General features: G+C 68.3%; 104 protein-coding genes, 1 tRNA gene and 1 pseudogene (1 of these 106 cut by a window edge). 58 read left to right on the forward strand and 48 right to left on the reverse strand.

All coding sequences use genetic code 11. From position 1 onward, the window contains the following. Window positions 1–32: 32 nt before the first annotated feature. Window positions 33–3110: a TIR domain-containing protein gene (locus ABZX92_RS00005; protein WP_355551473.1), complete on the reverse strand. Its 3078-nt coding sequence runs from the start codon at window positions 3108–3110 to the stop codon at window positions 33–35. 263 nt (window positions 3111–3373) lie between these two features. Between ABZX92_RS00005 and ABZX92_RS00010 the strand changes: the two genes are divergently transcribed. Next, the gene (locus ABZX92_RS00010) at window positions 3374–3853 is read left to right on the forward strand and encodes a DUF4262 domain-containing protein (RefSeq protein ID WP_355551475.1); all 480 of its coding nucleotides are present in this window, start codon (window positions 3374–3376) and stop codon (window positions 3851–3853) included. Here ABZX92_RS00010 and ABZX92_RS00015 read toward each other — a convergent pair. Next, the gene (locus ABZX92_RS00015; RefSeq protein ID WP_355551477.1) at window positions 3828–4787 is read right to left on the reverse strand and encodes a YafY family protein; all 960 of its coding nucleotides are present in this window, start codon (window positions 4785–4787) and stop codon (window positions 3828–3830) included. The two genes, ABZX92_RS00010 and ABZX92_RS00015, sit on opposite strands and share 26 nt — an antisense overlap. Before the next feature lie 252 nt (window positions 4788–5039). Here ABZX92_RS00015 and ABZX92_RS00020 point away from each other — a divergent pair, with 252 nt between their 5' ends. Beyond that, entirely contained in the window at window positions 5040–5531 is a 492-nt protein-coding gene (locus ABZX92_RS00020) for a VOC family protein (protein ID WP_355551480.1), read from the forward strand. On the opposite strand, the gene ABZX92_RS00025 is transcribed toward ABZX92_RS00020, so the two are convergent. The 4 genes from ABZX92_RS00025 to ABZX92_RS00040 all read right to left on the reverse strand — a co-directional run bounded on the left by ABZX92_RS00025 (window position 5515) and on the right by ABZX92_RS00040 (window position 9428). Beyond that, window positions 5515–6891 carry an FAD-dependent oxidoreductase gene (locus ABZX92_RS00025; protein ID WP_355551482.1) on the reverse strand — a complete coding sequence of 459 codons (1377 nt, stop codon included), beginning with the start codon at window positions 6889–6891 and terminating at the stop codon, window positions 5515–5517. The two genes, ABZX92_RS00020 and ABZX92_RS00025, sit on opposite strands and share 17 nt — an antisense overlap. Further along, window positions 6892–8109, reverse strand: a complete 1218-nt coding sequence (locus tag ABZX92_RS00030) for an MAB_1171c family putative transporter (RefSeq protein ID WP_355551485.1) — start codon at window positions 8107–8109, stop codon at window positions 6892–6894. Next, complete coding sequence (locus ABZX92_RS00035; protein ID WP_052685037.1) at window positions 8096–8653, reverse strand: hypothetical protein; 558 nt, start codon at window positions 8651–8653, stop codon at window positions 8096–8098. The genes ABZX92_RS00030 and ABZX92_RS00035 overlap by 14 nt, the downstream gene beginning before the upstream one ends. A gap of 67 nt (window positions 8654–8720) precedes the next feature. Continuing rightward, window positions 8721–9428, reverse strand: coding sequence for a hypothetical protein (locus tag ABZX92_RS00040; protein ID WP_355551488.1), 708 nt, complete (start codon window positions 9426–9428; stop codon window positions 8721–8723). A 214-nt stretch (window positions 9429–9642) separates the two neighbouring features. On the opposite strand from ABZX92_RS00040, the gene ABZX92_RS00045 reads away from it, so the two are divergent. Next, on the forward strand, window positions 9643–10566 hold the full coding sequence (locus tag ABZX92_RS00045; RefSeq protein WP_355551490.1) for a GGDEF domain-containing protein: 924 nt from the start codon (window positions 9643–9645) through the stop codon (window positions 10564–10566). 1 nt (window position 10567) lies between these two features. On the opposite strand, the gene ABZX92_RS00050 is transcribed toward ABZX92_RS00045, so the two are convergent. From ABZX92_RS00050 to ABZX92_RS00070, 5 genes are read right to left on the reverse strand one after another with little or no spacing between them, the layout of a single operon-like run. Further along, window positions 10568–11167: a DsbA family protein gene (locus ABZX92_RS00050; RefSeq protein ID WP_355551492.1), complete on the reverse strand. Its 600-nt coding sequence runs from the start codon at window positions 11165–11167 to the stop codon at window positions 10568–10570. A 50-nt stretch (window positions 11168–11217) separates the two neighbouring features. Then, entirely contained in the window at window positions 11218–11700 is a 483-nt protein-coding gene (locus tag ABZX92_RS00055) for a MarR family transcriptional regulator (protein WP_355551494.1), read from the reverse strand. Window positions 11701–11710: 10 nt separating this feature from the next. Continuing rightward, window positions 11711–12316 carry a helix-turn-helix domain-containing protein gene (locus ABZX92_RS00060; protein WP_355551497.1) on the reverse strand — a complete coding sequence of 202 codons (606 nt, stop codon included), beginning with the start codon at window positions 12314–12316 and terminating at the stop codon, window positions 11711–11713. Then, entirely contained in the window at window positions 12313–13434 is a 1122-nt protein-coding gene (locus ABZX92_RS00065) for a glycosyltransferase (protein ID WP_355551499.1), read from the reverse strand. The genes ABZX92_RS00060 and ABZX92_RS00065 overlap by 4 nt, the downstream gene beginning before the upstream one ends. A gap of 37 nt (window positions 13435–13471) precedes the next feature. Then, complete coding sequence (locus ABZX92_RS00070) at window positions 13472–14782, reverse strand: DUF2252 domain-containing protein (RefSeq protein ID WP_355551501.1); 1311 nt, start codon at window positions 14780–14782, stop codon at window positions 13472–13474. A 331-nt stretch (window positions 14783–15113) separates the two neighbouring features. On the opposite strand from ABZX92_RS00070, the gene ABZX92_RS00075 reads away from it, so the two are divergent. Together ABZX92_RS00075 and ABZX92_RS00080 are read left to right on the forward strand one after the other, a co-directional pair. Further along, on the forward strand, window positions 15114–15893 hold the full coding sequence (locus tag ABZX92_RS00075) for a hypothetical protein (RefSeq protein ID WP_355551503.1): 780 nt from the start codon (window positions 15114–15116) through the stop codon (window positions 15891–15893). 16 nt (window positions 15894–15909) lie between these two features. After that, window positions 15910–16314, forward strand: a complete 405-nt coding sequence (locus ABZX92_RS00080; protein ID WP_355551506.1) for a hypothetical protein — start codon at window positions 15910–15912, stop codon at window positions 16312–16314. A 42-nt stretch (window positions 16315–16356) separates the two neighbouring features. On the opposite strand, the gene ABZX92_RS00085 is transcribed toward ABZX92_RS00080, so the two are convergent. Both ABZX92_RS00085 and ABZX92_RS00090 read right to left on the reverse strand, forming a co-directional pair. After that, window positions 16357–18423 (reverse strand): glycosyltransferase family 39 protein, encoded by a 2067-nt coding sequence (locus ABZX92_RS00085; RefSeq protein ID WP_355551509.1) that lies wholly within the window; start codon window positions 18421–18423, stop codon window positions 16357–16359. Then, on the reverse strand, window positions 18420–19595 hold the full coding sequence (locus ABZX92_RS00090) for a bifunctional glycosyltransferase family 2/GtrA family protein (protein WP_355551512.1): 1176 nt from the start codon (window positions 19593–19595) through the stop codon (window positions 18420–18422). The genes ABZX92_RS00085 and ABZX92_RS00090 overlap by 4 nt, the downstream gene beginning before the upstream one ends. A 199-nt stretch (window positions 19596–19794) precedes the next feature. On the opposite strand from ABZX92_RS00090, the gene ABZX92_RS00095 reads away from it, so the two are divergent. Genes ABZX92_RS00095 through ABZX92_RS00105 form a run of 3 tightly spaced genes read left to right on the forward strand, consistent with a single transcriptional unit; the run spans window position 19795 to window position 22380 of the window. Next, window positions 19795–20460 (forward strand): response regulator transcription factor, encoded by a 666-nt coding sequence (locus ABZX92_RS00095; RefSeq protein ID WP_355551515.1) that lies wholly within the window; start codon window positions 19795–19797, stop codon window positions 20458–20460. Next, on the forward strand, window positions 20457–21809 hold the full coding sequence (locus ABZX92_RS00100) for a HAMP domain-containing sensor histidine kinase (protein WP_355551518.1): 1353 nt from the start codon (window positions 20457–20459) through the stop codon (window positions 21807–21809). Before ABZX92_RS00095 ends, ABZX92_RS00100 begins: the two co-directional genes overlap by 4 nt. 16 nt (window positions 21810–21825) lie before the next feature. Next, window positions 21826–22380 carry a TetR/AcrR family transcriptional regulator gene (locus tag ABZX92_RS00105; protein ID WP_355551520.1) on the forward strand — a complete coding sequence of 185 codons (555 nt, stop codon included), beginning with the start codon at window positions 21826–21828 and terminating at the stop codon, window positions 22378–22380. On the opposite strand, the gene ABZX92_RS00110 is transcribed toward ABZX92_RS00105, so the two are convergent. After that, window positions 22377–23078 carry an SDR family oxidoreductase gene (locus ABZX92_RS00110; protein WP_355551523.1) on the reverse strand — a complete coding sequence of 234 codons (702 nt, stop codon included), beginning with the start codon at window positions 23076–23078 and terminating at the stop codon, window positions 22377–22379. The genes ABZX92_RS00105 and ABZX92_RS00110 overlap by 4 nt on opposite strands. 122 nt (window positions 23079–23200) lie before the next feature. On the opposite strand from ABZX92_RS00110, the gene ABZX92_RS00115 reads away from it, so the two are divergent. Next, entirely contained in the window at window positions 23201–25282 is a 2082-nt protein-coding gene (locus ABZX92_RS00115; RefSeq protein ID WP_355551525.1) for a M6 family metalloprotease domain-containing protein, read from the forward strand. Here the strand turns inward: ABZX92_RS00115 and ABZX92_RS00120 are convergent. Genes ABZX92_RS00120 through ABZX92_RS00130 form a run of 3 tightly spaced genes read right to left on the reverse strand, consistent with a single transcriptional unit; the run spans window position 25279 to window position 27793 of the window. After that, a complete protein-coding gene (locus tag ABZX92_RS00120; RefSeq protein WP_355551528.1) occupies window positions 25279–25761 on the reverse strand; it encodes a hypothetical protein in 483 nt (160 codons plus the stop codon). The genes ABZX92_RS00115 and ABZX92_RS00120 overlap by 4 nt on opposite strands. Before the next feature lie 50 nt (window positions 25762–25811). After that, window positions 25812–26282: a hypothetical protein gene (locus ABZX92_RS00125; RefSeq protein WP_355551531.1), complete on the reverse strand. Its 471-nt coding sequence runs from the start codon at window positions 26280–26282 to the stop codon at window positions 25812–25814. Between the two features lie 56 nt (window positions 26283–26338). Then, the gene (locus ABZX92_RS00130) at window positions 26339–27793 is read right to left on the reverse strand and encodes an LLM class flavin-dependent oxidoreductase (RefSeq protein ID WP_355551534.1); all 1455 of its coding nucleotides are present in this window, start codon (window positions 27791–27793) and stop codon (window positions 26339–26341) included. A 64-nt stretch (window positions 27794–27857) separates the two neighbouring features. Here ABZX92_RS00130 and ABZX92_RS00135 point away from each other — a divergent pair, with 64 nt between their 5' ends. The 4 genes from ABZX92_RS00135 (at window position 27858) to ABZX92_RS00150 (ending at window position 31401) form a co-directional block, all read left to right on the forward strand. After that, window positions 27858–28343, forward strand: coding sequence for a MarR family winged helix-turn-helix transcriptional regulator (locus ABZX92_RS00135; protein WP_355551537.1), 486 nt, complete (start codon window positions 27858–27860; stop codon window positions 28341–28343). A gap of 72 nt (window positions 28344–28415) precedes the next feature. Continuing rightward, window positions 28416–29486, forward strand: a complete 1071-nt coding sequence (locus ABZX92_RS00140; protein ID WP_355551540.1) for a hypothetical protein — start codon at window positions 28416–28418, stop codon at window positions 29484–29486. Between the two features lie 4 nt (window positions 29487–29490). Beyond that, window positions 29491–29877 (forward strand): hypothetical protein, encoded by a 387-nt coding sequence (locus ABZX92_RS00145; RefSeq protein ID WP_355551543.1) that lies wholly within the window; start codon window positions 29491–29493, stop codon window positions 29875–29877. A gap of 81 nt (window positions 29878–29958) precedes the next feature. Next, window positions 29959–31401: an alpha/beta fold hydrolase gene (locus ABZX92_RS00150; protein ID WP_355551545.1), complete on the forward strand. Its 1443-nt coding sequence runs from the start codon at window positions 29959–29961 to the stop codon at window positions 31399–31401. Window positions 31402–31456: 55 nt separating this feature from the next. Here the strand turns inward: ABZX92_RS00150 and ABZX92_RS00155 are convergent, their stop codons facing one another. Beyond that, window positions 31457–31960 carry a helix-turn-helix transcriptional regulator gene (locus tag ABZX92_RS00155; RefSeq protein WP_355551548.1) on the reverse strand — a complete coding sequence of 168 codons (504 nt, stop codon included), beginning with the start codon at window positions 31958–31960 and terminating at the stop codon, window positions 31457–31459. Between the two features lie 358 nt (window positions 31961–32318). On the opposite strand from ABZX92_RS00155, the gene ABZX92_RS00160 reads away from it, so the two are divergent. Both ABZX92_RS00160 and ABZX92_RS00165 read left to right on the forward strand, forming a co-directional pair. Then, complete coding sequence (locus ABZX92_RS00160) at window positions 32319–33653, forward strand: hypothetical protein (protein WP_355551551.1); 1335 nt, start codon at window positions 32319–32321, stop codon at window positions 33651–33653. Window positions 33654–33686: 33 nt separating this feature from the next. Continuing rightward, window positions 33687–35108 carry a glycoside hydrolase family 19 protein gene (locus tag ABZX92_RS00165; RefSeq protein ID WP_355551554.1) on the forward strand — a complete coding sequence of 474 codons (1422 nt, stop codon included), beginning with the start codon at window positions 33687–33689 and terminating at the stop codon, window positions 35106–35108. 55 nt (window positions 35109–35163) lie between these two features. Here ABZX92_RS00165 and ABZX92_RS00170 read toward each other — a convergent pair whose 3' ends face one another. After that, window positions 35164–36384: a hypothetical protein gene (locus tag ABZX92_RS00170; RefSeq protein ID WP_355551556.1), complete on the reverse strand. Its 1221-nt coding sequence runs from the start codon at window positions 36382–36384 to the stop codon at window positions 35164–35166. A gap of 97 nt (window positions 36385–36481) precedes the next feature. Here ABZX92_RS00170 and ABZX92_RS00175 point away from each other — a divergent pair, with 97 nt between their 5' ends. Further along, window positions 36482–39367, forward strand: a complete 2886-nt coding sequence (locus tag ABZX92_RS00175) for a BTAD domain-containing putative transcriptional regulator (RefSeq protein ID WP_355551559.1) — start codon at window positions 36482–36484, stop codon at window positions 39365–39367. Between the two features lie 29 nt (window positions 39368–39396). Here ABZX92_RS00175 and ABZX92_RS00180 read toward each other — a convergent pair whose 3' ends face one another. Then, entirely contained in the window at window positions 39397–41667 is a 2271-nt protein-coding gene (locus ABZX92_RS00180) for a M4 family metallopeptidase (protein ID WP_355551562.1), read from the reverse strand. A 411-nt stretch (window positions 41668–42078) separates the two neighbouring features. Here ABZX92_RS00180 and ABZX92_RS00185 point away from each other — a divergent pair, with 411 nt between their 5' ends. Further along, entirely contained in the window at window positions 42079–42486 is a 408-nt protein-coding gene (locus ABZX92_RS00185) for a hypothetical protein (RefSeq protein ID WP_355551565.1), read from the forward strand. Between the two features lie 59 nt (window positions 42487–42545). Here the strand turns inward: ABZX92_RS00185 and ABZX92_RS00190 are convergent, their stop codons facing one another. From ABZX92_RS00190 to ABZX92_RS00205, 4 genes are all read right to left on the reverse strand, one after another. Beyond that, a complete protein-coding gene (locus ABZX92_RS00190; protein WP_355551568.1) occupies window positions 42546–43073 on the reverse strand; it encodes a response regulator transcription factor in 528 nt (175 codons plus the stop codon). A 309-nt stretch (window positions 43074–43382) separates the two neighbouring features. Beyond that, window positions 43383–44144: an SDR family oxidoreductase gene (locus tag ABZX92_RS00195; protein ID WP_355551571.1), complete on the reverse strand. Its 762-nt coding sequence runs from the start codon at window positions 44142–44144 to the stop codon at window positions 43383–43385. Window positions 44145–44167: 23 nt separating this feature from the next. Next, window positions 44168–45388: an FAD-dependent monooxygenase gene (locus ABZX92_RS00200; protein WP_355551574.1), complete on the reverse strand. Its 1221-nt coding sequence runs from the start codon at window positions 45386–45388 to the stop codon at window positions 44168–44170. A gap of 65 nt (window positions 45389–45453) precedes the next feature. Beyond that, window positions 45454–48516, reverse strand: coding sequence for a BTAD domain-containing putative transcriptional regulator (locus tag ABZX92_RS00205; RefSeq protein WP_355551577.1), 3063 nt, complete (start codon window positions 48514–48516; stop codon window positions 45454–45456). Between the two features lie 542 nt (window positions 48517–49058). On the opposite strand from ABZX92_RS00205, the gene ABZX92_RS00210 reads away from it, so the two are divergent. The 6 genes from ABZX92_RS00210 (at window position 49059) to ABZX92_RS00235 (ending at window position 52314) form a co-directional block, all read left to right on the forward strand. Then, the gene (locus ABZX92_RS00210) at window positions 49059–49472 is read left to right on the forward strand and encodes a DUF6292 family protein (protein WP_355551580.1); all 414 of its coding nucleotides are present in this window, start codon (window positions 49059–49061) and stop codon (window positions 49470–49472) included. Between the two features lie 202 nt (window positions 49473–49674). Next, window positions 49675–50208, forward strand: coding sequence for a DUF5994 family protein (locus ABZX92_RS00215; protein ID WP_355551582.1), 534 nt, complete (start codon window positions 49675–49677; stop codon window positions 50206–50208). Continuing rightward, a complete protein-coding gene (locus tag ABZX92_RS00220; protein ID WP_355551585.1) occupies window positions 50205–50360 on the forward strand; it encodes a DUF6307 family protein in 156 nt (51 codons plus the stop codon). Before ABZX92_RS00215 ends, ABZX92_RS00220 begins: the two co-directional genes overlap by 4 nt. 23 nt (window positions 50361–50383) lie before the next feature. Continuing rightward, window positions 50384–51226 carry a transglutaminase family protein gene (locus ABZX92_RS00225; RefSeq protein WP_355551588.1) on the forward strand — a complete coding sequence of 281 codons (843 nt, stop codon included), beginning with the start codon at window positions 50384–50386 and terminating at the stop codon, window positions 51224–51226. A gap of 348 nt (window positions 51227–51574) precedes the next feature. Next, entirely contained in the window at window positions 51575–51739 is a 165-nt protein-coding gene (locus ABZX92_RS00230) for an RGCVC family protein (RefSeq protein WP_355551591.1), read from the forward strand. Beyond that, window positions 51736–52314, forward strand: a complete 579-nt coding sequence (locus ABZX92_RS00235; RefSeq protein ID WP_355551594.1) for a GNAT family N-acetyltransferase — start codon at window positions 51736–51738, stop codon at window positions 52312–52314. The genes ABZX92_RS00230 and ABZX92_RS00235 overlap by 4 nt, the downstream gene beginning before the upstream one ends. Window positions 52315–53010: 696 nt before the next feature. Here ABZX92_RS00235 and ABZX92_RS00240 read toward each other — a convergent pair. Together ABZX92_RS00240 and ABZX92_RS00245 are read right to left on the reverse strand one after the other, a co-directional pair. Beyond that, window positions 53011–53394: an HPF/RaiA family ribosome-associated protein gene (locus tag ABZX92_RS00240; RefSeq protein ID WP_355551597.1), complete on the reverse strand. Its 384-nt coding sequence runs from the start codon at window positions 53392–53394 to the stop codon at window positions 53011–53013. 256 nt (window positions 53395–53650) lie between these two features. Next, a pseudogene (locus tag ABZX92_RS00245) lies at window positions 53651–53774 on the reverse strand (acyl-CoA desaturase); the annotation flags it as partial. A 416-nt stretch (window positions 53775–54190) separates the two neighbouring features. On the opposite strand from ABZX92_RS00245, the gene ABZX92_RS00250 reads away from it, so the two are divergent. Next, on the forward strand, window positions 54191–55330 hold the full coding sequence (locus tag ABZX92_RS00250; RefSeq protein WP_355551599.1) for a N(5)-(carboxyethyl)ornithine synthase: 1140 nt from the start codon (window positions 54191–54193) through the stop codon (window positions 55328–55330). A gap of 50 nt (window positions 55331–55380) precedes the next feature. After that, window positions 55381–55764 (forward strand): HPF/RaiA family ribosome-associated protein, encoded by a 384-nt coding sequence (locus tag ABZX92_RS00255; protein ID WP_355551602.1) that lies wholly within the window; start codon window positions 55381–55383, stop codon window positions 55762–55764. Between the two features lie 138 nt (window positions 55765–55902). On the opposite strand, the gene ABZX92_RS00260 is transcribed toward ABZX92_RS00255, so the two are convergent. Further along, window positions 55903–55977: transfer RNA gene (locus ABZX92_RS00260), tRNA-Arg, on the reverse strand. Between the two features lie 149 nt (window positions 55978–56126). Between ABZX92_RS00260 and ABZX92_RS00265 the strand changes: the two genes are divergently transcribed. Both ABZX92_RS00265 and ABZX92_RS00270 read left to right on the forward strand, forming a co-directional pair. Further along, the gene (locus tag ABZX92_RS00265) at window positions 56127–57035 is read left to right on the forward strand and encodes a cation diffusion facilitator family transporter (protein WP_355551605.1); all 909 of its coding nucleotides are present in this window, start codon (window positions 56127–56129) and stop codon (window positions 57033–57035) included. A gap of 381 nt (window positions 57036–57416) precedes the next feature. Further along, window positions 57417–58091 carry a hemerythrin domain-containing protein gene (locus tag ABZX92_RS00270; RefSeq protein ID WP_355551607.1) on the forward strand — a complete coding sequence of 225 codons (675 nt, stop codon included), beginning with the start codon at window positions 57417–57419 and terminating at the stop codon, window positions 58089–58091. Window positions 58092–58138: 47 nt separating this feature from the next. Here the strand turns inward: ABZX92_RS00270 and ABZX92_RS00275 are convergent, their stop codons facing one another. Then, complete coding sequence (locus tag ABZX92_RS00275) at window positions 58139–62371, reverse strand: GH92 family glycosyl hydrolase (RefSeq protein ID WP_355551610.1); 4233 nt, start codon at window positions 62369–62371, stop codon at window positions 58139–58141. A gap of 146 nt (window positions 62372–62517) precedes the next feature. Between ABZX92_RS00275 and ABZX92_RS00280 the strand changes: the two genes are divergently transcribed. Continuing rightward, entirely contained in the window at window positions 62518–63687 is a 1170-nt protein-coding gene (locus ABZX92_RS00280) for an ROK family protein (RefSeq protein WP_355551613.1), read from the forward strand. Window positions 63688–63906: 219 nt separating this feature from the next. Here ABZX92_RS00280 and ABZX92_RS00285 read toward each other — a convergent pair whose 3' ends face one another. From ABZX92_RS00285 to ABZX92_RS00295, 3 genes are all read right to left on the reverse strand, one after another. Next, window positions 63907–65781, reverse strand: a complete 1875-nt coding sequence (locus tag ABZX92_RS00285) for an acyl-CoA dehydrogenase family protein (RefSeq protein ID WP_355551615.1) — start codon at window positions 65779–65781, stop codon at window positions 63907–63909. Window positions 65782–65918: 137 nt separating this feature from the next. Then, entirely contained in the window at window positions 65919–66614 is a 696-nt protein-coding gene (locus tag ABZX92_RS00290) for a DUF305 domain-containing protein (RefSeq protein WP_355551618.1), read from the reverse strand. Further along, window positions 66614–67438, reverse strand: a complete 825-nt coding sequence (locus tag ABZX92_RS00295) for a DUF3105 domain-containing protein (protein ID WP_355551621.1) — start codon at window positions 67436–67438, stop codon at window positions 66614–66616. Before ABZX92_RS00295 ends, ABZX92_RS00290 begins: the two co-directional genes overlap by 1 nt. A gap of 170 nt (window positions 67439–67608) precedes the next feature. Here ABZX92_RS00295 and argS point away from each other — a divergent pair, with 170 nt between their 5' ends. The 6 genes from argS (at window position 67609) to rho (ending at window position 76216) form a co-directional block, all read left to right on the forward strand. Further along, window positions 67609–69237: an arginine--tRNA ligase gene (gene argS / locus ABZX92_RS00300; RefSeq protein WP_355551624.1), complete on the forward strand. Its 1629-nt coding sequence runs from the start codon at window positions 67609–67611 to the stop codon at window positions 69235–69237. Then, window positions 69237–70655 carry a diaminopimelate decarboxylase gene (gene lysA / locus ABZX92_RS00305; protein WP_355551627.1) on the forward strand — a complete coding sequence of 473 codons (1419 nt, stop codon included), beginning with the start codon at window positions 69237–69239 and terminating at the stop codon, window positions 70653–70655. Before argS ends, lysA begins: the two co-directional genes overlap by 1 nt. Before the next feature lie 3 nt (window positions 70656–70658). Continuing rightward, a complete protein-coding gene (locus ABZX92_RS00310; protein ID WP_355551630.1) occupies window positions 70659–71960 on the forward strand; it encodes a homoserine dehydrogenase in 1302 nt (433 codons plus the stop codon). Further along, entirely contained in the window at window positions 71957–73009 is a 1053-nt protein-coding gene (gene thrC / locus ABZX92_RS00315; RefSeq protein ID WP_355551633.1) for a threonine synthase, read from the forward strand. The genes ABZX92_RS00310 and thrC overlap by 4 nt, the downstream gene beginning before the upstream one ends. After that, complete coding sequence (thrB, locus tag ABZX92_RS00320; protein WP_355551636.1) at window positions 73006–73857, forward strand: homoserine kinase; 852 nt, start codon at window positions 73006–73008, stop codon at window positions 73855–73857. The genes thrC and thrB overlap by 4 nt, the downstream gene beginning before the upstream one ends. A gap of 322 nt (window positions 73858–74179) precedes the next feature. After that, window positions 74180–76216 (forward strand): transcription termination factor Rho, encoded by a 2037-nt coding sequence (gene rho, locus ABZX92_RS00325; RefSeq protein ID WP_355551638.1) that lies wholly within the window; start codon window positions 74180–74182, stop codon window positions 76214–76216. 99 nt (window positions 76217–76315) lie between these two features. Here the strand turns inward: rho and ABZX92_RS00330 are convergent, their stop codons facing one another. After that, entirely contained in the window at window positions 76316–76702 is a 387-nt protein-coding gene (locus tag ABZX92_RS00330; protein ID WP_355551640.1) for a hypothetical protein, read from the reverse strand. A gap of 255 nt (window positions 76703–76957) precedes the next feature. Here ABZX92_RS00330 and rpmE point away from each other — a divergent pair, with 255 nt between their 5' ends. The 5 genes from rpmE to prmC all read left to right on the forward strand — a co-directional run bounded on the left by rpmE (window position 76958) and on the right by prmC (window position 81831). Further along, window positions 76958–77170, forward strand: a complete 213-nt coding sequence (gene rpmE / locus ABZX92_RS00335; protein WP_045313107.1) for a 50S ribosomal protein L31 — start codon at window positions 76958–76960, stop codon at window positions 77168–77170. A gap of 85 nt (window positions 77171–77255) precedes the next feature. Next, on the forward strand, window positions 77256–78320 hold the full coding sequence (prfA, locus tag ABZX92_RS00340; protein WP_355551643.1) for a peptide chain release factor 1: 1065 nt from the start codon (window positions 77256–77258) through the stop codon (window positions 78318–78320). Between the two features lie 22 nt (window positions 78321–78342). Continuing rightward, complete coding sequence (locus tag ABZX92_RS00345) at window positions 78343–79551, forward strand: acyl-CoA thioesterase/bile acid-CoA:amino acid N-acyltransferase family protein (RefSeq protein WP_355551645.1); 1209 nt, start codon at window positions 78343–78345, stop codon at window positions 79549–79551. A 9-nt stretch (window positions 79552–79560) separates the two neighbouring features. Then, window positions 79561–80946 carry a dihydrolipoyl dehydrogenase gene (gene lpdA, locus ABZX92_RS00350; RefSeq protein WP_355551648.1) on the forward strand — a complete coding sequence of 462 codons (1386 nt, stop codon included), beginning with the start codon at window positions 79561–79563 and terminating at the stop codon, window positions 80944–80946. An 18-nt stretch (window positions 80947–80964) separates the two neighbouring features. Further along, a complete protein-coding gene (prmC, locus tag ABZX92_RS00355) occupies window positions 80965–81831 on the forward strand; it encodes a peptide chain release factor N(5)-glutamine methyltransferase (RefSeq protein WP_355552115.1) in 867 nt (288 codons plus the stop codon). Here prmC and ABZX92_RS00360 read toward each other — a convergent pair. Further along, window positions 81828–82313, reverse strand: a complete 486-nt coding sequence (locus ABZX92_RS00360; protein ID WP_355551651.1) for a hypothetical protein — start codon at window positions 82311–82313, stop codon at window positions 81828–81830. The two genes, prmC and ABZX92_RS00360, sit on opposite strands and share 4 nt — an antisense overlap. Window positions 82314–82488: 175 nt before the next feature. Here ABZX92_RS00360 and ABZX92_RS00365 point away from each other — a divergent pair, with 175 nt between their 5' ends. The 5 genes from ABZX92_RS00365 to ABZX92_RS00385 are packed head-to-tail and all read left to right on the forward strand — an operon-like array spanning window position 82489 to window position 88601. Beyond that, window positions 82489–83469: a TIR domain-containing protein gene (locus ABZX92_RS00365; RefSeq protein ID WP_355551653.1), complete on the forward strand. Its 981-nt coding sequence runs from the start codon at window positions 82489–82491 to the stop codon at window positions 83467–83469. A 47-nt stretch (window positions 83470–83516) separates the two neighbouring features. Beyond that, on the forward strand, window positions 83517–83987 hold the full coding sequence (locus ABZX92_RS00370; RefSeq protein WP_355551655.1) for a hypothetical protein: 471 nt from the start codon (window positions 83517–83519) through the stop codon (window positions 83985–83987). After that, entirely contained in the window at window positions 83984–84967 is a 984-nt protein-coding gene (locus ABZX92_RS00375; protein ID WP_355551658.1) for a hypothetical protein, read from the forward strand. Before ABZX92_RS00370 ends, ABZX92_RS00375 begins: the two co-directional genes overlap by 4 nt. Next, window positions 84964–85593, forward strand: coding sequence for a hypothetical protein (locus ABZX92_RS00380; RefSeq protein ID WP_355551660.1), 630 nt, complete (start codon window positions 84964–84966; stop codon window positions 85591–85593). The genes ABZX92_RS00375 and ABZX92_RS00380 overlap by 4 nt, the downstream gene beginning before the upstream one ends. Further along, the gene (locus tag ABZX92_RS00385; protein WP_355551663.1) at window positions 85590–88601 is read left to right on the forward strand and encodes an ATP-binding protein; all 3012 of its coding nucleotides are present in this window, start codon (window positions 85590–85592) and stop codon (window positions 88599–88601) included. Before ABZX92_RS00380 ends, ABZX92_RS00385 begins: the two co-directional genes overlap by 4 nt. A 145-nt stretch (window positions 88602–88746) precedes the next feature. Here the strand turns inward: ABZX92_RS00385 and ABZX92_RS00390 are convergent, their stop codons facing one another. The 13 genes from ABZX92_RS00390 to ABZX92_RS00450 form a co-directional block, all read right to left on the reverse strand. Further along, a complete protein-coding gene (locus ABZX92_RS00390) occupies window positions 88747–89376 on the reverse strand; it encodes a hypothetical protein (RefSeq protein WP_355551666.1) in 630 nt (209 codons plus the stop codon). Continuing rightward, window positions 89373–90623, reverse strand: coding sequence for a hypothetical protein (locus ABZX92_RS00395; RefSeq protein ID WP_355551669.1), 1251 nt, complete (start codon window positions 90621–90623; stop codon window positions 89373–89375). Before ABZX92_RS00395 ends, ABZX92_RS00390 begins: the two co-directional genes overlap by 4 nt. After that, window positions 90623–90922 carry a hypothetical protein gene (locus ABZX92_RS00400; protein WP_355551672.1) on the reverse strand — a complete coding sequence of 100 codons (300 nt, stop codon included), beginning with the start codon at window positions 90920–90922 and terminating at the stop codon, window positions 90623–90625. The genes ABZX92_RS00395 and ABZX92_RS00400 overlap by 1 nt, the downstream gene beginning before the upstream one ends. Further along, window positions 90919–91401, reverse strand: coding sequence for a YbaB/EbfC family nucleoid-associated protein (locus ABZX92_RS00405; RefSeq protein WP_355551675.1), 483 nt, complete (start codon window positions 91399–91401; stop codon window positions 90919–90921). Before ABZX92_RS00405 ends, ABZX92_RS00400 begins: the two co-directional genes overlap by 4 nt. After that, a complete protein-coding gene (locus ABZX92_RS00410; RefSeq protein ID WP_355551678.1) occupies window positions 91398–92147 on the reverse strand; it encodes an ESX secretion-associated protein EspG in 750 nt (249 codons plus the stop codon). Before ABZX92_RS00410 ends, ABZX92_RS00405 begins: the two co-directional genes overlap by 4 nt. Beyond that, on the reverse strand, window positions 92144–93304 hold the full coding sequence (locus tag ABZX92_RS00415; protein ID WP_355551680.1) for a hypothetical protein: 1161 nt from the start codon (window positions 93302–93304) through the stop codon (window positions 92144–92146). Before ABZX92_RS00415 ends, ABZX92_RS00410 begins: the two co-directional genes overlap by 4 nt. A 96-nt stretch (window positions 93305–93400) precedes the next feature. After that, the gene (locus ABZX92_RS00420; protein ID WP_355551683.1) at window positions 93401–93934 is read right to left on the reverse strand and encodes a DUF3558 family protein; all 534 of its coding nucleotides are present in this window, start codon (window positions 93932–93934) and stop codon (window positions 93401–93403) included. After that, entirely contained in the window at window positions 93931–94368 is a 438-nt protein-coding gene (locus tag ABZX92_RS00425) for a type VII secretion target (protein WP_355551686.1), read from the reverse strand. The genes ABZX92_RS00420 and ABZX92_RS00425 overlap by 4 nt, the downstream gene beginning before the upstream one ends. 100 nt (window positions 94369–94468) lie before the next feature. Further along, on the reverse strand, window positions 94469–94696 hold the full coding sequence (locus tag ABZX92_RS00430; RefSeq protein WP_355551689.1) for a DUF397 domain-containing protein: 228 nt from the start codon (window positions 94694–94696) through the stop codon (window positions 94469–94471). After that, window positions 94620–95468, reverse strand: coding sequence for a helix-turn-helix transcriptional regulator (locus tag ABZX92_RS00435; protein WP_355551692.1), 849 nt, complete (start codon window positions 95466–95468; stop codon window positions 94620–94622). The genes ABZX92_RS00430 and ABZX92_RS00435 overlap by 77 nt, the downstream gene beginning before the upstream one ends. A gap of 188 nt (window positions 95469–95656) precedes the next feature. Continuing rightward, window positions 95657–95791, reverse strand: a complete 135-nt coding sequence (locus ABZX92_RS00440) for a hypothetical protein (RefSeq protein WP_355551695.1) — start codon at window positions 95789–95791, stop codon at window positions 95657–95659. A gap of 22 nt (window positions 95792–95813) precedes the next feature. Continuing rightward, window positions 95814–95969: a hypothetical protein gene (locus ABZX92_RS00445; RefSeq protein WP_355551698.1), complete on the reverse strand. Its 156-nt coding sequence runs from the start codon at window positions 95967–95969 to the stop codon at window positions 95814–95816. Window positions 95970–96053: 84 nt separating this feature from the next. Beyond that, window positions 96054–97121, reverse strand: coding sequence for a hypothetical protein (locus ABZX92_RS00450; protein ID WP_355551701.1), 1068 nt, complete (start codon window positions 97119–97121; stop codon window positions 96054–96056). A 106-nt stretch (window positions 97122–97227) separates the two neighbouring features. Between ABZX92_RS00450 and ABZX92_RS00455 the strand changes: the two genes are divergently transcribed. Both ABZX92_RS00455 and ABZX92_RS00460 read left to right on the forward strand, forming a co-directional pair. Further along, window positions 97228–97878 (forward strand): L-threonylcarbamoyladenylate synthase, encoded by a 651-nt coding sequence (locus tag ABZX92_RS00455; protein WP_355551704.1) that lies wholly within the window; start codon window positions 97228–97230, stop codon window positions 97876–97878. 80 nt (window positions 97879–97958) lie between these two features. Beyond that, window positions 97959–99098 (forward strand): MraY family glycosyltransferase, encoded by a 1140-nt coding sequence (locus ABZX92_RS00460; RefSeq protein WP_355551706.1) that lies wholly within the window; start codon window positions 97959–97961, stop codon window positions 99096–99098. 53 nt (window positions 99099–99151) lie between these two features. Here the strand turns inward: ABZX92_RS00460 and ABZX92_RS00465 are convergent, their stop codons facing one another. Beyond that, window positions 99152–99556, reverse strand: a complete 405-nt coding sequence (locus ABZX92_RS00465; RefSeq protein ID WP_355551709.1) for a hypothetical protein — start codon at window positions 99554–99556, stop codon at window positions 99152–99154. A 177-nt stretch (window positions 99557–99733) separates the two neighbouring features. Between ABZX92_RS00465 and ABZX92_RS00470 the strand changes: the two genes are divergently transcribed. From ABZX92_RS00470 to ABZX92_RS00525, 12 genes are all read left to right on the forward strand, one after another. Further along, the gene (locus ABZX92_RS00470) at window positions 99734–100492 is read left to right on the forward strand and encodes an AfsR/SARP family transcriptional regulator (RefSeq protein ID WP_355551712.1); all 759 of its coding nucleotides are present in this window, start codon (window positions 99734–99736) and stop codon (window positions 100490–100492) included. A gap of 49 nt (window positions 100493–100541) precedes the next feature. Next, the gene (locus ABZX92_RS00475; protein ID WP_355551715.1) at window positions 100542–100997 is read left to right on the forward strand and encodes a hypothetical protein; all 456 of its coding nucleotides are present in this window, start codon (window positions 100542–100544) and stop codon (window positions 100995–100997) included. 150 nt (window positions 100998–101147) lie between these two features. Further along, window positions 101148–101927, forward strand: coding sequence for a F0F1 ATP synthase subunit A (gene atpB / locus ABZX92_RS00480; protein ID WP_355551718.1), 780 nt, complete (start codon window positions 101148–101150; stop codon window positions 101925–101927). A 100-nt stretch (window positions 101928–102027) separates the two neighbouring features. After that, window positions 102028–102237: an ATP F0F1 synthase subunit C gene (locus ABZX92_RS00485; RefSeq protein ID WP_355552118.1), complete on the forward strand. Its 210-nt coding sequence runs from the start codon at window positions 102028–102030 to the stop codon at window positions 102235–102237. Window positions 102238–102266: 29 nt separating this feature from the next. After that, entirely contained in the window at window positions 102267–102815 is a 549-nt protein-coding gene (locus ABZX92_RS00490; protein ID WP_355551721.1) for a F0F1 ATP synthase subunit B, read from the forward strand. A gap of 3 nt (window positions 102816–102818) precedes the next feature. After that, window positions 102819–103652 carry a F0F1 ATP synthase subunit delta gene (locus ABZX92_RS00495; RefSeq protein ID WP_355552121.1) on the forward strand — a complete coding sequence of 278 codons (834 nt, stop codon included), beginning with the start codon at window positions 102819–102821 and terminating at the stop codon, window positions 103650–103652. Window positions 103653–103698: 46 nt separating this feature from the next. Next, window positions 103699–105345 (forward strand): F0F1 ATP synthase subunit alpha, encoded by a 1647-nt coding sequence (gene atpA / locus ABZX92_RS00500; protein WP_355551724.1) that lies wholly within the window; start codon window positions 103699–103701, stop codon window positions 105343–105345. An 8-nt stretch (window positions 105346–105353) separates the two neighbouring features. Further along, a complete protein-coding gene (locus tag ABZX92_RS00505) occupies window positions 105354–106268 on the forward strand; it encodes a F0F1 ATP synthase subunit gamma (RefSeq protein WP_355551727.1) in 915 nt (304 codons plus the stop codon). Then, entirely contained in the window at window positions 106261–107697 is a 1437-nt protein-coding gene (gene atpD / locus ABZX92_RS00510) for a F0F1 ATP synthase subunit beta (protein ID WP_231114590.1), read from the forward strand. The genes ABZX92_RS00505 and atpD overlap by 8 nt, the downstream gene beginning before the upstream one ends. Window positions 107698–107866: 169 nt before the next feature. Next, window positions 107867–109033: an aromatic acid/H+ symport family MFS transporter gene (locus ABZX92_RS00515; protein WP_355551731.1), complete on the forward strand. Its 1167-nt coding sequence runs from the start codon at window positions 107867–107869 to the stop codon at window positions 109031–109033. A 16-nt stretch (window positions 109034–109049) separates the two neighbouring features. Next, window positions 109050–110555, forward strand: coding sequence for an ABC transporter ATP-binding protein (locus ABZX92_RS00520; protein WP_355551734.1), 1506 nt, complete (start codon window positions 109050–109052; stop codon window positions 110553–110555). After that, entirely contained in the window at window positions 110552–112282 is a 1731-nt protein-coding gene (locus ABZX92_RS00525) for an ABC transporter ATP-binding protein (protein ID WP_355551737.1), read from the forward strand. Before ABZX92_RS00520 ends, ABZX92_RS00525 begins: the two co-directional genes overlap by 4 nt. Before the next feature lie 102 nt (window positions 112283–112384). Here the strand turns inward: ABZX92_RS00525 and ABZX92_RS00530 are convergent, their stop codons facing one another. Further along, window positions 112385–113353, reverse strand: partial view of a hypothetical protein gene (locus tag ABZX92_RS00530; RefSeq protein WP_355551740.1) — the 3' portion only. The gene runs 243 nt beyond the window's last position; only the last 969 of its 1212 coding nucleotides appear in the window; the start codon falls outside the window, past its right edge — the gene reads right to left on this strand; the stop codon is at window positions 112385–112387.

A 113353-nucleotide genomic window follows, 5' to 3' on the forward strand; every position in this document is an offset into this window, starting at 1 on the left:
GGATTCCCCCGGCAACGTTCCGAGCCACACCACTAGGGAAGGAGATGCCGGAAGGCGGCGACGAGCAGCATGCGTTGCTGGTCGACGTCCAGGCCTTCGTCGAGGTCCTCGTCCGGGCGGAACTCCTTGTTGCTGTAGGGGCCGCGCGGAGCGACCGACTCGACGCGGACCGCGATGTCGACGAGGTCGGACACCAGCTCCACCGTGGACTCGTCGTCCGCGATCGGCTTGTCCTGCTGGAACAGCTCGTAGGAGAACCGCATCCCGACCGTGCCGTTGAACGTGGCCTGCTCGGTCGGCAGCTGCAGCGCTTTGAACACCGCCCGGTACAGCTCGGCTCCGGTGAGGTGCAGCGGTGTCATGACGACGTGCGTGGTGCCGAGGTCGTGGCTGCGCACCGAGATCGCGACGGTCGGGCCGCCCGGCTCGGGCGGAACCGGTTGCGGGAACACCGGAAGCTCGGACTTGCGGTCCGCGCGCCAGGTGCCGACCAGCCGGTCGGCCGCTTCCACCAGGTCGATGTGCTTGCGCGGGGCGAGCAGCGGCGGCAGTGGTTCCTCGTCGAGCCGCACGATGAACAGGAAGGCGCGCTTGCGGGTGAGCTGGAGGGTGAACGCCGCGGTCCACTCCTCGGTGGCCCAGTCGCGGGACGGGGTGTTCGACGACCACAGCAGGACGTAGTAGTCGGACGTGGCCAGCGCGTCGCTGATGGACGCGATCACGTTGGTGCCGGGCGTCATCTCGTGCTCGTCGAGATACGCGTTGACGTTGCGCGCCTCCAGTTCGGCCCGCAGCTGCTCGGCGTGCGGGCGGTCCTTGCCGGCGAACGACAGGAACACCTTGGGTCGGGTTTCGAGCGGCACGGGTTCTCCGTTCTTCCTGAGTCTTCTGCGGAGCGGGCCCGCTTTGGTCTGAACGCCCGCGTCGCCGTAGAGGGACCAGCACGCCCAGTCCGCCGGGTGCCGGTCGGCGACTTCGCGCAGCGCGTGCTGCAGCGCGCGGTCTCTGGGCAGCTTGGCCAGGTTCCGGTCGAACGCGTCGAGAACCTGTTGTGCGGCCGCGTCTTCGGCTTTCCAGCGCGCCGCCACGACCGCTCCGGCGCCCGCGGTGATCACCGAACGGACGAAGCCGGCCTTCTCGTCGCGGCCCCGTTGCTGGGTCATGCCGGACTCGCACGCGCCGAGCACCACCGTGCCGCACGCGCTGAAGTCCATGTTCCCCAACGCTTCCGCGTACACCTTCTCCTTGCCGAAGGTCAGCCACGACCGGCCGGGGTCACGGCGGTTGTGCGTGCCGTGGGCGTCGATGCGGACGCGGTGCTGCTTGAGAGTGGATTCGAGTTCGGCGGCGTCGCTGCAGATCGCGGTCTCGTCGCCTCTCTGCTTGCTGGCGCGGTGGTGCAGCGGAGGGAGGGCCGAGAGGCACGGCAGGCTGGACAGCGCGTGCGTGAGGCCGAGGTAGTGCCTGGTGCCGGGAACCGGCAGACCGGCCAGCGGGATGTCGGCGAGGACGTCGCCCGCGACGACGGCGATCCTGGTGGCCTTCGGGGGTAAGGCTTCGAGCACGTCGCCCAGTGAGATCAGGGTCGTCAGCTCGGTGAGCAGCGAGCCGAGGATCGCCGGGTCGTAGCGCGGGTTCCACGTCTTGAGCCGGCGGATCGTTTCGGTGAGGTCGCTGATGTGCACGTCGGTGGTGAGGTGGGTGATCCGGCGCCCGATGATCAAGTGGTGCAGCTCGCCCGGTGTCGCGTGCATCATCCACACGACCTGGTCGCGGGGGAGGTGCCGGATCGTCCTGTGCAGCCAGCGCCTGGCCGCTCGCAGGTCCGTGAACCTCGGCAGGTCGCGGGGTTCGGTGAGGATCGTGGCTCCGCGCGCGGCTTCGACGGCGACCACCAGTGCTGCCAACGCCTTCCGGCCGTCTCGCCGGACCTGGCGGACTGCGGCGAGGACGCGGCCGTCGTGTTCGTCCCGGGCGGCGCGCAGCATCCGGAGCTTGACGGTCGGGCTGTCCTGGTGGTCGGCGATGTCCTCTTCGAGGTGGTGGGACTCGTTCCAGAACTTCGCCGCCTGGTCCTCGTCTCCCGCGTCGGCGTGCGTGTCGCCGAGTTTGCGCAGCGCCAACGCTTTCAGCTCGGCGTGGCCGCTGCGGGTCGCGGCTTGGTGGAAGTGCTGGGAGGCCTGGTCGAGTCGGCCCCCGGCGTAGGCGAGCTCGGCTGCGGCGAGGTGCCAGAGCGCGGAGTTCCCTTCTCCCAGCAGGCCTTCCGCCTTGACCAGCTCGTCCTGCGCGATCAGCCGCCGGACGTGGTCGAGGTGCCGCTCCGGGTTGAGCGTCTGGGTGGCGTCGGGGAGCCTGGAGAGCACTTCGGGGCCCGCCGCGGCCACCAGCAACGGGAAGAGCTTGCGCGCGACACCTGCCTGCCTGGTCATGACGAGCAGGACGGTCAGCTCGTAGAGGACGGCGAACCGCAGGGCGGGCTCGACCTCGAAGCCGGTGGCGCACTTCGTCATCAGCGCCAGCGCCTCCTCGTACCTGACGTCGCGCCGCAGTGCCGCGGACCGCCGCAGGAACTCGGCCGGAGTGCGCGGAGTCTGGTCGTCGAGTTTGGGAACGCGTGCTCCGCGGCGCACGTCGAGGAGGAGCCGGTCGTTGCCGATGGCCTCCAGGTGCTCGGGGTGGCCTGAGCGGCGGAAGTGGCGTTCGGCCGCGTCGAGCTCGCTTTCCGCGGTGGGGTAGTCGTAGCGGTCGGCGGCGGCAAGTGCGGCCACGCGGGCGAGCACGGCCTGTTGCAGTTCGGTGAGGTTCCGCTTGCGGAGTTCGCGGACGTCCTGGGCGGCATTTGTGTGATCCGTTGCGGCACTGCGGATCTGGGCTCGGAGGACTCTCAGTTCGGTGTCGTCGCCGCTGGTGAGGTACTCGTCGCAGCGCCGGGCGGCTCTGCCGATCTCGCCCATGTTCAGCAGAGTGGCGCAGTGGTCGTGCGCGATGATCCGGCTGATCTTGGCGGCTGCCGCGTAGGCGTGGTCGACTCCGTGCACGTCCCGGCGGCGGGCGGCGGCCTGCGCGGTCCTGATGGCGTTGGCGAGCGGTGTGCCGGGTTCGAGTTCCATCTCAGTCCCCGCAGCCGTTCGCGTCGTCGTCCTCCGGGCAGATCAGCGCGATCACGATCGCCGCCGCGACGATTGCGATGGCTGACAACGCGATGAGATGCGTTCGTTGGCGCATGGACGATCCTCCGTGCGTCGCAGATTAACGATCCAGACGGCCGACAGATCGTTTGTCCACTTTCTGTCCACGAACTGCCCAAACGATCTTGTCGGTGCTCCTCGGCACACTGGACCTCGCCCACTCACTCCGACCCCGAGGAGCCCTGATGTGCTGGGACTGCGATCACCCCGCCAGCCGAATGGAAGAACACCTGGCCACGCTGCGCCGCTGCATCGACGCGCGCGGCTGGGCCGTCCAGGCCGTCGAACGGGACAGGGCCCACCCGCCCTGGGCCTACACGGTCGGCCTGACGCCGCGCGGCCTGCCCGAGCTCGTCGTCACGGGCCTGCCGGTGCTGGAGGCCGGCCGCCTGCTCGACGACACCGCCGAGCACCTGACCCACAGCTGCGTCCCCTCTCCTGGGCAGCGGTTCGCGCTGGCCGGCGGCCCGCTGCTGGAGGTGGTGCGCGTCGAACGCCCGTGGGCCCACCTCCTGGTGTCGGCCCGGCTGTACGGCGAGGGCATCGCCGCCCTGCAGCTCGTGCACGCGGACGAGTCCGGCCGCTGGCCGTGGGACCGGTCCTACACCGGTGTGCTGGGCGGTCAGCCGGTCCTGGGCGTCAGGGCGTCGCCACCGAGCGGCTGATCCGCTCACCCAGATCCCGCAGGTGGTCTGTCAGCTGCGGCGGGCCGTGCACGGTGAACTCACATCCCAGCAAGGCCAGGCGGAACGCGAGGTAGTCGATCGTGTCCTCGTTGCTGTGCCACGTGCACGTGGTGTCGTCGAGGGCTTCCAGATCGCCGGCGAAGTCCGCCAGCCGAGCCCGTGCCAGGTCCACGGGCAGTTTCAGCGTCGCGCGGGCCCGATAGGTCGGCGCCGACTCGTACATCTTCTGCGTCACGTACTCCGTTGCGTCCCCGCCAGGTGGGGTTCTGGCTGAGAACCGCGCCCCGGTGCCCAGCGCGTCCGAGATGCGGTCCATCCGGAAGATCCGCCAGTCGTCCCGTTCCACGTCGAACGCGAGGAGGTACCAGCGCCGCCCCAGCGCCACCAACTGAACAGGCTCGACGTGCCGCTTCGACGCCGCGCCCTCCATGCCCACGTACCCGAACCGCACCCGCTCCTCGGCGTGCACCGCCCCGGCGATCACCGTGAGCTGGGCCGGGTCGACCAGCGAGGCGAACGAGGCCGCGGCCGGCGCGGTGGCCGACGTCAGCGACGAAACCCGGCGCGCCAACCGCGGCGGCAACACCTGCTGCAACTTCTGCAGGGCCCGCAACGACGCCTCGGCAATACCGGCCACCGGCTGCCGCGCCGCGGTCCTGAGCCCGACCGCGATGGCAACAGCCTCCTCGTCGTCGAGCAGCAACGGCGGCATCGCCTTGCCCGCGACCAGCCGGTACCCACCGAGCACTCCCATCGAGGCCTCAACGGGGTAGCCGAGCTCGCGCAGCCGGTCGATGTCGCGTCGCACCGTGCGCGCCGTGACCTCCAACCGGCCGGCCAGCTCGCTGCCGGGCCACTCGCGCGGCGTCTGCAGCAACGACAGCAGACGCAGCAGTCGTGCGGCGTCACTCATGCGAGGTCCTCCGTGGGTGGCTTCGGCGTGGCGGCTGGTGGACGTGTCTGGTGGCGCCGAGAGGTTCGGCTGGTTGGCGGCCGGGCGAGTCGTGTCCGAGGTGGCGCAGCCGGTTGACGTCCCGCCGCGCCGTCCGTGACGAGACGCCTGACCGAGCCTCTCTCATGGTGCTGAATCTAGTGCAGAACTAGGACTCGAACGGTCCTACATGGCTCATACGGTTGTCCCAACAGTGAACGAAGGGACAGACCGATGAACGTCGTGCCCGAGGGCTACCACACGGTGACGCCGTGGATCATCACGCGAGGCCGCACCGCCGAGCTGATCGACTTCATCGTGGAGGTCTTCGACGCGACCGAACTGGGGCGCGTCGGAGAGGCCCCGGAGATCGGCCACGCAGAGGTCCGCATCGGTGACTCGGTCGTCATGCTCTTCGACACGCCGGCCAGGCCGAGCAAGCCGGACTGGCCGTACACGCCGGCGTTCCTGCGCCTCTACGTCGCCGACGACGCCGAAACGCTGAAACGGGCCACCCAACTGGGTTCCAGGGTCGTCACCGAGCCGACCGAGTTGTTCTGGGGCGACCGGGTCAGCAGGTTCGCCGACCCGTTCGGCAACCTGTGGTGGATCCACCAGCGGGTTGCCGAACCGACCGCGGACGAGCTGAACGCCCGGATGCAGGACGAGCGGTTCGTCAAGGCCATGGAGTACGTCCAGAGCGCGGACTTCACTCCGACGAGGTGACGCGTTCCCGTTCGGCGGCGGTAAGCGTGGGTTCCGGCGACACCGAGCGCCGGGGCCCGCGCATGGTCGCCCACACCACGCGAGGGCTCACCAGGTTCGCCATCGGGCCGGACAACGTGAACGCCTCCAGGAACGCCCGCGTCACGGCAGCCTCGGAAGTGGCCGTGCGCACCAAGCGGTCCACATAGCGCTGCAGCACCCGCCCGGCCAGCGGCAACGGCTTGCCGACGGCATCGGGGTAGAGGATGTCCTGGTTGGTCGCCATGGCCCAAGCCCCGTCGACGACCTTGCCGATCGAGCGCTGAATCCGCCGAGCACCGGAACCAGAGCGCAGCCCGGCATCCAGCGCCAGCGCACTCTGCGCCGCGATCGACATCCCGTGTCCGTAAACGGGGTTGTACGTGGCAACGGAGTCACCCAACGCCAACAGCCCGGCAGGCCAGGACTTCAGGCGCTCGAAGAAGTTCCGCCGGTTGGCCGTGCTGTGCGAGCCGTACACGGGGGACAGCGGTTCGGCCGAAGCGATCAGCTCTCCCACAACGGGATTCCGCACCGATCGAGCAAAGGAGACGAACTCGTCGGAGTCGGTCGAAGGCTCCCCACCGCGAGTCCCGGACAGCGTCACCAGCCACCGCCCGTCCTCGATCGGCAGCAACGTGGCCGTGCACCCCGGAAAAGGATCACGGGGGTTCGCCTGCACGTTGACGATCGGGAACCCCGAAGCCGCCGAGGCAGGCGCACGGAAAATCCGGGTGGCATAAGCAAGTCCGGAGTCGACGCTCTCGGAATGCACCTCACCGAGCCCGAGCGACGACAACCAGGCGGGCAACCGCGAGCCGCGCCCGGTCGCGTCCACCACCAGGTCGGCCTCCAGCGAGATCGACGAGCGGGAGATCCGGTCCTCGACCAGCACCCCGGTGACCGCGACGGCAGAACCGAGCAGCGACACCGGCTCAGTACCGGTCAACACCGAAATCTTGTTGTCCCGCAACGCCTGCGAACGCACCACCCAGTCCAGCAGACCCCGGCTGCACGACACGATGAACTGCATCTCGGGGAACCGCGGCACCCATCCCTGCGCGCTCAACGACACCAGGTCGTTCGGCACCCCGATCCGATGCGCGCCAGAGGAGAACAACTCGTCCAACGTCCCCGGCAGCAACGACTCGATCGCCCGAGCCCCGCCGGACATCAGCAGATGCGCGTGCCGGGCCTGCGGCACACCGGAGCGGACCGTTGGCCCCTCCGGCAACTTGTCGCGCTCCACCACGGTGACCTCGTCGAAGTGTCTGACGAGGACGGAGGCCGCGAGCATGCCCGCGAGCCCACCTCCGAGAACAACGGCATGTGTGGGTGCCATCTACTGTTTTCCCCCTGCTGCTTCCGCGCGCACGAAGTCGGCCACGGCGGCGTCCACTATCGGCGAGTGCTGGTACGCACGGGAGATGCGCACCCACCTGTCGTGCTCAGCGGCGAGGTCCGTGCCGTCGACGATCTCCGAGATCGGGCGCCGCTTGGCCGGGCGAGACCGCGCGGAAGACGACCCCGCGGCACGCAGCTGGGCGGCCTCCACGACGGCGACGACCTCATCGGACGGCAACGAGGCCGCCGCGGCAAGAGAAGTGGCCGCCTCGCCCACGGAGAGGTCGAAGTACGGCGTCAACGCCCAGCGCCAGTCGTTCAGCTCGATGATCTGCCGCCGCACGCGGTGGTGCGGGTTCAGGAACTTGCCCGGCGCCACCAGCACGATGCCGGGGTTCACGTGCACCAGCGCGCGGTGCAAAGGCCGCAAAGCGAAGTACGTGCGCCAGCGCCGCACCCACAACGACGGCGACGGGCGGCGCGGACCGAGCACGGGCAACGCCATCGCGATCACCAGCGGGATCATCGACAGCGACGCCATCAGCGGCGCGGTCAGGCTCAGCACGTCGAAGCTGCGCTCGCCCGCCCAGTCCATCATCAGCACGAACAGCTTGACGACCGCGAACCCGGTCGGGAACAGCGCCGCCGCGCAGTACCAGCGCAGCCCGCGGGCGAGCCACGGCCGGGCGGAGATCGCTGGGTCCCGCGAGCCCTGCCAGCAGTGGTAGGCCTGGCCGCCGCAGCCGATGCCGGTGGCCACGAAGTAGATGAACAGGAACACCGCCACCGTCGGTTGCGTGGCGTAGTACGTGTCGAAGTCGACCTGACGTTCCTCGTCGAGCTCGGACTTGAAGAACAGCACGATCATCGCCGCGACGACGGTGGAGTAGCTGACGAGGATCAACCGGACCCGCTGCCAAGCCGCCACCGGGGGATACCGCCAGTACAGCACCAACGCGAACGCGGCCCCGGCGAAGCACACGACCAGCGAGTAGACCAGCAGCGCCGCGAAGTTCGGCACACCGGTCGTCCAGTTGATCCAGGTGATGTTCGCGGGCGCGGCGAAGAACACCGCGAACGCCGAGAAGAACACCGTCGAGATCAACGCCACGACACGGGGACTGCCCCAGCTCGACCGCAGCGCACGGATCTTGTACGCGAGCAGGAGCAGTCCGACGATGCCGCACGAGAGGTAGATCAGGTTAAAGATCGCCACGACGCACCCAGCGAGATCTTCCTTCGAGTGACTCGGCCACCCGGCGCACGTGCGCGGGCTCCTCGGTGGCCGCCGTGTCCGCCCAGACCCGGTGTTCGGTCAGGCGCTCCAGCAGGTGGTCGGCGAGGTTCTCCGCCTCGCGTTCCTCGTCCTCGGTGAGCGTCGTGCGCCCGGCGATGATCTGGGCCATCCGCGGCAACAGGTGCGGCGCGAGCTTGCGCATGCCCTCGCTGCGGCCCAGCGCCACCGGCTGGTGCTGCAGCAGGACGTGCGCGAACTCGTGCAGCAGCACGTGCAGGCGGTGGTACCAGGACGGGGAGTCCGCGCAGATCACGAGATACGTGCCGTTCTCCAGCAACGCGGTCGCGCCGCTCAGGCAGACCGCGTTCGTGATGGCGGCGAAGCGGACGTCGACGGGACGCTCGAGCCGTTCGCTCATCAGCTCGCAGACCCGGCGGCTCGCCTCCTGGTGCGTGGCGTCGGGCGGCAGGTCGAGGTCGCGGGCGACCTCGTCGACCAGCTTGCGCAGTTTCCTGCGGTTCACCCGTCGCCTCCTCTCGGTGTCGTCTGCAGCGGTCCAGGCTGAGATCTTCACGCCGTCGTCGTAATCATCAAGTGTGGTCCGGAGGTGTACGGCGGCTGTTCAGCGGAAACGACCAGCCCTCGCCGACTTCCAGCGCCTGCCGGAACCCTTCTACCGCAGCGGCCCTGGCCTGCGGGGACAGTTCGCCGGTACGTTCGGCCAGACGGGTGACGAACTCGACGACTCCGAGTTCGCGCAGGGCGAGGAAGTCCGTCAGTTCCGAATCAACCCGCGCGGCGAGGTCGTCGTCGAAGAAGTACGCCGGGTCGGCGCCGAAGTGGTCGGCCAGGCCGAGGATGTGCTTGAGCCGGGGGTTTTCGCTGGTGTTGCTCAGCAGTTCGCGGATGTAGCTCGCGGAGATGCTGCCGAACTGGCCGGACGAGCTGATCGACGCGGCGACCTCCTCCGGCGACCACGGTCCGCGGTCCGGCGGGTGGACGGCCTCGAAGAGCGTGCTCAGCGCGGCAGGACGCCAGCCGGGCTGCTCACCGGGGTGCAGCTCGCCGCGGCCGTTCAGAAACACCGCGGGGTGCACGCCGAGCGCGCCGGCGAGGTCGACGATGGCCTGGCAGGTCGGGTTGTCCTTCACGCCGAGCCGCAGCTGCGAGATGTAGCCGTGCCCGATGTCGCCACCCCGTGACTTCACGGCCGCGGCGAGCGCTACGTTGGTCACCTTGCCCTGGCCGCCGGGCGGGTTGTTGCACAACTCGTTCAGCACCTCGGCGAACGGCCTCACACCACACCTCCGCTGGAGCGACCCCTGGCCAGCGATCATTCCACTGTTGTGGAACCCGGCGAGCATATGGCATCACAGGGGTTGAATCCACCAGTGCGTAGCCCTATGATCACACTCCGCCGCTTCAACTGTTGTGTCGCGTTTGATCCGAACGACGTCACCTGAGTTGAAAGAGGCAGTTCGGGCGAGTCAGAGCTGATGTCTGGGGGGACTCATGACGACTGCGCGGATGGGGCTTCCGGTGGACCACGGTTCTCTGCGCCTGCACGACGAGAGCGCTCCCACGCGCTGCGGCGCGTGCGCGCAACCGGTCGGGGCGTGGGCGACGGACCGGCTCACCGGCCTGCTGGGACGGTGGGGCTGGGACGACCAGGCACCCGCGATGTACCGCCGTGCGCAACGCCGGTGGGAGCAGGTCGCGTTGCTGATGATCGACCTCGATCGCTTCAAGAAGATCAACGACGAGTACGGCCACCCGGCCGGCGACGTCGTGCTGAGCGATGTGGCCGACGTGTTGAAGACGCACACGCGCTCGTCGGATCTCGTGTGCCGGTACGGCGGTGACGAGTTCCTGGTGCTGCTGCCGCGCACCACTGGTGGTGAGGCGACCGTTGTGGCGGAACGGATGCTGCGCGGGATCCGCGCGCTCCAGACCGAGATCACCACGAACGACGGCTACGGCATGACGTTGTACGGCCAGACCGCGTCCATCGGTGTCGCGTCGCACGTGCCGGGCGGTGAGGACACGCTGATCGACCTCGTCCGCGACACGGACGCGGCGTTGCAGCGGGCGAAGCGCAAGGGCCGGTCCCGCGTCCAGGTGCACGACCCGAGCGCGGCCGCGGCCGAGCGCAACACCGACGCCTCGGCGCTGCACCACCTGCTGGCGTTGCAGGACTTGATGAGCAGCGAGCAGTTGCCGCACGTCCTGGTCGCGCTGGCAGACGGTGCCAAGGCATCGGAGGAGCTCGCCACGACGCTCGGCCCCAAGGTGCATCACACGCTAGAACGACTGCAGGACAACGGTTTCGTGCACCGACGGGCCGGGCGCTACGAACTCACCGCCGCCGCGCGCGAGTGGATCACCGACGTGCTGCCCGCGGTGGCCGCGTGGACGAACCGCCACCAAGGCCACTGAGTCAGCCGAGCTGGGCCAGGCGCTGCTCGACCTGCTCGGCCGAGGCGTGTCCGCGCGCGAGCACGAACCCGTTGTTGCCGCGCACGGCGATCAACGTCGGGAAGCTGCTCACGCCGAGCCGTGCCGCCGCCGCGAAGTCGGTGTCCGGCTCTGCGGTCTTGAACGCGCCGACGACCTGGTCGGAGTCGAGGCCGAAGTCGTCGGCGATCTTCCGGTAGGTCTTGGCGTCGTTCAGGCTCAGTCCGTCGTGGAAGAACGCCCGCTGCATCGCCATGGCCAGCTCGGCGCCCCGCTCCGGCGCGAACTGCCGGAGTGCGATCAGCCCTCGTGCGGCCGCCTCCGAGTCCATGACGAACGATCCTTCGTCGAGCAGTGCGTTGAAGGCGTCGCCGAACTGGGCTCCGGTCCGCTCGGTGACCTGGACGTTCGCGCCCTTGATGAACCCGAACTCGCGGATCGGCACACGGCGCTGCCCGGTGAAGAGGCCGCCGGACACCACCTCGACTGGCAGGTCCGGGTGCGCCGCGATGACCTCCTCCAGCGTGCCGGAGAAGGCGTGCGACCAGCCGCAGTAGGCGTCGAAGACGTAGACGAGCTTCACGATGGGTACAAAGTATCTGACTCGTCAGGTATTTCCTGCTGTGATCCGGCTCACTTCAACGGCGGCAGGGCGTCGCGCGCCGCGTGGCTGAGGAGCTTGAGGTCTTCGGCGAACCGTTCGCGGTGGCCCTCCGGCAGCGGCGCCAGGAAGTGCCTCTTGATGTTCTCCAGGTGCACGTTCGCCGCGTGGACCAGGGTTTCCGCACCCTTGGGCGTCAGCTTGGCGAGGCGGCCGCGCTTGTCGGTGGGGTGCTGGGTCCTCGCGACCAGGCCTTCGCGTTCCAGCCGGTCGATCACCCTGGTCGCCCCGCCCGTCGTCAGCACCTGCTCCTGACTGATCGCCCGCATCGACATGCCGGGTTCGCCTGCCCTGGCGAGGATCAGCAGCACCTCGAACTCCAGGTGCGTGATGCCGCACTCCTGCTCCAGCGCCCGGCCGAGCAGGTACTCCAGCCGGTTCGCCGCTCCCTGCAGCCGCCCGAACGCGAGCATCACCGCGTGGTTCGCCGCGTCCTGCGGTGTCTCGATGTCCACGGCTCCCCGTTCAGTGGGTGAAGATCGTGACGGCCTGCTGCGCCAGCCACCGCTCGGCATCGTCCCAGGACCAGCCGCACTCCTTCACCAGGGTCCGCCAGGCGCCGAACCCGAAGCAGAACCACAGCACGTCCGTGGCCCGCTCAACGTCGATCTGCAGCAGTTCCTTGTCGTGCAGGTGTTCCGCGACGTCCCGCAGCGCGTTCCGGTACGACGTCGTGCTCTGCTCCCAGAGTTTCGCGCCGTCCTCGTGCGCCGGGAGCGCCGCGTAGAGCACCTCGACGACCTGCTGCCCGGTCTCGTTGCCGACGCGGGTTCCCCTGGCCAGCAACGTGAGCGCGGTGGCCAGGTCGTCCGTCTCGCGGATCTGGTTCGTGGTCGCGGCCGAGTCGCTCTGCGCGATGGCCTCGCTGACGATCAGGTGCAGGATCTCCGACTTGCTGCCCGCGCTCGAATACACGGTCTGCGGCGCGACTTTCGCCTGCTTGGCGATGTCCGCGACCGTGACCCGCGCGTATCCCTTGGCGGAGAACAGCTCCACGGCCGCGCGCAGGATGTCCCGCCGGGTGTCGGCGGCATCCTGCGCACGGCGCGGTGAGTGGTACGACCTCGTCATAGACCAGCTTCCAACGTCGCCGCCACCTCGTTCGCGTCCGGCATCGCGGCGATCTCCTTGGCGATCGTGGTGGTGTTGTCCCGGAAGGTGGCATCCTCCAGCACCGTCTGCACGGCCTCCGTCAACGTCCTGGGCGTCTGCGAGGGCGGGTCGAGCGCGATGCCCGCACCGGCCGCCGCCACCCGCTCGGCCTGGAAGAACTGGTCGGCGCCCTGCGGCAGCACCACCAGCGGCACGCCCTTCTTGAGCGCGGCCGACGTCGTCCCCGCTCCGCCGTGCGTCACCACGACGTCAACGCCGTCCAGCAGGTCCTCCATCGGCGTGAACCCGACGAACTCGATCCGCTCGCGGTCGACGTCGAACTCCTCCGGCTTGGCCGCCAGCCCGAGCGTGACGAGCACGTCCGCGTCCAAAGTGGACAGCTCGCGCAGCAGCGGGCTGAGCTTCTCCGGGTCGCTGAACCACGTCCCGAACGTCACCAGCACCCGCGGCCTGGTCGACGTCCTGAGCTTCGTGGCGGTCTCGCCCGGCACCTGGAACGCCTCGGGCCGCAACGGCAACCAGCCCTCCGGCTGCTGCCACTCGTCCGCCCGCATCGACGCGGGCCAGGTGTCCAGCAGCCACCTCCGCGGCTGCCACGACAGGCCACGCGTCTCGTGCTGCGTGCGCGCCCGGCCCTCCATGGCCTCAGTAAACACCGGCGGGAGCGGTGGCCCGAACGCCAGGGTCGCGACCGGCGTGCCCGTCCGCGCCGCCACCAACGGCCCCACGAAGTCGCACGCCTCGGACACCACGAGGTCCGGCTGCCAGCCCTCCGTCACCGCGAACGCCTCGTCCACCGTCAGGTCGACCCGCGCGCCCGCGAAGAACTCGGCCACCGAGTCGGGCGTGGGCGCGCTCGCGGGATCGCCGCCGGTCCTGCGGGCGACCTCGGCGAACAGCACGTCCGGCAACGGCCCGGCCGGGAGCAGCTCAAGCCCCTGAGCTGCGACGACCGGTGCCATGCCGGCGGCGGTGAGCACGGCCACCTCGTGCCCCCGCTGCTGGAACGCGCGGGCGAGCGGGAACAGCGGCAGCAGGTGGCCGTGCTGCGGAAAACTTGAGAAGAGGATGCGCATATTCATCAGAGTACGCCTCTAACGAATATGCGATCCCTCAGGCGGTCGAGCCGACCCCCTTGATCCGGCCGTCCCGGAACGCGTCCACGAACAGCCGGTGGTCCTCGCGGGTCTGCTGCGCGTAGCCGAGCGCGAACTCCACGATCGCGTCGGTGAACTCGGCCTCGCGGTCACCGATCACCGCGGCGATCGCCTCCTCGCACTGGAACGCGACCAAGGTCTGCGAGGAGTCCTCGTCCGCCACGCAGTGCATCTTGGCCGTGGCACGCCCCAGGTAGTCGAGCACGGGCAGCATGTCCGCCGGCTCGGTGAGGTCGGACCAGTCCAGGTCTGCCTCGTACGGCGACAGTTCAGCGACGACGTACCCGGTGCCGTCCATCTCCGTGTGGCCGAGCCACGGGTCGGCGTGAGCCTGCAAAGCCCGCTGGGACACCGCGGTGCGGTGGCCGTGGTCGGTGAAGTACTCCCGGATGCGCGCATCCGGCACGATCCGGCTGGGCGCGGCGATGTTGGCCTGCTTCATGGAGAGCACGACGTCGTTCTCCAGTGCCTGGGAGCGGCCCTCGACCAGGATGTTGTAGGCGTGCAGGCCCGCGGAGCCGATGCCGAAACCACTGCGGCCCACGACGTCCTTGACGGCGTAGGTGCGGCTCGAAGCGCGTTTGCCCTTCGGAATGGTGTCCAAATAGGACTGGAAGGCCTTCTCGACGGCGGCCCGCTTCTCCGGGCTCAGCTCGTGCGTGCCTTCCCGGTCGCGACGGAACGTGCGCTCGTAGTCGCGGATGGTGGTCTTCTCGTGCAGCAGGTCGATGCGGGTGGCGAGGCGGGCGTGCTGGAGAACGCGGTGCAGCACGCCCTCGGTGCTGTCGAGGCGCAGGCTGAAGAGCTCGTCGCCGGGGTTCGTGGCGAACGAGCGCACCTGCCGCACGTAAGCGAAGACGTAGGCGCGGATCAGGTCGGCGATCACGCTGTCCGGCAACGCCTTGCGCCAGCCCAGCAGGGCCATCGAGGCGGCGAACCGGCGGAGGTCCCAGGTGTAGGCGCCCAGGTAGGCCTCGTCGAAGTCGTTGACGTCGAAGACGAGCGTGCCCTCGGAGTCCATGTAGGTGCCGAAGTTCTGCGCGTGCAGGTCGCCCTGGATCCAGATGCGGCTGGTGCGCTCGTCCGTCCACTCGTCGGGCATTTCGGCCATGTCGGCGTAGAACAGACACGCGCTGCCTCTGTAGAACGCGAACGGTTCAGCCGCCATCTTGCGGAACTTGTGCCGGAACGCGGCCGGGTCGGCGGACATCAGCCCGCTGAAGGCGTCCTCGAGCACACTCACAATGCGGTCACCGCGATCGGTCATGGTGCCCTCCCTCTCTCGCCTTTGAGGACGCAGATCTCAGCACGAGGATGCGTGCGGGTGCCCGTGCGCGTGCAAATTTCCCCTCCAGTTACAGCCCTGTCGACCTTGGAGCGGGAACGAACCGGGTATTCGGGCAGGAATCGAGAAGCCCGCGACGGCTGAGCAGGCCTAGCGTCGTCGGCATGTGCTTCATGTTCGGAGCCAGCGAGGAACAGGTGAACCGCGCACTCGGACTCGTCGACGACGAGGACGAGGAGCCGGTCGCCCCGGCAGAGGAAGACTGGTCGCAGGACTAGGGATCCGGTTCATGCCCGGCAGTTGACTGCTGGGCATGAACGGATCGATGTCCCGCCGGAGCATCCTCACCGCAGCCGCGGCGGGCTCAGCGGCGGTTCTGCTCGGCGCCGGCCACGCCCAGGCGGCCACGCTCGTCACCCAGAGCGAGATCAACTCGCAGCCGACCTTCTACGAGGTGAACGGCGCCCAGACGTCGTTCCGCTACGAGCCAGGCTTCTACTCGCGGCTCGAGACGTGGCACGTCCACTGGCGCAACTGGACGCCGTACCACTGGACCGCGCCGCACAAGATCTACTCCTACGGCGCGTACGTGGACAAACCCGGCATGCACGGCGAGGGGCGCGCGTTCGACCTCGCGCGGCTGCTCATCACGAACCGCGACACCGGCGCGATGTTCACCGCCTTCAACGGCCGCTACGACCAGTGGCGCAGCCTCACGGGCGACGCCCTGCGCACGGCCCGCATCCGCTACTGGGGCACGGTCGCGTCGCTGCACTACCACTTCCGGCACGTCATCTCGTACCTCGACAACGCCGAGCACCACAACCACGTGCACATCGACAACCAGGTGTCGGGCGGCGGCGACTCCAGCTTCAGCACCAGTTCCGCGACGCAGACGTACTTCGTCCAGGCCGCGTGCCAGTACATCTGGGGCTACTCCACCGGAATCGACGGCGACTGGGGCCCGCAGACCCAGCACGACTCGTCCGCCGCTCTCGTGCGGGCCGGGTCCGACGGCGTGATCACCACGCAGAGCCGCTGGCTGGCGTTCTGCAAGGCCAGTGCGACACAGGCATGGGCACTCGTGCCCTGAGCACAGGGGAGGAACGATGAAGCGAATTCTCACGGCACTCGGACTGGCGGCCGCCGCACTCATGTCGAGCGCGGGCATGGCCAACGCGTCGGCTGCCGGTGACATCGAGATCCAGGGCGGCTGCGTCGGCGCGATCTGCGGCTCGGTCATGAACGAGAGCAGCGTCTACATCTACGCGATCAGGGACTTCGACTCCAACGGTCCGAAGCCCGGCACCGAGTGGCGCCTGCTCAACCCTGGCCAGGAGACGCCGCGCGACCAGGACTGGGACGGCTTCTGGGTGCCCTGCAACGCCTCCGGCCGGATCGCGGCGTGGCTGCCGCCGGGCTTCTGGTCGTGGAGCGACTTCTCGTTGCCCGCCAGCTACTGGCGGAAGATCTCGACCCACGAGGACGCGCACGTCCGCAGCCAGCGCTGCTGACGAGCGATGCGCCCCAGGCTCGGCCTGGGGCGCATCACCGTCCTAGGCGTGGCACTCCAGGAGAGACTGAGTGCCGCCACCGTAGGCGCTCGGGTCCACTGTGGAGCAGTGCTGCTTGATCCACTCCTGGCGGCCGTTGCTGTCCCTGCCGCCACCGGGACCACCGCGGTCACCGCCGCTGAGCACGAACTTCAGCTTGCCCTCGCTCACCCACTGCTGCAGCTGGTCGACCGACGGGGCGTTGTCCGAACCGGAGAAGCCGCCCATGCCGATCACCACCTCGTCGGTGTTCATGATGTACGGCGAGGCCGCCTGCGCCGAGCCCGCGATGGCGAGAGTGATCTCGGCACCGTTGCCGTGTTCCTCGGCATAGGCCAGGATCCGCTTCTGCTCGTCGGTGAGCTCACGGCCACCGCCGGGCCCGCCCATCATCGGTCCGCGGTTGCCCCGCTGAGGAGTCTGACCATTGGGGTTCTGCGTGCCGTTCGGCGGCTGCATGCCGTTGGGTGGTTGCGCGCCGTTCGGCGGTTGCTGCCCAGGGCCGAAGATCTCGAAGCCGCCCCCACCCCGCATGGCAGGCCCGGCTGCGGGCATGACCCCGTTCTCACTGCCGGTCGCGGCCGTGGCCGTCGACCACACCGCGGGCACGAGCAGCACCGCGACAATCCCGGCCACCAAACCGGCCCGGCGCAGCCCCACCAGGAGCACGACGATCGCCACCGCCGCGACGCCGAGCACGGCCCACCGCGTCCACCCGTGGAACGAAGTGTCCCGCGACACCACCACGAAGGCCCACGCCGCCGTGATCGCGATCCCCAGCGGCAACAGGAACCGCACAAAGCTCTTGGCCCGCCAGAACATCATCAGGCCGGCCGCGCTCACCGCCGCCACCGCCGGAGCGAGCATCGTCGTGTAGTACGGGTGGAAGATGCCCTGGGCGAAGCTGAACACCACGGCGGTGACCAGCAGCCACCCGCCCCACATGAACCAGCCCGCGCGCTCGGCCGGATTCCCGGGAACCCCACGACGCCACCGCAGCACACCTGCTACGGACACCGCGACCAGCACCAGCAGGCAGAGCGGCAGCAACCACGAGATCTGCCCGCCGACCGAGGCGTCGAACATGCGCGTGGCACCGGGCTGGCCACCGAACATCGCACCGCCGCCAGGTCCGCCGAACTCCATCGGCCCCTGACCGGTGGACACCTGACCGGGAGGCATCTGACCGATGGTCTCGCCGGAAGGCCCTCCACCCCGGTTGCCGTCGCCGCCGAACACCCGGCCCAGCCCGTTGTACCCGATGATCAGGTCCCACGCGCCGCCGTCCGTGCTGCCACCGATGTACGGCTTCGAGCCGGGCCAGAAGGAGTGCAGCGCCACCCACCAGAACGACGACGCGACCAGCACCCCGCCCGCCGCCAACAGGTCGAGGATCTTCCGCTTCCACGGCATGGACGTCCCGGCCAGGTAGGCCAGGAAGAAGCCCGGCACCACGATCCACGCCTGCAGCATCTTGGTCAGGAACCCGCAGCCGATGAAGAACGCGCACCACAGCAGCCACCGAGTCCGCGGACGGCTCTCGGCAGACTGAACAGACCGGGTGAACGCGTAAGCGGCAGCAACCAGGAGCAGCACCAGCAAGGTGTCCGGGTTGTTGTCCCGGTTGATCGCCACGGTGATCGGCGTCAGAGCCAGGATCAACGCGGCGAGCAACGCCACCTTCTCGTCCGCCCACAGACGAACCGTGCGGTGCAACAGGAACACCGCCGCCACACCCTCGATCACCTGCGGCAGCAGCACCGCCCAGCCGTGGAACCCGAAGATCCACACGGCGATCGCCTGCGGCCACAACGCCATCGGCGGTTTGTCGACGGTCACCACGCCGGCCGGGTCGAACGAGCCGAACAGGAAGTTGGTGAACGACGTGGACATCGACTTGGCGGCGGCGGAGTAGTACGCGTTGCCGACCTGGCCGGCCCCGATCGCCCACACGTACAGCGCTCCGGCGACCACGCAGATCGCGACCAGAGCCCACACCGGCCAACGGGAACGCGTCGGCTCCGAGCTCGGCGAGTCAGCCGGAGCGGCCACCTCTGCAGTGGCGGTCATGCCGTTTCCTTTCGGTTGTCCCGGCGGAACACCCAGCTCCGCAACAGGAAGAAGCGTCCCACCGTGCCGAGGGCCGACGAGCCCAGCAGCACCATCAGTTCGAGCCCGCGGGACGGATCGGGGGAGGCCGCGTGCAGCACGAGCAGCGCGGCCGAGGTGAACGCGTAGTAGAGGCCGAACACCACGAAGCCCTGCAGATGTGTTTTGCCGCGGGTGGTGTTGCGGGCCGTGAAGGTGAAGCGCCGGTTGGCCTCCGTGTTGAACAGTGTGGTGATGACCAGCGCGACGAGGTTCGCCGCGAGCACCGGCCACCAGAGCCGGAAGACGCCGTACAGAGCCAGGTTCGCCAACGTGGAGATCACGCCGATCACCGCGAACGACAGCATCTGCCAGGAGAGCCCGCCCTCGCTGCGGCTCAGCACGGCGTCGGGGTGGATGGCCCTGGGCAGAGGTCGCTGCGGCAGCCCGCGCACGAGCGCGGTGCCGTTGGCCTTGGCGCGTGCCACGCGGATCAGCCCCTTGATGTCGTCGATCGCGGTGCCGACCACGTCCACCCGGCTGTCCACGTCCTCGACCCAGTCGACCGGCACCTCGTGCACGCGCAAACCGTTGTGCTCAGCGAGAAGCAGCAACTCCGTGTCGAAGAACCAGGCCTCGTCGCGCGCCTGGCCCAGCAACGGCCGGATGACATCGGTTCGCGCGGCCTTGAACCCGCACTGGGCATCGCTGAACCGCGCGCCGTGCGTCCACCGGATCAACGCGTTGTAGGCGCGCGAGACCAGCTCGCGCCGAGGTCCGCGAACCGTCCGCGAACCAGGAGCCAGCCGGGAGCCGATCGCCAGGTCCGAGTGCCCGTTGAGCAGCGGCGCGACCAGCGGCAGCAGCCCGTCCAGTCCCGTCGAGAGGTCGACGTCCATGTACACGACGACAGCGGCCTCCGAAGAGCCCCACGACTCCCGCAGTGCCAGGCCGCGGCCCTTGCGGTCGAGGTGGTGCACGCGCACCCGTTCGTACCGCGCGGCCAGCTTCTCGGCCACCTCCATCGTCCGGTCGTTGCTCGCGTTGTCGACGATCACGATCGACCAGTCGAAGGGAAACTGCTCGCTCAGGAAGGCGTGCAGCACCTCGACGCAACCGGGCAGTGCGCGTTCCTCGTTGTAGACGGGGATCATGATGTCCACCGTCCCTGTGGCTTGCGCGGTACTCACCGCCATGTCATCTCCGTTCCACTGTGGACACAGCGCTGTGACCGTTGTGCGACCGAGAGTGCTCAGGTAGTCGTGAGAACGTCCTTGGCTTCTGCTGAGAGATTCGTGAGAGGTGCCCGCTCCACACAGCGGACTCACAGACTTCGCCCTTACCGTGCCTGGTATGCGACTGCTCGTGGTGGACGACGACCCGGACGTGCGGGACAGTCTGCGGCGCAGCCTGGAGTTCGAGGGCTACGAGGTCACCACCGCCGCGGACGGTGCCGAGGCGCTGCGCCGGCTCACCGGCGTCGACCTGGCGATCCTCGACCTGATGATGCCGAACGTCGACGGCTCGGAGGCCTGTCGCAGGCTGCGTGCGGCGGGGGAGCGCCTGCCCGTGCTGATGCTCACCGCTCGCGACGCGTTGGGCGACAAGGTCACCGGCCTGGACGCCGGTGCCGACGACTACCTGGTCAAACCGTTCGCGCTGGAGGAGCTGCTGGCCCGCGTCCGGGCGCTCCTCAAGCAGAACCGGCACCGCACCACCCCGCAGGAGCTGCGGTTCGCCGATCTGCACCTGGATCTGCAGGCTCGTGAGGTCGTCCGCGGCGGAGAGCGGCTCGACCTGACACCGACCGAGTTCGACCTGCTGGCCGTGTTCCTGGGCGACCCGGAACGGTTGCTGACCAAGCAGCACCTCAAGCACGCCGTGTGGGGCCACGACCAGGGCACCAACAACCTCGACGTGTACATCGGCTACCTGCGCCGCAAAACGGAGGCGGGTGGCCGTCCACGCCTCCTGCACACCGTGCGCGGCCTGGGTTTCATCCTGCGCGAGTCGTCATGAAGGGCCCGGTTCTCCTGCGCGGCAAGCTCGCGTTGATCACGGCCTGCGTGGTGGCGGTGGCGATCGCCGGCATCAGCGTCATCACGTGGGTCGCCACCGAGCACAACCTGCGCACCCAGCTGGACAAGTCGATGCTGGCGAGCCTGCCGCCGCGGTTCGACCGGCCGCCGGGACCAGGTGATCGGCGGGAGTTCCACATCACCTGCGGCCAGGGCCAGAGCCGGCCGGAAGACGGCCTGCAGCAGGTCCTCCAGGGCATCCAGACCCTGGAGCTCGACGCCGGCACCTGCGCGCCGCCCGGCGTCGACCCCGTGGTCACGACCGCCGACGACTTCGTGAGCACCACGACGTATCGCGACGGGGTCACCAAGTCCGGCACCGAGGCGCGCGTCCTGCTCCAGCCGCTCGACGACGGCCGGGTCCTGATCCTCAGCCGCAGCCTCGGCGAGATCAACGACACGCTCGCCGCGCTGGCCGGCGTCCTGGTGGCCGTGTCGATCCTCGGCGTGCTGCTGGTGGCAGGTCTCGGCCTGTGGCTGACCCGCCGCGCGCTCGCCCCGATGGAACGCCTCACCGAGACCGCCGAGCACATCGCCCGCACCGAGGACCTGACCACACCGGTGACCGTCTCGGGCCAGGACGAGGTGGGCCGCCTGGGCCGCGCGTTCACATCGATGACCGCCGCGCTGGCCGAATCGCGCCGTCGGCAGCGAGATCTCGTCAACGACGCCGCGCACGAGCTCCGCACGCCGTTGACCAGCCTGCGCACCAACATCGATCTGCTGGTGTTGAGCGAACGGACCGGGCGGGAGCTACCGCAGCGCGGCGAGGTCCTCGACCGGCTGCAGGCGCAGAGCCGGGAGTTCAGCGACCTCGTCACCGAACTGGTCGTGCTGGCGCGAGACGACCGCGAACTGGCCCGTGATCCGGTCGACGTCGCCGAGGTGATCGACCGGGCCGTCACCCGGGCTCGCACCCGTGCCCACGACCACGTCTTCGACGTCGACCGCTCGGACTGGACCGTGCTCGGCGACGCGGCCGCGCTCGAACGCAGTGTGCTGAACCTGCTGGACAACGCGGTGAAGTTCGGCCCGGCCGGCTCGACCATCACGGTCCGCTCGCGGCCGGGCTGGCTGACCGTGACCGACGAGGGGCCCGGAGTGCCCGCCGAGCACCGGAAAGCGGCGTTCGAACGGTTCTGGCGCGCGCCCGCCGCCCGTGGCATGCCCGGATCCGGCCTCGGACTGGCGATTGTGGCGGACATCGTTGCGGTGCACGGAGGTTCCGCGCGGTTCGTCCCCAACGGCAGGGGCGCCTCGGTCCGCCTCAACCTGCCGTGCGAGACCTAGAGGTATCATCAGTGTCATGGCAGGAACCCGGGACGCGAAGCAGCGCGTGATGGACGCGACCGTCGAGCTGATCCGCGAGGGCGGGTTGCGCGCGGCTGCTCCGGCGGCGATCGCGGAACGGGCCGGCGCGGGCAAGATGTCGCTGTACCGGCACTTCGGCGGCAAGGACGAGCTGGTCGCGGAGGCGTTGCGCGACTTCCTGCCGAGGCAGCTCGCGTTGCTGCTGGGGGACTGGGACGACCCGGATCCCCGGCAGCGCGTCCTCGGTGTGTTCGACCGCCTCGCGCGGTTCGCCGACAAGGGCACGCTCAGGGCTTGTGTGTACGTCAGCACCCGTCTGGAGGTGGCCGACGCGGACCATCCGGCGTCACCACTGGCCGGTGAGTACAAGGACCTCGTCACCCAGGCCTTCGCCGAAGCGGTGGAGGAACTGGGGCGCAAGGATTCCGAGGCGATCGGCCGCATGATCGCCATCCAGGTCGACGGTGCGGTGGTGCACGCGATCGTGCACGGCGACTCGCGCCCGTTGAAGGACGCGCGCCGCGTCGTCGAGATGTTGCTGGACAGCTAGTAGGGCCTGATGGCGTGCACGGCGTCGACATCGCCGGAGAGCGCTGCCCGGGTTTCGCGGGTGAACCGATCGGCGAGAACCTCGATCCGGTTCTCCCGCAACGCTTCGACGACCTGCACGGCCAGGTCCTCCGCGGTGATCTTCGGCGCGGTGATCGCCGCGCTGAACTCCGTGTCCACGAACCCGGAGTGCACGCCGACGACCAGCGTCTCCGGCAGGCCCTGGCGCAAAGCGTTGGTCAACGACCACGCGGCGGCCTTGGAGGCGGAGTAGGCGGGCAGGGAGCCCGATGTCCACCAGGAGGCCACCGACAGCACGTTCACCAGGGCGCCGCCGCCGTTGCGGGTGAGCGCGGGCGCGAACGCCCGCGCGATCTCCCACGGCCCGAACACGTTGGTCTCCATGACTTCCCGTGCCTCGCTCAGCGGCCCGCCGAGCAGCTGGGCAGCGCCTCCGCTCAGGCCGGCGTTGTTGACGACGATGCTGACGTCCTGCGCGAGCTCGGCGACAGCCGCGATGTCGGCGGGGTTGGTCACGTCGAGCTTCACCGCGGTGAGCCTCGGGTCGGTGACCGTCTCCGGCTTGCGTGCGCCCGCGTACACCTTCGCCGCGCCGTTCTCCAGCAGTGCCAGCGCGATCGCGTTGCCGATACCCCGGTTGGCCCCGGTGACCAGTGCGACGGATCCCTCGATCTTCATGACTGCCTCCCGCGCTTATGAGACCTGAAGGTCTCGTGAGACCTCAAGGTATCATAAGCGCGAGACGGAGTGCCGACGATCGGCCGTGGCTGGCAGAGGCTGGTCTGCACCACGGTGGGAGCATGGATCGCTCACACCGGCGCCCTGCCCTGCTGATCGCCGCGCTCCTCTCGATCGCGACGGTCACCGCCGGGAACTCGGCCGCTTCCCCTGACCAGCCAACGCATCCGTGGCAGTTCGACCACTGGCCCCAACAGCAGCCCTGGCAGCAGACCAGAGACGACGCCCGGGTGGCCTCCCTCGCCGGTTTCCCCGGCCCGATCGACCCGCAGAACTGGGTCAACCCCGACCACATGACGTGGGAACGGGACTACAAGAAGGTTCCCGGTACGAACTGGGCCGACCCGTCGGTCCACGGTTCCGTGCGCACCTTCAAGGGCGCGGTAGTGCTTCTGGACTACCCGAACCAGCCGTTCGTCGTCACGCAGCCCAAGAACTCCACGGTGTTCGGCAACCCGAGCGCCGAGGCCAACGGGGTGCCGCGCAGCCAGGTCGCGCAGTTCTACCAGGACTTCCTCAACAAACCGATCGGCCTCAACCGCGGCCACACCGTGCACGAGTACTGGATGGAGACCTCCGGCGGGCGCTACGGCGTCGACCTGAAGGCGTTCGGCCCGTACACGATGCCGGGCAAGGACCACGAGTACGCCATGGAGTTCCAGGGCGGCACCGGCTGCCCGGCCGGTGACAACTGCAACCGCAACATCCGCACCGACGGCCGGGCCGCGTGGGTCGCCGACGTCGGCAGTCAGGTTCCGGCCGGCTTCGACTTCATCTACTACCTCTCCGCGGGCCAGGACGAGTCCGGCACCTGGCAGGAGTTCGGGATGATGAAGTTCCGCACCAAGGAGGACGTCACCGACGACTTCGGCCCGCCGGACCCCGCGCTGCCGAACTGGTCGAAGACCCGGTACGTCGACTGGACGTCGTGGGCCGCGGGATCGAGCATCTGGCCCAACGCGAGCGGCGGCTCCACGACCCAGGCCGAGAGCTCGGGCCAGGGCGTGTACGCGCACGAGCTGAGCCACGTCCTCGGCATCGGCGACAACTACAACAATCCGTTCGGCAGCCCGCCGCGCCGTGACTACAGCGGCCCGTGGGACATGCTGTCGCGCGGCTCGTTCAACGGTCCCGGCGGCCCGCACTCGCGCTGGACGATCCCGGCGACCGGTGGTGCGTCCCTTGGCGCACAACAGACCCTGCGCAACAAGATCAAGCTCGGGATCGTCGACGAGAAGAACGTGCTGCGGTTGTCCAGGGAAGCGCTCTCCGGTTCGGGCGCGGTCATCGCGAAGATCACCGCCCGCGAGGTGAATCCGGGAACGACCGGGCTGACCGGCATCAACCTCGCGTTGAACGCGGACAGGACGCCGTCCTGCAACGTCAACACCAACCCGTTCTGCGACGGCGGCGGCTACAACAACTACACCCTCGAAGTCGTCGACCGGATGGGCGCCGACTCGTTCACGCCGGACGCGGGTGTGCTGCTGGCCAAGACGAAGAACCAGGACGCGGCACCGTTCACGTGGGTGATCGACTCCAACCCGCAGGACATCGGCATGACCGACTACGTCCTGCCCGACGGCACCAAGGTCCCGATCACGGTCGGCGACTACCGGCAGCTGTCGGACGCGCTGTTCCACGCCGGCACGAACTCGGGCAGCGAGTACGAGTTCGTCGACACGGCCAACCGCGTGCACTTCTACATCCTGGACGTGCAACGGGACGCGCGTGGCGTGCTGTCGTACACCGTGGCGATCCGGTCGCTGGACGGCGCGGGACCGCAGCAGCGCGGCGTGCAGGTCATGCCCGGTCAGGCGAGGACGCAGGACGGCGTCGCGACGTGCAGCTTCCCGGTCGTGAACACCGGTCGTGCCGCTCCGCCGACCTCGCAGCACCCGGAGCCCGTCACCCAGTACATCGACGGTGACGTGTACCGGGTGTCGGCGACGGCGGCGAACGGGTGGACCGTCTCGGTGCCGAACGCGTTGGCCACGGCCAAGTTCGGCGGCACCGTCAACGTTCCGGTGCACGCACAGCGCAACGGTGGGCCGGTGACGTCGAAGGTGACGCTGACGGCCGTTTCCGAGAGCAACCCGAACAAGCAGGCTTCGGCCACCTGCACGGTGGTCGCGGCGCGTTAGACGGATTCGTCCAGGTGCGCTTCCCACACGGCGTTGGCTTCCGTGTGGGAAGCGGCACCGACGAAGAAGGCCTCGGCGAGCGGTCCGAGGTTCGGGTCGTCGCAGTCGATGTCCATGAACTTGGGCTTGTGCACCGCGAACCCGTGGTCCGCGGGCCGATACGGCACCGCGACCTGCATGCTCTGCCGGTACGGCCCGTACTGGACCGCCTCGACGATCAGCGCGTCGGTCCGGCCCTGCTCCAGGTGGATGTAGCCGTCGGCCACCAGCACCGCGCCGACCCAGCTCGGGTCGCCGTCCGCCAGCGCGTCCTGGCCCGCGCGGGCGCCTTCCGCGAAGTCGTCGAACATCAACCGGTCCATGCCGTACTCGCCGTCGGCGTGCTGGTAGCCGAGCAACGGGATCAGCGTCTCTCCCTCTGAGACGCACCAGACACCGTGGGCGGCGAAGAACCCGGCCAGCCGGGCTGTCTCGATCATTCCGAACACCCTGCCAGTCCCGCACGGCACGTGTGTCCGGAATGGAGATATCAGCGAGATCGCGCGGAACGGCGGCGCTGGTGCCGTTGTTCTTGCTGTTGCACAGGTCCCGAGGTCAGCATCACGAAACAGCCGAGCAGCAGGATGCTCCCGCACGCCACCCACGTCGCCGTGCCGACCGCGGAAACCGGTGCGGGCACACCGATCGCGAGCAGCAGCAGCGGCATGCCCAGCGCGTAGCAGACGCCGGCCGCGAACACCCGGCCACTTCCGTTGACCAGCAACGGAAGTGCGGCAATCCCGGTCAGCACGGCGAACGCGAGCCAGCCCCAGGTCAGTCCGTGGTGCAGCGCGACCGTGATGTCCAGCCCGTCCTTCGCGCGGATCGCGTGCTCGGTCTCCGCCGCGCGGCTGAACCCGAGAGCGGCCCGTGTACCTGCGGCAGCCGCTGTGACCACCAGCGACGCACCCAGAATCGTGCGACCGCGCCGGACCGGATCGACTCGCTTCCTGGTGTCCACGCGTTCAGTGTCTGGGTGTTGATGCGCGTTTCACCGCTGCACACGCCCAGGTGCACTCAGTAGTGGTACGGAATTCGCGCCATCGGTTCGACCAGCTCACGCTCCTCATAGGACAGATGCGACAGCAGGGTGTCCGTGAGCACGTCCACGGCGTCCTGCAGATCGATGATCTTCTTGGGCTCTGCGACCATCGCGACCAGCGCGGCGTCGACGCGTTCGAGCACGTCGTGGATGACGTGGTGCTCCTCGGTCAGCCGGTCGAGCACAGGGCCGAGCCGATCGTCTCCGTGCCGCAGCTGGGGATACAGCGACCGGTCCTCGTGCGTGTGGTGCATGGTGATCAGGCGGCAGTAGCTCTCGCAGTACGCGCCCATGGCCCAGTTGTTCTGGCGCATGGTCATCGTGTTGATCTCCGAACGGGCGGCACCCACGGCGAGCGTGCCGTCGGCCACCCGCTGCACCAGTGACCGGACGTTGTTCAGCTCCCGCCGCAGGTGGTTGTGCACGTCGATCAGCTGCTGGCCGAGCGCTTTGCCGGTCGGCGTGTAGACGGCGCCGGGCTCGGGTGCGGGGCCGGTCGGGCGCGCGGACTCGTCCCACAGCCGCTCGTCCGAGATGCGGATGCCGTCGTCCGGCGTCGGGATCACCCCGAGCCGGTCAACGACTTTTGGGCTTCGTGCCCCTGCCACGATCTCGCGCACGGCCGGGGCGGTCTCCTCGGCGAACCGGCGCAGCTCGTCGTCGCCGTTGACCACGAGGATGAACCCGCTGACGCCGTTGCCGAGCGCGAGCTCGGCGAGCTGTTCGGCGGTGAAGCCGCCGTCGATGTTGTAGAGCCGGCGGATGTCCTTTGGCGAACGGGCGGCTTGTTCGGCTGCCTCGTCGATGATCGCGTTCATCGTGGGCAACTGGTCCGGCGTCGCGTAGGAGGCGGACGGCAGCCACCCGTCGGCGAGCCGGCCGGTGAGCTTGAGCATCCGCGGCTTGTACGCGCCGAGCCAGATGCCGATGTCGTGCGCGGGGAACGGGCCGGGCCGCGCGCCGTTGAGCGAGTAGTGCTTGCCCGGCAACCGGCTTCCACGCCCGGGCGTCCACAGTGCCCGGATCACCGTGATGGCTTCTTCCAGTGCCTCGACCGACTCGGCCGGGGTGCGGCGAGGGCCGTCCATGGCGGCGATGGCGTCCCAGAACGCCCCGGCGCCGAGCCCGAGCTCGACCCGGCCGCCGGTGATGACGTCGAGGCTCGCGGCGGCCCTGGCGAGCATCGCGGGCGGCCTGAGCGGCAGGTTGGCGACGTTGGGGAAGACGCGGACGTTGGACGTCGCCGCCGCGATGACCGACAACGACGTCCACGTGTCGAGGAACGTCGAGTTGTACGGGTGGTCCTGGATGCTCACGAGCTCCAGGCCGAGCGCGTCGGCGGCCTGCGCGAGCCGCAGCGTGTCGCCGAACTGGTCGGCGGCGGGCGGCAGGAACACACCGAACTCGAGCGAGTGGCCGTAATCTGGCATGCCGAAAGTATGCCACACAGATGTTCTGCTCGGCAGACGTTCTGCTCGGGCTATCATTGGCCGGGTGACCGCCCTCGACGAAGACTTCGGCTTCACCCTCGGCGTGGTCTTCCGCGCGTACGTCAAGGCGACGAACGTGGCGGTGGGCGACCTGCCCGGCGGCCACCGCGGCTACCAGATCCTCACCGCCGCGGTTCGCGACCAGCCCGAAAGCCAGTCCGCCCTGTGCCAGCAGCTGGGCATCGACCGCACGGTCATGACCTACCTCCTCGACGACCTGGAACGCGCCTCGCTGGTCACCCGTCAGCCCGCGCCGGCCGACCGCCGCACCCGCCTGGTCGTGGCCACGGACGTCGGTCGCAAGCGGCTCGCCGAGCTCGACCTGCGGCTGCGGCACGCCGAGGCGCACGTGCTGGCCGGGCTGTCGGCGCAGGACCAGGCGAGCCTGAAGGCGTTGCTGGCCAAGCTCGCCGTGCACGCGAACGCGGCGGATCCGGTGGACAGCGCCTGCCAGGCCGTGCAGGACATCGCGGCGAGTACGCCCCAGTAGCCGCGCGGCATTCAAGAAAACCGTCAAGGACCCGCGAATATCCTCCGTGGACAGATCAGGAGGAGGGGGTCCGTGGACTTCCACGCGTCACCGGCGGTCATCGGGGACTTCGCCGCGGTTCTCGGCAAGCAGGAAGAGCACTCGGAGGCCGCCGAGCGGTACGCCAAGGCCAACCTGGAGATCACCGACCAGCAGGACGGCCTCATCGCGGAGCTGCTCACGACACACGACCAGCTGCAGTCGCGGATCAACGAGGTGCTCGCCCAGCTGACGGCCGTCTGCAAGACGAACGCGCTCGAGATGGCCAAGACCGCGAAGTACTACCGCACCACGGACGAGGCCGAGGCGCGCGCGTTCGAGAACAAGCTCCCGGACGTGCCGAGTCCTTCGGTGCAGCACTTCACCGGGCCGTTCGTGTTGCGCGAGACCATGTTCCCCGAGGGCAGGCTGACTCCCCCGCAAGCCGGTGAGGAACCCCTCGACCCGATGGCCGTGATCGACGCGATCAACAACGCCGTCAGTCCCGGTTACTGGACGGCGAACATCCTGGACGTCCTCATCGGGGTGAATCCCGTCGATGAGATCAGCAAGTGGATCGCCGGCGACTGGGAGTCGTTCTCGAAGTGCTGCGGCGCGTTCAACTCCCTCGGCTTCTTCTGCAGCGACGTCGGCCGCAACGTCATGGACAACCACCGCCTGCTGCTCAACGCCTGGGGCGGCAAGGCGGCCGACGGGTCCTACGCCTACTTCCAGAAGCTCCAGACGTCCCTCGAGCAGCACAAGGACGCCTTCGTGAAGCTGAAGGAGGAGTACGAGAAGGTCGCGGACGGTGTGCGGGAGTTCGCCAAGGTCGCCGGTGACCTGGTGCAGGACATCTTCGACAAGGTCTTCTGGATCGCCCTCGAGGCGGTCGCGGGCGGGGTCATGTCCGAGTCCGTCATCGCGCCGGCCGTGCTCTGGTCGGTGGCGGCGTGGCAGTGCATGAAGGTCGTCGAGGCGTGGAGCAAGATCGGCGAGCTGTTCCAGGCACTCTCGTACATCGTCCGCACGGCCAAGGGCGAGATCCTGATGGTGATGAGCGACAGCGGTTTCAAAGCCCATCCACTGCCCGGATCGTACGGGCACCCGGCCCTGCACAGGTGACGACATGACGGAAACCGAACTGCGGCCCGGCCTCGACCGGCACCAGCGCCAGCTGCTCAAGAAGCTCGTCGCGAACGAGCAGAGCCCCGCGCTCGCCGAGATGGCCAAGGAGCTGCTCGCCGGACGCACGACGCCCGCCCAGATCCTGACCAGCCGCGCGTACGACGAGGCTCTCGGCGCCGGTGCGGAAGCGCTCTCCTCCTGGTACGCCACCACGTCCGACGAGGACAGGCAGGCACTGGCCGAGCAGGGCCAGGCGGAGCTGGCGCGACTCGCCGAGGACGAGCTGGCCGGCGTTCCCGACGGTCCCGAGCCTGTGCAGAAGCCCGCGCCGAAACCGGAGCCCGAGGAGGACCTGAGCGAGCAGACCTGGTCGCGCGACTCGTGGTGACCTGATCAGCCTGCAGTAGGACGACCGGATCATCCGCGCGCATGATCCGCGAGCACAGATCGTCTTCCTACGCTCAGCCGCGTGTCGAAACTACTTCGCGCTGCGGCCGTGGCGATGCTGGTCGTTCCGCTTGTCACCACGCCACCCGCCGGCGCATCCACTTTGGACTGGAAACCGTGCCGGCAGGTCCACGAGCACTGGTACCCGGACGACGACCGCAGCGAGTGCACCACGGTCACCGTGCCGCTCGACCGCTCACGCCCGCACGGCCGGAAAATCGACCTGGCCGTCAGCCGCATCAAGGCCACCGACCAGAAGAAGCGGCGCGGTGTGCTGCTGCTGAACCCCGGCGGCCCCGGCAACCAGGGTGTCAGCTTGCCGTACGACCTGACGAAGACGAAGTTCGCCGAGCTGAACACCGACCACGACCTCATCGGCTTCGACCCGCGCGCCGTCGGGTTCAGCGGGGGCGTCGGATGCGAAGCCACCCCCGAGGACGGTCCCGAGCCCGACCCGCAGGCGAGCCCGTCCGAACGGTTCCGTCAGGACTACGAGCGCAACGCCCGCACCAACGCCCGCTGCATCGGCTACGACCGCGAGCTGCTGACCAACCTGTCCACCAGGGCCGTCGCCGACGACATGGACGACATCCGCGTCGCGCTGGGTGAACGGAAGATCAGCTACTTCGGCATCTCCTGGGGCACCGCACTGGGTGCCGTCTACCGCAGCCATTACGACCACCGCGTCGACCGGATGCTGCTCGACTCCGTGATGCCCGCGGACTTCACGGTGGAGACGATGAACCTGGGCTCGGCCGCGGCCAAGCAGTCCAACTACGAGGTCCTCGCCGGTTGGCTGGCCGAGCGGGACTCGGCGTTCCACCTCGGAGCCACCGGGCAGGCGGTGACGAAGTCGATCAGCGATCTGGCCGCTCAGCTCGACCACGCGCCCGTCACGGTCAACGGGCACAGGTACACCGGAAGTCATCTGCGCTCGATGCTCACCTACAAGCGCACGGTCTGGCAGCAGGTCGCGGAGTCGATCGTGGCGCTCCGGACCGGTGGTGTGCCGCCGCTGACCGGCGACGAGCCGGAGAACGAGGGCTTCGGCCTGACGCCGGTGTGGTACGGCGGCCTGCTGATGCAGCGCGCCGTGCTGTGCAACGACCAGGGCAAGGCCCCGAACGTCGACGAGGCGTGGCGTCAAGTCCAGTACCGGCAGGAGAAGTACCCGCTCTTCCCCACCGGCGCTGGCTACGGCAACTGGTGCGCGGGCTGGCCTTTGCCCGCGACGCCGTGGCACCTGAAGCACGGCTCCAGCCCGTTGCAACTCGCCGGCCACCGCTACGAGACCGTGACGCCGCACGTGTGGGCGGAGCAGATGCAGCGCAAGATCGGTGGAGCGCTGCTGACCGTGGACGACAGCACGCACGGCTCGTTGTGGCTCGTCGACTGCGCGGACAAGGCCGTCCGCTTCTTCCGCACCGGCCAGACCTTCTCCGGCAGTTGTCCCGGCACGTCCTGACATGAGTGATGGCGGCAGCGCAGATCCTTGCGCTGCCGCCATCACTCATGTCCGGCTACAGCCAGCCGCGCCGAGCCGCCAGCTGCCCGGCCTGAAACCGGCTGCGCGCCCCGAGCCGCCCCATCACCCCCGACATCACCCGCCGCACCGAACGCGCCGACGTGCCGAGCCGAGCCGCCGCCGCGTCGTCGGTCACCCCTCCCGCGAGCAGGCGCAGGATCGTTCTCTCCTGGTCGGTCAACCCCTCCACGGCACGTGTGTCGGCGGACATCGCCCCCGCCCACAGGTGGTCGAACCAGGCCTTCAGCAGCGCAACGGTTTCCGGCGCCGTGACGGTCGCCGGACCGGGCACCACCGCGGTGCCGTCGCAGAGCACCAGGCCGGTCGGCAGGCCCGCGCAGACCCGGACCTGGTCGTGGCCGCGTAAGAAGTCCGGCACCGAGGCGCGGTCCACGTCGTCCGGGTAGAGGACGCGCACGGGCGTTCCCCGCGGGAGGAAGCGGAGGTCGACGTCGACCCCGCCCGACATGCACAGATCGATCTCGGTCTGTGCTCGCATGACCAATTCCTGCACATCTCCTGTACGCATGCCGAAAACGCTATTCAGGCGACCTGCACGGCACCCTCACAGAACCTGGACGGAACCTGGACGCGCTTGTCCTGATCCGGCCAGGGCATTTCCGGACGGCCTGAAACCCTTGTCGCGGCACCGGTCTGCCCGGCAATGTTTGCCCCACGATGTTCCTGGTCGAAAGAAACCTGAAAGCAGAAGTAGACCCGGACGCACTCAGGGGCACAAAGCTGGAGAACCTGAGAATTCGCGTCGATGAATCCGGTTCCCACGTCGTCGCGCTCATCGCTGCGAATGACCGGGAACACGCAGAGTCAATTGCCACGGAAATCTTGGGAGAATAGTCATGCGTGGAATCAAGTCCGCACTGGTCGCGGTCGTCGCGGCCATCGCACTCGGCACCATCACGGCGCAGGCCGCGCCGACGACGCCGAACTTCGGCGCCGGGATCGACCCCTACTCCGCCTACGACGCACAGCGCACCTGCGAGGCATCGGCCAAGCCGGGCCCGCTCGGGGTGCGCGACCTGCTCAACGCCACCTACGGCAACCACACCTCGGGCATCGTCCGCAACTGCGACGGCCAGACCAGCGAGCACCACGAGGGCAGGGCGCTCGACTACCACTTCAACTACTTCGACACCGCGGACCGGGCCAAGGCGGAGGACTTCCTCGGCTGGCTGCTCGCGACTGACCAGCACGGCAACAAGCACGCGATGGCCCGTCGCCTCGGCGTCATGTACCTGATCTGGAACAACAAGATCTGGGAGGCGTACCGGCCGGACGCGGGGTGGACGCCCTACAGCGGGGCGAGCCCGCACCAGGACCACATCCACATCAGCTTCAGCTGGGCCGGCGCCAACAAGCAGACGTCGTGGTGGACGCAGGCCGCGGAGCAGATCGGCCGGATCGGCGTCCTGAACGGCGGCACGCTGTCGGTGAAGGAAGGAAACCTCTGGTCGAGCTGGGTGACGCAGCTGAACGGCGTCGCGAAGTTCGAGATCGAGGGCGACCGCATCGGCGTGCTGACCACGGGCGGCGACGTCATGGTCAAGGAGGGCGACCTCTACGCCCAGTGGACCACCCAGGCCGGTGGCGCGAAGGACTTCCACCTGGCCGGTGACCGGATCGGCGTGCTGCGCAACGACGGCTCGCTCGCGGTCAAGGACGGCAACCTGTGGGCCGGCTGGACCGAGCAGACCAACAACGTCAAGGACTTCGACCTCACCCCGAACCGCGTCGGTGTCGTGCTCGGCGACGGCGAGGTCACCGTCAAGGAAGGCGATCTGTTCGCGGGCTGGGTCGGCCAGATGGGCGGCGGCAAGGACATCGAGCTCGCCGCGGGCCGCCTCGGTGTGCTGCGCGAGGACGGTTCGCTCGTGGTGAAGGACGGCTCGTTGTGGGCGGGCTGGACCGAGCAGACCGGCAACGTCGTGAACTTCGAGATGACGAACAACCGCATCGGTGTCGTGCTCACCAACGGTGACGCCACCGTCAAGGAAGGCGACCTCTACGCGAGCTGGGTCACCGAGGCGAGCGGCATCAAGGACATCGAGCTTTCCGTGGACCGGATCGGCGTGCTGCGCAACGACGATTCCTTCGCCGTGAAGGAAGGCAACCTCTGGTCCGGTTGGACCGAGCAGGCCGGCGGTGTCTCGGCCGCAGACCTCACCCACCGGTAAACCGCGTCCGAATTCCTGGAAAAGGACTCCGAAATGAAGAAGCAGATCGCGGGCGCGGCTTTGATCGGTGCCACCCTCGCCACCACCCTCATCTCCACCCCGGCCGCTCAAGCCGCCGAAACGGGGCCGCGCATCGGTGTGCTCTCCGGCGGCACCCTCTCGGTGAAGGAAGGAAACCTCTGGTCCAGCTGGACGACGCAGCTGAACGGCGTGGCCAAGTTCGAGATCGACGGCAACAGAATCGGCGTGCTGACCACCGGCGGCGACGTCATGGTCAAGGAGGGCGACCTCTACGCCCAGTGGACCACCCAGGCCGGTGGCGCCAAGGACTTCCACTTGGGCGGCAACAGGATCGGTGTCCTGCGCAACGACGGTTCGCTGGCCGTGAAGGACGGCAACCTCTGGGCCGGCTGGACCGAGCAGACCGGGAACGTCAAGGACTTCGACCTCACCCCGGACCGCATCGGCGTGGTCCTCGCCACCGGCGAGGTCACGGTGAAGGAAGGTGACCTGTACGCGGGGTGGGTCGGCCAGATGGGCGGCGCCAAGGACATCGAACTGGCGGGAAGCCGCATCGGTGTGCTGCGCGACGAAGGCTCGCTCGTGGTGAAGGACGGCAACCTGTGGTCGTCGTGGACCGAGCAGACCGGCAACGTCAAGGACTTCGAGCTCACCCCCGACCGCATCGGTGTCGTGCTGACCAACGGCGAGGCCACGGTGAAGGAAGGTGACCTCTACGCGGGTTGGGTCGGCGAGGCAGGCGGTGTGCAGGAGATCGAACTCTCCGGCGACCGGCTGGGAGTCCTGCGCGACAACGGTTCCTTCGCGGTGAAGGAGGGCAACCTCTGGGCGGGGTGGACCGAGCAGGCGGGCGGCGTCTCGGCCGCCGACCTCACCACCACCCCCGTCACCGTGCCCACCAGCGGCGTCACCCTCCAGGACCTGCGCAACATCTACGGCGCGATCGGCGACCCGGACGCCGTCCAGCAAGGACTCGAGAGCCTGAACGCCGAGATGGTCCGCGGCGGCATCACCACTCCGGCGCGCAAGGCCGCGTTCCTCGCGACCCTGCGCAACGAGAGCGGCTTCCGCTACAACGCGCTGGAGAACACCGGCGCCACCTACCAGGGGCGCGGTTTCATCCAGCTGACCGGCGACAGCAACTACCGGGGCGCGGGCAGCAACCTCGGTGTCGACCTGCTCGGCAACCCGGAGCTGGCGCGCAGCCTGCAGTACAGCGCCCCGATCGCCCGCTGGTACTGGACGGTGGCCCGCTCGGACTCCAACAACGCCGCTGACCACTACGACATGGGCCTGATCTCCCGCTACGTCGGCTACCGGGCCAGCTCGGCGGAGGACGCCGAGCGGTGCAACGACTTCAAGTCCGCCCTGCGCTACTTCAACGGCGGATCGCTCCCCGTCCCCGACTCCCAGATCACCTGCAACCGCCACTGATCCACACGAAAAAGGGCGCTTTCCCGGAACTCGGGAAAGCGCCTTTTCGCGGTTTCTAGCGACGGTGCGTCAGGTCCCCCTGGGAGACCGACGAGGACTGCTCGGTCCAGCCGGACCAGAGGTTGCCCTCCTTGACCTGGAACGCGCCGTGGGACTGCCGGACGCCGACGCGGTCGCCGGAGAGCTCGATGTCCACGACACCGCCCGCCTGGGTGACCCAGCCCGCGTAGAGGTCGCCTTCCTTGACGGTGGCGTCCCCGTTGGTGAGCACGACACCGATGCGGCTGTTCGTCATCTCGAAGTTCGCGACGTCACCGGTCTGCTCGGTCCACGACGACCACAGCGTGCCGTCCTTCACCACGAGCGTGCCGTTGTCGCGCAGCACACCGATGCGGCCCGCGGCGAGCTCGATGTCCTTGCCGCCGCTCATCTGGCCGACCCAGCCCGCGTACAGGTCACCTTCCTTGACCGTGACCTCGCCGGTGGCGAGGACCACGCCGATGCGGTTGGGGGTGAGGTCGAAGTCGCTCACGTTGCCGGTCTGCTCGGTCCACGACGACCAGAGGTTGCCGTCCTTCACGGCCAGCGAACCGTCGTTGCGCAGCACGCCGATCCTGTTGCCCGCCAGGTGGAAGTCCCTGGCACCGCTCGCCTGGGTGGTCCACCCCGCGTAGAGGTCGCCCTCCTTGACCATGACGTCACCGCCCGTGGTCAGCACACCGATGCGATTCCCGTCGATCTCGAACTTGGCCACGCCGTTCAGCTGCGTCGTCCAGCCCGACCAGAGGTTTCCCTCCTTCACCGACAGCGTGCCGCCGTTCAGCACCCCGATCCGGCCGATGCGCGGCTCCAGGTACGGCTTGGCCGCCTCCTGTGCCACCGGCAGCCAGTCGCGGTAGCGCTGCGTGCCGTAGCTCGCCTTCCACTTCGGCAGCCACTTCTCGCCCTGCGCCTCGTACATGCCGCGCGCGACCTCGGCGTTGCAGGCCGGGTTCAGGTAGCAGTTGTTGCGACTGCCGTCGAGCGAGGAGATCTGGTACAGGCCCTGGTCGAGCTGGCCGTTCTCGTCGCGGTGGGTCGCGTCGGGCCGGCAGTGCGACTCGGTCATGCCGACCGCGATCGCCTCGACCAGCGCGTCGCCGGTGAAGCCCGCCTGGTCGGCGTGATAGGCGCACGCCTCGGGACCACTGGTCTGCTCGGCCAGCGCGACCGGAGCGGTGAGGACGGTCAGCGGCAGGACCGCCGCGGTGAGCAGGGCGAACAGACGTCTGGACATGGATGCGATCTCCCCAGTTGAGATGCGAGTTCAGGTGCCGCGAGAAATGTAAGCAGCCCACCTGCACGAAACCTGGACGGCTAAGGTGGCGGTCGTCATGGAGATCGGAATCCTGGGGTCGGTCGAGATCTGGCACGAGGGGGAGCGGCTGGCCGCGGGCGCCCCTCAGCAACGCTGCGTGCTCGCCGTTCTCGCGTTCAACGCGGGCCAGGGCGTGTCCGTCGAACGGCTCGCCGAGGCGCTGTGGGGCGAGGAGCCGCCGGGTGACTGGCGCGGTCTCGTGCACGGCTACGTCTCGCGGTTGCGCAAGATCCTCAAGCCCACCGGTCTGGGCATCGTGCGGCGCTCACCCGGCTACGCGCTGGACGCCGAGGTCGACCTGCACGCGTTCCGCCGGCTGGTGGCGCAGGCCAGGGCCTTGGAGCACCCGGCGGCCGGGCTGTTCAAGGCGCTCGCGCTGTGGCGGGGCACGCCGTTCGACGGGGTCGCCGGCTCCTCGGTGATCGACCGGCTGCGGGACGGCCTGGTGCAGGAGCACCTGAGCGTCGCCGAGGAGTGGGTCGAACGCGAGCTCGAACTGGGCCGGCACCGCGAGGTCGTCGGCGACCTCACCACGCTCTGCGCCGAGCACCCGTACCAGGAGCGGCTCGTCGGGTTGCTGATGCTCGCGCTGCACCGGTGCGGCCGGCAGGCGGAGGCGTTGCGCCGCTACGACGAGTGCCGCCGGTTGCTCGCCGAGGATCTCGGCGTCGATCCGGGGCAGGAGCTGAAGTCGTTGTACGAGCGGATCCTGCGCTCGGATCCGGGCCTGAGCCTGAGCGTCGCCGAACCAGTGGCCGCACCGGAACCCGTCCTCGTCGCCGAGACCAGGGCACCCGACTCGCTGCCGTTCGACCTGCCCGACTTCACCGGCCGGGTGGACGAGCTGACCCGGTTGCTCGGCACCAGCGGCGGAATCGTCTCGATCGACGGCATGGCAGGGGTCGGCAAGACCGCGCTGGCCGTGCGGGCGGGCCACGAGCTGGCCGATCGCTTCCCGGACGGCCGGCTCTTCGTCGACCTGCACGGCTTCACCCCGTCCCGCGAGCCCGTCGAGCCGCACGCCGCGCTGGGCGTGCTGCTGCGGTCGATCGGCGTCAGCGCGCAGGAGATCCCCGCCGACGCCGACGAACGCGTCGTCGAGTGGCGCACCGCGATGGCGGGCCGCAGAGCGCTGGTGATCCTGGACAACGCCGTGGACGCGGCGCAGGTGCGGCCGCTCGTGCCGGGTTCGCCCGGCTGCGCGGTCATCGTGACCAGCAGGCGCCGGTTGCCCAACTTGGACGGTGCGGTGCCGCTCTCGCTGGAGGTGCTGCCGCCGGACGACGCCGAGCTGCTGTTCCGCCGGGTCGTCGGTGAGGACCGCGGCGAGGGCGTGGCCGAGCTCGTCGCGCTGTGCGGGTACCTGCCGCTGGCCGTGCGGATCGCGGGAGCCCGGCTGCGGCACCGTCCCAGGTGGACGGTCGAGGACCTCGTTGAGCGGCTGCGCACCGAACAGCAACGATTATCCGAGCTGGCGATCGACGACCGCGACGTCGCCGCCGCGTTCGCGTTGTCGTACCACTACCTGGAACCGTCGCAGCAGCAAGCGTTCCGGCTGCTGGGCACGCACCCCGGCGCGGACATCGACGCGCACGCCGCCGCGGCGTTGCTCGGCGTCAAGCGCTTCGCCGCCGAGGACCTGCTGGAGGACCTGCTCGACCACCACCTGCTCGAACAACGCGAGCGCGACCGGTTCCGGCTGCACGACCTGCTGCGCGAGCACGCGCTGAGCCTGGTCTCCGACACCGACCGCCGGGCGGAGGCCGACGCACGCCTGCTCGACTACTACCTCGCCGTCGCCGACCGCGCCGCGGATGCCTTGCAACCGGGCAGAAGGCGTGCCGAACCGGAGATCGCCCACCCGCCGGCGTCGATGCCGGACGTGTTCACCCTGCCGAGCGCCCTGGCGTGGTTCACCGGCGAGCACCGCAACCTCATCGCGGCCGGCGCCCACGCGGTGCGCACCGGGTCCGACCGGCACGTGCGCGACCTGCCCCGCCACCTCGGCCACTTCCTGATGATCACGCACCGCATCGACGAGCTCGTGGTGCTGCAGGAAGCCGGACTCGAAGCCGTACGACGACTGGGCGACACGCGCGCGCAGGCCGTGAACCTCTCGCAGGTCACGCTCACGCACTACATGGCGTGCCGCTACCGCGAGGCGATGACGTACGCGACGCAGAACCTGGAGATCGCCCGCGAGCTGGCCGACCAGGTGGGCGAGGCGTACGCGCTCGCCATCAAAGGCATGCTGCACCAACGACTCGGCGACTACTCGCTGGCGTTCGAGTCCACTCGGGTGGCCGCGGATCTCTACGCCGCCGACGGGAACTCCCGAATACTGGCGATCTGCATCGGCAACCTCGGCCGCATCGCACTGGCCGTCGGCGATCTCGACACGGCCTGGACGTACCTCGGCAAAGCCCTGGCGCAGAGCAGGGAGATCGCCGAACGCAGCGAGGAGGCGTCCGTGCTGTCCGGCCTGGGCGCGACGCTGAGCAGGCAGGGTGATCACGACCAGGCGTTGCGGTCGCTGTACGAGGGCCTGGAGCTGGCGCGCGAGGTGGGCAACACCGACTACACGGTGCGCGGCCAGATCAAACTCGCCGCCGGCCACCGCAGGGCCGGTCACCTGGACCGCGCGCTGGCGGTCGCGTCCGAAGTGGTCGAGGACCTGAGGCGCGGCTCGCTGGTCGATCACCTGGCGAGCGCGTGGAACGTGCTGGGCTCGGTGCAACGGGAACTGGGTTCAGCCGACGCCGACGCCTCGTTCGGACATGCTTTGGAGCTGGCACAACGAATCGGTTACCGGATCGAGCTCGCGCACGCGCTGCACGGGCTGGGCCGGGTCGACGAAGCCGCCGCGCACTACCGCGAGATGGGTGTGCGGTTGCCGGGCTGATTTCCAGCGCCCGGCAACCGCACTCCTCATCAGCTGAGCGTCACCGCCGTGTCGTCCACGACGAACGACGTCTGCAGCGAGGCGTCCTCAACGCCGTTGAACTTCAGCGTCACGGTCTGACCCGCGAACGAGGACAGGTCGAACGTCTTCAGCACGTAGCCGGCCGCGGCGTTCGTGTTGGAGAACGTGCCGAGCGTGGTGCTCCCGGCCGTGACCGTCAGCTTGTCGTAGACGGTGCTGCCGGTCTCACCGGTGTCGATGTGCAGGTAGAAGGTGAACGACGCCTTGCAGCCGGCGGGGATCGTCACCGACTGGGACAGCGAGTCGGTGTGCGACGAGCCGTAGCCGTTCAGCCACGACGCCCAGGTGCCGCCGTGCGCGGGCTCCTGCGTGCCGTGCTGGCCGATGACGCCGGAGGTCGCCGTCCAGGAACCGCTGCCCGACTCGAAGCCGGGGTTGGCGAGCTTCTGGCCGGAGCAGTTGCCGCCGCCCGTGCCGACGGTCCAGCTGAACGAGGCGGTGCCGCTCTTGTTCGCGCTGTCCGTCGCGGTCACCGTCACGTTCGAGGTGGCCGCGGTGGTCGGCGTGCCGGAAATGGTGCCGTTGCTGGAGTTGATGGACAGCCCGGCGGGTAGTCCGGTGGCGGACCAGGTGTACGGCGCGGTGCCGCCGCTCGCCGACAGCGGCAGGCTCACCGCGGTGCCGACGGTGCTGGACTGGTTGCCGGGGTTGCTGACGGTGACCGTGCCGGTCGGGTTGCACGTCGGGTCAGCGGACTGCGCGGGCACGCTGACCGCGTCCCAGGCGGCCTTGACCGTGTTGAACTCCGCGCAGCTGCCGGGGTAGAGGTTCTTGGCCGCGGTCAGCGTCCACGTGCGGTACTTGAGGTAGGAGCTGCCGGAGGTCTTGAGCAGCATGGCGTTGTAGAAGATCTTGAGCGCCTTCTCGGTGCCCAGGCCGGTGATCGACGTGTTGTTGCACGTGGTGCTCGTCGGCTGGCCGTTGGTCGGGTTCGTGCCCTGCGCGAGCAGGTAGAACCAGTGGTTGCCGGGCCCGGCGGCCGCGTGGACCTCGGTGTTCGGGATCGAGCTGCTGTAGCAGTTCGCGTGGTTCTTCGCCGAGGGGTTGTACATGTTGCGGATCGGGCCGCTGCCGACCAGGTTGATCGTCTCGCCGACGAGGAAGTCGGGCGTGTCGTAGGGCGACGGCTCGTTGGCGAACCACTCGGTGGACGCGCCGAAGACGTCCGCGACGAACTCCTGCGTGCCCGCACCGGAAATACCACCCGGCGTGTGGTCGTCGATGCCGTGGCCGAGCTCGTGCGCGACGACGTCGAGCGAACCGATCCACTGCCCGGCGGTGTTCTTGCCGATCTGGACCTGGCTGCCGTCGTAGTAGGCGTTCTGGTCGTTCAGGCCGACGCGCATCGGCCAGCCGCCGCCGTTGCCGTCGAAGCCGTTGCGGCCCAGCCACTGCGTGAGCATCTTCGACTCGGTCTGCGCCGCGAACAGGATGTCGACGCACCCGGTCTCGCGGTTCGTCGCCGTGCCGTTGCCCCAGGTGTCGCTGGACTTGGTGAACGTCGTGTTGTTCGCCGCGTCCTGGCAGCTGACGTTGGTGAGGTTCGGGTCCTTCATCGAGAAGGTCGAACCGGACTGCGTGGTGGCGAGGGGCACGGAGGGCCCGTTCCACCCGCTGTTGCCGGTGCCGTGCAGCACCCGCTCCTGCGTGTGCAGCACCTTGTTGTTCGCCGCGTCCACGATCACGTCGAGCTTGCTCGGGCCCTCGGAGTCCCGGCCGACGACCGAGACCTTCCAAGCGAGCTTCGGCGTGCCGTCGAGTGCGAAGACGACCTGTTCGGCCGGGTTCACGCTGTCCACAGTGGACATCGCGGTCCTGGCGGTGGCCTCGGCCTGGGCCTTGGTCACGGACGCCTTGGCGTCGGCGATGTCGATCGTCGAGCTCTGGCCGACCGACGTGTGCAGAACCTGCCCGGTGGAGTTGGTGACGACGACGAAGTCACCACCCACCACCTGCATCCCCTTGTAGGTCCGCTCGTAGGGGACGTACTTGAGGCCGTTCGTGGACGAGATGGTGTTGTGCCGGATGAACGCGTCGTTCTGGCTCACGTGCAGCTGGGCGGGCCGGCTGTCGACGAGGCTTGCGGCCGCGTCCACCGCCATGGCCTCAGCGGTCTGGCCCGGCTGAGGCTGCGGGGTCGCGTGCGCGCCCGTCTGGGTGAGCACGGCAGCGACCAGTGACCCGGCCGCGGCCAGCACGAAAGTGCGTCTCGCTTGCATTGTTCTCCTCGTTGCAGGGCGAACAGACCGGCTCGTTGGTTGCAGGGGAGCCGGACGGTTCGTCGAGGTGAATGTGATGGCGGAGCACGAGAAGGATCGTTCGCCGCACGATCGTTAACAAGTACTAACTTATTCACACTCACGAATTCGTGGGCATTTGTAGGACTTGCTGCCCTTGTCGGCACAGATGTTCGTTTTGCCCCGGCTTGTGCCGCATGTCGGTCATTGGTGTCCGGTGAGCGAACAGCGCGCCGAAAGTGCAGGTGCCGAACTGTCCTTCTGCCACGGGTCAGATCCCGGCGCCGTCGATAGCGTTCAGTTTGTTCGACGCCAAACCTGGGAGTCCGGTTGCACACCGCTGGGGCCATTGACTTGTCGCAGCCGGGCCGCCCCGAAATGAGGAGGAAACCCATGACCGTTCGAGCCGGGCTCAAGAGGGCCGGCGTGGTCGCGGCGAGTGTGGCGCTCGGCGTGGTCGCGCTGACCGCTCCGGCATCCGCCGACACCACGGCCGGCGAGCAGAAGCTGATCGAGTGCCTCGACATCGGCCTGACCAGTCGTAGCGGCAACACGATCCACGGCTACGGCAGCATCAAGAGCATCTGCAGCGGCACCGCCACGATCTCCATCCAGTGGAGCCGCTGGTTCGGCTGGGAGAACGTCAGGTCCGAAACCGTGAGCGGTTCCGGCCACGACCACCACATCTACTGGAACTGCAGTGGCAGTGGCACCCACGACTTCCGCACGATCATCGCGGGCACGATCGCGGGCAACTACCAGTCGAAGATCTCGAACGTGATCGCGAACCAGAGCTGCTGACGCAGTTGTGCGAAGCGGGTGGCGCGCGGGTTCACCGCCGCCACCCGCTTCGGTGTTTCTCAGTGTTCCGGCAGATATCCCGCCTTGATGGCAATGGCCACGGCATGTGCCCGGTCCCGTGCGCCCAGCTTGCTCAACACATTTGAGACGTGGTACTTGACCGTCCGCACGGCGATCACGAGTTCGTTCGCGATCTGGTGATTGGATCGGCCGGCCGCGACCAGCGCGAGCACCTGCTGTTCCCGGCCGCTCAGCAGACCAGGCTCGACCTTCGAGCGCTTCCTGGTGAACAACCGGAGCAACTGCCCGCCCAGCGTGGCGCCGACCCACCGACGCCCGCCGTTCACCTCCTGAATCGCGCGCAGCACGCCGTCGAACGACTCGTTCTTCGAGGCGATGGCTCCGACCCCGTGCTCCGCCGCCGACAGCAGGACGTCGTCGTCCGGAGTGTCCGCGACCAGAAGCACCGTGCGGGCCAGCAGTTCCCGTGTCGCCGGTGACTGGTCCAGTGCGAAATCGGCGATCGACGCATCGGTGAGGACGACATCCGGCCGCAGCGGTTCGCACACCACTTCGACCGACGGCATGCTCGCGAGCAGAGATCGGAACCCGGACCGCAATATCTCTCCGCGAATGCTCAGCGCGACCTTTATGGGCCTGGGCTCCGCGGAATGTGCGCATCTTTCGTCAGGCAAACTGACCCCCAGTGAAATTGCCCTGACACCCTGCGCTTCAAGCTAACGTCCGGTGATTGTTCAAGCTCGGTGCACGACCGTTGATCAACCAAGACCTGATCAATCGACCTGGGACAACGCCGGTGAACGGATCGGGGTCGAACTGGCGGCGTTCCGGTCAGGGGCGCTCGACCACGAGCGAGCGCCCCTGCGGGCCGTCGGTCAATGCCCGGTGGCGGGGCTGAGGAACGTGCCACCGCTGGCGTCGATGACGGTGCCGGTGATCCAGCGGGCGTCGTCGGACGCGAGGAAGGCGACCACGTCGGCGATGTCGGACGGCCGGCCGACCCGGCCGAGTGCGGTGATGGCACTGATCCCCGCCCTGATCTCGGGGTGGTCGCGCAGGTAGGCGGTGCCGTCGGTGTCGGTCGCGCCGGGGGCGACCGAGTTCACCGTGATGCCGCGTGGTCCCAGCTGAACGGCCAGGGTCTTGCTCAGCACGTCGACCGCCCCCTTGGTCATGGCGTAGGCGACCTGTTGCGGCGCCGCCACCCGTGGCGCGCAGGAGGAGATGTTGATGATCCGCCCGCCGTCGCGCAGCAGCGGCAGGGCGCGCTGGAGGATGAAGAACGGGGCGGCGACGTTGACGGCGAACAGGTCGTCGAACTGTTCGGTCGTGGTCTGCTCGATCGTGCCACCGCGGCCGCCGCCTCCCGCGTTGTTGACGAGGATGTCCAGCGGCCCGCCGGTCAGCTCGGCGAACAGCGCGTCCACGCCATCGGGCGTGCCCAGCCGCGCGCGGACCGCGAAGGCCTCGCCACCTGCCGCCTTGATCTCGGCCACTGTCTGCGCCGCGGCGGTCTCGTTGCCGCCGTAGTGCACCGCGACCACAGCTCCGTCACCGGCCAGTCGCATCGCGATGGCTCGCCCGATGCCCCGGGACGCGCCGGTCACCAGCGCCGTTCTTCCGCACAGCTTCGACATGATCGTGCTCTCTTCCGCGGTTCTCAGTAGTCGGCGAGGGTGAGGGCGTTGGCGGCCTGGTTGAGCGGCTTGAGGATCGGCCGCAGCGCCAGGTCCTTCCAGGGCAGGCGGTTGACGAGCCGCATCATGGTGGTCTGCATCAGGATCTGCCGTTTGCTGCCGGCCACCATCTGCTTCGCGTTGCTCTCGCCGAGCGTGAGGTTCACGTCGACGTACCCGCGCATCTCCTCCTGGTACCGGGCGAAGGCCACCCGGTGGTCACCGTGTGCGGCTTTCAGCTCGCCGGCCAGCACGTAGGCGCCGACCAGGGCGAGGCTGGTGCCCTGGCCGGACAGCGGCGACGGGCTGTGCGCGGCGTCGCCGACCAGCGCGACCCGGCCGTCCGACCACCGGTCCAGGTGGACCTGGCTGGCCGAGTCGAAGTAGAAGTCCGGGGACTGCGGCATGGCGGCCAGCAGGGCATCGGTCTCCCAGCCGGCGCCGGCGAAGGTCTCGGCGATCAGGCGCTGTTGTGCGGCGACGTCGTGACGGCCGGGCACCTCGGCCGGGGTGGGGAAGATGAACTGGGCCTTGGCGGTGGACCGCTGGGTGCTGTAGAGGTTCACGACCTTGCCCGGCGAGGCGTAGATCAGCTCCCAGTGGTCGAGCCCGAGGTGGTTGGGCACGGTGAACACGCAGGCGTGCATGCCCAACGGGCGCACGAACCTCGTCTCCTCCCCGAACACGTGGGCGCGCACGGTGGAGTGCAGGCCGTCGGCGCCGATCACCAGGTCGAACACGCGGGGAGCCGAGCGGGCGAAGGTGACCTCGACGCCGGCGTCGCTCTGGGCCACGCCGGTGACGGTGTCGCCGAACAGGTACTCCACCCCGTTCTTGGTCACCTCGTACAGGATGCGGGCCAGGTCACCGCGCAGCACCTCGTCATCACCCGGTGCGCGCAGGCCGATGAGGTCCGGGCCGAGAGTCGCGAGCGGCTTGCCGGCCGCGTTCACCCACGCTCCGCCGCGCATCCGCGTGCTGTGCCGGGTGATGGCGGGGGTGAGGCCCATCCGGTCGATGACCTTCATCGCGACACCGCGCAGGTCGACCTTGTAGCCGCCGTCCCCCAGCGACGGGGCCTGCTCCACGACGGTCGGGGTGAACCCGTACCGGCGCAGCCAGTACGCCAGCGCGGGGCCGGCGACGCCGGCGCCGGAGATGAGGACCGTCTTGTTCTGGAGCTTGTTCTGGGGCTGCTGTGTCATGCCGATAGCGTCGGCGGGCCCGCTCACCGACGGCACACCACGCGCACACCGTCACTCACCAGCCGTCATTCACCAGCCAGGGCGAGCGCCTCCTCCGCGGTCAGCTCACGGCCGCGGCGGTACAGCTCGCCGTACCGTTCAGCCCCCAGCAGGCCGGCAGCTTCCGCTGCCACCGCGGCGACGTCGTGGTCAGCGACCAGTTCGGCCCCGCGCAGCGATGCCGCGGCGCCGAGCAGTGTCGCGGCCCGGTCCGCGGCTCCGGTCAGCAGCGCGGCCCCGGCGAGGCCGTCCACGGCGCCCGCGGCCGCGGGCCGGTTCCCGCCGCGCAGGGCCATCTCGAGTGCGACGCGGTGATGGCGCGCCGCGTCCTGACCGGTGCCGGCCGCCCAGCCCAGTCCGGTGAGGACGCGCGCACGGATCCGCTGCGCGGTGATCGAGGCGTCCCCGCAGGCTGCCAGCGCGGCCTCGTACGACCTGTGGGCCTCGGGCAGGTCACCGGACCACCGCGCGAGATCGGCCAGGCCGCGCAGCGCATCCGCGCGCAGGTCCGGTGCGCCGACCGCACGAGCGAACTCCCGGGCGCGTTCGTACCCGGCTCGCGCGACCGCGAAGTCGCCGTCCTGGGCCACGATGTCCGCACGGCGGGTGAGCAGGTCCGCGGTGTCCTCCGTGCGCCCCAGTTGCTCGATGAAGGTGATGGCCTCGTCCATCAGTTCCGCCGCGCGCGCCCGTTTCCCAGCCCAGTCGGCGATTCCGGCGAGCTTGTCCAGCGCGTTGGCCGTTCCCCAGCGGTCGCCGGCGGACCGGAAACCGTCCAGCGCGGCGGTGAGTTCCGCCTCGGCGGCCGGAATCCGCCCGCCGTGCAACAAGAGCAGGCCGTCGCCCATCCGCAGGAACGCCCGTGACCAGGAATCGGCATCGAAGAGCCGGTGTTGCCGCGCGGGTTCGACGTCAATTCTGCGTCCTGCCATGGCCAGCAGGAACACGACGTGCGGTCGCCGCAGCGGCCGATCAGAGGCGGCGATCGCGGCCGCGGCGCGATCCAGGTGCTCGCCCAGGTCCGCACCGGTCGCGGCGGCGGCCACCACGCAGAGCGCGTACTCCTCCGCCGCCGGTTCTCCGGAGTCCGGCGCGGTCAGCAACTGGGCGGCCAGCGGCGCCGCCTCGCCGCGCAGGCCGTGCAGCCACCAGAACCAGGACAGGGCGGCGACCAGCCGGAACGCCAGCGCCGGAGCGGCGTCGACCGCCCAGCGCAACGCGGCGTGCAGGTTGTTGCGCTCCGCGGCCAGCCGGGCCAGCCAGTCGAGCTGGTCCGGCCCGCGCAACCGTTCGTCAGCGGTCTCGGCCAGCGCGGTGAAGCACTCCGCGTGCGCCCGCAGGAAATCGTCGCGTTCTCCCGCGTCGGCCAGCCGCCGCGCGCAGAACTGGCGCACCGTCTCCAGCATCCGGTACCGGCCGTCGTGGGCCTCCACCAGCGACTTGTCCACCAGGCCCGCCAGCGCGTCCGGCACGTCGTCCAGGTCGCAGACCTGTTCGGTGTCCGTCAGGGTGGCGCCGCCCGCGAACACGGTCAGCCGGCGGGCCAGCGCCTGCTCGTCCGGATCCAGCAGCTCCCAGCTCCACTCGACCACGGCCGACAGCGTCTGATGCCGGGGAGCCGCGGTGCGCGCGCCCCGCGACAGCAGCCGGAACCGGTCGGTCAGCCGCGCGTCGATCTCCTCGAGGGTGAACGAGCGCAACCGGGCCGCCGCCAGCTCGATGGCCAGCGGCAGGCCGTCGAGCGCGGCGCAGATCCGCGCCACCGGTCCGATCGTGGCCGCGTCCACGGTGAACCCGAGCCGCACGGCCGCGGCCCGGTCGGCGAACAGCCGTACCGCCGGGCACGCCAGCGCCTCGGCCGGCCCGGCGTCCGGCACGGGCACGGCCAGCTGCCCGACTCCGAACACGACCTCGCCGGTGATGCCCAGTGCCTCCCGGCTGGTCGCCAGGACCCGCAGGGCGGGACAGGCCGCCAGCAGCCGGTCCACCAACTCCGCCGCGCCCGCGATCACGTGCTCGCAGTTGTCCAGGATCACCAGCAGCGGCCGGTCCGCCAACGCCGCGACCAGCCTGTTCTCCACCCCCGTGCCCGGCTCGGGCAGACCGAGCGCCGCGGCCACCGCCGGGGCCACCTGCGCCGGCACGGTGAGCGGGGACAGGTCGACGAAGCACACCTCCCCGGACATCCGGGCGCCGGCCTCCACCCCGAGCCTCGTCTTGCCGGTGCCGCCGGGACCGGTCAACGTGACCAGCCGCGACCGGGCCACCAGGGGACCCAGCCGGTCGAGCTCGTCCCGCCGGCCCACGAAGCTGGTGAGCTGAGCCGGTGTCCGCCGCACTCCCGGGACGGCGGCCGGGTCCGCACGCAGGATGGACAGGTGCGCCTCGGCCAGTTCAGCCGACGGGTCCACCCCCAGCTCCTCGGACAGCATCCGCCGGGCGTCGTCGAACACCGCCAACGCCTCGGCTTGCCGCCCACCGGCGTACAGCGCACGCATCAGCAACGCCCGTGCGCGCTCCCGCAACGGATGCTCCCGCACCAGTTCCGACAGCTCCGCCGCCACCGCGTGATGCTCGCCCAGCGCCAACGCGGCCTCGGCCCGGTCCTCCACCCCCGCCAGCCGCTCCTCCGCCAGCCGGGCGGACACCACCTCGGCGAACGGCGCGTCCAGCACGTCCGCCAGCGCCGGCCCCCGCCACAGGCTCAACGCCTCACCCAGCAGCGCCGCGGCACGTGCCGGGTCCCCGGCGGCCAACGCCTCCCGTCCCTGACCGGTGAGCCGGGCGAACCGGTGTGCGTCGACCGAGTCCGGACTCACCGCGAGCCGATAGCCGGCCGGGCCGAACTCGACCAGCGCACCTCCGCGCAGGCCACGCCGGAGGCGGGAGATCTGGGACTGCAACGCGTGTGTCGCGTCAGCGGGCGGATCCGCGCCGTACAAACCCTCGACGAGCCGTCCCACGCTCACCGTCCGGCCGGCGTCCATCAGCAACATCGCCAGCAACGACCGCACCTGTGGACCGCCGACCGCCACCGGGCCACCGTCAGGCAGCCGGGCCTCCACCGGGCCCAGCACCCCGAACCGCATCAACGTCCACCTCAGGTCCGCACGAAGAAAGCATGCCTGCCAACAGATCCGCCGGAGCCGGCGTCGTGGTCGGCTCCCGCACCGATCGACCTGCTGTTTCACGCAGGATATGGCGAACTCGGTGGATCGTGGACGCGTTGGGTCAGTGCAGCCAACCAGAACAACTGATCAGCCATCACGAGCGCGCCCCGATCGGCCGGACCGCTTCTCCCACAACGACCTGAGATCACCAGGGCGGCGGAGATGATCAGCGACAAGGGGCGTTTGGTGGTTGAGCACCGGATCTCACTCGATCGGACAGGTGAAAACGTTCCGGCTCGACCCGCGGGACTTCCGGCACGTGGTCAGCGTGCTGTTCGTCCACGGTGGACCGGCCGGGGTAGGCTCGGGTGGCCGTCAGGTCAGCCCCTGCCCCGGTTCGCATCGGTTGCAGTGACGGCTCAGGGTCGTCGATCGGCCTGTCCACTCGCTTTGTCATCTCCGGGTCTGCGTGCACCAGGTCGCGGCTCCGCGGCGATCTGAAGGAAGAAGGCGGAGTCAGCATGGCAGCCGCCACGTCGGAGGGCACGTACCTGCTGGCCGGTGCTCTCGAGCGTTATGTGTTGAAGGTCGCCGAGGTTCTGAACGTGCCGCGGGACGGCGTCAGCTTCGAGGTCACCGACACCGCCACGGCCTACATCGCGCTCGGATGCCGCACGGTCGCTCATCCGGATCGCGATGTCATGCTCGTCTGGAGCGCGACGCAGGGGTGGGCGGTGTCGATCGAGACCGATCCGGCCGAGCCGCTGATCGTGCTCGCCCGCCTGTCGGGCGACATCGTGCAGGCGCCGGAGGCGGTGGCGGGTCTCGTCACCGAATCCATGACGTGTCTTGGTGCCCGGCGGCCGTCAGCGGCGGGTGGTCAGCTCATGGGGTGGTCTGACCTCGCCGAGTGCATGGACCGTTACGCGCCCTGAGACCGCGCCGCCCTCGCCCGCGGACCGCGGCAAATGGCGGATCTTGGATTCCCAAGAATAAGAGCCACATTTGGGTCGATCATGCCGGAAACGCTGTAGGGTTGATTCTGTCGAGAGCATCTCGCACCTGAGCGTTCAAGCTCACGTCGCACTCGGCGAAACCTGAACCGGTCCTTTTCGGGCCGGAGACGGGAGTCCCGGCATGACGTCGGCTCCTCACCAATCCATCACCTCACCGGCTGTCACAGCCGACGAGCAGCCTCGGTATTCGCTGCGATTGCGGTTGCGGCCGAAGGCGCTCACCACGGGGTGTGTCGACGGTGCCTGGTGGCCGCGTTCCCGAGACCTCGCCGCCGAACTGCCCGCGCTGCTCGCGGTGCTGGCGGTTCGGCTGGGTGAGATCCCGCGGGTGAGCTACAACCTGACGGAGTGGGACAGCGCACCGCGTCAGATCGCCGTGGCCGGCGTCCGGGTGCGGCTCAACGGGTTCTGGTCGAGACCGCCGAGCACCGTGGACGTCGTCGCCGGAGACCGGCGCCGCCTGACGCTGCTCCTCGTTCCGCCGGACACCGAGCCGTCCGCCGCCCACCACTGCATGATGCGCGCCGCCCAGCGTGAGAACGCCGACACCGTCGAGGTGCTGCTGCACGGCGACTTGGCGGGAAAATCCACTGTGGACGGTGTGGTGGCCGGTAGCAACTGCATACCCGAACAGACGTTTCAAGGAGTTCGATGACGACATCCATTCACACATCCGCGTATGAGCGCAGGCTCCAGATGGTGGAGGACGTGCTGACCGACCGGCCCGAGCTCGACGACAAGGCCGCACGGGATCTCGCCGTGAGCGTGTTGCGCGCGCTGGACCACATCCCGGAGCGGGTGCGTTGAACTCGCGCCACTACGGCACTGGCGTGGCAAAACCGACGTGGGGCACCCGGCTGCTCCGCGTCGGTTGTGCGTTCACCTACCGGGCCGAGGTGCCCACCCCCGCGGTGTTCCTCGTGCGGCCGCTGTGGAACGCGGACATCCGGTTGAGTCAGGAACACCTGGACGTGAAGCCGGACGTCCCCATGCGGCACCACCTCGACCTGTACGGCAATCGGAACACCAGGGTCGTGCTGCCCGCTGGTCTGTCCACAATGCGCTACAGCGCGTGGGTGGACGTGCCGGACAGGACGGAGGACGTGGACGAGACCGTGCCGGAGACGCTTCCCGACGGCCTTCCGGACGATGTGCTGGTGTACACCTTGCCCAGCCGCTACTGCGTGTCCGACGTGCTTGGGGACGAGGCGTGGTCGCGGTTCGGCGCCCATCCGCCCGGCTACGGCCGAGTGCGGGAGATCTGCCGCCACGTCCACGAAACGCTGAGCTTCGGCTACGGCACCTCCACCGCGTTGTCCACCGCGGCCGATGTCAACGCGGCCGGTTTCGGCGTGTGCAGGGATTTCACGCACCTGGCGATCTCGTTGTGCCGTGCGCTCAACATCCCCGCCCGATACGTCTTCGGCTATCTACCGGATCTGGACGTGCCATCCGACGACGCGCCGATGGACTTCGCGGCGTGGATGGAAGTCTGGCTGGGCGACCGCTGGTGGACCTTCGATCCTCGCAACAACGAACCCCGCAAGGGCCGTGTCGTCATCGGGCGGGGTCGTGACGCGGCCGACGTCGCCATGGTCACCACGTTCGGCGGCCCGCTGCTGGAGTCGATGGTCGTGCAGGCGGAGGAGGATCTGGCCCCGTCGTGGCGCTGAGAGCGCGTTGTGTCGGGGGCGGAGTATGATGAGCTCACCGAGGGTACGTCGTGCAACAGCGCTCAAGCTGATGCCGCCTTGGGCGCATCAGGAAGCCCGGCCGGGTTCGGCTGGAGGCGGGAGCGCCGAGATGACCTCGGAGCAGCTCTGCACCACCGCGTCGTTCACCACTGCGTCTTTCACCGCTTCGCGAGGGGAAAGACTGACGCGGAATCCCTATTTCGCCGGGAGCTGGCGCCCGTTGTCGACCGATCCGCCCATCCTCGTGCCGGTGCTCGGATCTCCGGCCAGGCGCACGCGCTGACAATCCTGTTCTCTCGTTCCAGCACTGATCATCGGAGTATCCGCATGCCCGAGTCACGACCCGCCACCATCGACGTCGCCGACGCCGTCGACGTCGATACGAGTTGCGTGGTGTGTCCTCACCCGTGGCACGAGCACGACCCACTCGGCATGCGGTACTGCACCGCGACCACGGCTTCCGCGCTCACGCGAGGATGCATCTGCCCATGACCGTCGCGACGAACGTGTTGACCACGAATCGGCTGACGCTGCGCCTCTGGCGCGTCGAGGACGCACCGGCCGCACTGGAGGTCTACGGCCATGCCGAGGTCACCCGCTGGCTCAGCCCCGAGATGGACCAGGTCCCGGACGAAGCGGCCATGAGGTTGCTGCTGCAGCAGTGGATCGCGGAAAGTGCCCGTCTTCCGGCCCCGGCCGGCCGTTGGGCGATCGAGCGCAACGCCGACGGCCGGTTGATCGGCGGCGCCGTCCTGCTTCCGCTGCCGCCCGGCCAGGAGGACCTGGAGATCGGCTGGCAGCTGCGTCCTGATGCGTGGGGCAACGGTTACGCCACCGAAGCGACCCACGCGCTCGCCGCGTGGGCGTTCGGCCATGACGTGTACGAGGTGTTCGCCGTCGTCCGGCCGGGCAACACACGCGCCGCGTCCACCGTGCGGAACAACGGCATGCACTGGGTCGGTGAGACCAGGAAGTACTTCGACCTCGACCTGCAGGTGTTCCGCCTTCGCGTGGCGGATCTCGACGCGGCCGCACCCGCGTCGGCCGGACCACCAGGCCGCGACTGACAGGCGCGGCGGCAGATCACGGCGCCTGTCACTGGGGACAGAGGTCGTCCTGTCGCGACCGTCCGGTCGCCGGTTGCACATAGTCCATTGTGGACGTACTTGTTCTTGGACAAACCCAGAAAGTGAAGAAGGCCGAAACCCATGCACGATGATTCAGTTTCACAGCAAGATGCGCTCGTCAGGGCGCACGGGACGAGCGAGTTCGAGGGGGACGGGCTGTTCAGTCACTCGGATACCGATCACGCCGATGCGACGTCCGGTTCCTCACCCGCGGACGAGCAGCGCTCGTACACGGACCTGTTCCGCGAACCGGCGGACGGACCGAAGAACACCACGAGCGCGCCTGACACAGACGGGGCACAAGCCGAGAAGAACGTGTGAGCGCCCGGTAGCCGGGTACTCCGCGCCTGACGAGCTCAGTTCGACGGGCTCGTCTGTGATCGGTTCCGCTGGTCAGGTCAGGTCCGTGCGTGCGTTGAGCAACCAGCTCGGGCACGGGCCGGATCCAGCTTCCGGAGAAGGCAGTGCCGATGACCGCGTCGCAACCGCATCGAGACCACGTCGACCGCGACGAGCCCGAGTTGCACCGGCGCGGCGCTGAAAGTGCTCCCGAGGACGCAACAGGTCGCTGAAGGTGGCCGTGCCACTCGTTGGTCCGACACCGGCGCCACCTCTCCTTGCCGGTGGCCGAAGTCGCTAGCCGATCTCGGGCGCCAGTGGGATGGACCGCAACGACCGGTTGCTGCGCGGCTCGGTGCGGGTCTTGGCTTCGTCCACCTGACGGATCAGCTCGTCGCGGACTTCGTTGAGCGCCGAGGACAACCGCCGCTCCGACGAGGTGGCGACCAGGTGCAGGCGATGCGCGCTGCTGATCCAGCACTGCAGGATGACCCGCTGGCCGACGTCCTCGCGGTTCTTGAGGGTGATCTCCAGGTCCACCTGGTCGTCGCGGTACGACCGCAGGCGCGAGCCGAGCGCTGCCAGGCGCTCCACGACCCAGTCGCGTTCGGACGCGTGGAAACCGGTGGCGAGGTGCAGGCGCTGGGCGATCACAGAGGCGTCTGCCGGGACTGCGTTCATGCCTTACCGCACATGGTGCTCAACAAAATCTCCTCAGAAGGCCAAAGCGACCGCGGGTCCGGGCGGTTTTCCTCAGGGTAGCCCCGGCACGGTCGAGGTCAAACTTTTTCTGGCTCACTTTCGTGTCATCTGTTGGCTGGGCAAAATCCGCCGTAATTTCGATCGATCACGTCTCGGGAGGTGTGGTGTCGATTTTGCGAGAAACATCTCGTACCTGGGCGTTCAAGCTCACGTCGTACCCGGTCGGCGAGCAGGTCGGGGCGAAGCGGGCGGCGTTGGTCATTTCCCGTTGGAACATCCAGCCCATGTGGGCGTGCCAGAACCCTCTGACCAGCGCGTGGCCGACATGCCGAACAGTCAGGGGAGTGCGGGTCGCCTTGGTGGTCGGCGACCAGCCGAGGCACCGGCCCCACGCGAGCGGAATCGCGGCGACGAGCGCCGGATCGTCGGCACCCGCCGGCCACCCGTGGCTCGGTGGTGACGAACCCCCCGCTGTGACCGGCGCCGCGGCAGGGCGTGGGCCGGCCGCCGCAGTGGGCGAAATAGCGCCGAATTGTCGGTTGCCCGCTGTTCACGGCTGACCGGAGCCCAAAAACTCGTCATATTCTTCTGGCCGCCCAGAACTCGATCGTGTGTGCGGGTGCTGGGTGTAGCCTGGTGCCAGGAGCGATACCCCTGGAGGCGGGCGCTCGACTCTTCCGGAATGGCCTTGCGCTCCGCGGCGGACCATTTGCCCGGATATCACGCGGCTCGCGTGTTCCCCTGCGGTCGCCGCCATCGAGGAATCAGGACACACGTGGATCAGCTCAGCCTTGGAGTCATCGCACGGTCCCGCAAGGAGAACGAGCTGCGGCTTCCCCTCCACCCGCGGCACCTGACCCGGATCGACGCGGACCTTCGGGATCGCGTCTACCTCGAGCACGGCTACGGGGAGCGGTTCGGTGTCTCCGACGAACAACTCGCGTCGTCCGTCGCCGGGTTGCGCTCGCGCGAGGAGCTCATCGCGGAATGCGATGTCATCCTGCTGCCGAAGCCGCTCGCCGAGGACGTCGCGGAGCTGCGGGAAGGACAGGTGTTGTGGGGCTGGCCGCACTGCGTTCAGGACGAGAAGCTCACCCAGTTCGCCGTTGAGCGGCGGCTGACACTCATCGCCTTCGAGGCGATGAACCACTGGACCTCCGACGGCTCGTTCGGCCTGCACGTCTTCCACAAGAACAACGAGCTCGCCGGCTACTGCTCCGTGTTGCACGCTCTGCAGCTGATCGGCTCAACGGGCGACTACGGGCGGAGGCTGCGCGCCGTCGTGATCGGCTTCGGCGCAACCGCAAGAGGTGCCGTGACGGCTCTCAACGCACTCGGGGTGCACGAGGTCGACATCCTCACCAATCGCGGCGTCGCGGCCGTCAGCTCGCCGATCCACTCCGCGCGGATGGTCCACTTCGACCACGACGGCGCCGATCCGCGGCGCGGCCACGCCTTCACCGCCGACGGCCGCGTGCCGCTGGCGGGATTCCTCGCCGAACACGACGTCATCGTCAACTGCGTGCTGCAGGACACCGACGCGCCGCTGACGTTCCTCGCCAACGACGATCTGTCCACTTTGGCCTCGGGAACACTGGTCATCGACGTCTCCTGCGACACGGGCATGGGCTTCGAATGGGCGCGGCCCACCTCGTTCGCACAGCCGGACTTCCTGGTGGGCGACCACGTGCGCTACTACGGTGTGGACCACAGCCCGTCCTACCTGTGGAACTCCGCGACCTGGGAGATCAGCGAAGCGCTGCTCCCGCACCTGCGGGATGTCCTCACCGGAGCCTGGGACACCAGCGAGATCATCCGCCGAGCCATCGAAATCCGCGAAGGAACGATCCTGAACCCTCGCATCCTCTCGTTCCAGCACCGATCACCGGAGTACCCGCACCCGCGCGTTGCCTGAGACAAGCCATCACCCGCAAAACACGAGACTCCACAGAGGACTGGCAAGCCATGCCCGACACTTCGGCAACCGCGGCGGTCATCGCCCAGCACCTGCACCTCGCCACCGGATTCCTCGCCTCCGAGCGCGGCTGGGTCTCGGAATGCCTGGCCGAACTCGGTTCGCGGTTGAGCTCATTCCGCAACGACCAGATCGAACTGGAAATCAGCCTGAAGGACCGTCAGGGCGTCGAGCCACGAGTCACCCTGGAATGCTGGATCGACCACCGCCCTCGCCTGCACTTCGTCGTCACGTCCTCGGAGCGCGATCTGCCAGCGGCACTGGGCGAGGTCCGCGACGAGCTGATTCGGCGGCTCGACGAGGCGAGCACGCGCACCGATCCACGCGACAACCGAGGCCTGAAGCTGGTGCCCAGCCTGCCCGAACACGACTAGTTCGAGGCACTCAGCCTGGACCCACAACGGGGGGCCAGGTGCGAAGCCCCCGGCGTGGGGGTCTGCGGGCTCGGCCCCAGAAAACACAACACCCGAGATCCGGTCCGCGCTTTCCGCAGACAGATCTCGGGCGTCTCGTGGTGCCCCCGGCAGGATTCGAACCTGCGCACCCGCCTCCGGAGGGCGGTGCTCTATCCCCTGAGCTACGGGGGCCGTAGCTACGTGGAAGATCCTAGCGCATCGGCGCGACCCGGTTTGACACCTACCCCCGCGAACCGGGCGGGCGTGGGGTCCGTCACGTTCGGCGCCGAAGGGAATACGGCCCGATTGCACTCATGCGCATGTCGCTATATGTTGCTGGCATGGGTCACGGACACGGGCATGGAACGGCGTCCGGCGGCGGTCAGCACGCCGGCAAGCTGTGGGTCGCGTTCGGCATCGGCGCGGTGTTCATGGTGGTCGAGTTCGTCGTGGGGTTCGCGACCTCGTCCCTGGCGCTCATCTCGGACGCCGCGCACATGCTCACGGACGTGCTGGGCGTCGGTATGGCGCTGGCCGCGATCCTCGTGGCCGCCAGGGCCAAGGCCGGCCGGAACCGGACGTTCGGGTTCTACCGGGCCGAGGTGCTGGCGGCGCTCGCCAACGCGGTGCTGCTGTTCGGTGTGGCCGGGTACGTGATCTACGAGGCCGTCGGCAGGTTCCAGGAGCCGCCGCAGGTGCCGGGCTGGCCGGTGCTCATCGCGGCGACGCTCGGCCTCGTGGCCAACCTCGTCAGCTTCAGCGTCCTCAAGGAGGGCGCGAAGGACAGCATCAACGTCAAGGGCGCGTACCTCGAGGTGCTGGCGGACCTCGTCGGGTCGGTGGGCGTGCTGATCTCGGCGCTGATCACCATCACGACCGGGTGGAAGTACGCGGACCCGATCATGGGTGTGCTGATCGGTGTGTGGGTGCTGCCGCGGACGTACGGGCTGGCCAAGAACGCGCTGCACATCCTGTTCCAGCACGCGCCCGAGCGGCTCGACGTCACGGAGATGCAGACGGCTCTGGCGCAGATTCCCGGTGTCGCGGAGGCGCACGACCTGCACGTGTGGACGCTCACCAGTGGCATGGAGGTGGCCAGTGCTCACCTCGCGACCACGAAGGAGGCGGACCACGAGGGGGTGCTCAAGGCGGCGCAGGCATTGCTGGCGACCAAGTACCACATCGAGCACGCCACCTTGCAGGTCGAGGGCGGCTCGTCAGCGCAGCGGTGCCGGCAGCTTTCGTGGTGAGGCGGGCAGGTCGCGCATCTCGTCCTTAGTGGACGGCGCGCCGGTGCGTGACGGAACGGGCGTTCGCGGTTGTGGCACGGCCACCCAGACGCGGCCTCGTTCGAACGGCACCACAACAGCCTCCCCGGTCACCGCTGATGAATTGCCAAGATCCCATCGGAGTATGTCTGAAAGGGATAGATCCTTTCAGGTGATTGGCGAAGTCCGCGCGCAGTGACGGAACGCTGCCTTTCCGGCTCAAACGAGATCGGCTAGGCGGTACAGACCAGCGCACTTTCGTTCCTTCGGCCCCCGTGTGTGAGGCAGAGGGACGGCCCTGGAAACGGAACGGAATCGGCGTTGTCGTGGCAGGACGAGCGTCGCCTACTTACCGTCACCGCCATGGACGCCGCAAAACAGCCCCGCACCACCGGGGAGACCGTGGACACCTGGGAGATGGTGGTGATCCACAGGTGGTTCAAGCGCGAGTTCGCCGAGATGCCCGCCCTGGTCAGGGGTGTTGCTGACCAGGATCGTGAGCGGGCGCGGTACGTCGCCGGGTTCGTCGAGATGATGGCCGGCCTGTTGCACCACCATCACGTCGGCGAGGACGAGATGCTCTGGCCCAAGTTGCTCGAACGCGTGGGCGGCATGGACACCGAGCTCGTGCAGCGCATGGAACAGCAGCACGAGGTCGTGGGCGAAGCGCTGGAACGGGCCGGCCGGTTGCTGCCGAAGTGGCGGCGGAACGCCGACGCGGCCACCCGCGACGAGCTCGCCGCGGTCCTCGAAGGCATGTCCGGACCGTTGACCGAGCACCTGACCGAGGAGGAGAACCACGTCCTCCCGCTGGTCTCGGTCCACATCACGCAGGCCGAGTGGGACGCCCTCGGCCGCAACGGAGCGAGCAGCATGCCCAAGGGCGCCAAGGGTTTCGACACCATCGGGATGATCCTCCAGGACGCCACGCCGCAGGAGCGCGAAGGGTTCCTCAAGATCCTGCCCGCTCCGGTCCGGCTGCTCTACCAGCTCGTCGGCGCCGGCGTCCACCGGCGGGAGAAAGCGCGCCGAGCATGAGAAAGGCCGCGTCCCAGAACGGAACGCGGCCTCGCCTCACCTACCGCCTACAGGCCGGTGCACTGCCCGGCCTTCGGGCCCTTCACATCGTTCGCGAAGCCGTTGTTCGTGGGCTCCGGGTTGTTGCTGGTGCAGGACAACGGACCACCGACGGTCGAGAACGCGACCACCGACCTGGTCTTGTTCGACGTCAGCGACACCGGGCCGCCGACCGAGGTGTTCTCGATTGCCACCTCGGTAGCGGAACCGTTGACCGACACCGGACCGCCCACCTTGGTGCCCACGAGCACCACGGAAGCCGCGTCCGAGGCCGAGATCGGGCCCTTGATCTCGCCGCCGAAGACGTACAGCGTGGCGCCCTTCTGCACGGTCACCGGACCGTTGATCGTGGCACCGTCCACATAGGTCACGCCCTTGACCGTCAGGCCGCCGTTGACCGTGCCGGTCACCGTGGTCGTGGGCTTGGGCAGCGGCTTCGACATCAGCTCGAACTCCGCCAGCGCGACGTCCTCCGAGAACTCCAGCTTGTAGAAGTTGTAGCGACCCGGCGACGCGATCTTGAACGACCGGGTGTACTGCTGCCACTGGAAGTTCTCGCCGGCACGCTTGTCGACCGTCGCCCAGGTCTTGCCGTCGTAGGAGGCCTTGAGCTCCCACGACGAGGGCGACTTGCCGGTCTTCGCGTTGGTCAGCGTGTAGAACGACGCGCTCTCCTTCGCGTCGGCCGGCTTGAAGTCGAACGAGCGCACCACCGCGGAGGTCGCGGAGTTGTTGTCCACCAACGCCGCAGTGGAAACTCCGGTGGAAACGTCGCGCAGTGGCGTCGGAACCGCGTCACCGGTGGTGATCGAGTCCGGTGCGTCGTTGGCGCCCGTGCCCCACGCGGAAGGCGTCGGGCCCATGTCGAAGTCGATCGTCGCACCGGCCGCGAGCAGGTCGTGCGGCAGCGAGGTCTTCGTCCACGCCTTGCCGTTGACCTTCACGCCCTGCACGTAGATGTTCTTCGCGCTGTTCTTCGGCGCGTTGATGACGAGCTTCTTGCCGTTCTCCAGGGAAACCGTCGCCTTGGTGAACAGCGGCGAACCGATCGCGTAGGCCGGCTTGCCCATCTGCAGCGGGTAGAAGCCGAGCGAGGAGAACAGGAACCAGGCCGACATCTCGCCGTTGTCCTCGTCACCCGCGTAGCCCTGGCCCTGCTCCGAGCCGACGTAGAGGCGCGACAGGATCTCCCGCACCTTCTCCTGCGTGCCGGACGGCTTGCCCGCGTAGTTGTACATGTACGCGATGTGGTGCGACGGCTGGTTGGAGTGGCCGTACTGGCCCATCCGCACGTCCCGCGCCTCGACCATCTCGTGGATCACGCCGCCGTAGCCACCGGGGAACTTGGTGGTCTCGGGGATGGAGAAGAACGAGTCGAGCTTCTGGGCGAGCTTGTCCCGCCCGCCGTACAGGTTCGCGAGACCCTGCCCGTCGTGCGGCACCGTGAACGCCATGTTCCAGCCGTTCGTCTCGGTGTAGTCGTAGCGCCATTCCTGCGGGTTGTACTTCGCCGGGTCCTCGACCCGCCACGAACCGTCGACGTTGCGGTTCTGGAAGAAGCCGATCCGCTGGTCGAACGTCAGCACGTAGTTCTGGGCGCGGTTGAGGAAGTACTCGTACTCCTCGGCGTACCGCTTCTCGCCCGTCTTCTCGTGCAGCGCCTTCGCCATCGACGCGATGCCGAAGTCGTTGACGTAACCCTCGATCGCCCACGACCAGGCCTCGGAGTCCATCTGGTCGTTGCCGGTGTAGCCGAGGAAGATCGAGCGGTCCATGCCCTTGCGGCCGACGTTGTTGCTCGGCGGCACGACGGACGCGTTCTTGATCGCGGCCTCGTAGGCGGCCTTGATGTCGAAGTTCGACACGCCCTTGAGGTACGCGTCCGCGAACGCCACGTCGGAGCTCGTACCGGTCATCAGGTCCGCGTAACCCGGGGACGACCAGCGCGAGATCCAGCCACCGTCCTTGTACTGCTGGACGAAGCCGTCGGCCATCTCACCGGCCTGCGACGGCGTGAACAACGAGTACGCGGGCCACGTCGTGCGGTAGGTGTCCCAGAAGCCGTTGTTGACGTAGATCTTGCCGTCGACGATCTTCGCACCGGTGCGGGTCGGCGTGTTCTGACCGGTCGCGGGCGCCACCGGCGAGGCGTACTGGATCTTGTCGCCGACCTTCTCGTAGCCCGAGTTCGGGTACAGGTAGAGCCGGTACATGTTGGAGTACAGCGTGATCAGCTGCTCCTCCGACGCACCCTCCACGGACAGGATGCCGAGCACCTTGTCCCATGCGGCCTGCGCACGGTCGCGCACCGCGTCGAACGAGTCGGAAGCGGAGATCTCCTGGCCGAGGTTCGCCTGAGCCTGGTCCACCGAGATCAACGACGTCGCGATCTTGAGCTGGACCGTCTTGTCCGCGAACGAGAAGTAGCCGCCCACGTTGTCACGACCGGCGCCGGTCAAACGACCGCTCGCCGTCACGGCCTTGTCGACCTTGCCGTAGACGAACAGTCGCGTGGCGCCAGTGGACAGGCCGCTCTTGACGTCCGTGTAACCCGTCACGACACCGGAAGCGGCGTCGAGGGTCAGGCCGCCGAGGTTGTTCACGTTGTCGAAGACCAGGTTCTTCTCACCGGTGTCGGCGAACGTGAACCGGAACATCGCCGCGTGGTCCGTCGGCGCGATCTCGGCCTTCATGCCGTTCTCGAAGGTCACGCCGTAGTAGTGCGCCTTCGCGACCTCGTTGTTGTGGCTGAACGCCAGCGAGCGCGCCGCGCGGTCCTGCGTCGGTGCCTTGTCCGACGGCATGACCTGGAACGTCTGGCGGTCACCCATCCACGGGCTGGGCTCGTGGGACGCGGTGAACGCCTGCAGCGTCGGCAGGTTCTGCGCGTTGTTGCGCTGCTGGTACTCGTACAGCCAGCTCTGCGAACCCGCGTTGGTCATCGGGGTCCAGAAGTTGAAGCCGTGCGGCACCGCGGTCGCCGGGAAGTTGTTGCCCCGGGAGAAAGAGCCGTTCGAGTTCGTGCCGCGCGTGGTCAGCACGTAGTCGGAAGGCCTGGCGTACTGCTTCTTCACGACGTCGCCGATGCGGATGTCGTCGTACCAGGCACCGAACTCCGTCGGGCCCTTCGGACCGTCGTAGGCGACCAGGATCCGCTTGATCGTCTTGCCCGCGGCGACCGCGCCGATCGTGGAGGCGACCTTGTTCCACTGGTTGGCGTACAGGAACTTGCCCGCGCCCTGGCCCTGCGGCGACAGCACGGCGCCGTGCTGGTCCACCGCCTTGAGGTCGCTCAGGTACGTGCCGTCGGAGAACGCGAGGTCCACCGCGGAGTACGTGCTCGGGTAGTTCAGGTTGTCGTTCACCCAGTCCGGGAAGATCATGTACGACAGCTCGGTCTGCGGCTCGACCTTGACGTCGACGTCGAAGACCTTGTTGTAGCTGTAGGCGCGGCCCTCGGTCGTGTGCTTGCCCTGGGCGCGGAACGCCTTCTGCCCGGTCCAGCCGACCTTCGACTTGGACGTGTAGCCGCCCGTGGGTCCGCTGCCGACGAGACTGCGCATGTTCGGGGCGACCGGGGTCGTCGAACCGTCGGAGAGCTCGATCTCGGAGACCTGCACGATGTCGGTACCGTGGTTCGCCGTGATGTCGACCTTGTAGTGCTGGAACGAGGCCGGCGAGGCGATGTCGTAGGCCTTGGTCTGGAAGCGCTCGGAGAAGCTCTCACCCGTGCGCGTGTCGAGGACGGTCCAGTCGGTGCCGTTGTTCGAGCCCTGGAGCGTCCAGTCCTTCGGGTCGCGCTCCGGCTCGTCGTTGGCCGACGAGATCGTGTACTTCTTGATCGTCCGAGGCTCGGCACCGAAGTCGAACGTCACCCAGCCGGTGGTGGCGAAGACCAGCCACTTGGTGTTGACGTTGAGGTCGTTGATCTTGTCGACGCCCTCGCCGGAGCTGTCGTTCTCGCCGTTGGCCTTCACCGCGGCCTTGTCGGCGACGTTGCCGGGGGTGCCCGTGCCGCTGGAGCCGATCACGCCCGCCGACTTCGGCTGCCCCGCCGCGTCGGTCTCGACCGTGCTGACCCAGGACGGTTGCGGTTGACCGTCCTCAAAGGACGACGAAAAGCCCACGCCTTGCTCCTCTGGTGCGGCGGCCGCGTAGCCGTTGGTGACGCCGCACGCCAGTGTCGCAGTGATCGCAACGCTCAACAGAGTTGTTGTTCGTCTCTTGCGCAGGTGCCTCATTGCAACCCTTCCGCCGCCTGCCCCATTTGGGAGGGAGCGTTTCTGCACGTGACATCGTTGTCAAGGGACCGGACGGGAATTGTCTCCGAAACTGTCCTCTCAACAGTTGCGCGCAGGGACCACCGTTCAAGATCTAGACTCGGCCGGTGACCGACCGCAAGCCGCCAGAGGTGGGTACACCAGCGGGCATGCGCGTGCTCAACCAGCGCGCGGTGCTGGACCGGTTGCGCCGTCTGGGTGCCGCCACCAGGCCGCAGATCGCGAAGGACACCGGCCTGTCCAAACCGACCGTCGGCCAGGCGCTGGTCGATCTCGAACGCCACGGGCTGGTCCGCCCCATCGGTCGCACCACAGCTGGTCCTGGTCGCTCTGCCGTCGTCTACGAGCCGAATCCGCTCGCGGGGTACGTGCTGGGCGTCGACATCGGGCGGGAGCGGATCAGAGCCGCTGTGGCCGATCTGGGCGGGTCCGTGGTGGCGCGCGTGGACGAGCGCAACCGCAGCCGGTCGGCGTCTTCTTTGGTGCGCACGGTGACGGAGCTGGCGTCGCGGACGGTGGCCGATGCGGGGATCGCGCTGTCGGACGTCGTGGTGAAGGTGATCGGCAGTCCCGGCGTGATCGATCAACGCTCGCGGGTCGTGCGGCACGCGCCCAACCTGCCCGGCTGGGAGTCCGCCGGTGTGCTCGACGGGCTGGAGTCGTCGCTGGGGCCCGCTGTCGTCGTGGAGAACGATGCGAACCTCGCCGCGTTGGGCGAGCACGTCTACGGGGCGGCCAAGGATGTCCGCGTCTTCGTGTGCGTGACCGTCGGTACCGGTGTCGGCATGGGGATCTGCGTGGACGGTGCGCTGTTCCGCGGTGCGCACGGGGCGGCTGGCGAGGTCGGGTTCCTGCCGTTCGGGAAGTCCGCTTCGGACGTCCAACGTGGACAGTTCGAGGAGGCTGCCGCGGCCGGGGCGGTGGTGGAGCACGCTCGTGAACGCGGACTTGCCGCGCGTACGGCACTTGAGGTGTTCTCGTCGGCACGCTCGGGAGATGCGCAGGCTCTCGAAGTCGTGCGGGCGGAGGCGGAACGGCTGGCGTTCCTCGTCGCCGCCGTGACCGCCGTGATCGACCCGGAGCTGGTCGTGCTGGGTGGTGGCGTCGGGTCGAACGTCGACTTGCTGCTGCCGCCGATGGAAGCCGCGTTGCGCACGATGACGCCGCTGGCGCCCAGGATCGTCGCGGGCTCGCTGGGCGACGGCGCGGTGCTCTCCGGAGCCATCGCGATGGGCCTCGAAGCCGCCCGTGAATTGGTCTTCGAAGTTACTCTCTGAGAGTAGTCGAGCGACCCTCACCTGGTAGTTCACTCAATTGTCGTAACTGTTAACGGCGTTCTGTGGCTTAGCGTTACCGGAACCTCCACCTGGAGGGTGTTGTGTCCTTCCGTTGCAAGGGGAGTCGGTAGGGGGATGCGGGGGACGTAGCCCCCTACCGGCCGTGCACTGGGCAGGTGCCGCGCCCGCACACCATCAGCCTGCCCAGTGCAGTAACGGTCAGCGCGGTGTCGGCCGGTGCACGTTCGTCGCCGTCGACTCGCGGTGCGTCGAGTCCGCGATCCAGCTGCCGGGGATGGACGCGTCGATCACGCCCTCCTCCAGCCACGTGTAGTTGCCGTCCAGGACCTGCTTGGACAGCACCACGTCGCTGTCGTCGGTGTTCCGCCACAACTTGTCGAACAGCTCGTCGACCCGGATCCGCGCCTGCTTGGCGAACGCGTCGGCGAGCATCTGCGCGTTCGGGTTCTGATCCTGCTGCGCGCGCACGCAGGTGGCGCTGATCGCGAACAGTTCCGCGCCGATGTCGACGATCCGGCTGAGGAACCGCTGCTTGCGCTCCATCTTCCCCTGCCAGCGGGACATGGCGTAGAAGGTCTGGCGGGCGAGCTTGCGGGCGGAGCGTTCGACGAACCTGAGGTGCTTGGCGAGCGGGCCGAACTCGGTGTAGCCGGCCGGGGTCTGGCCCTTGCCGACCACGAGGGTGGGGAGCCACTTGGCGTAGAAGCCGCCTGCTTTCGCCGCCGCCTTCATCTTGGCCTGGCGGTCCGCGTCCGGGTCGATGATGTCGCCGGCCACGGACAGGTGCGCGTCCACGGCTTCGCGGGCGATCAGCAGGTGCATGATCTCCGTAGAGCCTTCGAAGATGCGGTTGATGCGGAGGTCCCGGAGGACCTGCTCGGCCGCGATGCCGCGTTCTCCGCGCGCTGCCTGGCTTTCCGCGGTCTCGTAGCCCCGGCCGCCGCGGATCTGGACCAGTTCGTCGGCCACCAGCCAGGCTTTTTCGGACGCGTAGAGCTTGGCCAGGGCGGCTTCGATCCGGATGTCGTGCTTGCCGGCGTCCGCGAGTTCGGAGCTGAGGTCCAGGACGGCTTCGAGTGCGTACGCGGTGGCGGCGATGTAGGCGATCTTGCCTGCGATGGCCTCGTGCTTGCCCACCGGGAGGCCCCACTGGATGCGTTCGGCGGACCATTCGCGGGCGATCTTGAGGCACCACTTGGCACTGCCCGCGCAGAGGGCGGGGAGGCTGAGGCGGCCCGTGTTCAGGGTGGCCAGGGCGATCTTGAGGCCGGCGCCTTCCTTGCCGATCACGTTCTTCTCGGGGACTCGGACGTTGTGGAACCTGGTCACGCCGTTTTCCAGGCCCCGCAGGCCCATGAAGGCATTGCGGTTCTCGACGGTGATGCCCTCGGCGTCTGCTTCGACCACGAACGCGGTGATGCCCCGGTCCGGGACCTGGGCCATGACCACGAGGAGGTCGGCCACCACGCCGTTGGTGGTCCAGAGTTTCACGCCGTTGAGGATGTAGTCGTCGCCGTCCTGGACGGCTGTGGTGCCCAGGCGGGCCGGGTCGCTGCCCACGTCCGGTTCGGTGAGCAGGAAGGCGGTGATCTCGCCCTTGGCGCACCTGGGGAGGAACTCCTGCTTCTGCTCCGAGCTGCCGAACATGGCGATCGGCTGAGGGACGCCGATGGACTGGTGCGCACTCAGCATTGCGCCGATGGCGGGGCTGGCGCTGCCCACGAGCATCAGGGCCTTGTTGTAGTAGACCTGGGTAAGGCCTATGCCGCCGTACTCCGGCTTGATCTTCATGCCGAAGGCGCCGAGGTCTTTGAGGCCCTTGAGGACTTCGTCCGGGATTTGGGCGTCGCGTTCGATCACCGTGTTGTCGATGTGGGATTCGGTGAACTTGCGGAGCTTTTCCAGGAAGGCATCGCCTCGGGCGCGGTCTTCCGCGGTGCCACTCGGATGCGGGTGGATCAGGTCGATGCGGAAGTGACCGAGGAAGAGCTCCTTGCCGAAGCTCGGTCGCTGCCAGCGGGTTTCCCGTGCTTGTTCGGCGACCTGCCTGGCCGCGCGCTCGTCGACGGTCATGGTTACCTCCGAGTAGGGGTGTGACCCACGTTACTCAGCGGTAGGCGGATGTCCACCGGCTTGGGGGGTGAAAACGATGAAGGGCTCCTTCATCCACGTGAGGTGGAGGAAAGAGCCCTTCATCGAGGTCGTACCGGCTACGGTAGCGGGGCGGCTCCGCGCTTTGCCAGGTAGTCCTTCATCAGTTCGGTTTCGTTCGACTGCGACTGCAGCATGTTGTCCGCGAGCGAGCGGACGAACGGCTGGGACGCGTGGGTCGAGGCGTACTCGGCCATCGGTGCGCCGCCCAGGTGGTGGCGGAGCATCATCTGCAGGAAGTAGACGTCGAAGTCACGGCCCGCCGGCATGGTGCGCAGCTTGGTGAGCTCGTCGGTCGTGGCCATGCCCGGCATCAGCGGCTTGCCCGCTTCGGGCGTGGTGGCGCCGTGGCCGTGGACGCCCGAGTCGTTCATCCAGGCCATGTAGACGCCGGAGATGTTCTGCTCGTGCTCGTTCCACATCATCAGCCAGCCCTTCATGCGGCCGACCTGCTCCAGTTGCGTGGAGGAGATGTCGAACGCGAGCTGGCGGACTTCCGAGTCGGTGGAGCGGTCTCGGGCGATGTTGGCCATCTGGATGCCCTGCAGGTGGTGCTGGGACATGTCCTGGCAGAAGCCCACGTCCACGGAGCCGGAGGCCGGGACCGCGGACGAGGTGGAGCCGGGGAGCTTCACGAGCAGGCCGACCGCCGCGCCCAGCAGGAGGATCGCCAGGACGGCGGCGCCGATGACGAGGGTCCGAGCTGCTCCGGAAGGGCGCTCGGACACCTCGGCGTCTTCGGTGTCGACCGGCATCAGCTGGACGGCGGGGTGGAGCTGGAGTCCGACGGCGGCGTGCTCATCGGCGGCTGCTGGGCCTCGGTCTTCGACTCGTCCTTGCCACCGTCCATCGGGACCGCGTCGGCGCCGGGCTTGTCAGCCACGAACGGAGCCGGGTTCGAGAGGAACTGGGTGTTCTCGCAGGAGGCGCCGACCTCGGGGTACGTGTTCGGGTTGCGCAGCAGCGAGGAGACGAACTGGTCGACGCGCTCGTCGTCGGCCTTCTCGACCTTCAGCTGGTGGCCCCAGGACTGAAGGGAGATCGGCTTGTCGAGGCCGGGGTACGGCGACAGCATCATGTACGGGATGCCCTCGACCTTGGTCTTGAGCTTCGCGAGTGCGTCGTCCTTGACCTGGTCCGGGTTGTAGGCGATCCAGACGGCGCCGTGCTCGAGGCCGTGGACCATGTTCTCGGTGCGCACGGCCTTGTCGTAGACGACACCGGTGCAGTCGGCCCACTGCGAGTCGTGCGGGCCGCCGAAGGGCGGGGACTGGTCGTAGGCGACGCGCTGGGTGGCGTCGACGTGCTTCGAGCCCTTGTACTCCTTGGTCACGATGCCCGCGAGCTGCTGCGACGGGTCCTTGTTCGTGTCCGAGGGCTTCCACTTGGCCAGGGCGGCCTCTTTGACGTTGTTCGCGTGGATCTGCGAGTACGCGTAGCCGAACACGCCACCGGCCAGGCCGAGAACAGCGATCACCGCGATGATCGTGCCCCACGGCTTCGGCTTGCTCGCCACCACGGAGGAACGGGCGGCCGCCACGCTGCTGCGTGTGGCCTTCGTCTTCTTGCCGCTTACCATGTCCGCCTCAGATGTCGTCCTGGTCAACCGGCCGCCAGTGTAGGGACACCGTGTCTGATCACTGTCAGCGCAGGGCGATACCACGTGGTCGTTAACACTTGCCGTCTCACCCTCCGAGACCCGGTAACCCGGTCGAGACCTGCGACAACGCGCCTCTAGACTCATGCGTCGTGACACCTGAAGCGCTCGCCGATCTGGTTCGGACCACGGTTGCCCGGCTCTTGGCGGACCGAGGCCTGGACACCGCCGCTCTGCCTGAGCAGGTGACGGTCGAGCGACCCAGGAACCCCGAGCACGGTGACTACGCCACGAACATCGCGCTGCAGCTCGCCAAGAAGGTCGGAGTCCAGCCCCGCGAGTTCGCGACGTGGCTCGCCGAGGCCCTGCTGACCCAGGCCGCCATCGCGAAGGCCGACGTCGCGGGTCCCGGCTTCCTCAACCTGACCATCGCCACCGAGGCGCAGGGCGCGATCGTCGAGGACGCGCTGAAGGACGGCTACGGCACCGGCGCTGAGCTCGCCGGCAAGAAGATCAACCTGGAGTTCGTCTCCGCGAACCCGACCGGCCCCATCCACCTGGGCGGCGCGCGCTGGGCGGCTGTCGGTGACGCGCTCGGCCGGATCCTCGAAGCCCGTGGCGGCGAGGTCACGCGGGAGTACTACTTCAACGACGCGGGTGCGCAGATCGACCGGTTCGTGCGGTCTCTGATCGCCGCCGCGAAGGGCGAGCCGGCCCCCGAGGACGGCTACGCGGGCACCTACGTGAGCGACATCGCGGCGGAGGTCCTCAGGCGCGAACCAGGTGCGCTGACCGACCCGGAGACCGTGCGCAAGGTCGGCGTCGGGCTCATGTTCGAGGAGATCAAGAGCAGCCTGCACGCCTTCGGCACCGACTTCGACGTCTACTTCCACGAGGACTCACTGCACCAGAGCGGCCGCGTGGACGAGGCGATCGCGAAGCTCAAGGCCAACGGGTCGCTGTACGAGAAGGACGGCGCGTGGTGGCTGCGGTCCACGGATTTCGGTGACGACAAGGACCGCGTCGTCATCAAGAGCGACGGGAACCCCGCCTACATCGCGGGCGACATCGCGTACCTCGTCGACAAGCGCGGCCGTGGGTTTGACCTCTGCATCTACATGCTCGGTGCGGACCACCACGGCTACATCGCGCGCCTCAAGGCCGCGGCGGCCGCGCTGGGCGACGACCCGGACAGCGTCGAGGTGCTGATCGGCCAGCTCGTGAACCTCGTCAGCGGCGGCCAGCCGGTGCGGATGAGCAAGCGCGCGGGCACGGTCATCACGATGGAGGACCTGGTCGACGCGGTCGGTGTGGACGCGGCCCGTTACGCGATGATCCGGTCGAGCGTCGACTCGTCGCTGGACATCGACCTCGACCTGCTTCGCAAACACAGCAACGACAACCCGGTCTACTACGTGCAGTACGCCCACGCGCGCACGTCGTCGATCCTGCGCAACGCCGCTGATCTCGGCATCACCCCAGGAGAGGACTTCGCGCTGCTCACCCACGAGCGCGAGGGCGACCTCATCCGCACCATCGGCGAGTTCCCGCGAGTGGTGGCCACCGCCGCCGAGCTCCGGGAACCGCACCGCGTGGCTCGCTACCTCGAAGAGCTCGCGGGCACGTACCACCGCTTCCAGCAGGACTGCCGCGTGCTGCCACGCGGTGATGAGGAGACGACTCCGTTGCACCAGGTCAGGCTTCAGCTCGTCAACGCGACCAGGCGGGTCTTCGCCGCGGGCCTCGGCCTGCTCGGCGTGGCCGCCCCGGAGCGCATGTGATGCGCGCGCACCCGGCCGGACCCCGGCACGCCGACGTGATGGTCCCCGGCAACACCGCCGGCGACCGCCCCTCGACCGCTGAGCAGCTCGACCACCTGCCGCCGAACGTGTGGCCGCGCAACGCCTCCCGCAACGCTTCCGGCGTCGTGGAGCTGGCGGGCGTGGACGTGCGCGGGCTGGCCGAGCAGTACGGCACCCCGTTGTTCGTCATGGACGAGCAGGACTTCCGCGCACGGTGCCGTGAGCACGCCGAGGCGTTCGGCGACCCGACGCTCGTGCACTACGCGTCCAAGGCGTTCCTGAGCGTGCAGGTCGCGAAGTGGGTGGCCGAAGAGGGCCTCTCGATCGACGTCTGCAGCGGCGGCGAGCTGGCGATCGCGCTCAAGGCGGACTTCCCGGCCGAGCGCATCGCGTTGCACGGCAACAACAAGAGTGTTCCCGAGCTGATCGCGGCCGTCGAGGCGGGCGTCGGCGGGATCGTGCTCGACAGCTACCACGAGATCGCGCGCCTGGACGCCATCGCGCGCGAACGCGGTGTGGTGCAGCCGGTGCTGATCCGCGTCACGGTCGGCGTCGAGGCGCACACGCACGAGTTCATCGCGACCGCGCACGAGGACCAGAAGTTCGGCTTCTCGCTGTCCTCCGGCGACGCGGCCGAGGCGGTGCGCCGCGTGCTCAAGGCGACCGGCCTCGAGCTCGTCGGCCTGCACAGCCACATCGGCTCGCAGATCTTCGACGCGTCCGGCTTCGAGGTCGCGGCCCGGCGCGTGATCGGCCTGCTCGCGGACATCCGCAAGGAGCACGGCGACATCGCCTCGCTGACCGTCGTCGACCTCGGTGGTGGCCTCGGCATCGCGTACACGCCGGACGACGACCCGCCCCCGCCCGCCGAGCTGGCGCGGCAGCTGCACAACATCGTGCAGAAGGAGTGCGAGCACAACGGCTTGGAGATGCCTCGCATCGCGGTCGAGCCCGGCCGCGCGATCGTCGGGCCCGGCACGGTCACCGTGTACGAGGTCGGCACCATCAAGGACGTCGAGCTGGACGGTGGCGCGCGCCGCCGGTACGTCAGCGTCGACGGAGGCATGAGCGACAACATCCGCACGGCGCTGTACGACGCGGTCTACGACTGCAGGCTCGTGTCGCGCGCCGCGGAGCCCGAGTCGCGGGCCGTGCTGTGCCGCGTGGTGGGCAAGCACTGCGAGTCCGGTGACATCGTGGTTCGCGACTGCTGGCTGCCGGATGACCTGGCGCCGGGAGACCTGGTGGCGATCGCTGCGACCGGGGCCTACTGCTACTCGATGGCGAGCGGGTACAACCGACTTCCACGGCCCGCGCTCGCCGCGGTGACCGGTGGAGAGGCGCGGCTGCTGCTGCGCCGCGAGACCGAGGACGATCTGTTCCGTCTGGAGGTATGAACGGTGCCGGAGAACAAACCGATCCGGGTCGCGCTGCTGGGGTGCGGCACGGTCGGCACGGAGGTAGTCCGGCTGCTGACGGACCAGGCCGAGGACCTCACCCAGCGCATCGGCGCGCCGGTTGAGCTCAAGGGCATCGCCGTGCGCAGGCCGAACAAGCACCGCGAAGTGCCGGAGCACCTGCTCACCACGGACGCCGCCGCGCTCGTCGCGTCGGACGAGGTGGACGTGATCGTCGAGGTCATCGGCGGCATCGAGCCGACGCGCGGGCTGCTGCTGGACGCGCTGAAGGCGGGCAAGTCCGTCGTCACGGCGAACAAGGCGCTGCTGGCCGAGCACGGTCCGGAGCTCTTCGAGGCCGCCGACGCGTCCGGTGCGGACCTCTACTTCGAGGCCGCCGTCGCCGGTGCGATCCCGTTGCTGCGCCCGTTGCGGGAATCCCTTGCGGGAGACCGGATCACGCGCGTCATGGGCATCGTGAACGGCACGACGAACTTCATCCTGTCCGCGATGGACGCCACGGGTGCGGGCTACGGAGAGACGCTCGAAGAAGCCTCGCGCCTCGGTTACGCCGAAGCCGACCCGACCGCGGACGTCGACGGGTTCGACGCCGCGTCGAAGGCCGCGATCCTTGCCTCCCTTGCGTTCCACACGCGGGTGACGGCCGCGGACGTGTACCGCGAGGGCATCCGTTCGGTGTCCGCGGCGGACATCGCGGCGGCGAAGGGCCTGGGGCGCACGGTGAAGCTGCTCGCGATCTGTGAGCGCGTCACGTCGCCGTCCGGTCAGGAATCCGTCGCCGTTCGAGTCCACCCGGCGATGATCCCCAGGACGCATCCGCTGGCTTCGGTCAACGGCGCGTTCAACGCGGTGTTCGTCGAGGCAGACGCGGCGGGGGAGATGATGTTCTACGGGCAGGGTGCCGGTGGCGCCCCGACGGCCAGCGCGGTCGTCGGCGACCTGGTCGCCGTGGCGCGCAACAAGGTCGCGAGCGGACGCGGTCCGCGCGAGTCGGCCTACGCCGCGCTTCCCGTGCAGCCCATGGGGAACACGCCCACGCGCTACCACATCAGCCTCGACGTGGCGGACAAGCCCGGTGTCCTCTCGCAGGTCGCCGCGGTGTTCGCCGAGCACGACGTGAGCATCGCCGCGGTGCGCCAGGAAGGGCGCACCGAGGACGCCAGCCTGGTGATCGTCACGCACGCGGCGACCGACGCCGCGCTGCGGTCCACTGTGGACAAAATCGGTGGCCTCCCCGTGGTGCGGGACGTCGTCAGCGTCATGAGGGTGGAGGGCGAAGAGTGAGTGCTGTCAGAGCTGGCTGGCCCGGACTCATCAACGCCTACCGGGACCGCATCGAGATCCCGGAGGGCGCCGAGGTCGTGACGCTGCACGAGGGCGGCACGCCTCTGGTGCACGCTCGGAGGCTTTCCGCGGCCACCGGCTCGGACGTGTGGGTCAAGGTCGAAGGTGCGAACCCGACCGGCTCGTTCAAGGACCGCGGCATGACCGTGGCCATGACGTACGCGCTCGCGTCCGGTCTGAAGGCGGTCATCTGCGCCTCCACCGGCAACACGTCGGCTTCCGCGGCTGCGTACGCGGCCAAGGCGGGTCTGACGGCGGCCGTGCTGGTGCCCAGCGGCAAGATCGCGATGGGCAAGCTCGCGCAGGCCGTCATGCACGGCGCGAAGATCCTGCAGATCGACGGCAACTTCGACGACTGCCTGGAGCTCGCGTCGAAGACCGCGGCCGAGTACCCCGTGACGCTGGTGAACTCGGTCAACCCGGTGCGGCTGGTCGGTCAGCAGACCGCCGCGTGGGAGGTCTGCGACGTGCTCGGCCAGGCGCCGGACGTGCACTGCCTCCCGGTCGGCAACGCGGGCAACATCACCGCGTACTGGAAGGGCTACACGTCGTACGACCAGGGCCTGCCGAAGATGTACGGGTTCCAGGCCGCGGGTGCCGCGCCGCTGGTGTCCGGTGAGCCCGTCGCGAACCCGGAGACCATCGCGACCGCGATCCGGATCGGCTCGCCGGCGTCGTGGACGGGTGCGATCAACGCCCGCGACGAGTCCGGCGGCCTGATCGACGCCGTCACGGACGAGCAGATCCTGGCCGCGTACCGGCTGCTGGCGTCGTCGGAGGGCATCTTCGTGGAGCCCGCGTCGGCCGCGTCCATCGCCGGTCTGCTGATGACCGCCGAAGACGGCCGGCTGCCGCGCGGATCCACGGTTGTGTGCACCGTCACCGGCCACGGTCTGAAGGACCCCGACACCGCGTTGCTCGGCGTCACCGAGGTCGAGCCCGTGCCGGTCGATCCCGGAGCCGTCGCGCACGCGCTGGAGCTCGCGTGAAGTTCCTCGTCTCCGTCCCCGCGTCGACCGCGAACCTCGGTTCGGGGTTCGACGCGCTGGGCATGGCGCTCGGCATGTACGACGACGTCGAGGTGGCCACCGCCGACCAGGGCAGCCTCTCGATCACGGTGCACGGCGCCGGAGCAGGCGATGTCCCGCTCGACGAGACCCATCTCGTCGTGCGGGCCGTCCGCGCCGCCGGGTACACGGGTGGGCTCGCGCTGCGGTGCCGCAACACCATTCCGCACGCACGTGGACTGGGCTCGTCGGCGGCAGCGATCGTGGCGGGTGTCGCAGCGGGATTCACCCTGACGGGTCGCGAGTTGGACACGGACGCGTTGCAAATCGCTGCCGAGTTCGAGGGCCACGCGGACAACGCGGCGGCCTCTTTGTTCGGCGGCGTAGTCGTTGCGTGGTCTGAGGGAGAGCGTTACCGCGCCGTGCGGATGGAAGCCGACGCACGAGTGCGCCCGGTCGTCCTGATCCCGTCCCAGGAGTCGTCCACCAAGACGACGCGCGGCCTGCTCCCGGCGGAGGTGCCCCACGCGGACGCCGCGCACGCCGCGGGACGGGCTGCCCTGGCGGTGCACGCGCTGACGTCGGATCCCGCTGTTCTCCTTGCCGCTACTGAGGATCGCCTCCACCAGAACTACCGCGAGCCCGCCTGGCCCGACACCGTCCGGGTGATCAACGATCTTCGCAAGCTCGGTGTTCCCGCCTGCGTGTCCGGAGCGGGACCCACCGTGATCGCGTTCGGCGATCTTCCGGCCGAGGTCGACGTGCACGGCTTCGACGTGCGGAGACTCGACGTCGACGCCGCCGGCGTGCGCATTCGGCCATTGGACTGACACGCCCGACCCCGGTTGTTGCATGCCGGGGGACCGGCGTCTACCCTCGGGGGCGATCAGTCACCGCGCGCACGGGCGCCGGTGTCGCGCTCGGACACTCGTTCCGAGTCGCAATCCTTTTGTGTTCCGGCCCTGTGCCGTGCGGGCGGGGTGGACGCAAAAGAGGCACCCGATCGCCGTGTGACCTGAGAAAAGTCCCGTGCCTGCCGGAAGCGGTGTGTGCTTCCGTCTGCATCGGACTTGACCGTCGTTCCCCAGTTGAAGTGGGAAGACGGGTCCGCTGGGCCACGTAGGAGGCGGGGCCTGGTCAGGAAGGACATGTGTGAGCAACACCGATTTGCTGAGCAGCGATGTCGCAGCTGCTTCTGGTTCTGGAGCCGAGGAGACCGCTCTGTCCACCCCTTCGAACGGCACGACGCCGCGCCGCCGCGCGGGTCTGTCCGGCATGGTGCTCGCGGAGCTGCGTGAGCTCGCCGGCCAAATGGGCATCACCGGAACCGCAGGTCTGCGCAAGGGCGACCTGATCGCGGCCATCAAGGAGAAGCAGGGCTCTGGTGCCCCTGCGAAAGCCGAGAAGCCTGCGAAAGCCGAAAAGGCTGCCGTCAAGGCTCCGGTCGCCGAGAAGCCCGCAGTCGCCGAGAAGCCTGTTCAGCAGCAGCTCGAGGTAGCGGAGAAGCCCGCTGCCGCCGCCGCTGCCCCTGCCGAGTCCGGCTCGTCCGACGAGGGCGGCCGCCGTGGCAACCGCCGTCGTCGCTCCGGCCGTGGTGGCGGAAACGCCGAGGCCGGCGACGGTCAGCAGGCCGAGCAGCGGACCGAGCGCCCTGAACGCGCCGAGCGCACTGAGCGTGCCGAACGTCCGGAGCGCACTGAGCGTCCCGAGCGCGGCGAGCGTTCCGAGCGTCAGGACCGCGGTGACCGCCAGGACCGTGGCGACCGCCAGGAGCGCAACGAGCGTTCCGACCGCGGTGACCGCTCTGACCGCGGTGAGCGTCAGGACCGTGGCGACCGCCAGGAGCGCAGCGAGCGTTCCGACCGCGGCGACCGCCAGGACCGTGGTGACCGCGGCGGGCGTGACCGCAACCGCGACCGCCAGGGTGGTGGCCAGCAGAACGACGACGACGGCGACGGCCGTCGTGGCCGGTTCCGCGACCGTCGCCGCCGCGGTGGTCGCAACGAGGGCGGCGAGCGTCCGGACCGCGAGACCGAGGTCCGCGACGACGACGTCCTGCTCCCGGTCGCGGGCATCCTGGACGTGCTGGAGAACTACGCGTTCGTCCGCACGTCGGGCTACCTGGCCGGCTCGAACGACGTCTACGTCTCGCTGTCGCTGGTCCGCAAGTACGGCCTGCGCCGCGGCGACGCCCTCACCGGCGCCGTCCGCCAGCCGCGCGACGGCGAGCAGCAGCGCCAGAAGTTCAACCCGCTGGTCCGCGTCGACAAGATCAACGGCCTGGACCCGGAAGAGGCGCGCAACCGCCCGGACTTCACCAAGCTGACGCCGCTCTACCCGAACGAGCGTCTGCGCCTGGAGACCGAGCCGCACATCCTCACCACCCGTGTCATCGACCTGGTGATGCCGATCGGCAAGGGCCAGCGCGCCCTGATCGTGTCGCCGCCCAAGGCCGGTAAGACGTCGGTGCTGCAGTCGATCGCCAACGCGATCACCACGAACAACCCCGAGTGCCACTTGATGGTTGTCCTGGTGGACGAGCGGCCTGAAGAGGTCACCGACATGCAGCGTTCGGTGAAGGGTGAGGTCATCGCCTCCACCTTCGACCGGCCGCCGTCGGACCACACGACGATCTCCGAGCTCGCGATCGAGCGGGCGAAGCGTCTGGTGGAGATGGGCCACGACGTGGTCGTGCTGCTCGACTCGATCACGCGTCTGGGCCGTGCGTACAACCTGGCTGCCCCGGCTTCCGGCCGGATCCTGTCCGGTGGTGTCGACTCGACTGCGCTGTACCCGCCGAAGCGCTTCCTCGGTGCCGCCCGCAACATCGAAGGCGGCGGCTCGCTGACCGTCATCGCGACGGCGCTGGTCGAGACCGGTTCCGCCGGTGACTCGGTCATCTTCGAGGAGTTCAAGGGCACGGGCAACGCCGAGCTCAAGCTGGACCGGAAGATCGCGGACAAGCGGACGTTCCCGGCTGTGGACGTCGACTCGTCGGGTACTCGCAAGGAAGAGCTGCTGCTCTCGCCGGACGAGATGGCGGTCACGCACAAGCTGCGTCGGGTGCTGCACGCGCTCGATGGCCAGCAGGCGATCGACCTCCTGCTGGACCGGCTGCGGAAGTCGCGCACCAACATCGAGTTCCTGATGCAGGTGGCGAAGACGACGCCGGGCGCCGAGCAGGACTGATCGCTCGCGCAAGTTTCACGTGAAAAGACCCCCGGTGCTGGTCACCGGGGGTCTTTCGCATCTGTGTCACTCGAATGCCGAGTGTGGACCGCGGTTCCTTCAGCGGCAGTCCGAGGCCGGCTGGCTCTCGTCGTTCTGGACCAGGCACTGGAACACCAGCCCCAGCAGCACCGGCAGCCCGACCACCGTCGTGACCAGCGCGGGAACCTCCACCGCGCCCACCACAACCCCGAACGCCAGCACCGCCACCAGGTACGGCCACCGCAGCCAGATCCGCTGCCACGGACGCCTCCAGCGCACGCCGCTCGACATGGCCGCGGCCACCGCCACGCCGGCCCCGGACACGATGGGCGACAGCGCCACCGTCTTCCAGGACGCGGTGATCAGGCCTGCCGACCCCATCAGGCCGAACACGGCGAAAGAGAAGAGGAACGGCACGGCCAGCCACAGGCGCTGGCTCAGGGGCCGCTCGGCAGTGCAGAACACGGCACACAGTGTGATGGAAGCTCACCAACAACACGGAGCCGTATGTGGCCGAACGGCCGCACCTTGCGCCGAACGGCGTATCAGAGACGTTGAGTGGTTGTGACTTCCGCCACCTGCGACGTGCTGCGAAGGGCTCGGGAACAACCGCGTTTTTGCTGGTGTTGAAGCGTCTGGCAAACTAAATGGTCGAGTCCGGCTCCGGTTCACCCGTTCACCAACTGGGACCCGGCGGCCATCCTTGAAAGGGACAAGATCTTGAAGACTGGAATCCACCCGGAGTACACCGTCACCGAGGTGACGTGCAGCTGCGGCAACGCCTTCACCACGCGCAGCACCACCTCGGCGACCGAGGTTCGCGTCGAGATGTGCTCGAACTGCCACCCGTTCTACACGGGCAAGCAGCGCATCCTGGACACCGGCGGTCGCGTCGCGCGCTTCGAGGCGCGTTACGGCAAGCGCAACAAGTAGCTGCTTCAACGGCGCCTGACCTCGGCATTCGTGCCGAGGCAGGCGCCGTTTGCCGTCTTCGAGCCCGACTACAAGGAGTCCTCAAGTGTCGCAGTCGCTGGACAGCCTGCTCGCCGAGTACGACGAGCTCGAGAAGAAGCTCGCCGACCCCAGCGTGCACGCTGACCAGGCGGGCGCGCGCAAGCTCGGGAAGCGGTACGCCCAGCTCGGGCCCATCGTGAAGACGGCTCGCGAGATCGAGCAGGCCAAGAGCGACCTCGAGGCCGCGCAGGAGCTCGCGGCCGAGGACAAGTCGTTCCAGGAAGAGGTCGAGCAGCTCCAGGAGCAGCTCCCGAAGCTGGAGGAGAAGCTCACCGAGCTCCTGCTGCCGCGTGACCCGCACGACGGGGACGACGTGCTGCTGGAGATCAAGTCCGGCGAGGGCGGCGAGGAGTCCGCACTGTTCGCCGGCGATCTGCTGCGCATGTACACCCGGTATGCGGAACGGCACGGGTGGAAGGTCGAGATGCTCGACGGGACGGACTCGGACCTGGGTGGGTTCAAGGACGTCACGGTGTCCATCAAGACCAAGTCCGCCACGCCGGACGGGGTGTGGAGCCGGTTGAAGTGGGAGGGCGGCGTGCACCGGGTGCAGCGCGTGCCCGTCACCGAGTCGCAGGGACGCATCCACACGTCCGCGGCCGGCGTTCTCGTGTTCCCGGAGGCCGAGGAGACCGCCGAGGTCGAGATCGACGAGAAGGACCTGCGCGTCGACGTCTACAGGTCGTCGGGCAAGGGTGGGCAGTCGGTCAACACCACGGACTCCGCGGTCCGCATCACGCACCTGCCGACCGGCATCGTCGTCTCCTGTCAGAACGAGCGCAGCCAGCTGCAGAACAAGGCGCGCGCCATGGACGTGCTGAGGTACCGCCTCGCCGCGCTCGCGGAGGAGCAGAAGGCGCAGGAGCAGAGTGACGCGCGTCGCACCCAGATCCGGACCGTTGACCGGAGTGAACGGGTGAGGACCTACAACTTCCCCGAATCGCGAATTTCTGATCACCGGGTTGGGTACAAAGCGCATAACCTGGACCAGGTGCTCGACGGTGACCTGGACGCGGTGGTGGACGCGCTGGCCGCCGCCGACCGGGCAGAACGGCTCGCAGGCGGGTAATCCGACGTGAGAGGGGCGCGTTGTGGCCGAGATCCTGGTGAATCCCCAAGTCGCGCCTCTTGACCAACCGGTCGACATCGTCGTCGTGGGGCTGAAGCCCGGCGACGAGATCACCGTTCAACTGTCCACAGGCGACCGTGCGTCCCATGCCGTCTTCACCGCCGACGACCGCGGTGTCGTTGATCTGACCAGGCACGCGCCGGTCGACGGCAGCTATCGCGGCGTCGACCCGATGGGGTTGTTCTGGTCGCTGGAGCACACCGGGGGCAAGCCGAGCCCGATGTGCCTGTCGGTGGAGGGCGTCGGTGACCGCCTCCTCGAACGGCTGACCGTGCCCGAGGGCGTCGAGCGCGTCGAGGTGCGGGAGAACGGGCTCGTGGGCACGCTGTTCGCCCCTGAGGACGACGGAGCCGAGCTGCCGGGCGTGATCGTGCTGGGTGGCTCGGAGGGCGGGCTGCACGAGTCGGACGCGGCGTTGCTGGCCGCGCACGGGTTCGTGGCGTTCGCGCTCGGCTACTTCGGCATGAAGGACCTGCCCGAGCACCTCGTCGACATCCCGCTCGAGTACTTCGGCACGGCGATCGAGTACCTCGCCGAACGCTGCGGCGAGATCGGCGTCATCGGTGGCTCGCGCGGTGGTGAGCTGGCGTTGCTGGTCGCTGCGACGTTCCCGCAGGTCAGGGCCGTCGTGAGCGTGGTGGGCAGCGGCGTGGTGACGCAGGGGATCGGGCCCGGCGCGAACCTGCTGCAGATCCTCCAGCACGACGCGGCGTCGTGGACCTTGAAGGGCGAGCCGCTGCCGTACCTGCCGTACTACGTGGGCGACGAGCTGCGGTCGAAGATCGTCAACGGTGAGCCCGTGCCGCTGCGGCTCGCTTTCGACACGTCGGACGGCATTCCCGAGGACACCGAGATCCGCGTCGAGAACATCGTCGGCGGTGTGTTGCTCATCTCGTCCGGGCACGACGACGGGTGGCCGTCGACCGAGCTGAGCGACGTCGCGATGCGGCGGCTGAAGGATCACGAGCACCCGTTCCCGTTCGAGCACGTCGTGTATCCCGAGGCAGGACACCTGATCGCGGCCCCGCCGTACCGTCCGGCGACCGAGGTGACCTATCCGGGGCCCGGTGTCACCTTCTCGGGTGGTGGTGTTCCGCAGGCCACCGCGCATGCTCAGGCGAACGCCTGGAAACGGACGGTTGAGTTCTTGCAGGAGCAGCTCGGGACCTAGGGTGTGCTTATGAGCGCACACTTTGATGTCGTGGTCGTGGGTGCGGGTCCCGGCGGGTACGTCGCCGCGATCCGTGCGGCTCAGCTCGGGCTGAAGACCGCCATCGTCGAGGAGAAGTACTGGGGCGGCGTCTGCCTGAACGTCGGCTGCATCCCGTCGAAGGCGCTGCTGCGCAACGCTGAGCTCGCGCACATCTTCACGCACGAGCAGAAGACGTTCGGCATCAACGTCGAGGGCACCGTCAGCTTCGACTACGGCGCCGCGTGGCAGCGCAGCCGCAAGGTCGCGGACGGGCGCGTCAAGGGCGTGCACTTCCTCATGAAGAAGAACGGCATCACCGAGTACAACGGGTGGGCCAACTTCACCGACGACCACACGCTGACCGTCGGGGACGAGACGATCACCTTCGGCCACGCGATCATCGCCGTGGGCGCCACGACCCGCCTGCTGCCGAACACGCAGGTGTCCGACCGCGTCGTGACCTACGAAGAGCAGATCATGACCGAGCAGCTGCCCGAGTCGATCATCATCGCCGGTGCGGGTGCGATCGGCGTCGAGTTCGCCTACGTCATGCACAACTACGGCGTGAAGGTCACCATCGTCGAGTTCCTCGACCGGATGGTGCCGCTCGAGGACGAAGAGGTGTCCGCCGAGCTGCTCAAGCGCTACAAGAAGCTGGGCGTCGACGTGCGGGTCGGCACCCGCGTCGAGTCGATCGACGAGTCGGGCCAGAAGGTCCGCGTGACGGTGTCGAAGAACGGCGCTCAGGAAGTGCTGGAAGCCGACAAGGTCATGCAGGCCATCGGTTTCGTGCCGCGCGTCGAGGGCTACGGCCTGGAGAACACCGGCGTGAAGCTGACCGACCGCGGCGCGATCGACATCGACGGCCGCGGCCGCACGTCCGTGCCGCACATCTTCGCCATCGGTGACGTCACCGCGAAGCTGATGCTCGCGCACACCGCCGAGTCGATGGGCGTCATCGCCGCCGAGACCATCGCGGGTGCGGAGACGATGGAGCTCGACTACGTGATGATCCCGCGGGCGACGTTCTGCCAGCCGCAGATCGCGTCGTTCGGCTACACCGAGGCGCAGGCCCGCGAGAAGGGCTACGACGTCCAGGTCGCGAAGTTCCCGTTCACCGCCAACGGCAAGGCGCACGGCCTGGCCGACCCCGGCGGCTTCGTGAAGCTGATCAGCGACAAGACCCACGGCGAGCTGCTCGGCGGCCACATCATCGGCCCCGAGGCCACCGAGCTCCTGCCCGAGCTGACGCTGGCGCAGCAGTGGGACCTCACCGTCCACGAGGTCGCGCGCAACGTCCACGCGCACCCGACCCTGTCCGAGGCCGTCAAGGAAGCGGTGCACGGCCTGGCCGGGCACATGATCAACTTCTGAGATAACTTCCACCCGATGATGAACCGGCAGCCGCTCCGTCTCGCGATCTCCGAGGCGGCCAAGATCCTCTCCGACGCGGGGGTGGACAGCCCGCGCGTCGACGCGGAGTACCTGGCCGCGCACGTGCTCGGGGTCGAACGGGGCCGGCTGCCGCTCATCCCGCTGGTCGATCCGCAGGTGATCGACCAGCTGCACAAGCTGGTGCTGGTGCGGGCTTCCCGCATTCCGCTGCAGCACATCCTCGGCTGGGCTCCGATGGGCTCGATCTCGGTCGAGGTCGGCCCAGGCGTGTTCGTGCCGCGGCCGGAGACCGAGCTGCTGATGGAGTGGGGCCTGAAGGCCCTCGTCGGCGTCTCCTCGCCCGTGGTCGTGGACCTGTGCACGGGCACGGGCGCCCTGGCGTTGTCGATCGCTCACGCCCGCCCGGACGCGGTGGTGCACGCGGTGGAGATCGATCCGCAGGCGCTTTCCTGGACCCGCCGCAACGCCGAAACGCGGTCTGCTGCCGGGGACACGCCCATCCGGCTGCACTCGGGCGACGCCACGGATCCTTCCTTGCTGTCCGATTTGGACGGTCACGTGGATCTCGTGGTGTGCAATCCGCCTTACGTGCCAGAGGGTGTCGAAGTGCAGCCGGAGGTCGGCGTGCACGATCCGCACCACGCGGTGTTCTCCGGTCCTGACGGCCTGGACGTGATCCGGCACGTGGTGTCCGCAGCCGCGCGATGGCTGCGTCCAGGTGGTTTCGTCGGAATCGAGCACGACGACACGCAGGGCGAGTCCGTGCCGGCCCTGCTCTCCGCGCGCCGGGTGCTGACGGACGTTCTCGACCACGCTGATCTGGCAGGCCGCCCGCGCTTCGCGACCGCCCGCCGCGTCTCCTAGAACAGCGCGTCGAAGGCCTTCTCTAGCTCCTTCATCTGCTCACCGAGGCCGCGGTCAGCCAGCTTCTCCATCAGATGACCCGTGATGTCCTTGCTGGGCTTGGGTTTGCGCGCCTCGACCCGCAGATCGTCAACGGTTTCGATGGTCGACGTGGGCGCCTTCGCGTCGTTCAGGTCCTCGCGCAGCTCGTCGAGCAGCCGCAGCACCGTGCTGACGTCCTTGATGTGTCCGATGTGGACGAAGTTCCGTTCGTTCATGAGCTTCCCCCGCACTCCTCGCACAGCGCGCTGTCGTTGCTGCTCCCGGACAACCCGCCGGTGAGCCTGCAGGGCGTCGAGATCGGCGCGGTCACGTCCACCGCTGAGCCGGGCGCGAGCGGTCCGCGCCGTGAGGCCGGCCCGAGTCCGAGCGGCGATCCACTCCCGGCGATCGGCGCCGGACGACTTCGGAATGTGTCCAGCGTCGTCCGGGGGAGATGGCATTGTCCTGTCCACTTTCTGTCATTGAATCGACCGCTGGTCATCTACGCAGGTCAGAGGTGTTGTTAGTGTGCTTTGCAATACCTTCTCTGGTGTTTGCTGGCACAATAGTCGGTCGAGCTCGGAATTGACCAGAGGTGACAGATTTGCGAATTGTCAATGCGCCGAACGAGGGCAAATGACGCCCTTCCCGGACGCCCCGCCGATCCGCTGCTTCCTGAGCTACGCCCGCCAGGACGACCTCGTCATGGGCTTCGTCGAGGACTTCAGGGACTCCCTGCGCCACTACGCCTACGCCGACCGCGGACGTGACCTGGAGATCTTCCTGGATCGCGACGAGATCGGCTGGGGAGACCTCGCCCAGCCCGCCATCAGGGCGTCGGTGCGCAGTGCCACCGTCTTCATCCCGGTCCTGACTCGCCGCTACTTCGACCGCCCGTACTGCCGGGAGGAGCTCTTCGTCTTCTACAACCAGGCTTTCGTGGACGGCGTCCGCAGCCTGCTCCTACCGGTCGTGCTGCTGGGGCAGGGGCACCTCACCGACCACAACCCGGACCTGGCCGTGCAGATCATCGTGGAGCGCCAGCACCGCAGCGTCCGCGAGGCGTGGCTCGACGGCCCGTCCTCACCCGCGTGGCGGCGCACGATGCTCGGCCTGGCCGGCGAGCTGGTGGATCACGTCGAGGAAGCCGAACGGCGGCTGGTCACCGGCGCCGACCTGCACGTGCCCGACGCCGCAGAGGCCGTCGCCGACATCGAGCGCTTCGGGTTCGACACCGGTCATGTCGTGGCACTGGTTTCCGAGGTGCTGCAGCAGTTCCAGGACGTCGTGCGGACCGACGGCGATGAACTGACACGGGCCGAGGCCTTGCTGCCGGGTGCGTTGCGGTTGCGGGACACCGCTCGCGCGTACGAACGCAGGGTCTGCGAGGTCGACCGCTTGCTGCGGGCCGGGCCGGTTCCGATCGGGCCTGGCGGGGCGGCTCTGACCGAGCTCGTCGACGCGCTTGAGCTGTTGCTCGCCAGCACGGCGAGGGCGGAGTTGGTGAGCGTCCCGCTGCGGCGTCCGATGACCGCTTTCCGGGAAGGGCTCACGACGTTGCGGAGCGCGGTGAACATGGTCACCGCGTGGCAGGAGTTGCCAAATCCTGGCCAATAACTCGACGCCTGGCGGTCCGTGGTCCGTCCGGTCCTAGTTTCGGACGGGTGTCCGAGCCGGTGGAGTTGGCGCGTGGATACGTGCGAGCGCTGGCCACCGCCGCCGGACTGCACGTGTCCGCCTGCGACGTGGCCGCTGACGGCGTCGACTTCGGGTTCCGCTTCCCCGCCTCGGTCTTCCCCGCGATCGAGGCGCGGGTCGTCTGGACGGCTGAGCCCAGTGGCGAAGGTGCGGAGTGGTGCTACGACGGGCTCGACGAGCTGTGCTTCAACCGGTTGGCGGGACAGGACTTCACGGTGCCGCGCTTCCTCTTCCTGCTGGTGCTGCCGCCTGATCAGGCCTACGTGTCGTTCCAGTCCGACGGGATGGTGCTGCGGCATCTCGGCTACTTCCACCCGATGGGCGACGAGGTCCCGGTGTCCGCACCGGATCGCTCGCGGAGCCGTCCTGTGCAGATCTCGCTGGCCAGGGTGCTGACCGGACCGGCGTTGCGCGAGTTGCTGCGGAGTGTCCGATGACCGCGCTGCCGGTGGATGCTGTCACCCGCTACCTCCGTGCCACGGGCTGGTATCCGCAACCGCAGGTGTGGAGCACGGTGACGGTGTGGGCGCACGACGGTGGCGCTGAGGTGCTGGTGCCCGCGCGGGACGGGACGAACGACGCGGAACTGCGGATCCGCGAGCTGCTGCACGGCGTCGCGGCGCTGGAAGGCCGTGCCGCCGATGATGTCGCGCTCGACATCGGCGAGCCGTCCGCGGACATGATCAGCGTGCACACGCATCCGCCGGAGGTGCCGAGTGCCTGGTCTCCGCTGTCGTTCGCGGTGGACAGCCTTGCCAGTCTCATCGGTGTCGTGCACGCCACGACGAGGGCGGTGGACCAGGGTGCGTTCATCGGGTCGCGGGGCAGGTTGTCCAACAAGGTGCACGACCTGGTCGACCGGATGCAGGTCGGCCCGTCGCGCGCGGGCAGCTGCGTGCTGCCGGTCCGAGTACCGGCCGAGGACTACGCGCGGCGCGTGCTGGCTCGGTTGAACACGGCTCTCGACGCGGTGAGCGTGGCGGTGGCCGAGGAGGATCCGGCGGCTTTCCGGCACGCGGTCATCGCCGGCGCCTCGGCGGACCTGTGCGACGCGATGACCGGGCTCGCGGGCAGGAAGTCGTTGCTGCCCTTCGGGTTCTCGTTCCGCTGGGCGGGCGGCGGAACCTCCGAGGTCATGTTCGGCGAGCGCGCGGGTGCACGAATCCAGGCAGGAGCCAGGTTTCTGCGTGAGGCGACGGACCTGGGGCCTGTGACCGTGACCGGACCGGTGTGGGTGGTGCGCGAGGACCGGATGGTTCAGGTCGACACCGTGTGGATGCGGATCACCGACCTGACGTGGTTCGACGCGGCGGTCACCGCCCGCAAGGAAGGGCACAAGGCGCGTGTCTCCGGGCGGCTGGTGAGCGCTGGGCAGCGCGCTGAACTGAAAGTGGACCGCTTCGAGGTGATCGGGTGAGAGGGAAGAGCATGCGGGAGCTCGGGATCAAGCAGCGTGCGGCGTTGCTCACGCTGATGGCCGAGGCGCGGGAGGTCTCCAACAACGAGCTCGCGGAACTCGCCGGTTTCCGCCTCGACGGCGACGAACGCCGCGGGCTCAACGCGCTCGGGCTGGTGACCAGCGCCCAGCCGAGGAGGAACCTGCCGTACAACCACAAGCTCACCGACGCGGGCTGGGCGTGGTGCGTGTCCGAGCTGACCGCCGGAGCACCACCGAGGGCTCAGTCTGCGGGTGGGGCGCTGTACGCGGTGCTCGGCAGCCTCGCGCGGTTCCTGGAGCGGTCCGGCCTGCGCCTGCACGAGGTGTTCGAGGCGGGAGAGCTGGCCATCGACGTGCGGGTACGTGCCGCGTACGCGAAGCTGGCGCCGGAACCCCGTGCGTGGGTTGGACTTGCGGCGTTGCGCGACGCGCTCGACGGGGAGTCCCGCGCTGAGGTGGACCAGGCGTTGCACCGGTTGAACCGGGCTGCGGACGTCAACATCATCCCGGAGTCGAACCAGAAGGTGCTCACGCAGGAGGACCGTGCCGCGGCCATCCGCATCGGCGGGGAGGACCGCCACCTCGTCGCGATCGGTGCGCGATGACTCCCGAGGAGCGCAAAGCCCTGGCGGCGTTGCGGTTCAACTGGGCGCTGACCCCCGACGACGTCTGGGGCGGCACGCAGTTCCACGTCGAGGGCCTGCACACCGAGGTCGAGGAGGCCGTGCTCGCGGGCCTGGCCGATGCCGACCGCAGCGACGGACCCAGCCCGATCGGGCTGGTGATCCAGGGGCAGAAGGGCGTCGGCAAGACGCACCTGCTCGGCTGGGTGCGCGGGCAGGTTCAGGAGACGGGTGGCTACTTCTTCCTGGTCAAGCTCATGGAGGGCAACGCTTTCTGGACGAACACGGCGAACGCGTTCGTCGAGGGGCTCGTGCGGCCGGGTGCGGATGGCCGGACCCAGGTCGCGCAGTTCCTGCACCGGTTGTCGTCACTGACCGGCACACCGGTGACGAGCGTGGACGAGTTCGTCGGGTCGGTGCGCAGGTACAACCGGTTGGCGTGGCAGGAGTGCCAGGACACGTTGCGCGCGCTGGTGCTCTTCGCGTCGCCGGACGACCGCCTGTCCAACATCGGTGACGACTACTTGAGCGGGATGCCGGAGACGACTCCGGGTGATCGCGAGACCTGGCGGATCAGGCCGCATCCCAAGCGACCGCAGGACATCGTCGGCGAGGTCACCAGGCTGCTGGCGCTGACCGGGCCGATCGTGGTGGCCGTCGACCAGATCGACCAGCTGGTCGCGGTGTCGAAGCGGGCCACCGGTGCTTCCGGTGCTTCCGGTGCTTCCGGTGCGGACGATCAGCTGTTCGGTCTGGTCGGCGAAGGTCTGATGTCGTTGCGGGACCACACGAGCAGGACGTTGTCGCTCGTCGCGTGCCTGCCGCACGTCTGGGAGTCGTTGCGGAACAAGGCGGCGGACACGTTCGCCGACCGGTTCCGGACGGAGCAGCAGCTCTCCGACATCCCGAACGGCACGCTGGCACGCGCGTTGGTGGAGAAGCGGCTCGCGGTGACTTACCGGGAACTGGAGTTCGTGCCGCCCAGCCCGACGTGGCCGATCAGCAAGTACGCCTTCGCCGGCATGCAGCAGTACACGCCGCGCAAGTTGTTGCAGCGCATCGACGAACACGCTCGGTGGTGTCTGCGCAGCGGCGAGGTGCGCGAGCTGGAGAGGTTCGACGCCGAGGCGGAACCCGTCCCCGCGCCGCCGCCTCCGGCAGAGGACGACCTGAGTGCGCTGGACGCCGTGTTCGAGAAGCTGCGCGCGGAGGCGGATGTCCGTCCCGCCCTCGATCAGTCGACTGAGGACGAGGTGGTGCCGGGTCTGCTGTCCGCGGCGCTGACCGCGTGGATCGCCGAGCTGGGGGAGAACGACCACGGCTGGAGCCTGGAGTCACCGCCGTCCGTGAAACCGGCGTTGCACGCGAGGCTGATCCGCACGCTGGACGAGGACACCGAGAACGAGGCGCACTGGGCGTTCCGCGCCATCGCCCACTCCAATGCCCGTGCCGCGCAGTCACGACTGGCGAAGGCACGCAGCGCGGCCGCGCACCATCTGGAGACCGAGCGGCGCAAGCTGATCCTGTTGCGCAACCAGCCGTGGCCTTCTGGCAAGGTCACCCACGAGTCCGTCACCGCGTTCCGCGAGGCCGGTGGCCGGGACGTGCCGGTGACCGAGTCGGATCTGCGGACGTTCTTCGCGTTGAAGGAGATGCTCGCGTCGAAGGATCAACGCTTGCCAGGGTGGCTCATGGCGCGCAAGCCGGCGAGCGACACCGAGCTGCTGGCGGGGGTGCTGCCGACGGTGTTCCCCGCGATGTCCGGTCAGCTGACCGCGGAACCGGTGGACGCTTCGGGTGTGCCGATCGGCGATGTCTCCGTGGACCTGGCGACGTTGCGGGAGCACGTCTTCATCTGCGCCGGCACCGGCTCCGGCAAAACGGTGCTGCTGCGGCGTTTGGTGGAGGAGTGCGCGTTGCGGGGCGTGTCGGCGATCGTCCTGGATCCGAACAACGACCTGGCCCGCCTCGGCGACGCGTGGCCGACCCCGCCGCCGCGGTGGGGAACCGGCGATGCCGAACGCGCGCGTGCCTATCTCAACGGCACGGAAGTCGTGGTGTGGACGCCCAACCGGCAGTCCGGCAGGCCGTTGTCGTTCCAACCGCTGCCGGACTTCGCCTCTGTCCTCGACAATCCGGACGAGTTCGAGATGGCATTGGACGTCGCGGTGTCGGCGCTGGCTCCCCGCGCCGGCGTGGCTTCGTCGACCGTCAAGAACCAGCGATCTCGCGCGGTGCTGCGGGACGCCCTGAAGGCGTTCGCGGGCATGGGAAAGCGGGAGCTCTCGGCCTTCGTCGACCTGCTGACCGACCTGCCGAACGGCGTCACCGACATGGCCAACGCCCGCGCGATGGCAGGTGAGATGGCGGAGACCCTGAAGGCCGCGATGATCACCGACCGCCTGTTCGCGGCAGCGGGCGAACCGGTGGACCCGGCCCTGCTCCTGACCCCGTCACCCGGCGCGACCGCCCGCGTGTCGGTGATCAGCCTGGTCGGCCTGGGGACGGAGGAGCAGCGGCAGAGCTTCGTGAGCCAGCTGCAGATGGAGCTCTTCGCCTGGGTCAAGCGCAACCCGGTGCAGTCCTTGGGCTGGCTGCTCGTCATGGACGAGGCGCAGACGGTCGCACCCTCTGGCAAGACGACGACCTCGACCGAGAGCACCCGCATGCTGGCCGCCCAGGCGCGCAAGTACGGCCTGGGTCTGGTGTTCGCGACGCAGGCGCCGAAGGGGTTGGACAACCGCATCACCGGCAATGCGACCACGCAGATCTTCGGCCGCCTCGGCACCTCCGCGCAGATCCGCGCGGCCGAGGAACTGGCGAGGGCCAAGGGCAGCGCGGTACCGGACATCGCGCGCCTGACCAGGGGTGAGTTCTTCGTGGCGACCGACGCCACCGGTTTCCGGCTCACCACCGTGCCGATGTGTCTCAGCCACCACCCGCCGAGCCCGCTGACGGAGGACGAGGTGATCGACCGGGCCCGGCGCTGAGTTGCGCTGAGTTGCCAAATCGTGGCCAATAACTCGACGTTCGGTCACCTTGGGGCCAAACGGTCGTATGTTCTGACGTTGGGGAGGGCACGCGGTCACGCGCTCGAGGATCCGCCGCCTCGCGCGTGACCGCGTGTGCGCCGATCTAGAGGAAGTCGCGCTGCATCTTGGGCTTGTCCGGCCGTTTCTTCGGCTTCTTCACGGGCCACCAGAGCACCGCGCCGACGAACCCGGCTCCGAGCAGTCCCGCGACGCCGACGACGGCGCTGGTCGTCGGTTTGATCGTGCCCGGTTCGGCATAGACACCGAGGCCCGTGCGGTCGATGACGAGGTCGATCCGCTCCCCGACGGGTTTCGCCGAGTAGTCGGAGCTCGGGCGGTAGTGGATCTGCTTCGAGCCGCAGCTCAGTTCGTTGCTGTAGGTGGTCGGTGAGCGGCGGGAAGGGTGCTCCGAGCGTTTGGTCACCAGGCAGCCGTTCGCCGCCTCGCCGTAGGTCGACAGCCAGAGGGACTTCATCCCCACCGAGGACACGAACGCGATCGCGACGACACCGAACGTTGCCCACGCGGAAGTACTGCTCCACGGTCGCAACCGTGCCGTCGCGAACCAGGCGGTAGCCCCGCAGACCAGGACGACCGCGATGGCCAGGAGTGCCGTCAGGTCTTCCTTCATCGCAAGGAGGGGTGCCGCGATCGCGCAGCCGAGCGCCATCGTCAGCAGCAGTGCCCAGCGCACCCGGCCGGTGCGGCTTGGCTGATCATCGGCTGCGGTCACAGGTCGAGATGTCCCTGCTGTCGTTCGAAGGCCTTCTTCTGGTCGTTCGGCACGCCTTGTTCCTGCAGTTCGTCCTGCTTGGTGGTTTCACGGAGGACATCCGCGCCCAGCTTGACCTGGTAGCCGCCGTCCAGCACGTTCGGAACCGAGTGCGGCGTCACGGAGCCGTCGGCCTTGGTGATCGGTTTGAACGGCGTGTACGCGTTGATGGCGTCTTGCTGCCACGGCTTGGAGGGAACGTTCTGGCTGTACGGCTCTTCGTACTTGTTCTTCCAGGTGTTGCCCGCATCCGCGTAACCGTCCTTGAGCTCGCGTCCGCCTTGCTTGAGCTTGTCGAACGCCTCGCCTGCGGTCGGGCGTGAGTTTCCCCAGTCCTCCAGCCGTTTTCCCGCGTCGCGCAGCGCATCGGTCTTCGGGGTAGCTGGTGCGTGCGGAGCGCTCGGGGCGTCGACTGCTCGCCCGCCCTTGCCGAAGCGTGCAAGTCGCGCGAGGACATCACCCAGCTTCGCGAAGAGGTTCTTGAGCCTGCCCGCGATCCTGGCGATGACCTTCACCAGCTTGGCGATCTGTTGAGTGATCTTGCCGAGCACGGCCGCGCCGCGCCCGACCGCCCAAGCGGAGAACGCCGCGATCGAGCTGCCCAGCGAAACGTAGGAAGAAGCCAAGGCGATGATCGCGTTGCGGATGACCTCGTAGATGAACATGGCGATGAGGTCGCGAAGCATGCCTCGCACGGCAGCGGTGATCGTGCCGGCCGTGGCGACCTGCTCACCGACCGCGGCGCACGACCTGCTGACCGCGGTCATCTCGGCGACGAGCTGGTTCTGACTCGATCGGAAGCGCTCAGCCGCCGCCTCCTGCCACGAGCTGACCTGGCTCTGCACGGCCTTGCTCTGCGCGTCCGCGATCTGTGCGATCGCGAGCGACACCTGGTTCCACGTGCCGACCGCGGCCTCGATCTTGTCACCGTTGCCCGCGAGCCAGTCGAGGGGTTCGCGCAGGAAGCTGAGGTGCTCGATGAGCCAGCCGATTCCCGCCGTCGCCAGCGCTCCGACCGGGTCCATGAACACGCCAAGTGCGTCCAGGCCGAGTGCGGCGGCGTTGAGACCCAGCTCGGCCGCATCACCCTCGCCGAGCCTGCCCATCGAGTCGACGGTCTGGGCCAGGGATTCGAAGACACCAGCGCCGGCGAAGTTGTCAGTGCCAGTCACCTTGCCGTCCGAGTCCCAACCGGTCCAGGTGTTCATCAGCGCTCCCCGAACCGGTGGCGGTTGGCGTCCTCGTTCAGCTCGTAGAACGACGCGGTGGTCCTGGTGTCTTCCGCGGCATCGCCGACTCCCTTGGCGAGTTCCCGGATCGCCTCGACCGTCTTGTGCGCCGAATCCTCGGCGTCGAAAGCGAAGAACTGCAAAAGAACGCCGAAGGTGTCGCCACCGAGGTTCACCCCGGCGGCTTTGTCCGCAGCCGCCTCCAGCGCTGCCTGGCGGCTGAGCTGGTCCTTGGCGAAGGCGTGCAGCTCGCTCGGGTTGACGCTGAAGCCGCTCATCGCAGCACGCTCCCGAATCCGTCCTCGTCCTCATCCGGTCGTTGCTGAGGGCGTGGCGGCGCGGGTTTCGGTGCCGGGCCGTTCCACGAGACCTCGTTCATGACCCGGCCGTCTTCTTGTTGCGGCGGCTGTTCCTCTTCCTCTGGCTGCGGGATGAAGCTGCGCAGGAAGTCCATCGCCTGGGTGCCGCCGAACTCGGGTTCCACAATGGACGCCACCTGCTCAGCCGCCTGAACCTGTGCTTTCTGCACGGTTTGCATGACGAGCTGGCTCAGCTGCACGTGCGTCAGGCGCGTCGCTGTCGGTGAGAACTCGATGTGCTGCAAGGCACCGTTGGGCGCCACGCGCACGGTCACCGCCTCGTTGGGGGAGGTGACGGTGCTGCTGGCGTGCTGGATCTGGTCCTGCATCTGCTGGGAGCGTTGCCGCAGCTGCTGGGCCTTGGACTCGAGGTCCGCGATCATCTGTTCCGGGTTCATCGCTCGCTCGTCATCGCCAGTACCTGTCCGAGGTGTCTTGCCAGGCCCATGTTGTCGGCGGGGCTGATGGTGAACCAGCCGCTGCGCGTCTCGACGTTGGTGTAGCGGCCCTGCTTCGTGTCGATCCACGTGACGGGCGGGAAGTCGCGTTTGGTGCGGCCCTGCCCCAGCTGCACGAGGAAGTGGCCGTTGCCGATGGCGGGTCCGGTCAGCATCTGCTTGGCGATGCGGACGTCGTCGTTCTCCGCCGTGCGAACCGCTTGCCGGAAGCCTTGTTGTTGCTGCGGGCTCTCGAAGGCCTGGGCGGGCACGGTCACCAGTTTGCCCGGGCCTGGCCTACCGTGCGGCATGGCGTTCGCGAGGCTGGTGGCGATCTCGTTGGGCTGCACCAGGTTCAGCGTGATGCCGGTGTCCTCCTGGACCACCAGCACCGCGTAGCCGCCGCGGGCCACCACGCTGGCCCGCACGACCTTCTGCTGGTTCAGATCCGGCATGCACAGGGCGATGACGCGAAGTTCGGGGCGCGCCAACAGGTTCAGCGCGTCCTCAAGATCAGGCTCCGGCCGCCCGCGCCGCGCGAGTCCTTTGCGTTCGAGGTCCTGGTGCACGGCTGCCTTGATGCGGGCGCGCTCATCGAGCGTCTCGCCGTGCTGGTTGATGTCGAACGGGTAGGGAATGCTCCCTGCCCGCAGGTCCTCCCAGATGACCTCGAACGCGGGCAGGGAGAGCTGGGCGATCTGCTTCATCCGCCGATCACCGGCGGCGCGACCATGCGATCGTCGTCGAAGAACTCGTCGGTGGGGATGAGGTAGTTGGACTTGTGCTCCTTGTCCTCCTCGCCACCCTTGCCGCCACCAGCGCCACCCATGCCTCCGGCGCCGGCAGCGCCCGCACGACCTGCGGCGCCTGCACCAGCGCCCGTTCCTGCTCCGCCTGGGCCGTTGCCCATGACTCCGGCGCTACCACCGGGATTGGCGGGGCCGAAGCTGCCCGCACCGCGACCGGCCGCGCTGCCGATGCCACCGGCACCCATGCCTCGGCCACCAGCAGCGCCGCCGCCACCAGGTCCGCGCCCCATACCGGGCCCACCCTGACCAGGCCGCCCGGTCTGCCCGCCGCCGGGCGGGCGCATGCCGGGAGGCAGCACACCGGGCGGGGTGAACGGAGGCCTGTTCTGGCCGCCGGGTGGGTTGTTCAGGTTGTTGCCCGGCGGAACCGTCGGCGGGGTCGTCGGCGGAGCGACCCAGGACGGATTCGTGGTGCCGTTGTTCGTGCCGGGCGGCGGCGTCGCGGGCATGTTCGGCATGCCGGTGTTGTTGCTGAACCTCTGGTTGGCGTTGACGTTGCTGAGGCTCTGCGAGTGCGTGGTGCTGCTCGGCTGCGTGACGCCCTGGTCGTGCGTGACCTGCGGGGTTGACTCCATGGTGGGCATGGACATCGCGGCCGACATCATGGTGTTGTCGCGCGTCTGCATGACCTGAACAGCCTCGGCCTTGGCCTCTTGCTGCTCGTTGTGCTTCATGTACATCTCAACCGGTGAGGCGACCATCGCCGGCGGGAAGATGACGGAGGCGCCCGCCCACTTCTTGGCGATGTCGAGGGGGTTGAAGTCGACCGGCTCGGGCATGCTCTTGTTCGCCTGAACCGCCGCTTCACGCTGCTGCTCGATGGCACCTGCCGTTTTCAGAAAACCGTCGCCGGTGGTATCCGAGAACGCGCCGACCTTGCCGAGTGCGTTCCGAACCCCCTCAGCAGCCCGGCCCTTCCACGCGTCGTGTGAGCCGTTGATCAAGATCTGGAAGTCTGTTGCCAGTTCCTTGAACGTGTCCCCCATCGATCGCCACGTGTCGGCGACTGCCGTGGCGTCATCAGGGCTGTACTTGTCGTTGACCAGGCGCTTCATTTCCTCGTGCTTCTGGCCTGGATAGTTCGCGTTCGGGGTCGGAACGGTGGGTTTGATGGGTGGTGGCGCCATGAGATCCCCCCTCGGGCGTCGCTACTACAGCTTGGGTGCGATCAGGTCGGCAGCTTTCGACGCGCGCTGGCACGAGGCCGCAGTGTCCTCAGACGTGAGCTTCAGAGTCGAGAGGACCGAGACGGACGACTTCTCCGTAACCCCGATGATGATGGTGCAGCTGGCCTTGGACCCGTTGTCAGCTTCGACCTTGGTCGCGGTGAACTTGCCGACCTTGATCTTGGAGACGTTGTCGCCCTGGACGTTCAGGTCGTTGAGGCCTTTGTCGGTGCGAACGCTGACGAGAAGGCCGCCGTCGCCCGCGACTTCCCAGTCACAGCCAGCTCCGGTACCGGACTTCTCGGGCTCACCTGGGACGCTGAAGCCGAGTCCGCCTGCTTCGGAGTCGGTGAGCAGTTCGCAGGGCTTGACCGACCCCAACCCCGAAGCGCTGTCGGAACTGCTCGTCGGCGTGCTGCCACCCGAAGTGGTCGTCGTCGTGGGAGTGCCCTTGGTGCCGGTGCAACCGGCGGTGAGTGCGGCGAACCCGATCAAGGTGACGATGAGGATGCGCTTCATGACTTCCCGTTGAGTTTCTTGAGCGAGTCGGCGTGTGCCTGGTCGACGTTCTGGTAGGAGGCGCGACTCTTCTCGATCTGGGTCTTCAGCGATTCGATCGCTTTCGCGACCTCGACGAGTTGCTGCGCAGTCTTCTGACCGAACGTCATGTTGGACTTGGTGACATCCTGGGCGTAGCCGTCTCCCAGTTTCGTGTCACGGCTGAGGTCGTTCGACTTTCTCTGGATCTTGCTCAGCTCTTGTTGCATCTGGTCGAGCTTTTTGATCATGGCGTCGACCAGGTGCGGGTCGACGGACAGCTGCTGGGTCTCGACCGCGACGGCCACAGCCTTGCTGGCCTCGGCGACGGCCTTGAACCCGCCGCTGAAGATGTCGGTCCAGGAGCCCCCCGACAGCGCTCCGACCTTGCCGCTTGTCACTACTTCCTCGGACACAGAAGCTCGACCCTCCCCGATTGCGCTCTGTGGTCGGCTCATGACCATACAGAGGTGCGCCCGTTCGGGGGATGCGTTGAACTACTTAACCCTGTTTGGGCTAAAACTTCACCCTGGTCAGGAAGCTCCTGAACGCGCTAAGTGAGAAGGAAAGCGCAGGTCCGGATGCATGCTTGGAGTCGCGGACACCTGCGTATGAGGTGGTCAACGCCACCTCGACGCAGCCTTCCTGGCTTCCGCTGTAGCTGCTCTTACGCCAGTTCACCCGTTTCCCACCTGCGCGCCAGTTCGGTGATCTTCCGTACCGATTCTTCCGCAGGCAGCGCACGCCGGGCCAGGTGCCGAATGGCGGTTTCGTAGGTCTCGATCTCGTCGGGCTCTTCGAGGAACAAGCTGGACGTGAGGTTCTCCAGGTACACCACCTTGTGTCCGCTGTCGCGCTTGAGCAGCCAAAACGCACCGTTGAGGCCCGCGTGTGCGCCTCTGTTGGGGATCACCCGGATGTTGATGTTCGAGCGCTCCGCTGACTCGGCGAGTTTGTCGAGTTGCGCTGCCATGATCGCTGAGCTGCCGATCAGCCGCCGCAGTACCCACTCGTCGATCAGTGCGAGCAGCCGGAGTGGTTTCGGCTGGTCGAGGACGGAGTGGCTCCTCATGCGGGTCGCCATCCGTTGCTCGACCTCATCGGTCGGAACCATCTCGCACTCGATCATGAGTGCGCGGGTGTAGTCGGGGAGTTGAAGCAGACCGGGGACGTTCGCGCACTCGTAGTTGACGATTAGGTCGGCCTTGCGCTCCAGGTTGAGGAGAGTGCGGACGCGTTCGTCGAACGTGGGCTTGGTGCGCTGCCACCAGCCGCGCCGGTCCACCTCGTGGGCGAGCTTCAGCAGCTCGGTTCGGAGGGGACCGACGCAGCCGTAGATGGCGAGCAGGGCGGCGACGTCCTCTGTGGAGCCTTCGCGCAGGCCGTTCTCCAAGCGGCTCATCTTGGTGGCGGAGGCGTCGATGAGCTCGCCAGCGCGTTCCAGGGACAGGCCTGCAGCCTCGCGGAGGCGGCGCAGGTCGTCTCCCAGCTCCTCGGCGCGCACGGTGACGTTCATGCGAAGCATGGTGCCGGGTCGTAAGAGGACGAAAGGGGAGTTGCGCGCGGGGCAAACCCGATCGGGTCACCGCGGGTGGAGGTTGGAGATCTTTCCCCTTGTACAGACGTCTTCTGGTGGCAACGGGGTCAGGAGGCCGATTGCGGTCGTGGCCACCAGGAGCAGGGCGAGGCCGATGATCGGTCGCATCACTTGTCCTCTGGGAGGAGGACGTTGCCGAGGTCGCGGGCGAACTCGCCCACCTTCTCCAGGCCTGTGCCCGGCCAGGCGGTCGAGAGTTCGATGATCTCCTCACCGAGCTTGACGAGATCCTTCTCCGGCATGAGGCCTCCTGTGGTCGAAAGCTCAGCCCACACGGCGGAAGTTCCCGGCACTTATGTGCACGACCAGCCGTTCCAAGAGGTCCATCGGCATGGTGTCGGTGGACCACGCGTTGAGGCACAACCGGCAGATGGCGTCCAACCGATCAGGTGGCTCGAACGTGCCGAACACGGCGGTCACGGGATGTGGGCAAAGCACGATCTCAAGGAAGCCAGCGTCGAACTCGCGCGGGAAGGTGTTGCCACAGAGGCAAAACCGATCGGGTCAGCGGAACACTCCGGCTGAACGGATCACCTGGGCGGCGTTGACGTCGGACACGGTGACGCTGACGTTGTCGGTGAGAAACGATCCGGGGGCCTTGCGGTGGTGGCGAGCGGCGGCTTCGGGGCGGTCCCACACCACTAGGTCCACCTGCAGTGTGCGGCGCTGACCCGAGTCGGCGATGTTGCTGCGCTTGCAGGAGAGTTCGACGCGACGTGCGTTGCCGCGGCCTGCCTCGGACTCCGGGATCGGGGCGAACAGAGGATAGAAGCCGTCCACAATGGATGCTGAACCGTCGGAGGACGGGAAGGCTGCCGTGTAGGCATCAGCGTTGGCGATGGTGCACGGGTCCTTCACGTTGTTGGAAGGGGAGCCGTAGGCGTGGCGCATGGGTGCGGTCGGGCCGGAGGAGATTCGCGACAACACAAGGGGTTCCAGGTTGGACATGAGCGCGTCGATGGTGAAGGCGCCGGTGGAGTCCTTGGTCTGCAACGAGATGGAGACGACCAGGTCAGCGTTCCAGATCACCAGGTGCTCGGAGACCTCCTCGTGCCAGGAGGCGATCGACAGGCCGGACGAGGACCGGACCGGAGAGCCCAGAACGGTTGCCTGGTCCACGAGGCGAGTGAGCGAGGCGGTGGTGTTGAACGGTGTTTGGTGCACCGAGACGTTCACGACCTCGTGGCCCCACAGCGTGTAGGCGCAGGTGCTGGCCGCGCTGGAACCCGAAGCAGCAGAAGCCGCCAGAGGGACGTCGCCGGCCAGGTGCGAGTGCATGACGGCGTGGTCGCGCGAGAGACGCGCGCCCAGAGACGACAAGCCGGACATCGTCACCAGCGAGCAGGCGTCGTGGACCGGGACACCGCCGTACTGGATCGCCGGGCCGGTGCCCGGTAGCTGGAACATCACCGGCGACGACGGGTCGCCGTCCACGTTGCCAGGCAGGTCGTCGTTCATGCGCTGCAGGATGAACGGAAGACCGAACAAGGCGACCACGGCCAAGAAGGCCATTGCCAGGAAGACCGCGATCCCGATGACCCACGGCGTGGCGATGTCGTGCTGTTGTTTCATCAATCCCCCCAGATCGACGCCAACGTAGCGAGCCGAAGCTGAGGGAACGCTGAGTGACCGGGGGCCTTGCGACACCCGGTCGGGGTGGCTGGCTAGGCTCACCGAGGTGAGCACGGTCTACGACTGCAGCGAACCGAGCAACCGCGCGGCGGGTCTCGCCGCCGCGGCCGGTGCGGTGCGAAGCGGACGCCTCGTCGTCCTTCCCACCGACACCGTTTACGGGATCGGCTGCGACGCGTTCGACGCCGAAGCCGTCCGGAGTCTTCTCGACGCCAAGGGGCGCGGGCCCGACATGCCCGTCCCGGTGCTGGTCGGGTCCTGGACGACGATCGACGGGCTGGTCCTCAGCGTGCCCCGGCAGGCGCGGGCGCTCATCGAGGCCTTCTGGCCCGGTGGGCTCAGCATCGTGTTGCCGCACGCGCCGAGCCTGGCCTGGGACCTCGGGCAGACGCGCGGCACGGTGATGCTGCGCATGCCGTTGCACCCGGTGGCGCTCGAACTGCTGCGCGACGTCGGGCCCATGGCCGTGTCCAGCGCGAACAGGACCGGGCACGCGCCGGCCGCGAGTGCGCAGGAGGCGCGTGAGCAGCTCGGCGACGCGGTGCCGGTGTACCTGGACGGCGGGTTGAGCGGTGAGAACATCGCGTCCACGATCGTCGACCTGACGGGGCCGGACGCGTTGATCCTGCGGGAGGGTGCGGTCAGCAAGAAAGAAGTCGACGAGGTGCTCGGCATCGAGGTCGACGTCGCCCGCTGACCAGCTGGTGTCAGAATTGATCATGTCGTCGCGAGTACCGTGGCGAGCACCCCGAACACTCCCGATTGATTGGTAGGCCCGTGGGGCCCGCATCCTCGTTCGTCCTTCCCGTGCGCGAGTACCTGCTCGTCGCGTTGATCGCTGCCGTCGTGACGTTCCTGCTCGTCGGGCTGGTGCGCGCGATGGCGTTCCGGCTCGGGGCGGTGGCCTACCCGCGGCAGCGTGACGTGCACGTGCAGCCGATGCCGCGCATGGGTGGTGTCGCCATCTACGGCGGCGTGCTGTGCGGCATGTTCGTGGCGCACCAGCTGCCGGTGCTGCGGGCGGCGTTCGACTTCTCGAACGACCCGTGGGGCGTCATGGTCGCGGGCGGCGTCATCGTGCTCGTGGGTGCGATCGACGACAGGTTCGAGCTCGACTCGCTCACCAAGCTCGCCGGGCAGGTCACGGCGGCGGGCATCCTGGTGCTCTTCGGTCTGCAGTGGATGATCGCGTGGGTGCCGTGGGACGGTGGCGCGACCATCAGCCTCGACCAGAACCAGGGTGCTCTGCTCACCGTTCTGCTCGCGGTCACCATGATCAACGCGATGAACTTCGTCGACGGCCTGGACGGTCTGGCCGCCGGCATCGGGCTCATCGCCGCCGCGGCGACGTGCGCGTTCTCGATCGGCCTGCTCGTCGAACGGCAGGGCGCGGTCGAGGCCTACCCGCCCGCGCTGATCGCCGCCGCGCTCGCCGGTGCCTGTCTGGGCTTCCTGCCGCACAACTTCAACCCCGCGCGCATCTTCATGGGCGACTCGGGCTCGATGCTCATCGGTCTCATGCTCGCCGCCGCCACGACCAGCGCGTCCGGCAAGATCAACCAGGCCACCGGCAGCGCCGCGGACCTGCTCGGTCTGCTCTCGCCGCTCATCGTCGTCGCGGCCGTGCTGTTCGTGCCGCTGCTCGATCTGCTGATGGCGATCATCCGGCGCACCCGGCGCGGTGAAAGCCCGTTCTCGCCGGACAAGATGCACCTGCACCACCGGTTGCTGGAGATCGGCCACTCGCAGCGGCGCGCGGTACTGCTCATCTACTTGTGGGCCGGTGTGCTCGCGTTCGGCGCGGTGGCGCTCACGTTGTTCGACCCGATCATCGTGGCCACGTGCTTCGTCATCGGGTTGATCGTGACGTTTGTCGTTTCGGTGATCCCGCGGCTGCGGGACGCCCGCAAGTCATGACGAAACGGCCAGGCAGATGTCCTGCCTGGCCGTTTTCCAGTGTCAGATGGCGTTTAGACCGGCGTGTAGACGCACGGCAGGCTCAGCAGGTCCCATCCGCCGCGACCGTTCGAAGACCATTGCTCCATGCAGAACTTGGAGCCGGAGGGGTAGTCCTGGTTGCGGTCGACGTACGGCCGCTCGTACCACTTCCACTCCTTCTCCTCGGTGTTGCGGCTGAAGTCGGGCCCGAAGATCCGGTAGTGGCCGGTGAAGCTGAGAATCCCGCTCAGCGAAGTACCGCCCACCACGACCCTGTTCACGTGGTTGCCGGAGCCCTGCACCCAGATGCAGTACCCGCCACCGGAACCGTTGCAGCCCCTCGTGTCCGCGTTCGCCGCAGGCGCGGTCAGCACCAGCGAGGTCAACGCGCTCATCGCGACGGCGGTCGCCAGCGCCGCTTTCTTGATCTTGCTCATCATCGGCCCCCATCTCTTCGGTTCACCGGGAAGCCCGGCGAACCGAAGCTAGCCAGCGGCTGCGACGAGTCGCCTACACCGCGTGTAGGTGGTTTGGCGGGTTCAGAACCAGCTGCGCAACACGGTACGTAGCGGTACCGTGACCGGCGGTTGACTGTCTGGGGGGATGACGACCGCATGGAGAGCTGTACGTTCGGGCTGCTCGGAGAACTGTCGATCAACGATGGCGCGGTGGCGCTCAGGGCCGGCAAGCTGCGCGGCCTGCTGGCTGCCCTGCTGCTGCGGCCGGGCAGACCGGTGTCGGAAGCCGAGCTCATCGAGTGGGTCTGGGACGCACCTCCGTCACGAGCGCATTCGACGCTGCAGGTCTACGTCGTACGTCTGCGGCGAGCACTCGGCCGGTTTGGTCCCTGCGTGTTGCGCAGCACCACTGGCTACCGCATCGATGTCGACCCCGATCAGGTCGATTTGCACCGGTTTCGCAGCCTGGCGAATCGTCGTGATCCCGATTCGCGGGCGGAGCTCGGTGACCTGCGCGTGGCGTTGGCGCTCTGGCGCGGCCCGGCGTTGTCCGACGTGACCTCGGAGGCGATGAGGTTCGAGGCCGACCGCCTGAACGAGGAACGCCTGGTCGCGCTCGAGCGCAGGATCGAGTTGGAGATCCAGCTCGGCGCGCACCGGGAGCTGGTCCCCGAGCTGCGCGGGCTGACCAGGCTTCACCCGTTGCGCGAACGGTTCGCCGAGTTCCTGATGCTGGCGCTGCACAGGGGAGCGCGTTCAGCGGATGCTCTGGAGAGCTACCGCGCGATCTACCGGTTGTTCGTCGATGAGCTGGGGGTGGGGCCGGGGCGGCGGCTCTCGGAGTTGCACGATCAGATCCTGCGCGATCGGGAAATTGACGCGGCGCGTTGTTTGGGCCCGCTTAACCGTCGTTAACCAGGGGGCTGCCCGCGAGCGCTGTATAGGTGGTTCCTACACTCAGTGCATGAGCGGCATGAACGACGATGTCAAGGCCGTCACGCACGAGCTGACGATCCAGCGGCTCGCCGGGGAAATGTTCCGCGCGGCCGCCTGGGCCGCGCTCGGCACGTTTGTCCTCGGTGTCGTCGTGTCAACTGTGATCTGGGGGGCCGCTGGTCTCATCGGATCATTGATCGGTGGTGCGATCGCCATCGCTTCGAGCCTCGCGACGTTGTTGTTGATGCGCAAGACCGCGGCACTCGATCCGATGTTCGTGATGGTCGCCGCATTCGGTGGATTCACGGGCAAGCTGATCGTGCTGCTGGCGGCGGTGATCTTGTTGCGCGGCCAGTCGTGGCTGGAGCCCAAGGCGCTGGGAATCACCCTGGTGGCGACTGTTGTGGTGACGTCGTTCCTGGAGGCCAGAGCCTCCAGGCGCAGCCGTAGTCAGATGGTGGTGCCCGCCTCGGAAGGCGCCTGAGACCTGCTGATATGGTCCGCGCAGACCAGGGACACCCGATAGCAGGGGTGCCTCTGGTAGTCGCTTGCGAACCGTAAGGTACGTTAAGTCCAGATCGTGACGATTCCCCCGGCGGAGTGAACGCCGGCCGGGAGAACCGGAAGGAACACAGTGACCACGATGGTGCTGGCTGAGGGTGACACGTTCGTCGCCCCCGGAGTTGCGGACTTCTTCCTCCCGCCGATCTTCGGCTCGGTCACCAAGCCGATGGTCCTGCTGGTGCTGTCGATCTTGATCATCGGCGCCTTCTTCATCGCGGCGACCCGCAACCTGAAGGTCATCCCCGGCAAGTTCCAGTTCGCCGCCGAGTCGCTCTACGACTTCGGGCGCAACAACATCGCCAGGGAACAGATCGGCGCGAAGGACTTCAAGCCGTTCATCCCGCTGATTCTCACGATCTTCACCTTCGTCCTGGTGAACAACCTGTTCGGGCTCATCCCGATCATCCAGTTCCCGACGATGTCGCACATCGGCTTCCCTCTCGCCGTTTCGTTGCTCGTCGTTTACCCCGTGTACCACTTCGTCGGGTTCAAGCGGCACGGCTTTGTGGGCTACTTGAAGCACCAGACGGTTCCGCCGGGCGCGCCGTGGTTCGTGCTCCCGCTGCTGATCCCGATCGAGTTCTTCCAGAAGTTCGTCCTGAACCCGCTCACGCTGGCGATCCGAGTTTTCGCCGCCATGTTCGCGGGTCACCTGCTGCTGCTGGTGTTCACCCTGGCTGGTGAGTTCCTGCTGCTGAACGGCGGTCTGACCGTCATCGTGGCGCCGGTGTCCTTCGCCTTCGCCCTCGCGTTGACCTTCCTGGAGGCATTGATCATGTGCCTGCAGGCCTACATCTTCGCGCTGCTGTCTGCCAGCTACATCGGCATGGCGCTGGCAGAAGAGCACTGACAAACAGCACAAAGCCTCCGATCCGCGAACACTCGCGGACCGAGTTGGAAAGGGAACAGCAACAGTGAGCGCTATCCAGATCGCCCAGGACGCCATCAACATGAACAAGGGTCTTGCGGCCATCGGTTACGGTCTCGCGGCCATCGGCCCGGGCATCGGCGTGGGTCTGATCTTCTCCTCGGTCATCAGCGGCACCGCTCGTCAGCCCGAGGCCCGCGGCGTGCTGCTCGGCCTCGCCTGGACCACCTTCGCCATCGTCGAGGTCCTCGCGCTGATCGGCTTCGTCGTGTACTTCATCGCGACCGCCTGACCTAACCCTTCAACGCGTTAGGAGACGTCGTGTACCGCACCCTGATCCTGGCCGCGGAAGAGCCGCACAACCCGGTTGTTCCGCAGCTGGCTGAGGTCATTCTCGGTCTCGTCGCGTTCCTGCTCCTCTTCTTCGTCATCAAGAAGTTCGTGTCGCCGAGGTTCGAGGCGCTGTACGCGGAGCGGACGGCCAAGATCGAGGGCGGCATCGAGAAGGCGGAGCAGGCTCAGGCCGAGGCTCAGCGCACTCTCGAGCAGTACAAGGAGCAGCTGGCCGAGGCTCGCGCCGAGGCCGCGCGCATCCGCGACGACGCGCGGGCCGAGGGCCTGCAGATCATCGAGGAGCTGCGCGAGCAGGCGCAGGCCGAGTCCGCGCGCATCATCGCGCAGGGCCAGCACCAGCTGGACGCTCAGCGCGCCCAGATCGTCGCCGAGCTGCGTGCCGACCTCGGCCGCACCGCCGTCGAGCTGGCGAGCAAGGTCGTGGGCGAGTCCCTCGAGGACGAGGCCCGCCGCCGCGGCACCGTCGACCGCTTCCTCAACGAGCTGGACGCCGTCGCGGCGCCGGCGAGCAAGTAGAGGCTGCCGATGACGTTGCATGCCGCTAGTCGTGAAGCTCTGGCAGCCGCGGAACTGCGGCTGCTGGAGCTGGCCGACGCCACCACGTCCACGGACGAGCTCGCCAAGCTGGGCGACGAGCTCTTCGCCGTGCTGGGCCTGCTGATCGAGCAGTCCTCGCTGCGCCGCGCGCTCGCCGACGCCTCGTCGGAGGCCGCCGGTCGTGAGCAGCTCGTCCGCGGCCTGTTCGCGGGCAAGGTGAGCGAAGCGACGCTGCAGGTGCTGGTCGCCGTCGTGACCGCGCGCTGGTCCAGCCCGCGTGAGCTCGTCGACGGCGTCGAGTCGCTCGCCCGCACCACGCTGCTGGTGCGCGCCGAGCGCGACGGCCAGCTCGACTCGGTGGAGGACGAGCTGTTCCGGCTCGGCCGCATCGTGGCGGGTTCGCACGAGCTCGAGCTCCTGCTGGCGGATCCCGCTGGTGCCGTCGACGGCAAGGTCGCGCTGGTCGACACCCTCATCGAGGGAAAGGTCAGCCCGGTCACCAAGACGCTGGTCGACCAGCTGGTCCGCCACCCGCGCGGTCTGCGCGTCGCGAACGGTCTCGGCGAGCTCGCCGACCTGGCGGCCAAGCGCCGTCAGCGTTCGGTCGCGCACGTCCGGTCCGCGGTGGCGCTGACGGCGGAGCAGGTAGACCGCTTGACCGCGACGCTGACCACGATCTACTCGCGCCCGATCGCGCTGCACGTCGAGGTCGACCCGGCCCTGGCCGGCGGTCTCACGATCAAGATCGGCGACGAGATCATCGACGGAAGCATCGCCGGCCGGTTGGCGGCACTGCGCCGCAATCTCGCCAGCTAGCCCCCGAGCCCTTTCCCAAGAACGAAGAAGTGAGAGCAGGAACGACATGGCGGAGCTGACGATCTCGTCGGACGAGATCCGCAGTGCGATCGAGAAGTACGTCTCGAGCTACTCCCCGGAGGTCAGCCGGGAAGAGGTCGGTACCGTCGCCGAGACCTACGACGGCATCGCCATCGTCGAAGGCCTTCCCGGCACGATGACGAACGAGCTGCTCGAGTTCCCCGGTGGCGTCCTCGGCGTTGCCCTGAACCTCGAGGTCCGCAACATCGGTGCGGTCATCCTCGGTGACTTCGACAAGATCGAAGAGGGCCAGGAGGTCCGCCGGACGGGCAAGGTCCTGTCCGTGCCGGTCGGCGACGGCTTCCTCGGTCGCGTCGTCAACCCGCTGGGCCAGCCGATCGACGGCCTCGGTGACATCGTCGCGGACGACACCCGCGCCCTGGAGCTGCAGGCGGCCTCCGTGCTGCAGCGTCAGCCGGTGTCCGAGCCGATGCAGACCGGCATCAAGGCCATCGACGCGATGACCCCGATCGGCCGCGGCCAGCGTCAGCTGATCATCGGCGACCGCAAGACCGGCAAGACCGCGGTCTGCATCGACACGATCATCAACCAGAAGAAGGCCTGGGAGTCGGGCGACCCGAAGCAGCAGGTCCGCTGCGTCTACGTCGCCATCGGCCAGAAGGGCTCCACCATCGCGGGCGTCAAGACCGCGCTGGAGGAGGCGGGCGCACTCGAGTACACGACGATCGTCGCCGCCCCCGCTTCTGACTCGGCCGGCTTCAAGTGGCTGGCGCCGTACACCGGCTCCGCCATCGGCCAGCACTGGATGTACCAGGGCAAGCACGTCCTGATCATCTTCGACGACCTGACCAAGCAGGCCGAGGCGTACCGCGCGATCTCGCTGCTGCTGCGCCGCCCGCCGGGCCGCGAGGCCTACCCCGGCGACGTCTTCTACTTGCACTCGCGTCTCCTCGAGCGTTGCGCGAAGCTGTCGGACGAGCTCGGCGCCGGTTCGATGACGGGTCTGCCGATCATCGAGACCAAGGCGAACGACGTGTCGGCGTACATCCCGACCAACGTCATCTCGATCACCGACGGTCAGTGCTTCCTCGAGTCCGACCTGTTCAACGCCGGTGTCCGCCCGGCCGTCAACGTGGGTATCTCGGTGTCCCGCGTCGGTGGTGCCGCGCAGATCAAGGCGATGAAGGACGTCGCGGGCTCGCTGCGTCTCGACCTGTCGCAGTTCCGCGAGCTGGAGGCCTTCTCCGCGTTCGCGTCCGACCTCGACGCCGCGTCGCGCGCCCAGCTGGACCGCGGTGCCCGTCTGGTCGAGCTGCTCAAGCAGGGCCAGTACTCCCCGGTCCCGGTCGAGGAGCAGGTCGTCGAGATCTTCGCCGCGACCAAGGGCCACCTGGACGACGTTCCCGTCGCCGACATCCGTCGCTTCGTCGCGGACTTCAAGGACTCGCTGCGTCGCAACCACGCCGACCTGCTCGGCAGCATCGTGGAGACGAAGAAGTTCCCCGAGGACGCCCAGAAGCGCGTCGTCGCCGCCCTGAACGAGTTCAAGAAGCAGTTCACCGCTTCGGACGGCTCGACGATCGTCAACGAGGCGCCCGAGAAGGCGATGGACGCCGACAAGGTCGCCCAGGAATCGGTGAAGGTCCACAAGCCCGAGCCCACCAAGAAGTGATCTGAGCCATGGGCGCACAGATTCGGGAGCTCCGCCAGCGGATCCGCACGGTCAACTCGACCAAGAAGATCACGAAGGCTTACGAGCTCATCGCCACGTCTCGCCTCGCCAAGGCGCAGACCAGGGTCGCGGCCTCGCGCCCCTACGCGGACGAGATCACTAACGTGCTCTCCGCGTTGGCCGAGGCCTCGGCGAACCTCGACCACCCGCTGCTGACGGAACGCCCGAACCCGAAGCGCGCCGCCATCCTCGTCGTGACCAGCGACAAGGGCATGTGCGGTGGCTACAACGCCAACGTCCTCAAGGCCGCTGAGCAGCTGATCCAGCTGCTGAAGTCCGAGGGCAAGGAGCCGGTGCTGTACGTGACCGGCCGCAAGGCGATCGGGTACTACACGTTCCGGCGCCGCGAGGTCACCGCCTCGTGGAGCGGGTTCTCCCAGACCCCGAACTACATCAACGCCGTCGAAGCCGGTGACGCGCTGGTGGAGGCGTTCCTGGAGGGCACGGAGAACGGTGCGCAGGGCGTGGACGAGATCCACGTCGTGTACACGGAGTTCAAGTCCATGCTGAGCCAGACGCCGACCGCCAGGCGGATCGCGCCGATGGAGGTCGAGTACACCGGTGAGGCTCCCAAGGGCCCGCGCGCGGTGTACGACTTCGAGCCCAGCGCCGAGGCGTTGCTCGGTGCGATGCTGCCCAAGTACGTGAAGACCAGGCTGTTCTCCGCCATGCTGGAGGCTGCGGCTTCGGAGTCGGCGGCTCGCCGGACGGCCATGAAGGCCGCGACGGACAACGCGACGGAACTGGTCCGGAACCTCAGCCGGGCGGCGAACTCGGCCCGACAGGCCCAGATCACCCAGGAGATCAGCGAGATCGTCGGTGGCGCCTCCGCGCTTACCGGTGGCGCAGGAAGTGATGAGTGACATGAGTGCTACTGCCACCACCACCCGCACCGGCCGTGTGGTCCGGGTGATTGGTGCGGTCGTCGACGTGGAGTTCCCGCGCGACGCCGTGCCGGAGCTGTTCAACGCTTGCCACACGGAGATCACCTTCGAGGCGGTCGCCAAGACGCTGACCCTCGAGGTCGCGCAGCACCTCGGCGACAACCTGGTCCGCTGCATCTCGATGCAGCCGACCGACGGTCTCGTCCGCGGTGCCACCGTCACCGACACCGGTGCCGCGATCTCGGTGCCGGTCGGCGACGTCGTCAAGGGTCACGTCTTCAACGCCCTCGGTGACTGCCTCGACTCGCCCGGCCTCGGCCGCGACGGCGAGCAGTGGGGCATCCACCGCAAGGCGCCCGCCTTCGACCAGCTCGAGGGCAAGACCGAGATCCTCGAGACCGGCATCAAGGTCATCGACCTGCTCACCCCGTACGTCAAGGGCGGCAAGATCGGCCTGTTCGGCGGCGCGGGTGTCGGCAAGACCGTGCTCATCCAGGAGATGATCACGCGTATTGCCCGCGAGTTCTCCGGTACGTCGGTGTTCGCCGGCGTCGGCGAGCGCACCCGTGAGGGCACCGACCTGCTGCTCGAGATGGAAGAGATGGGTGTTCTCGGGGACACCGCTCTCGTCTTCGGTCAGATGGACGAGCCGCCCGGCACGCGTATGCGCGTCGCGCTGTCCGCTCTCACGATGGCGGAGTACTTCCGCGACGTGCAGAACCAGGACGTGCTGCTCTTCATCGACAACATCTTCCGGTTCACCCAGGCGGGCTCCGAGGTGTCGACCCTGCTGGGCCGCATGCCTTCCGCCGTGGGTTACCAGCCGACGCTGGCCGACGAGATGGGTGAGCTCCAGGAGCGCATCACCTCGACGCGCGGTAAGTCGATCACCTCGCTGCAGGCCATCTACGTGCCCGCGGACGACTACACCGACCCCGCCCCGGCGACCACCTTCGCCCACCTGGACGCGACGACGGAGCTTTCCCGTCCGATCTCCCAGAAGGGCATCTACCCGGCCGTCGACCCGCTGTCGTCGTCGTCTCGAATCCTCGAGCCGTCGATCGTCGGCGAGGAGCACTACCGGGTCGCGCAGGAGGTGAAGCGAATCCTGCAGAAGTACAAGGAGCTGCAGGACATCATCGCCATCCTCGGTATGGACGAGCTGTCCGAGGAGGACAAGGTTCTCGTCGGTCGCGCGCGTCGTCTCGAGCGCTTCCTCGGCCAGAACTTCATCGTGGCCGAGAAGTTCACGGGTCAGCCCGGTTCGTTCGTGCCGATCAAGGACACGATCGAGGCGTTCGACCGCGTGTGCAAGGGCGAGTTCGACCACTTCCCGGAGCAGGCGTTCTTCTCCTGTGGCGGGTTGGACGACGTCGAGGCCAACGCCAAGAAGCTTGCCGGTAACTGAGGCGTAGCTGGGCTTTCTGAAGGGCCGTTCCTCCTTTGTGGAGGGGCGGCCCTTCGTCATGTCCAGGCCTCGATGAAGTTTCCGGTGAATGGAAACCACCCTCCCGATCGCAGGGCCTCAGGTCGCACGATGCACGGCATCACCAAGGGCCTCGTCGAGGAGGATGCGTGTGAACAGATGGGTGTTGCCGCTGTGTTGGGCCGCGGTGTTGCTCGACGGGTTCGACTTGGTCGTGCTCGGCACGGTGATTCCCGTGCTGTTGCAGGAGAAGCTGCTCACGACGGCGTCGGCCAGTGCGGTGTCCACCGCGGGTCTCGTCGGGATGATGCTCGGGGCGCTGATCATCGGGACCATCACGGACGTCATCGGGCGGCGCAAGGTCATGATCTTCGCGGTGGCCTGGTTCTCGGTGTTCACGGTGGCCTGTGCGTTCGCTCAGGACGCCACCACGTTCGGGGTGCTCAGGTTCCTCGCGGGGCTTGGGCTTGGCGGGTGCCTGCCCACTGCCATCGCGTTGGTGAACGAGGCGAGGCCTCAGCAGGGCGGGCGGGCCACGACGCTCATCATGACCGGGTACCACGTGGGTGCGGTCATCACGGCGTTGCTCGGGATCGTGTTGATTCCCCAGCTCGGGTGGCGGGCGTTGTTCGTGGTGGGTGCGATGCCCGCGTTGGTGCTGATTCCCTTGATGGTCAGGCACTTGCCGGAAACCGCGGCGCGCAAGGCGCCGGCGTTGGAGGCGGTCGGGTCGCTGTTCAAGCCCGGGCTGCGGAAGGCCACTGTGGCCTTCTGGGCGGCCTCGTTCATGGGGTTGTTGTTGGTGTACGGGCTGAACACGTGGCTGCCGCAGATCATGCGCAGTGCTGGGTACGACCTCGGGGCGGCGCTCGGGTTGCTGCTGACGCTCAACATCGGTGCTGTGATTGGACTTCTGATCGCTGGTGCCGTCGCTGACCGGGTGGGAGTTCGACCGGCGGCTGTCGGATGGTTTGTCGGTGCGGTGGTGTTCTTGGCGTTGCTGAGCATCAAGTTGCCTGGGGTGACGATCTACGCGGCTGTGTTGCTGGCCGGGTGCTTCGTGTTCAGCGCGCAGGTGCTGGTCTATGCGTATGCCGGGCAGGTTTACGAGGAGAACCGCGCTACTGGCATCGGGTGGGCTGCCGGTGTTGGGCGGTTGGGGGCGATCAGCGGGCCGTTGCTCGGTGGGGCCTTGTTGTCGGCTGGGTTGGCTTATCCGTGGGGCTTCTACGCGTTTGCGGTCATCGCGGCGTTGGGAGCTACGGCCGTGGGCGCGATTGGGCTGAAGGCGAAATCGGTCGTGGTGAACTCCGGGTGATGGCAAGGTCGGGTGCATGGCCCGACATGTTCCCTACGACGATCCCGGAAGCCCGGATCTCCGATCGCCCTGGCGGTACCTGTGGTGGCTGGTGCGCATGCAACGCCGGCGGGTGCTCGCCGGGGCGTTCTGGGGATCGCTGTGGATGTGCGGGCTGATCGTGCCACCGTATTTGATCGCCAAGGCCATTGAGGACGGTCTGCGGGGCGGTGATCGTGCGGCGTTGGTGTGGTGGTGCGGGGCGCTGATCGTGGTGGCCGGGGTGCTGGCCCTCGTCTTCATCGCGCGGCACCGGACCATGACGCTGGTGCGGACCGATGCCTCGTTGCGGACGGCGCAGCTGGTCGTGCGGCACGTCACGCGGCTCGGGGCGGTGGTGCGGCGCAGGATGTCCGCGGGCGAGCTCACGTACGTGCAGAACGGGGACACGGCGAGGATCGCGCACGCGCTCACCAGCACCGGGCCCGGTGTCGGGGCGGTGGTCGCGTACGTGGCCACGGCGGTCCTGCTGGTGAGGATCTCGCCGCTCGTCGCCGTGGTGGTGTTGCTGGGGGTGCCGGTGCTCGCGGTGGCGACCGGGCCCGTGTTGCGGCGGTTGCACGCCGTGGAGGCCGGATACCGGGAGAGCCAGGGCGAGCTGAGCTCGTGGGCCGGGGACGTCGTGGCCGGGTTGCGGGTGCTGTCCGGGATCGGCGGCAAGGCGGAGTTCGCCCAGCGCTTCGAGGTCAAGTCGCGCCAGGTGCTGCGCGACGGGTACCGGGTGTCGGCGTGGCTGAGCTGGGTGCAGGCGCTCACGTGGGGGCTGCCCGCCCTGTTCCTCGCGGTGGTCACGTGGATCGTGGCGCGGATGGCGGTGAGCGGGGCGATCACGGTGCCCGAGATGGTCGCGGTCTACCTGTACGTCACGACGTTGATCGTGCCGGTCTCGTTCTTCATGGAGGGCGCGGACGCGATTCCCCGCGCACTGGTCTCGGCGCAGCGGGTGGTCGAGCTGCTGAGGCTCCAGCCAGAGGTGAGCGATGCCGACACACCGGTGCTGGACGTGAAGAGCGGCGCGCTGACGGTGGTGGTGTCCGCGAACGCCGCAGCGGCACGGGAAGCGGTGGAGCAGTTGCCGGGAGTCGTGGCGGACAACGACGACTACCTGTTCGCCGGGTCGGTGCGGGAGGCGGTGTCGGTGGCCGAGCACAGTGATGTCGAGCTGGACCGGGCGATCTGGGCGGCCGCGGCGGTGGATGTCGTGGAGGCGTTGCCGGACGGGCTCGACTCGCACCTGGAGTCCCAGGGGCGCAACGTGTCCGGTGGCCAGCGTCAGCGCCTCAGACTGGTCAGGGCGTTGCTGAGCGAGCCGGACGTGCTGGTGCTCGTGGAACCGACCTCGGCGCTCGACGCGGTCACCGAGTCGGCGGTCGCGCGGCGGGTGAAGGAGGTGCGGCTCGGGCGAACCACGGTGGTCGTGTCGTCGTCGCCGTTGTGGATCGGACAGGCGGATCAGACCGTGCACCTGGAGGCGAGCCGATGAACCGGCTGCCGATCGCGGACCGGGGCGAGGTGCGGCGCGCGGCCGTGCGCCTGATGCGAGGCGAGCGGCGGGCGCTGTCCGGCGTTCTCGTGCTCACCGCGTTGACGGCGTTGGCCGCGCTCGTCGGCCCCTACCTCCTCGGCCAGATCGTGGGCGGGGTGGAGGACGGCACGCTGACACCGTCCACTGTGGATCAGATCGCGCTGGGCGTGCTGGGCGCGGCGGTGGCGCACCTGTTGCTGGTGCGGTACAGCGCTCTGCAGACGGCGCGTCTGGGTGAGCGGTTTCTGGCCGCGTTGCGGGAAGACGCGGTGGCGCGCTCGCTCGCGTTGCCCGCTCGGGTGGTGGACAGGCTGAGCATCGGTGATCTGCTCAGCCGCGTGACGAGTGACGTCGGCACGGTCGGGCAGGCGCTGCGCGACAGCGTTCCGGAGGTGCTCGCGGGAGCGGTGCACCTCGTGGTCGTCTTCGTGGCGACGTTTCTGCTGGACCCGGTGCTCGGCCTGGTCGCTCTGGCCGGGATGCCGTTCGTCGTGTGGGTGCTGCGCTGGTACCTCGCTCGGGCACGGGACGCGTACCTCGCGGAGAGCGAGGCCAACGGGGACGTGGCCGAGATTTCGGCAGCGGTCGGCGAGGGCAGCAGGACGATCGAGACGTACGGCCTGCGGGACCGGATGGTGGTTGCCGCGGACGCCACGATCGCGCGGTCGTACCGGGCGCGGCTGCGCACGCTCGGGCTGCGCAACGTGCTCTTCCCGGTGACCAGCTTCGTGAACGCGCTGCCCACCGTGCTGGTGCTGCTCGTCGGCGGCTTCGCGTACACGGCGGACGGTGTGCGGATCGAGGTCGTCGTCACGGCCGCGCTCTGGGTGTGGCGGCTGGTCGAGCCGATGGACCGCATCCTGTTCTGGGTCGAGTTCCTGCAGCGCGGTGGGGCGTCGTTCGCGCGGATCGAGGGCATCGGTGCGCAGGTCGAACCGGTGCCTGAGGTCGAGGTGCCGGACAGCGACCGCATCGAGGTTCGGGGCGTCCGGTACTCCTATGTGGACGGACACGAGGTGCTGCACGGCGTGGATCTCGTGGTGCAGCCAGGGGAACGGCTCGCGGTAGTCGGGGTGTCCGGTGCGGGCAAGTCGACGCTGGGCAGGTTGATCGCCGGCGTGGACCGGCCCGCGGAGGGCTCGGTGCTCGTGGGTGGCGTGCCGGTCGCGGACCTGGTGGCGGCGGGCGAGCAGGAGATCGTCCTGGTGACGCAGGAACATCACGTGTTCATCGGGACGTTGCGGGAGAACCTGGCGATGGCCGCCCCGGACGCGCCGGACGAACGGCTCCTCGAAGCGCTGCGGACCGTCGACGCGTTCTGGTGCGACGAGCTGCCGGACGGACTCGACACCAGGCTCGGCGCCGGCGGCCTGGAGCTGGATCCCGCGCAGGCACAACAACTCGCGCTCGCACGGGTGGAGGTCGCCGACCCGCACACCCTGGTGCTGGACGAGGCGACGTCCTCGCTCGACCCGGCCACCGCCAGGCACGCCGAGCGCGCGATCGCGGCCGTGCGGGAGAGCCGCACGGTGATCGCGATCGCGCACCGGCTGCAGACCGCCCAGGACGCCGACCGGATCGCGGTCGTCGACGCGGGCCGCATCGTGGAGCTGGGCTCCCACGACGACCTGGTGGCCAGAGGCGGCACCTACGCGACGCTCTGGCGCTCCTGGCACGGGAGCTAGTGGTGTGGCTCGGAACGTTGCCGGGGGAACTCGCGGTCAGACGGGTGCCGCGAGGCGCCCTGCTGGGCGTGGATCACCTCGCCGACGTTCCGAGACGCGCCACTAAAGCGGCACCTGGACCGAGTCGCCGTCAGCACGTGCGACGGTCACCTCCGCCGTGCCCGCGGGCGCTGTCCAGGCGTCGGGCCTGCGGTCCGGGCCGATGCGGAACCCGAAGTCGGCCACGACGGTCCCGAGGTCGCCAGGCAACCGCACCCGTGCCGGCAGCCGTTCGCCCTTGTGCGTCGCGCTGCCGGCCACACCCTGGGAGAACGTGCCGTCAGCCCTGTACAGGGCCGCGTACGTCTCGCCGTTCGCCTCGAACACCGAGGCGAACCTGCCGTCCGGCAGCCACGCGCGCACCTGCCACTGGCCGAACGCGCCGTCAGCCACGAGGTAGTCGAGCACCGCGGCCCGTTGCATGTCCCGGAGCGAGAGGAACGACTTCATCTGCGGGTGCTCGTCGTGCTTGTCGGAAGACCACACGCTGTCGTTCCAGCCGAGGCCGGCATTCGGTTTGAAGGCACCCTCCGGTCCGTAGTCCTGCTTCGCCATGAGCGGTTCCTGGAGGAAGTCGTCCGCAGCGGGCTGGGCCTCGGCCCGCACGAACACCGGCTTGTTCCGCGGTGGGGCGCTCAGCACGGCCACGCCGGTTCCCCCGGTGTCGGCTGCCTGCCACTGCCGGGAGAGCCGGCCGTCCTCGCCGCGCACCGGATTCTGCGACCAGTACACGGTCCGGTCGAGGCTCAGCACGACGTTCGTGGACTGGCTTGCGCCGAACCGGTAGATGCCGCGCTCGCGTTCGCCGGAGAGGACGACCTCGCGATCGACGACCTCGTTCATGGCGACCAGGCCGACGAGGGTCATCGGCGTGGCTGTGCTCTCCACCCGGACCGCCTGCACGATCAGCACCGCCGGGCCGTCCGGGGTGCTGCCCGCCCAGAAGACGTGTGCGGGAGCGGAGAAGTCGATGATGCGCGCTGGCGCCTTCTGTGTGCTTTGCCACACGTGCAACGCCTGTTCGACGTCCGG

Source organism: Lentzea sp. NPDC006480 (assembly GCF_040611995.1).
Lineage (GTDB): Bacteria > Actinomycetota > Actinomycetes > Mycobacteriales > Pseudonocardiaceae > Lentzea.

Coding starts and splice junctions, on each gene's coding strand:
- ABZX92_RS00005 (WP_355551473.1), bottom strand. CDS start 3,110: ATGGAACTCGAACCCGGCACACCGCTCGCCAACGCCATCAGGACCGCG.
- ABZX92_RS00010 (WP_355551475.1), top strand. CDS start 3,374: ATGTGCTGGGACTGCGATCACCCCGCCAGCCGAATGGAAGAACACCTG.
- ABZX92_RS00015 (WP_355551477.1), bottom strand. CDS start 4,787: ATGAGTGACGCCGCACGACTGCTGCGTCTGCTGTCGTTGCTGCAGACG.
- ABZX92_RS00020 (WP_355551480.1), top strand. CDS start 5,040: ATGAACGTCGTGCCCGAGGGCTACCACACGGTGACGCCGTGGATCATC.
- ABZX92_RS00025 (WP_355551482.1), bottom strand. CDS start 6,891: ATGGCACCCACACATGCCGTTGTTCTCGGAGGTGGGCTCGCGGGCATG.
- ABZX92_RS00045 (WP_355551490.1), top strand. CDS start 9,643: ATGACGACTGCGCGGATGGGGCTTCCGGTGGACCACGGTTCTCTGCGC.
- ABZX92_RS00060 (WP_355551497.1), bottom strand. CDS start 12,316: ATGACGAGGTCGTACCACTCACCGCGCCGTGCGCAGGATGCCGCCGAC.
- ABZX92_RS00065 (WP_355551499.1), bottom strand. CDS start 13,434: ATGCGCATCCTCTTCTCAAGTTTTCCGCAGCACGGCCACCTGCTGCCG.
- ABZX92_RS00070 (WP_355551501.1), bottom strand. CDS start 14,782: ATGACCGATCGCGGTGACCGCATTGTGAGTGTGCTCGAGGACGCCTTC.
- ABZX92_RS00075 (WP_355551503.1), top strand. CDS start 15,114: ATGAACGGATCGATGTCCCGCCGGAGCATCCTCACCGCAGCCGCGGCG.
- ABZX92_RS00080 (WP_355551506.1), top strand. CDS start 15,910: ATGAAGCGAATTCTCACGGCACTCGGACTGGCGGCCGCCGCACTCATG.
- ABZX92_RS00085 (WP_355551509.1), bottom strand. CDS start 18,423: ATGACCGCCACTGCAGAGGTGGCCGCTCCGGCTGACTCGCCGAGCTCG.
- ABZX92_RS00090 (WP_355551512.1), bottom strand. CDS start 19,595: ATGATCCCCGTCTACAACGAGGAACGCGCACTGCCCGGTTGCGTCGAG.
- ABZX92_RS00095 (WP_355551515.1), top strand. CDS start 19,795: ATGCGACTGCTCGTGGTGGACGACGACCCGGACGTGCGGGACAGTCTG.
- ABZX92_RS00100 (WP_355551518.1), top strand. CDS start 20,457: ATGAAGGGCCCGGTTCTCCTGCGCGGCAAGCTCGCGTTGATCACGGCC.
- ABZX92_RS00105 (WP_355551520.1), top strand. CDS start 21,826: ATGGCAGGAACCCGGGACGCGAAGCAGCGCGTGATGGACGCGACCGTC.
- ABZX92_RS00110 (WP_355551523.1), bottom strand. CDS start 23,078: ATGAAGATCGAGGGATCCGTCGCACTGGTCACCGGGGCCAACCGGGGT.
- ABZX92_RS00115 (WP_355551525.1), top strand. CDS start 23,201: ATGGATCGCTCACACCGGCGCCCTGCCCTGCTGATCGCCGCGCTCCTC.
- ABZX92_RS00120 (WP_355551528.1), bottom strand. CDS start 25,761: ATGATCGAGACAGCCCGGCTGGCCGGGTTCTTCGCCGCCCACGGTGTC.
- ABZX92_RS00130 (WP_355551534.1), bottom strand. CDS start 27,793: ATGCCAGATTACGGCCACTCGCTCGAGTTCGGTGTGTTCCTGCCGCCC.
- ABZX92_RS00145 (WP_355551543.1), top strand. CDS start 29,491: ATGACGGAAACCGAACTGCGGCCCGGCCTCGACCGGCACCAGCGCCAG.
- ABZX92_RS00155 (WP_355551548.1), bottom strand. CDS start 31,960: ATGCGAGCACAGACCGAGATCGATCTGTGCATGTCGGGCGGGGTCGAC.
- ABZX92_RS00160 (WP_355551551.1), top strand. CDS start 32,319: ATGCGTGGAATCAAGTCCGCACTGGTCGCGGTCGTCGCGGCCATCGCA.
- ABZX92_RS00165 (WP_355551554.1), top strand. CDS start 33,687: ATGAAGAAGCAGATCGCGGGCGCGGCTTTGATCGGTGCCACCCTCGCC.
- ABZX92_RS00170 (WP_355551556.1), bottom strand. CDS start 36,384: ATGTCCAGACGTCTGTTCGCCCTGCTCACCGCGGCGGTCCTGCCGCTG.
- ABZX92_RS00175 (WP_355551559.1), top strand. CDS start 36,482: ATGGAGATCGGAATCCTGGGGTCGGTCGAGATCTGGCACGAGGGGGAG.
- ABZX92_RS00180 (WP_355551562.1), bottom strand. CDS start 41,667: ATGCAAGCGAGACGCACTTTCGTGCTGGCCGCGGCCGGGTCACTGGTC.
- ABZX92_RS00185 (WP_355551565.1), top strand. CDS start 42,079: ATGACCGTTCGAGCCGGGCTCAAGAGGGCCGGCGTGGTCGCGGCGAGT.
- ABZX92_RS00190 (WP_355551568.1), bottom strand. CDS start 43,073: ATGCCGTCGGTCGAAGTGGTGTGCGAACCGCTGCGGCCGGATGTCGTC.
- ABZX92_RS00195 (WP_355551571.1), bottom strand. CDS start 44,144: ATGTCGAAGCTGTGCGGAAGAACGGCGCTGGTGACCGGCGCGTCCCGG.
- ABZX92_RS00200 (WP_355551574.1), bottom strand. CDS start 45,388: ATGACACAGCAGCCCCAGAACAAGCTCCAGAACAAGACGGTCCTCATC.
- ABZX92_RS00205 (WP_355551577.1), bottom strand. CDS start 48,516: ATGCGGTTCGGGGTGCTGGGCCCGGTGGAGGCCCGGCTGCCTGACGGT.
- ABZX92_RS00210 (WP_355551580.1), top strand. CDS start 49,059: ATGGCAGCCGCCACGTCGGAGGGCACGTACCTGCTGGCCGGTGCTCTC.
- ABZX92_RS00215 (WP_355551582.1), top strand. CDS start 49,675: ATGACGTCGGCTCCTCACCAATCCATCACCTCACCGGCTGTCACAGCC.
- ABZX92_RS00220 (WP_355551585.1), top strand. CDS start 50,205: ATGACGACATCCATTCACACATCCGCGTATGAGCGCAGGCTCCAGATG.
- ABZX92_RS00230 (WP_355551591.1), top strand. CDS start 51,575: ATGCCCGAGTCACGACCCGCCACCATCGACGTCGCCGACGCCGTCGAC.
- ABZX92_RS00235 (WP_355551594.1), top strand. CDS start 51,736: ATGACCGTCGCGACGAACGTGTTGACCACGAATCGGCTGACGCTGCGC.
- ABZX92_RS00240 (WP_355551597.1), bottom strand. CDS start 53,394: ATGAACGCAGTCCCGGCAGACGCCTCTGTGATCGCCCAGCGCCTGCAC.
- ABZX92_RS00255 (WP_355551602.1), top strand. CDS start 55,381: ATGCCCGACACTTCGGCAACCGCGGCGGTCATCGCCCAGCACCTGCAC.
- ABZX92_RS00265 (WP_355551605.1), top strand. CDS start 56,127: ATGGGTCACGGACACGGGCATGGAACGGCGTCCGGCGGCGGTCAGCAC.
- ABZX92_RS00270 (WP_355551607.1), top strand. CDS start 57,417: ATGGACGCCGCAAAACAGCCCCGCACCACCGGGGAGACCGTGGACACC.
- ABZX92_RS00275 (WP_355551610.1), bottom strand. CDS start 62,371: ATGAGGCACCTGCGCAAGAGACGAACAACAACTCTGTTGAGCGTTGCG.
- ABZX92_RS00285 (WP_355551615.1), bottom strand. CDS start 65,781: ATGACCGTCGACGAGCGCGCGGCCAGGCAGGTCGCCGAACAAGCACGG.
- ABZX92_RS00290 (WP_355551618.1), bottom strand. CDS start 66,614: ATGCCGGTCGACACCGAAGACGCCGAGGTGTCCGAGCGCCCTTCCGGA.
- ABZX92_RS00295 (WP_355551621.1), bottom strand. CDS start 67,438: ATGGTAAGCGGCAAGAAGACGAAGGCCACACGCAGCAGCGTGGCGGCC.
- lysA (WP_355551627.1), top strand. CDS start 69,237: ATGCGCGCGCACCCGGCCGGACCCCGGCACGCCGACGTGATGGTCCCC.
- lpdA (WP_355551648.1), top strand. CDS start 79,561: ATGAGCGCACACTTTGATGTCGTGGTCGTGGGTGCGGGTCCCGGCGGG.
- prmC (WP_355552115.1), top strand. CDS start 80,965: ATGAACCGGCAGCCGCTCCGTCTCGCGATCTCCGAGGCGGCCAAGATC.
- ABZX92_RS00360 (WP_355551651.1), bottom strand. CDS start 82,313: ATGCCATCTCCCCCGGACGACGCTGGACACATTCCGAAGTCGTCCGGC.
- ABZX92_RS00365 (WP_355551653.1), top strand. CDS start 82,489: ATGACGCCCTTCCCGGACGCCCCGCCGATCCGCTGCTTCCTGAGCTAC.
- ABZX92_RS00375 (WP_355551658.1), top strand. CDS start 83,984: ATGACCGCGCTGCCGGTGGATGCTGTCACCCGCTACCTCCGTGCCACG.
- ABZX92_RS00385 (WP_355551663.1), top strand. CDS start 85,590: ATGACTCCCGAGGAGCGCAAAGCCCTGGCGGCGTTGCGGTTCAACTGG.
- ABZX92_RS00395 (WP_355551669.1), bottom strand. CDS start 90,623: ATGAACACCTGGACCGGTTGGGACTCGGACGGCAAGGTGACTGGCACT.
- ABZX92_RS00400 (WP_355551672.1), bottom strand. CDS start 90,922: ATGAGCGGCTTCAGCGTCAACCCGAGCGAGCTGCACGCCTTCGCCAAG.
- ABZX92_RS00405 (WP_355551675.1), bottom strand. CDS start 91,401: ATGAACCCGGAACAGATGATCGCGGACCTCGAGTCCAAGGCCCAGCAG.
- ABZX92_RS00410 (WP_355551678.1), bottom strand. CDS start 92,147: ATGAAGCAGATCGCCCAGCTCTCCCTGCCCGCGTTCGAGGTCATCTGG.
- ABZX92_RS00415 (WP_355551680.1), bottom strand. CDS start 93,304: ATGAAGCGCCTGGTCAACGACAAGTACAGCCCTGATGACGCCACGGCA.
- ABZX92_RS00420 (WP_355551683.1), bottom strand. CDS start 93,934: ATGAAGCGCATCCTCATCGTCACCTTGATCGGGTTCGCCGCACTCACC.
- ABZX92_RS00435 (WP_355551692.1), bottom strand. CDS start 95,468: ATGAACGTCACCGTGCGCGCCGAGGAGCTGGGAGACGACCTGCGCCGC.
- ABZX92_RS00440 (WP_355551695.1), bottom strand. CDS start 95,791: ATGCCGGAGAAGGATCTCGTCAAGCTCGGTGAGGAGATCATCGAACTC.
- ABZX92_RS00450 (WP_355551701.1), bottom strand. CDS start 97,121: ATGAAACAACAGCACGACATCGCCACGCCGTGGGTCATCGGGATCGCG.
- ABZX92_RS00465 (WP_355551709.1), bottom strand. CDS start 99,556: ATGAGCAAGATCAAGAAAGCGGCGCTGGCGACCGCCGTCGCGATGAGC.
- ABZX92_RS00470 (WP_355551712.1), top strand. CDS start 99,734: ATGGAGAGCTGTACGTTCGGGCTGCTCGGAGAACTGTCGATCAACGAT.
- ABZX92_RS00475 (WP_355551715.1), top strand. CDS start 100,542: ATGAGCGGCATGAACGACGATGTCAAGGCCGTCACGCACGAGCTGACG.
- ABZX92_RS00485 (WP_355552118.1), top strand. CDS start 102,028: ATGAACAAGGGTCTTGCGGCCATCGGTTACGGTCTCGCGGCCATCGGC.
- atpA (WP_355551724.1), top strand. CDS start 103,699: ATGGCGGAGCTGACGATCTCGTCGGACGAGATCCGCAGTGCGATCGAG.
- ABZX92_RS00505 (WP_355551727.1), top strand. CDS start 105,354: ATGGGCGCACAGATTCGGGAGCTCCGCCAGCGGATCCGCACGGTCAAC.
- atpD (WP_231114590.1), top strand. CDS start 106,261: ATGAGTGACATGAGTGCTACTGCCACCACCACCCGCACCGGCCGTGTG.
- ABZX92_RS00520 (WP_355551734.1), top strand. CDS start 109,050: ATGGCCCGACATGTTCCCTACGACGATCCCGGAAGCCCGGATCTCCGA.
- ABZX92_RS00525 (WP_355551737.1), top strand. CDS start 110,552: ATGAACCGGCTGCCGATCGCGGACCGGGGCGAGGTGCGGCGCGCGGCC.